This window comes from Pseudomonas sp. AOB-7 (assembly GCF_003696305.1).
In the GTDB taxonomy this organism is placed as follows: domain Bacteria; phylum Pseudomonadota; class Gammaproteobacteria; order Pseudomonadales; family Pseudomonadaceae; genus Aquipseudomonas.
On the sequence record NZ_RFFK01000010.1, the window covers coordinates 1 to 111,933 of the forward strand.

At 67.0% G+C, this 111,933-nt stretch carries 105 protein-coding genes and 1 riboswitch (1 of these 106 only partly in view); of the genes, 53 read left to right on the forward strand and 52 right to left on the reverse strand.

The genetic code is table 11. From position 1 onward, the window contains the following. The 23 genes from tssI to EA796_RS17530 form a co-directional block, all read right to left on the reverse strand. A partial coding sequence (tssI, locus tag EA796_RS17430; protein WP_178082575.1) for a type VI secretion system tip protein TssI/VgrG occupies window positions 1-1,099 on the reverse strand: 1,099 nt, incomplete at its 3' end. 24 nt (window positions 1,100-1,123) lie between these two features. Further along, window positions 1,124-2,095, reverse strand: coding sequence for a serine/threonine-protein kinase (locus EA796_RS17435; RefSeq protein WP_178082576.1), 972 nt, complete (start codon window positions 2,093-2,095; stop codon window positions 1,124-1,126). Further along, window positions 2,092-2,820: a PP2C family serine/threonine-protein phosphatase gene (locus EA796_RS17440; protein ID WP_122109524.1), complete on the reverse strand. Its 729-nt coding sequence runs from the start codon at window positions 2,818-2,820 to the stop codon at window positions 2,092-2,094. The genes EA796_RS17435 and EA796_RS17440 overlap by 4 nt, the downstream gene beginning before the upstream one ends. Beyond that, window positions 2,820-6,359, reverse strand: a complete 3,540-nt coding sequence (tssM, locus tag EA796_RS17445; RefSeq protein ID WP_122109525.1) for a type VI secretion system membrane subunit TssM — start codon at window positions 6,357-6,359, stop codon at window positions 2,820-2,822. Before tssM ends, EA796_RS17440 begins: the two co-directional genes overlap by 1 nt. Next, complete coding sequence (icmH, locus tag EA796_RS17450) at window positions 6,356-7,237, reverse strand: type IVB secretion system protein IcmH/DotU (RefSeq protein WP_003242082.1); 882 nt, start codon at window positions 7,235-7,237, stop codon at window positions 6,356-6,358. The genes tssM and icmH overlap by 4 nt, the downstream gene beginning before the upstream one ends. Window positions 7,238-7,239: 2 nt before the next feature. Continuing rightward, window positions 7,240-8,571 (reverse strand): type VI secretion system baseplate subunit TssK, encoded by a 1,332-nt coding sequence (gene tssK, locus EA796_RS17455; RefSeq protein WP_021444064.1) that lies wholly within the window; start codon window positions 8,569-8,571, stop codon window positions 7,240-7,242. Next, on the reverse strand, window positions 8,568-9,050 hold the full coding sequence (gene tssJ, locus EA796_RS17460; protein WP_122109526.1) for a type VI secretion system lipoprotein TssJ: 483 nt from the start codon (window positions 9,048-9,050) through the stop codon (window positions 8,568-8,570). Before tssJ ends, tssK begins: the two co-directional genes overlap by 4 nt. 5 nt (window positions 9,051-9,055) lie before the next feature. Further along, window positions 9,056-10,252, reverse strand: a complete 1,197-nt coding sequence (tagH, locus tag EA796_RS17465) for a type VI secretion system-associated FHA domain protein TagH (RefSeq protein ID WP_122109527.1) — start codon at window positions 10,250-10,252, stop codon at window positions 9,056-9,058. Window positions 10,253-10,272: 20 nt separating this feature from the next. Continuing rightward, window positions 10,273-10,407: a hypothetical protein gene (locus EA796_RS17470; protein WP_021444061.1), complete on the reverse strand. Its 135-nt coding sequence runs from the start codon at window positions 10,405-10,407 to the stop codon at window positions 10,273-10,275. A 37-nt stretch (window positions 10,408-10,444) separates the two neighbouring features. Further along, a complete protein-coding gene (locus tag EA796_RS17475) occupies window positions 10,445-10,834 on the reverse strand; it encodes a DUF805 domain-containing protein (protein ID WP_158603101.1) in 390 nt (129 codons plus the stop codon). Between the two features lie 11 nt (window positions 10,835-10,845). Next, window positions 10,846-12,360, reverse strand: coding sequence for a sigma 54-interacting transcriptional regulator (locus tag EA796_RS17480; RefSeq protein WP_122109529.1), 1,515 nt, complete (start codon window positions 12,358-12,360; stop codon window positions 10,846-10,848). A gap of 10 nt (window positions 12,361-12,370) precedes the next feature. Beyond that, window positions 12,371-14,971, reverse strand: a complete 2,601-nt coding sequence (gene tssH, locus EA796_RS17485; RefSeq protein WP_122109530.1) for a type VI secretion system ATPase TssH — start codon at window positions 14,969-14,971, stop codon at window positions 12,371-12,373. 11 nt (window positions 14,972-14,982) lie between these two features. Further along, window positions 14,983-15,990 carry a type VI secretion system baseplate subunit TssG gene (tssG, locus tag EA796_RS17490; RefSeq protein ID WP_122109531.1) on the reverse strand — a complete coding sequence of 336 codons (1,008 nt, stop codon included), beginning with the start codon at window positions 15,988-15,990 and terminating at the stop codon, window positions 14,983-14,985. After that, window positions 15,954-17,744 (reverse strand): type VI secretion system baseplate subunit TssF, encoded by a 1,791-nt coding sequence (gene tssF / locus EA796_RS17495; protein WP_122109532.1) that lies wholly within the window; start codon window positions 17,742-17,744, stop codon window positions 15,954-15,956. The genes tssG and tssF overlap by 37 nt, the downstream gene beginning before the upstream one ends. A gap of 2 nt (window positions 17,745-17,746) precedes the next feature. Next, window positions 17,747-18,136 (reverse strand): hypothetical protein, encoded by a 390-nt coding sequence (locus tag EA796_RS17500; protein WP_147459056.1) that lies wholly within the window; start codon window positions 18,134-18,136, stop codon window positions 17,747-17,749. 10 nt (window positions 18,137-18,146) lie between these two features. Continuing rightward, entirely contained in the window at window positions 18,147-18,518 is a 372-nt protein-coding gene (locus tag EA796_RS23120; protein WP_147459057.1) for a hypothetical protein, read from the reverse strand. Further along, complete coding sequence (locus EA796_RS23125) at window positions 18,515-19,198, reverse strand: DUF6695 family protein (protein ID WP_147459058.1); 684 nt, start codon at window positions 19,196-19,198, stop codon at window positions 18,515-18,517. The genes EA796_RS23120 and EA796_RS23125 overlap by 4 nt, the downstream gene beginning before the upstream one ends. Before the next feature lies 1 nt (window position 19,199). Beyond that, complete coding sequence (locus EA796_RS17505; RefSeq protein ID WP_122109534.1) at window positions 19,200-19,724, reverse strand: PAAR domain-containing protein; 525 nt, start codon at window positions 19,722-19,724, stop codon at window positions 19,200-19,202. Then, entirely contained in the window at window positions 19,714-20,139 is a 426-nt protein-coding gene (tssE, locus tag EA796_RS17510; protein WP_122109535.1) for a type VI secretion system baseplate subunit TssE, read from the reverse strand. The genes EA796_RS17505 and tssE overlap by 11 nt, the downstream gene beginning before the upstream one ends. A gap of 6 nt (window positions 20,140-20,145) precedes the next feature. Beyond that, window positions 20,146-21,624: a type VI secretion system contractile sheath large subunit gene (tssC, locus tag EA796_RS17515; protein WP_122109536.1), complete on the reverse strand. Its 1,479-nt coding sequence runs from the start codon at window positions 21,622-21,624 to the stop codon at window positions 20,146-20,148. 25 nt (window positions 21,625-21,649) lie between these two features. After that, the gene (gene tssB, locus EA796_RS17520; protein ID WP_122109537.1) at window positions 21,650-22,156 is read right to left on the reverse strand and encodes a type VI secretion system contractile sheath small subunit; all 507 of its coding nucleotides are present in this window, start codon (window positions 22,154-22,156) and stop codon (window positions 21,650-21,652) included. A gap of 55 nt (window positions 22,157-22,211) precedes the next feature. Further along, window positions 22,212-23,774 carry a type VI secretion system protein TssA gene (gene tssA, locus EA796_RS17525; RefSeq protein WP_122109538.1) on the reverse strand — a complete coding sequence of 521 codons (1,563 nt, stop codon included), beginning with the start codon at window positions 23,772-23,774 and terminating at the stop codon, window positions 22,212-22,214. Between the two features lie 444 nt (window positions 23,775-24,218). After that, window positions 24,219-25,133 carry a D-hexose-6-phosphate mutarotase gene (locus EA796_RS17530; protein WP_122109539.1) on the reverse strand — a complete coding sequence of 305 codons (915 nt, stop codon included), beginning with the start codon at window positions 25,131-25,133 and terminating at the stop codon, window positions 24,219-24,221. 142 nt (window positions 25,134-25,275) lie between these two features. Here EA796_RS17530 and EA796_RS17535 point away from each other — a divergent pair, with 142 nt between their 5' ends. The 17 genes from EA796_RS17535 (at window position 25,276) to EA796_RS17615 (ending at window position 45,922) form a co-directional block, all read left to right on the forward strand. Next, window positions 25,276-26,421, forward strand: a complete 1,146-nt coding sequence (locus tag EA796_RS17535) for an efflux RND transporter periplasmic adaptor subunit (RefSeq protein WP_122109540.1) — start codon at window positions 25,276-25,278, stop codon at window positions 26,419-26,421. Further along, window positions 26,418-27,113: an ABC transporter ATP-binding protein gene (locus EA796_RS17540; RefSeq protein ID WP_021445643.1), complete on the forward strand. Its 696-nt coding sequence runs from the start codon at window positions 26,418-26,420 to the stop codon at window positions 27,111-27,113. Before EA796_RS17535 ends, EA796_RS17540 begins: the two co-directional genes overlap by 4 nt. Continuing rightward, a complete protein-coding gene (locus EA796_RS17545; protein ID WP_122109541.1) occupies window positions 27,100-28,314 on the forward strand; it encodes an ABC transporter permease in 1,215 nt (404 codons plus the stop codon). Before EA796_RS17540 ends, EA796_RS17545 begins: the two co-directional genes overlap by 14 nt. A gap of 22 nt (window positions 28,315-28,336) precedes the next feature. Beyond that, window positions 28,337-29,533: an ABC transporter permease gene (locus EA796_RS17550; RefSeq protein ID WP_122109615.1), complete on the forward strand. Its 1,197-nt coding sequence runs from the start codon at window positions 28,337-28,339 to the stop codon at window positions 29,531-29,533. A 150-nt stretch (window positions 29,534-29,683) separates the two neighbouring features. After that, window positions 29,684-31,405: a type II secretion system ATPase GspE gene (gene gspE, locus EA796_RS17555; RefSeq protein WP_122109542.1), complete on the forward strand. Its 1,722-nt coding sequence runs from the start codon at window positions 29,684-29,686 to the stop codon at window positions 31,403-31,405. Window position 31,406: 1 nt separating this feature from the next. Beyond that, on the forward strand, window positions 31,407-32,627 hold the full coding sequence (locus EA796_RS17560) for a type II secretion system F family protein (protein ID WP_021444374.1): 1,221 nt from the start codon (window positions 31,407-31,409) through the stop codon (window positions 32,625-32,627). 13 nt (window positions 32,628-32,640) lie between these two features. Continuing rightward, a complete protein-coding gene (gene gspG, locus EA796_RS17565) occupies window positions 32,641-33,069 on the forward strand; it encodes a type II secretion system major pseudopilin GspG (RefSeq protein WP_021444375.1) in 429 nt (142 codons plus the stop codon). Next, window positions 33,038-33,505 carry a GspH/FimT family pseudopilin gene (locus EA796_RS17570; protein ID WP_122109543.1) on the forward strand — a complete coding sequence of 156 codons (468 nt, stop codon included), beginning with the start codon at window positions 33,038-33,040 and terminating at the stop codon, window positions 33,503-33,505. Before gspG ends, EA796_RS17570 begins: the two co-directional genes overlap by 32 nt. After that, window positions 33,502-33,906 carry a prepilin-type N-terminal cleavage/methylation domain-containing protein gene (locus tag EA796_RS17575; RefSeq protein WP_122109544.1) on the forward strand — a complete coding sequence of 135 codons (405 nt, stop codon included), beginning with the start codon at window positions 33,502-33,504 and terminating at the stop codon, window positions 33,904-33,906. The genes EA796_RS17570 and EA796_RS17575 overlap by 4 nt, the downstream gene beginning before the upstream one ends. After that, on the forward strand, window positions 33,903-34,568 hold the full coding sequence (locus EA796_RS17580; RefSeq protein WP_021444378.1) for a prepilin-type N-terminal cleavage/methylation domain-containing protein: 666 nt from the start codon (window positions 33,903-33,905) through the stop codon (window positions 34,566-34,568). The genes EA796_RS17575 and EA796_RS17580 overlap by 4 nt, the downstream gene beginning before the upstream one ends. Next, a complete protein-coding gene (locus tag EA796_RS17585; protein WP_122109545.1) occupies window positions 34,546-35,451 on the forward strand; it encodes a general secretion pathway protein GspK in 906 nt (301 codons plus the stop codon). The genes EA796_RS17580 and EA796_RS17585 overlap by 23 nt, the downstream gene beginning before the upstream one ends. Window positions 35,452-35,477: 26 nt before the next feature. Further along, window positions 35,478-36,602 (forward strand): PilN domain-containing protein, encoded by a 1,125-nt coding sequence (locus EA796_RS17590; RefSeq protein ID WP_021444380.1) that lies wholly within the window; start codon window positions 35,478-35,480, stop codon window positions 36,600-36,602. Further along, window positions 36,599-37,189, forward strand: a complete 591-nt coding sequence (gene gspM / locus EA796_RS17595) for a type II secretion system protein GspM (RefSeq protein ID WP_021444381.1) — start codon at window positions 36,599-36,601, stop codon at window positions 37,187-37,189. The genes EA796_RS17590 and gspM overlap by 4 nt, the downstream gene beginning before the upstream one ends. Then, complete coding sequence (locus EA796_RS17600; protein WP_122109546.1) at window positions 37,186-37,725, forward strand: hypothetical protein; 540 nt, start codon at window positions 37,186-37,188, stop codon at window positions 37,723-37,725. Before gspM ends, EA796_RS17600 begins: the two co-directional genes overlap by 4 nt. Before the next feature lie 13 nt (window positions 37,726-37,738). Continuing rightward, window positions 37,739-39,928, forward strand: coding sequence for a type II secretion system secretin GspD (gspD, locus tag EA796_RS17605; protein ID WP_122109547.1), 2,190 nt, complete (start codon window positions 37,739-37,741; stop codon window positions 39,926-39,928). Between the two features lie 541 nt (window positions 39,929-40,469). Then, on the forward strand, window positions 40,470-42,716 hold the full coding sequence (locus EA796_RS17610; protein WP_122109548.1) for a hypothetical protein: 2,247 nt from the start codon (window positions 40,470-40,472) through the stop codon (window positions 42,714-42,716). Between the two features lie 524 nt (window positions 42,717-43,240). After that, on the forward strand, window positions 43,241-45,922 hold the full coding sequence (locus tag EA796_RS17615) for a hypothetical protein (RefSeq protein ID WP_122109549.1): 2,682 nt from the start codon (window positions 43,241-43,243) through the stop codon (window positions 45,920-45,922). A 133-nt stretch (window positions 45,923-46,055) separates the two neighbouring features. Here EA796_RS17615 and EA796_RS17620 read toward each other — a convergent pair whose 3' ends face one another. The 3 genes from EA796_RS17620 to EA796_RS17630 all read right to left on the reverse strand — a co-directional run bounded on the left by EA796_RS17620 (window position 46,056) and on the right by EA796_RS17630 (window position 51,000). Beyond that, window positions 46,056-48,374, reverse strand: a complete 2,319-nt coding sequence (locus tag EA796_RS17620; protein ID WP_122109550.1) for an Ig-like domain-containing protein — start codon at window positions 48,372-48,374, stop codon at window positions 46,056-46,058. A gap of 65 nt (window positions 48,375-48,439) precedes the next feature. Beyond that, window positions 48,440-48,514, reverse strand: a riboswitch (cyclic di-GMP riboswitch). A 705-nt stretch (window positions 48,515-49,219) separates the two neighbouring features. Further along, complete coding sequence (locus tag EA796_RS17625; RefSeq protein ID WP_021444387.1) at window positions 49,220-49,453, reverse strand: hypothetical protein; 234 nt, start codon at window positions 49,451-49,453, stop codon at window positions 49,220-49,222. Window positions 49,454-49,647: 194 nt separating this feature from the next. Continuing rightward, window positions 49,648-51,000: a sigma-54 dependent transcriptional regulator gene (locus tag EA796_RS17630; RefSeq protein WP_082457849.1), complete on the reverse strand. Its 1,353-nt coding sequence runs from the start codon at window positions 50,998-51,000 to the stop codon at window positions 49,648-49,650. A 204-nt stretch (window positions 51,001-51,204) separates the two neighbouring features. Here EA796_RS17630 and EA796_RS17635 point away from each other — a divergent pair, with 204 nt between their 5' ends. Further along, window positions 51,205-52,926, forward strand: a complete 1,722-nt coding sequence (locus EA796_RS17635) for an ExeA family protein (protein ID WP_122109551.1) — start codon at window positions 51,205-51,207, stop codon at window positions 52,924-52,926. Between the two features lie 6 nt (window positions 52,927-52,932). After that, a complete protein-coding gene (locus tag EA796_RS17640) occupies window positions 52,933-53,727 on the forward strand; it encodes a general secretion pathway protein GspB (RefSeq protein ID WP_122109552.1) in 795 nt (264 codons plus the stop codon). A 108-nt stretch (window positions 53,728-53,835) separates the two neighbouring features. On the opposite strand, the gene EA796_RS17645 is transcribed toward EA796_RS17640, so the two are convergent. Both EA796_RS17645 and EA796_RS17650 read right to left on the reverse strand, forming a co-directional pair. Beyond that, window positions 53,836-55,212 (reverse strand): TRAP transporter large permease subunit, encoded by a 1,377-nt coding sequence (locus EA796_RS17645; RefSeq protein WP_122109553.1) that lies wholly within the window; start codon window positions 55,210-55,212, stop codon window positions 53,836-53,838. Then, window positions 55,205-55,750, reverse strand: coding sequence for a TRAP transporter small permease subunit (locus EA796_RS17650; RefSeq protein ID WP_021442731.1), 546 nt, complete (start codon window positions 55,748-55,750; stop codon window positions 55,205-55,207). The genes EA796_RS17645 and EA796_RS17650 overlap by 8 nt, the downstream gene beginning before the upstream one ends. A 245-nt stretch (window positions 55,751-55,995) precedes the next feature. Here EA796_RS17650 and EA796_RS17655 point away from each other — a divergent pair, with 245 nt between their 5' ends. Then, on the forward strand, window positions 55,996-57,096 hold the full coding sequence (locus tag EA796_RS17655; protein WP_122109554.1) for a TRAP transporter substrate-binding protein: 1,101 nt from the start codon (window positions 55,996-55,998) through the stop codon (window positions 57,094-57,096). A 63-nt stretch (window positions 57,097-57,159) separates the two neighbouring features. Here EA796_RS17655 and EA796_RS17660 read toward each other — a convergent pair whose 3' ends face one another. Beyond that, complete coding sequence (locus tag EA796_RS17660) at window positions 57,160-57,564, reverse strand: acyl-CoA thioesterase (protein WP_021442733.1); 405 nt, start codon at window positions 57,562-57,564, stop codon at window positions 57,160-57,162. Window positions 57,565-57,931: 367 nt separating this feature from the next. Here EA796_RS17660 and EA796_RS17665 point away from each other — a divergent pair, with 367 nt between their 5' ends. From EA796_RS17665 to EA796_RS17675, 3 genes are all read left to right on the forward strand, one after another. After that, window positions 57,932-58,096, forward strand: coding sequence for a DUF1328 domain-containing protein (locus EA796_RS17665; protein ID WP_021442734.1), 165 nt, complete (start codon window positions 57,932-57,934; stop codon window positions 58,094-58,096). Window positions 58,097-58,106: 10 nt separating this feature from the next. Continuing rightward, window positions 58,107-58,565 (forward strand): inhibitor of vertebrate lysozyme family protein, encoded by a 459-nt coding sequence (locus EA796_RS17670; protein ID WP_122109555.1) that lies wholly within the window; start codon window positions 58,107-58,109, stop codon window positions 58,563-58,565. Window positions 58,566-58,725: 160 nt separating this feature from the next. Then, window positions 58,726-59,955: a nucleoside recognition domain-containing protein gene (locus EA796_RS17675; protein ID WP_021442736.1), complete on the forward strand. Its 1,230-nt coding sequence runs from the start codon at window positions 58,726-58,728 to the stop codon at window positions 59,953-59,955. Window positions 59,956-59,961: 6 nt separating this feature from the next. On the opposite strand, the gene EA796_RS23480 is transcribed toward EA796_RS17675, so the two are convergent. After that, window positions 59,962-60,147, reverse strand: a complete 186-nt coding sequence (locus tag EA796_RS23480; protein WP_256679221.1) for a hypothetical protein — start codon at window positions 60,145-60,147, stop codon at window positions 59,962-59,964. Window positions 60,148-60,159: 12 nt separating this feature from the next. Next, window positions 60,160-60,543, reverse strand: coding sequence for a hypothetical protein (locus EA796_RS17680; RefSeq protein ID WP_256679222.1), 384 nt, complete (start codon window positions 60,541-60,543; stop codon window positions 60,160-60,162). A 290-nt stretch (window positions 60,544-60,833) separates the two neighbouring features. Between EA796_RS17680 and EA796_RS17685 the strand changes: the two genes are divergently transcribed. Then, window positions 60,834-61,811, forward strand: coding sequence for an NAD-dependent epimerase/dehydratase family protein (locus EA796_RS17685; protein ID WP_122109556.1), 978 nt, complete (start codon window positions 60,834-60,836; stop codon window positions 61,809-61,811). Here EA796_RS17685 and EA796_RS17690 read toward each other — a convergent pair. Together EA796_RS17690 and EA796_RS17695 are read right to left on the reverse strand one after the other, a co-directional pair. Continuing rightward, complete coding sequence (locus EA796_RS17690; protein WP_021442739.1) at window positions 61,780-61,995, reverse strand: dodecin; 216 nt, start codon at window positions 61,993-61,995, stop codon at window positions 61,780-61,782. The genes EA796_RS17685 and EA796_RS17690 overlap by 32 nt on opposite strands. A gap of 67 nt (window positions 61,996-62,062) precedes the next feature. After that, window positions 62,063-62,950, reverse strand: coding sequence for a LysR family transcriptional regulator (locus tag EA796_RS17695; RefSeq protein ID WP_122109557.1), 888 nt, complete (start codon window positions 62,948-62,950; stop codon window positions 62,063-62,065). Between the two features lie 130 nt (window positions 62,951-63,080). Between EA796_RS17695 and trpB the strand changes: the two genes are divergently transcribed. Together trpB and trpA are read left to right on the forward strand one after the other, a co-directional pair. After that, window positions 63,081-64,295, forward strand: coding sequence for a tryptophan synthase subunit beta (trpB, locus tag EA796_RS17700; protein ID WP_122109558.1), 1,215 nt, complete (start codon window positions 63,081-63,083; stop codon window positions 64,293-64,295). Next, window positions 64,292-65,101, forward strand: coding sequence for a tryptophan synthase subunit alpha (trpA, locus tag EA796_RS17705; RefSeq protein ID WP_122109559.1), 810 nt, complete (start codon window positions 64,292-64,294; stop codon window positions 65,099-65,101). The genes trpB and trpA overlap by 4 nt, the downstream gene beginning before the upstream one ends. Window positions 65,102-65,134: 33 nt before the next feature. On the opposite strand, the gene EA796_RS17710 is transcribed toward trpA, so the two are convergent. After that, window positions 65,135-65,383, reverse strand: coding sequence for a hypothetical protein (locus EA796_RS17710; protein WP_021444663.1), 249 nt, complete (start codon window positions 65,381-65,383; stop codon window positions 65,135-65,137). Between the two features lie 122 nt (window positions 65,384-65,505). Here EA796_RS17710 and EA796_RS17715 point away from each other — a divergent pair, with 122 nt between their 5' ends. Next, window positions 65,506-66,249 (forward strand): SDR family oxidoreductase, encoded by a 744-nt coding sequence (locus EA796_RS17715; protein WP_122109560.1) that lies wholly within the window; start codon window positions 65,506-65,508, stop codon window positions 66,247-66,249. 52 nt (window positions 66,250-66,301) lie between these two features. Here EA796_RS17715 and dkgB read toward each other — a convergent pair whose 3' ends face one another. After that, entirely contained in the window at window positions 66,302-67,105 is an 804-nt protein-coding gene (gene dkgB / locus EA796_RS17720; protein ID WP_122109561.1) for a 2,5-didehydrogluconate reductase DkgB, read from the reverse strand. Window positions 67,106-67,129: 24 nt separating this feature from the next. Beyond that, window positions 67,130-68,341, reverse strand: a complete 1,212-nt coding sequence (locus EA796_RS17725) for an MFS transporter (RefSeq protein ID WP_122109562.1) — start codon at window positions 68,339-68,341, stop codon at window positions 67,130-67,132. A 100-nt stretch (window positions 68,342-68,441) separates the two neighbouring features. Between EA796_RS17725 and EA796_RS17730 the strand changes: the two genes are divergently transcribed. Continuing rightward, window positions 68,442-69,335: a LysR substrate-binding domain-containing protein gene (locus tag EA796_RS17730; protein ID WP_021446180.1), complete on the forward strand. Its 894-nt coding sequence runs from the start codon at window positions 68,442-68,444 to the stop codon at window positions 69,333-69,335. 134 nt (window positions 69,336-69,469) lie between these two features. Here the strand turns inward: EA796_RS17730 and pbpG are convergent, their stop codons facing one another. Both pbpG and EA796_RS17740 read right to left on the reverse strand, forming a co-directional pair. After that, window positions 69,470-70,372: a D-alanyl-D-alanine endopeptidase gene (gene pbpG, locus EA796_RS17735; protein ID WP_031304122.1), complete on the reverse strand. Its 903-nt coding sequence runs from the start codon at window positions 70,370-70,372 to the stop codon at window positions 69,470-69,472. A gap of 238 nt (window positions 70,373-70,610) precedes the next feature. After that, window positions 70,611-71,531 carry a LysR family transcriptional regulator gene (locus EA796_RS17740; RefSeq protein ID WP_122109563.1) on the reverse strand — a complete coding sequence of 307 codons (921 nt, stop codon included), beginning with the start codon at window positions 71,529-71,531 and terminating at the stop codon, window positions 70,611-70,613. Window positions 71,532-71,644: 113 nt separating this feature from the next. On the opposite strand from EA796_RS17740, the gene betC reads away from it, so the two are divergent. The 3 genes from betC to EA796_RS17755 all read left to right on the forward strand — a co-directional run bounded on the left by betC (window position 71,645) and on the right by EA796_RS17755 (window position 75,744). Beyond that, window positions 71,645-73,153 (forward strand): choline-sulfatase, encoded by a 1,509-nt coding sequence (betC, locus tag EA796_RS17745; protein WP_122109564.1) that lies wholly within the window; start codon window positions 71,645-71,647, stop codon window positions 73,151-73,153. A gap of 37 nt (window positions 73,154-73,190) precedes the next feature. Then, window positions 73,191-74,111 (forward strand): choline ABC transporter substrate-binding protein, encoded by a 921-nt coding sequence (choX, locus tag EA796_RS17750; protein ID WP_122109565.1) that lies wholly within the window; start codon window positions 73,191-73,193, stop codon window positions 74,109-74,111. A 61-nt stretch (window positions 74,112-74,172) separates the two neighbouring features. After that, the gene (locus EA796_RS17755; RefSeq protein ID WP_021446185.1) at window positions 74,173-75,744 is read left to right on the forward strand and encodes a SulP family inorganic anion transporter; all 1,572 of its coding nucleotides are present in this window, start codon (window positions 74,173-74,175) and stop codon (window positions 75,742-75,744) included. 226 nt (window positions 75,745-75,970) lie between these two features. Here EA796_RS17755 and EA796_RS17760 read toward each other — a convergent pair whose 3' ends face one another. Genes EA796_RS17760 through hemF form a run of 3 tightly spaced genes read right to left on the reverse strand, consistent with a single transcriptional unit; the run spans window position 75,971 to window position 78,143 of the window. Beyond that, entirely contained in the window at window positions 75,971-76,327 is a 357-nt protein-coding gene (locus EA796_RS17760) for a DOPA 4,5-dioxygenase family protein (protein ID WP_122109566.1), read from the reverse strand. Between the two features lie 17 nt (window positions 76,328-76,344). Further along, window positions 76,345-77,166, reverse strand: a complete 822-nt coding sequence (aroE, locus tag EA796_RS17765) for a shikimate dehydrogenase (protein ID WP_122109567.1) — start codon at window positions 77,164-77,166, stop codon at window positions 76,345-76,347. 59 nt (window positions 77,167-77,225) lie between these two features. Next, window positions 77,226-78,143, reverse strand: a complete 918-nt coding sequence (gene hemF, locus EA796_RS17770) for an oxygen-dependent coproporphyrinogen oxidase (protein ID WP_122109568.1) — start codon at window positions 78,141-78,143, stop codon at window positions 77,226-77,228. A gap of 146 nt (window positions 78,144-78,289) precedes the next feature. Here hemF and EA796_RS17775 point away from each other — a divergent pair, with 146 nt between their 5' ends. Beyond that, entirely contained in the window at window positions 78,290-79,267 is a 978-nt protein-coding gene (locus EA796_RS17775; RefSeq protein ID WP_122109569.1) for an NADPH:quinone reductase, read from the forward strand. A gap of 33 nt (window positions 79,268-79,300) precedes the next feature. Here EA796_RS17775 and EA796_RS17780 read toward each other — a convergent pair whose 3' ends face one another. The 3 genes from EA796_RS17780 to EA796_RS17790 form a co-directional block, all read right to left on the reverse strand. After that, window positions 79,301-79,858, reverse strand: coding sequence for an L-threonylcarbamoyladenylate synthase (locus EA796_RS17780; protein WP_122109570.1), 558 nt, complete (start codon window positions 79,856-79,858; stop codon window positions 79,301-79,303). Window positions 79,859-79,935: 77 nt separating this feature from the next. Further along, a complete protein-coding gene (gene dprA, locus EA796_RS17785) occupies window positions 79,936-81,042 on the reverse strand; it encodes a DNA-processing protein DprA (RefSeq protein ID WP_122109571.1) in 1,107 nt (368 codons plus the stop codon). An 81-nt stretch (window positions 81,043-81,123) separates the two neighbouring features. Continuing rightward, a complete protein-coding gene (locus EA796_RS17790; RefSeq protein ID WP_122109572.1) occupies window positions 81,124-82,164 on the reverse strand; it encodes a LysM peptidoglycan-binding domain-containing protein in 1,041 nt (346 codons plus the stop codon). Between the two features lie 152 nt (window positions 82,165-82,316). Here EA796_RS17790 and def point away from each other — a divergent pair, with 152 nt between their 5' ends. The 6 genes from def to EA796_RS17820 all read left to right on the forward strand — a co-directional run bounded on the left by def (window position 82,317) and on the right by EA796_RS17820 (window position 87,506). Beyond that, the gene (gene def, locus EA796_RS17795; RefSeq protein ID WP_021444936.1) at window positions 82,317-82,823 is read left to right on the forward strand and encodes a peptide deformylase; all 507 of its coding nucleotides are present in this window, start codon (window positions 82,317-82,319) and stop codon (window positions 82,821-82,823) included. A gap of 56 nt (window positions 82,824-82,879) precedes the next feature. Further along, a complete protein-coding gene (gene fmt / locus EA796_RS17800; RefSeq protein ID WP_122109573.1) occupies window positions 82,880-83,824 on the forward strand; it encodes a methionyl-tRNA formyltransferase in 945 nt (314 codons plus the stop codon). Next, on the forward strand, window positions 83,821-85,134 hold the full coding sequence (gene rsmB / locus EA796_RS17805; protein ID WP_122109574.1) for a 16S rRNA (cytosine(967)-C(5))-methyltransferase RsmB: 1,314 nt from the start codon (window positions 83,821-83,823) through the stop codon (window positions 85,132-85,134). Before fmt ends, rsmB begins: the two co-directional genes overlap by 4 nt. A gap of 12 nt (window positions 85,135-85,146) precedes the next feature. Then, window positions 85,147-86,520: a Trk system potassium transporter TrkA gene (trkA, locus tag EA796_RS17810; protein ID WP_021445362.1), complete on the forward strand. Its 1,374-nt coding sequence runs from the start codon at window positions 85,147-85,149 to the stop codon at window positions 86,518-86,520. A gap of 35 nt (window positions 86,521-86,555) precedes the next feature. Beyond that, window positions 86,556-86,873 carry a hypothetical protein gene (locus EA796_RS17815; RefSeq protein ID WP_021445363.1) on the forward strand — a complete coding sequence of 106 codons (318 nt, stop codon included), beginning with the start codon at window positions 86,556-86,558 and terminating at the stop codon, window positions 86,871-86,873. 72 nt (window positions 86,874-86,945) lie between these two features. Further along, the gene (locus EA796_RS17820) at window positions 86,946-87,506 is read left to right on the forward strand and encodes a hypothetical protein (RefSeq protein ID WP_122109575.1); all 561 of its coding nucleotides are present in this window, start codon (window positions 86,946-86,948) and stop codon (window positions 87,504-87,506) included. Here EA796_RS17820 and EA796_RS17825 read toward each other — a convergent pair whose 3' ends face one another. From EA796_RS17825 to EA796_RS17840, 4 genes are all read right to left on the reverse strand, one after another. Beyond that, entirely contained in the window at window positions 87,507-88,157 is a 651-nt protein-coding gene (locus tag EA796_RS17825) for a 7-cyano-7-deazaguanine/7-aminomethyl-7-deazaguanine transporter (protein WP_021445365.1), read from the reverse strand. 144 nt (window positions 88,158-88,301) lie between these two features. Next, window positions 88,302-88,565: a PilZ domain-containing protein gene (locus EA796_RS17830; protein ID WP_122109576.1), complete on the reverse strand. Its 264-nt coding sequence runs from the start codon at window positions 88,563-88,565 to the stop codon at window positions 88,302-88,304. Window positions 88,566-88,668: 103 nt separating this feature from the next. Continuing rightward, complete coding sequence (locus EA796_RS17835; protein ID WP_122109577.1) at window positions 88,669-89,556, reverse strand: lysophospholipid acyltransferase; 888 nt, start codon at window positions 89,554-89,556, stop codon at window positions 88,669-88,671. A 91-nt stretch (window positions 89,557-89,647) separates the two neighbouring features. Next, window positions 89,648-90,214, reverse strand: coding sequence for a DNA-3-methyladenine glycosylase I (locus EA796_RS17840; RefSeq protein ID WP_021445368.1), 567 nt, complete (start codon window positions 90,212-90,214; stop codon window positions 89,648-89,650). A 160-nt stretch (window positions 90,215-90,374) separates the two neighbouring features. Here EA796_RS17840 and glyQ point away from each other — a divergent pair, with 160 nt between their 5' ends. From glyQ to EA796_RS17860, 4 genes are all read left to right on the forward strand, one after another. Beyond that, window positions 90,375-91,367, forward strand: a complete 993-nt coding sequence (gene glyQ, locus EA796_RS17845; protein WP_122109578.1) for a glycine--tRNA ligase subunit alpha — start codon at window positions 90,375-90,377, stop codon at window positions 91,365-91,367. After that, window positions 91,364-93,418 carry a glycine--tRNA ligase subunit beta gene (glyS, locus tag EA796_RS17850; RefSeq protein WP_122109579.1) on the forward strand — a complete coding sequence of 685 codons (2,055 nt, stop codon included), beginning with the start codon at window positions 91,364-91,366 and terminating at the stop codon, window positions 93,416-93,418. Before glyQ ends, glyS begins: the two co-directional genes overlap by 4 nt. Before the next feature lie 80 nt (window positions 93,419-93,498). Beyond that, complete coding sequence (gmhB, locus tag EA796_RS17855) at window positions 93,499-94,029, forward strand: D-glycero-beta-D-manno-heptose 1,7-bisphosphate 7-phosphatase (protein ID WP_122109580.1); 531 nt, start codon at window positions 93,499-93,501, stop codon at window positions 94,027-94,029. Window positions 94,030-94,042: 13 nt separating this feature from the next. After that, window positions 94,043-94,810 carry a 1-acyl-sn-glycerol-3-phosphate acyltransferase gene (locus EA796_RS17860; protein ID WP_021445372.1) on the forward strand — a complete coding sequence of 256 codons (768 nt, stop codon included), beginning with the start codon at window positions 94,043-94,045 and terminating at the stop codon, window positions 94,808-94,810. Window positions 94,811-95,098: 288 nt separating this feature from the next. Here EA796_RS17860 and gyrB read toward each other — a convergent pair whose 3' ends face one another. Genes gyrB through dnaA form a run of 4 tightly spaced genes read right to left on the reverse strand, consistent with a single transcriptional unit; the run spans window position 95,099 to window position 101,264 of the window. After that, window positions 95,099-97,516 carry a DNA topoisomerase (ATP-hydrolyzing) subunit B gene (gene gyrB / locus EA796_RS17865; protein ID WP_122109581.1) on the reverse strand — a complete coding sequence of 806 codons (2,418 nt, stop codon included), beginning with the start codon at window positions 97,514-97,516 and terminating at the stop codon, window positions 95,099-95,101. A 4-nt stretch (window positions 97,517-97,520) separates the two neighbouring features. Then, a complete protein-coding gene (gene recF / locus EA796_RS17870; protein ID WP_122109582.1) occupies window positions 97,521-98,624 on the reverse strand; it encodes a DNA replication/repair protein RecF in 1,104 nt (367 codons plus the stop codon). A 13-nt stretch (window positions 98,625-98,637) separates the two neighbouring features. Continuing rightward, window positions 98,638-99,741: a DNA polymerase III subunit beta gene (gene dnaN, locus EA796_RS17875; RefSeq protein WP_021445375.1), complete on the reverse strand. Its 1,104-nt coding sequence runs from the start codon at window positions 99,739-99,741 to the stop codon at window positions 98,638-98,640. A gap of 32 nt (window positions 99,742-99,773) precedes the next feature. Further along, window positions 99,774-101,264 carry a chromosomal replication initiator protein DnaA gene (dnaA, locus tag EA796_RS17880; RefSeq protein WP_122109583.1) on the reverse strand — a complete coding sequence of 497 codons (1,491 nt, stop codon included), beginning with the start codon at window positions 101,262-101,264 and terminating at the stop codon, window positions 99,774-99,776. Window positions 101,265-101,782: 518 nt separating this feature from the next. On the opposite strand from dnaA, the gene rpmH reads away from it, so the two are divergent. The 11 genes from rpmH to atpB all read left to right on the forward strand — a co-directional run. Beyond that, window positions 101,783-101,917: a 50S ribosomal protein L34 gene (rpmH, locus tag EA796_RS17885; protein WP_003246698.1), complete on the forward strand. Its 135-nt coding sequence runs from the start codon at window positions 101,783-101,785 to the stop codon at window positions 101,915-101,917. Window positions 101,918-101,930: 13 nt separating this feature from the next. Next, window positions 101,931-102,335 (forward strand): ribonuclease P protein component, encoded by a 405-nt coding sequence (rnpA, locus tag EA796_RS17890; protein ID WP_082457793.1) that lies wholly within the window; start codon window positions 101,931-101,933, stop codon window positions 102,333-102,335. After that, entirely contained in the window at window positions 102,328-102,573 is a 246-nt protein-coding gene (gene yidD / locus EA796_RS17895) for a membrane protein insertion efficiency factor YidD (RefSeq protein WP_013717990.1), read from the forward strand. The genes rnpA and yidD overlap by 8 nt, the downstream gene beginning before the upstream one ends. Before the next feature lie 2 nt (window positions 102,574-102,575). Next, window positions 102,576-104,318 carry a membrane protein insertase YidC gene (gene yidC, locus EA796_RS17900; RefSeq protein ID WP_122109585.1) on the forward strand — a complete coding sequence of 581 codons (1,743 nt, stop codon included), beginning with the start codon at window positions 102,576-102,578 and terminating at the stop codon, window positions 104,316-104,318. 135 nt (window positions 104,319-104,453) lie between these two features. Next, window positions 104,454-105,821, forward strand: a complete 1,368-nt coding sequence (mnmE, locus tag EA796_RS17905; RefSeq protein WP_122109586.1) for a tRNA uridine-5-carboxymethylaminomethyl(34) synthesis GTPase MnmE — start codon at window positions 104,454-104,456, stop codon at window positions 105,819-105,821. Between the two features lie 644 nt (window positions 105,822-106,465). Next, a complete protein-coding gene (mnmG, locus tag EA796_RS17910; RefSeq protein WP_122109587.1) occupies window positions 106,466-108,358 on the forward strand; it encodes a tRNA uridine-5-carboxymethylaminomethyl(34) synthesis enzyme MnmG in 1,893 nt (630 codons plus the stop codon). After that, window positions 108,355-109,002 carry a 16S rRNA (guanine(527)-N(7))-methyltransferase RsmG gene (gene rsmG, locus EA796_RS17915; RefSeq protein WP_122109588.1) on the forward strand — a complete coding sequence of 216 codons (648 nt, stop codon included), beginning with the start codon at window positions 108,355-108,357 and terminating at the stop codon, window positions 109,000-109,002. The genes mnmG and rsmG overlap by 4 nt, the downstream gene beginning before the upstream one ends. Window positions 109,003-109,013: 11 nt before the next feature. Continuing rightward, entirely contained in the window at window positions 109,014-109,802 is a 789-nt protein-coding gene (locus EA796_RS17920) for a ParA family protein (RefSeq protein ID WP_021442432.1), read from the forward strand. A gap of 11 nt (window positions 109,803-109,813) precedes the next feature. Further along, a complete protein-coding gene (locus tag EA796_RS17925; RefSeq protein ID WP_021442431.1) occupies window positions 109,814-110,683 on the forward strand; it encodes a ParB/RepB/Spo0J family partition protein in 870 nt (289 codons plus the stop codon). A gap of 159 nt (window positions 110,684-110,842) precedes the next feature. After that, entirely contained in the window at window positions 110,843-111,247 is a 405-nt protein-coding gene (locus tag EA796_RS17930) for a F0F1 ATP synthase subunit I (protein ID WP_031302725.1), read from the forward strand. A gap of 17 nt (window positions 111,248-111,264) precedes the next feature. Continuing rightward, window positions 111,265-111,933, forward strand: the 5' portion of a protein-coding gene (atpB, locus tag EA796_RS17935; RefSeq protein WP_122109589.1) for a F0F1 ATP synthase subunit A. 198 nt of this gene lie beyond the right edge of the window; the window shows 669 of its 867 coding nt (coding positions 1-669); the start codon lies at window positions 111,265-111,267; the stop codon falls past the right edge of the window.

The following is a 111,933-nucleotide window of genomic DNA, read 5'->3' on the forward strand; positions in this document are numbered from 1 at the left end:
GGTGGAAATCCGAGTCGCCCCTTTCCCCCTCACCCCAGCCCTCTCCCCGGAGGGGAGAGGGGGTCGATCTGCGTAGATCACTGGTGATCGACTCTTCCAGCACCTGCGGCTGTTTACCTTCGTGCAGCACTTCGGTGAGCAGCCAGAGGTCGTTCCATTCGCGGCGCGGGTGTTCGGAGATTTCCAGCAGGTGCCCCGTAACCAGCCGCGGCTGGTCGCTCTGGCCTTCGAGTTGCTGGTAGTCGGCGCGGTGGCGTTCCAGGGCGCGCTTGGCCAGGTGCTTGCCGCGGGTGCGGTAGGTGTAGCGGCCGGGGTAGTCGTAGTCTTCCAGATCGGGCAGGCCGTCGTTCTCGCCGGCTTGCTCGCCCTGGTAGGCCGTCTCCAGCAGCAGGCGCGGCTGCTGGAAGTCGTAGTCGCGGCGGGTGGTGCTGCGGGTGCGGGTTTCCAGACGCAGAGCCAGGCGCTTGATCACCGGATCATCGGCGGTCATGCCGCTGTCCTGGATATAGGGCGTGGGCTGGCCGAGCTTGGCGAAGGCGGTCTGGTCATCGCCGAAGCACAGCACGTGGCCGCTTGCGCTGTGCTGGAAGTGGTAGTGGATGCCTTCCTCCTCGCACAGGCGCTGAACGAAGTGCAGGTCGCTCTCGTCGTACTGCACGCAGTACTCGCGCTGCGGGTAGACGGTGGGGCCAAGCTGGAACTGGTAGCGGCCCTCCACGATGCCGTGTTCTTCCAGCACCTGGACGACGATCTGCGGCACCGTCAGGTGCTGGAAGATGCGCTGGTTGGTGCGGTGCGCCAGGTAGGCCAGTTGCGGCACCAGGGTCAGGCGATAGCGGGTCAGGCGTTTGCCGGACTCGCCCTGCTCGACCCGGTGGATCAGGCCGTGGATGCCGTCGCCATTGGGGCTGAAGGCAAGGAAGGCGCGCTGATGCAGCAGACTGGTCAGATCGAGATCCGGGCGTTCACTGATCAGCTCGACGTCGAAGCGATAGGGCTGGCTGATGGCCTCGCGGCCGCTGAATTCGAGCACCTGCAGATCGTGCTCGACGCCTTCGATGGTCAGGCTGAAATGGGTTTCGTTGGCCGGGTTGAACATATGCGTATCCTTTCGATTGAGTCCTTATGCCTTGCCCAGCCAGCGGCGCAAACGCGAGGCCGGTGGCCGGCGAAACGCCTCGAGCAGCTCGCTGCAGCCGATCTGCCGCTGGCTTTCGTCGAAGGCCAGCGCGGTGCGCAGGGCCTGCCAGCAGTGCAGCGGCACCTGCGCCGGGCGTTGCAACTGCCTGTCCAGCTCCATGCTCTTGGCCTGCTTGGCGCTGAGGCGGCGGAACGGGTGTTGTCCGCTGGCCAGCTCGACCAGCACGCAGGCCAGCGCATAGACATCGGCAGCCGCCGACAGCGGCGCGCCTTCGAGCAATTCCAGCGCGGCGTAGCGCGGTGTCCAGGCGGCAATGCGGCTGCGGCACAGGCGCGGCAGGCCGGGCAGCAGGCCCTCCACCGGCTGGCCGAGACCATAGTCGAACAGGCGCAGGCCGTCTTCGGCCAGCATCACATTGCTCGGCTTGAGATCGCCATGCAGCACGCCCAGCTGGTGCGAATAGCACAGGGCTTCGAGCAGCGTAATGGCGATGCCGCGCAGCTCGTCCCAGGGCAAGCCCTCGGGGCGTTCACAGAGCAGCTGATCGAGGGTCAGGCCGCGCAGCAGTTCCAGGGTGATGAAGGCGCGCTGGCTGGGAATGTCCACCTCAAAACCGAACAGGCGCACCACGTTGGGGTGGCTGAGCCGCGCGGTGAGGGCGAACTCGCTGTAGAGCAGGGCGTTGGCGTCCGGGTATTCGGCGAAGTCGTCGCTCAGGGTCTTCAGCGCGACATAGGGCTCCGGGTCGCCGAACTGTTCGCGCAGCAGATCGCGCGCGCGGTATACCGCGCCCATGCCGCCGACACCGAGCAGACGCTCGATCTGGTAGCGGCCGCCGAGCGCCTCCGGCAGCTCGCCGGGGGCCTGACGCGGCGTTTCGCGCACAGGTTCCTTGGCGGCGGTGGCGGCCAGGGCGAAGTAGGTGAGGTCGCTGGCTTCGGCGGCTTCGATCATTGGCGGATCACCACGGCACTGAGGTTGTCACGGGCCGGACCGTCGAGCACGCGCTGGAACAGGCGCTCCACGGCCAGATGCGGCGAAGGCAGGTTGAGGCAGGCGCCCAGCTCGTCGGCGGAAACGCCCTGGTAGAGGCCGTCGCTGCACAGCAGGAAGACGTCGCCGGGCAACACGTCGAGTTCGAGGATGTCCAGCTGCAGGGTCTCGCTGGCGCCGATGGCGCGGGTCAGGGCATGCGCCGCCGGATGGCGCGCGGCCTCCTGCGGCGTCAGGCCCTGTTCGTCGATCAGTTGCTGCACCAGCGAATGATCCCGGCTGAGCTGATACAGACGCGCGCCGCGCCACAGGTAGCAGCGGCTGTCGCCAGCCCAGACGCAGGCGGCGCGGTCGCCGTCGAGCAGCAGGGCGACCACGGTGCTGCCGATCACCGTATCCGGGCGCTCGGCGGTTACCGTCAGCTCCTGGCCGAGGCGATGATTGAGCCGGTGCAGCGCCTGACGCAGCGCCACCAGGCGCTGCTCCAGGCTGCCCTGTGCCAGCTCGGCCAGCTGCTCGACGATCAGGCGGCTGGCCAGGGCGCCGTTCTGGTGCCCGCCCATGCCGTCGGCCACCACCCACAGGCCCTGCTCGGGCAGGGCCAGGAAGGCGTCCTCGTTGCGCGCGCGCACCTTGCCGGTGTCGGTGCGCGCGGCGCTGCGCCAGGCGTTGGCGACTGCCGCCATCAGAGCGTCGCCGGCAGCTTGAAGCTGCGCAGCAGGCCGATGTCGAACGGGTTCGGCGAGCGCTGGCTGTGCAGCAGGTAGTTGGCGTGCAGGCCGCCGAGGTTGGCCTTGAGGATCAGCACGTCACGACCGCTGTGGTAGTCCACGTCCATCAGGTCGAGCAGGCGGAACAGCGACCAGGGGCCGGTGTTCTTCTCGATGCCGACGCGGCGACCGCCGAGTTCCTCGACCACCAGGCTGGTGCGGTCTTCCTCGCTCGCCGCCGGCCAGCGGAAGGCGGTGGCGACGATCGGGCCGTGGCGGTATTCCAGCTGCTGCTTGCCGAAGCGGAAGTCGGCGCGGCTCAGGCTGGAGTCCAGCGAGTAGGGCTCGAGCTTGAACAGCACCTGCGGCTCGGCCGGGTTCTCGGCGAAGAAGCTGCGGCGGATCACCTGGGCGCGGCTCATCTGCAGGAGGAACTCGCGCGACAGCGGCAGGCCGCGGCCATCGACGCGGCGCAGGCGGTATTCGTCGGCGCTGCCGCTGACGAAGGGGCGCAGGTACTGGTCGAAGAAGCGCTCGGCGATGCCCTGGGCCTTGAAGAACTCGCGGAAATCCGCCACTGCCACGTCGCTCTCGCTGTGCGCGCTGAACGGGTAACGCTGCTTCAGCGAGTTGTCGTAGGCGGCGTACAGCTCGCTCTGATAGCGCTGATTGAGGAAGTGGTAGGCATCATTGAGCACCAGGGTCCAGCTGTCCTCGGCCAGCAGCGCCAGCCAGTTGCCCACCGGTTGCGGCAGTCGCGCGGCGGCGCTGCGCACCTGGTTGATCGCGTCACGCTTGCCGGCCATGCGCGCCTTGGCCATCTCGAACGCAGCCTGGTCGCTGGCACCGGCATTGGCCAGGCTGGCCAGCTGGCGCTGCAGTTCGTCCAGCGCCTGCAGGCTGGCGGCCAGTTCGACACCGGCGCCGCCGTTGTCGTCGAGCAGCTTGTGCAGCACTTCGAAGCGGCGCTCCAGAGTCTTGCGCGCGGTGTCCGGGGTGTTCTTGGCCAGCGCCTGCTGCGCCTGTTCGGCGGCGGCACTGGCCAGCTTGGCGGCCTTGCCCAGCTTGCCCTTGGCGCCCTCCAGCGCTTCGGCGGCGGCACCAGCGTCGTCGGCGGCCTCGGCCAGGCCCTTGAAGCGGGTGTTGTCGCGCACTTCCACCAGCAGTTGCAGCAGCGGCGAATTGGCCGCGGTCAGGCCGCCGAGCAGGGCGGCGCCTCGGCCGGCACTGCCGATCGGCTCCAGGCTGAGCTGGGCGATGGCCTCGCCCCAGTAGTTGCCGTAATCACGGAAGTACAGCTGCTCCAGCTCTACCATCAGGCGGCCGAGGTCGCCGGCGCTGAGGCTCTCGCCCTCGCCCAGTACCCAGTTGTCACGCAGGATCTCGCGCACCAGGTTGCCGCCCTGGGCGGTGAAGGTCTTGCTGTAGCCGGCCTGGGTGTAGAAGCCGGGGATGGCGTAGTCGCTGCCATTGATCAGCCCGGCCTGCGGCCCGAGCTTCTGGCTCAGACGGTAGTCCGGCAGGCTGCGCGCCTGTTCACGCAGCATGCGATAGACCACATTGGCCAGCGACTCGCTGCGCAGCACCTGGCGCGCCTGGACGACCAGCTGGGCGTTGAGCGCATAGGGCGCGAAGGACTCGTCGAGCAGACGGGCGAAATGGGTGTTGAGGCCATGCTGCGCCGGGCTGTTGCCGGCATAGCGCAACGACCAGTCGGCGGCTACCCACTCCTTGAGGAAGGCGGCGTCGCGGCGCTCTTCCAGGTTGAGCATCAGGTAGGCGCGCAGGCTGCCGAGCAGGCGCTCGCGGTCGCCGAGGTTGGCGCGGATCTGCGCCTCCAGCTGACGCGCCACACGTGGCAGCAGCAGGGTTTCCAGCTCGGCGCGGTAGGTCGAATAAACGGCCGGATTGACCGCCTCGCCCTGGAACAGGCCGCTGCGCTGCAGGTAGGACACTTCGCCCTTGGGCGGGAACACCAGAGTGGCGGCGTAGCTGCTGTCCAGCGCCTTGAGGGTCTGCAGGGCGTCGTCCTGCGGGTTGATCGCCTGGTGCTCGCGGGTGAGCTTCTGGGCGATCTCGCGCAGCTGTTCCAGACGCCCGTGGTTGGCCGAGAAGCCGGTAGCCCAGAGCACGCCGAACAGCGCCAGCACGGCGAAGGCGGTGGCGTACATGGCACGCTGGCCCCAGTCGATGCGGCGCACTTCCTTCTGGTCGAGCCCGGCCAGGTCGGCCTCGGGGAAGATCACCCGGCTCAGCAGGTGGTTGATGAAGCGTGCACGGCCCGTGCGGAAGGTCGGCAGCGCGCTGCCGGCCAGACCGAGGTTGCGGCCGATGCCGGCAGTCAGCGGGTCGAGCTGTTCGTTGAGCTGCGGTGCGCTGGTCAGGTAGAAGCCGCGCAGCTTGCTGGCGCGCTGGTAGCGGTTGCCGGCGAAGGCCAGCTCGATGAACAGGCACAGGCGCTCGCCGATCTGGCCGAGCTGGTGCGGGAAGTCGAGGATGCGACCACGGCGCTGGGTGTCGCGCTCCTGGTGCATGCGCAGGATCACCTGGCTATTGAGGCGGCGCAGCAGTTCTTCGAACTCCTGGCGTACGACGCCCACGTCGCTGGCGTTCTGCTCCTTGCGGAAGCTGGCGCCGAGCACCTGCTCGCTCTCCTCGCGCGACAGCTGGTCGAAGAACTCGTCGAAGCCCAGCACCTTGTCGGCCTTGCTCAGCACCAGGTAGACCGGCACGTCGGCGCCCAGGCGCTGATGGATCTCGTGCAGGCGCTGGCGGGTCTGGCGGGCCAGGGTTTCCAGCTCCACTTCGCTGCCGCCCTGCAGCTGCTCGACCGGAATGCTCACCAGCACGCCGTTGAGCGGGCGCGCGCGGCGCTGGCGCAGCAGGCCGAGCAGGGTGCCCCAGGCGCGGCCGTCGACCTGCGCGTCGGGCTGGGTCAGGTAGCGCCCGGCGGTGTCGATCAGCACCGCATGGTCGGCGAAGTACCAGTCCGCGTAGCGGGTGCCGGAAACGTCCTTGGTCAGGCGCTGGCTGTCGCCGCGGTTGAGCGGGAAGTCCAGGCCGGAGAAGTCCAGCAGGCTGGTCTTACCGCTGCCCTGCGGGCCGAGCAGCAGGTACCAGGGCAGGTCGTTGCGCCACTTCTCGCTGCGCCCGCGGTACAGGCTGGAGCGCTTGAGGGTGCGCAGGGCGTCCTTGAAGCGGTGGCGCAGCTCATTCTGCTCCTCGCCGATCTGCTCCTCGCGGCGCAGGCGCTCCTGCGCCTCGGCGTCGTTCTCCTCGGCCTTCTTGCGTGCGGTGGCGCGCCAGCTGGCGAACACCATGGCCAGGCCCCAGAGCAGGAACAGCAGGCTGATGGTCAGCAGGCGGCTGGTGGCCGACTCCCAGAACTTGTAGTCGTCGACCGCCAGCAGCGGGCCGACGAACCACACCAGCAGGGCGAGGACCAGCACCAGCAGCAGGCTCCAGACCCAGGTCTTGCGGAAAAAGGCGCCAAGTTTGGCGAAGAAGCTCTTCATTTCACGTCATCCATGCTGACACCCGAGGCCGGGTCGAGTTGCTGATACGGCTTGAGGACGGTGTCGCGCTGCTCGCCGAGCACCCAGGCGAAACCGGCGTACATCATCACCAGGCACATCAGGGTGAACAGCGCCACCAGCCACCAGGGCACGATGCGCACCAGGCGCCGGCGGGTGTCCTTCAGGCCCTGCCAGTGCGGCGAGACTTCGCGCGGCACGTCGCCGCGCAGCTGACGGATCTGCCGATAGAGGCTGTCGCGCACCGCTTCCAGCTCGAGCATGCCGCGCGGCAGCACGCGGTACTTGCCCTCGAAACCAAGCGACAGGCACAGGTACATCAGCTCCAGCATCGGCAGGTGCTTGACCGGGTTGCGCGACAGGCGTTCGAGCAGTTGGAAGAACTTCTCGCCGCCGAAGGTCTCGTTGTGGAAGGACGACAGCAGGCTCATCTGCGACCACTGGCTCTCGTTGCCCCAGGGCGTGGTCACCACGGCCTCGTCGACCACGGTGCACAGCACGTAACGCGCGGCCATCACCTGGCTGCTTTCCGCGCCGTCGTGCAGGGCGCGGTGTTCGAACAGCTTGATCTCGCGGGTCAGGCGCTGGTTGAGGGCGTCCAGGTCCTCGCTTTCGAAGCTGTGCTTGAGCCGCACCACTTCCGAGAGCAGCGCGGAGGCCGCCGCCACCAGCGGGTTGAGGCTGATGTTGAAGCTCTCTGCCGGGCGCAGGCGCGCGGCGAAGATCATGCGTTCTTCCAGCTGCTCGAATTTCGGCGGCGCGCTGAAGTCGGTCAGCGGGCTTTCGGCGCGGGCTTCGCCCTTGCGGTTGAGGATGACCGTCTTGTCATCCTGGCCGTATTCCATTTCCTTGATGGTCATCGTCAGTTCCTGATCGCCCAGAATTTCAGCTCAAGCCCGGAGAACTCGCCGGACACGTGGAAGGCGAAGCCGCCGGAGCGTTCCAGCTGCGCCAGTTCCTCGGAGCTGAGCTCCAAGGCGAAGTAGGTCTTGCCCGAGTGGAAGGGAATCTGCCGCGGTGCCACCGGCAGCGGTTTGACCTTGATCCCCGGCAGGTGCAGGTTGACCAGCTGGCGGATGCGCTCCACCGGGCCGACCTTGAGGTGTGCCGGCAGGCGCTGGCGCAGCTCCTCGGAGTCGCACTGGGCGCTGGCGGCGAGCACGAAGCTGGAGGTGCCGAGCAGCTTGTGGTCGTGCAGCGGCGACACCTGGATGCCGTACTGGCGCTGCTGCAGGAGCATTTCGATGGCGTGCTGTTCGAGCACCATCGACAGCACCTGGCGAATGGCGTCCATCAGCTTGCGGAAGCTCATGCCCTGGTCGCTGTGCAGGTAGCGGCCTTCCAGGCGCGGGCGCTTGGTCTCGCTGGAGAAGGTGGCCAGCTCGCCGAGCAGGCCCACCAGTTCGCGGTAGATCTGCTCCGGGTGCACCTGCTCGACGCCCAGGTGGTGACGCAGGATCGGCTCGTAGCGGTTGATCAGCTGCAGCATCATGAAGTCGCCAACCTCGGCGCCGCCCACCTTGCCGGTGGCGCGGATGCGCTCGGCGAGTATGTCGCCGCGGTGGGCGAGCATGCTGATCACTTCCTTGAGGCAGCTCAGCAGGTAGCCGGAGGCCTGGAAGTTGACGTAGGTCGGGCTGAACTCGGGGTCGAGGCTGATCACCCCGTCCGGCGTGGTGTCGAGCACCTCGCACAGCTTGAGCTTCACATAGGCCTGGTCGCTCTGCTGCTCGCCGAGCAGCAGGCGAAAATCCGGGCGACCGGTGCTGACCTGACTGTGGCTGCTGTCGCCGGCGTTGCAGTCGGCGACTTCCTCGTCGAAGGCGACGTAGCGCGCCAGCACATCCTTCTGCTCCGGGCGGCGGCTCTCGATATGGTTGCCGGTGACCAGCGGCAACGCCAGGTACACCGGGGTGTTGCCGGTGTTCGGCGGCACGTCCAAGCCCAGCGGCTCGCGCTCGGCGCCGAGGTCGAAGAGGCTGCCGTCGGGCAGCACGCCGCTGGCCTTGCTCACCACCAGCTTGCCCATGTTGAGGAACTGGCGGTCGATCTCCAGCTCGAAGAAGCCCCAGGCGTAGCTGGCCAGCTTCTGCGTGCGCACCTTGAGCTGGTACTCGAAGTAACGATCGTTCTGCTGGAAGTGCTGCGGGCGCAGCAGCATGCCCTCCTGCCAGATGACTTTATGCTGGCTCATCGGCTTTGCTCCTGCTCGGCATCGAGGTTGCGAATGCCGCGCTCGTCGAGGCGCAGGCGCGCCTGGTTGCGCTGCTGCGCGTCGATGGCGATGACGTAGCGCCAGTTGGCTTCCGGCAGGTCGCGGTAGGCGGCGAGCACGCCGACGTAGCGGCTGCCTTCCTGCACCGACACCTTGAGTTCACGGGTCTCGCCCGGGCGCAGCTCCAGTTCTTCCAGCGTCACCAGGTCGGGCGCCAGGGCCTCCTTGGGCCGTTGGTAGAGGGAGAAGAAATCGGCGTTCTCGAAGGCCACCGGGTGCTTGAGCTCCATCAGGCGCAGCACGATGGGCGAGGGGCGGCCGTTGAGATCGGGGTTGAGCTGGTCGCTGCCGGCCAGGCTCAGGTCCAGCTTGGTCATGCTCGAATAGGGCGACAGCGCGGCGCAGCCGGCCAGGCTCAGCAGCGCGGCGATGAAGGCGAGGGAAAGCAGGCGAGGCATGGGCATCATCCTTGAAGGTCGGTATTGAGGGTGGCGATCAGGCGAACCTGCTCTTCGTAGGCGCTGGCGAAATCGCGGGTGAACAGGCGGTCGCTCCAATCGTCGTTCTGCTGCAGGTCCGCATGCAGGCGACGGTAGGCGCGCCAGCGGCTGCCGGCAGTGGCGAGCAGCGGCTTGCGGCCGTTGCGTTCGAAACGCATGGCCAGCTGCTCCGGGGCGAACTGCTCGAACATGCCCTTGACCGCCGCGCGGCTGGCGGCGAGCAGCGCCACCTGGTGCGCCTGCAGGTCGCGAAAGCCACGGCTGATGGCCTGTTCGGCGGGCAGCTGGCCGGGTTTGCCGCCACGCAGCAGGGCGCTCAGCGTCTCTCCGGCGTCCAGACCCTGCTTGAGCGGGTTGTTGCCGGCGCCCTGCACGGTGGTCAGGGCCAGACGCAGCTCGTTCTTCAGCTCGCCGCGCGTGCGCAGGGCCTGCTGCAGACTGCCGACGCTCTGCCTGAGCAGCTTGGCGGCATTGAGCGCCAGGGCTTCGCGGGCCTCAATGTCGAGATCGTCGAGGTGCACGCCGAGGGCATCGGCGAACTTCTCCCAGAAGCTCGGCGGCAGGCGCTCGGGCTCCGGCGCGGGTTTCGGCTGGGCTGGCGGCGTCGGCATCACCAGCTCGGGCACCAGCAGGTTTTCCTCGTCGATCTGCGCATAGTCGCGCTGTTGCGCCTGGGCGGTGCTGGGGCGCAGTACGGCGGTCAGATCGTCCACCTCGGCGTAGACGCGCTCCTGCTGCTCCAGCGCGGTGAGCGGGTCGAGATCGAGGAAGGCGTCGTCGGGGATGATGCTGCCGGCCGCCTGCGGCAGGCCGATATCGCCCTCAAACATGGCCGGGTCGCGCACCAGCCGCGCACGAATCTCGAAATCGCCCAGGCAGTACACGCTGCCGTGCTCGATACGCTGCGGACGGCCCTTGGCCAGGCTGGCGCCGCTGTCCTTGAGGGCGATGCCGTTGCTGCTGGTGTCGGTGAGAAAGAACGCGCCGTCGCGATAGCTGACCTCGGCGTGGCGGCTGGAGAGGATGCGCTTGCGATCGGGGATCACCCAGTCGCAATCCTCGGCGCGACCGATCACGCCGCCGGCCTGTTTGAAGGTCTTGGTGGTCAGCAGACCCGGCACGAACTGCTGTGCGCTGACCATCTCGAATACCAGTTCCATGGTGACTGTGCTCCTCGCGGTCAGTGGCCGCGCTTCTCGGCTTGCGGATCGCCCAGCGGGCGGTATTGGTCGTCGCTGAACTTGTAGTTGCCGGTGCAGCCGGCCAGGACGATGGCCAGGGCCAGCAGGGCGGCGGTCCGGTAGCGATGCAGCATGGAATGCGCTCCTTTGAGAAATGTGGAAATGAACATGTCAGATGGCCCCGTTTAACTGTTTGGCAGCAAAACGTTTAGGTGCGGGAGGACCATAGCGATTGCTCTGGCGTTGACCGGGCCAGATCAGCAGTAGCGGCCAGATCAGATTGATCAGCAGCACCCAGTAGCCGCTTCGACCAAGATCATGCAGGCGACGAACGCCTGCAGTTAGCGAGGCAACCCACCAGTAAATGAAAGCGAAAAGAGCAAAAGACGAGAGCACGTACTGCAGCCACATCGGGTAGCTCTCGCCACTGATGGCAACGAGCAGGAAGATGGGCCAGGCGCTCCACACATGGAGCAGCAGATATTTGACTCGCCCAATGCGCCCACTGGAGATCATTGGCTCCAGTACGAACGCGGCAATACGGCCCGGTAAATTCTTCATGGCTTCTCCCATCACACTTCGCTCGGGCTGATCTTCAGCCGTTGCATGCGGTACAGCAGGGTGCGCCGGGGCAGGCCCAGCTCGTTGGCGGCATTGGTCTGGTTGCCGCGGTTCTTGCGCAGGCAGTCGAGCAGCAGGTTGCGTTCGAGCCGGTCCATGCGCTCGCGCAGGCTTAGCGGCGCGCTATCGGGGTTCTGCGTGTGTTCCAGGTTGAAGTGCTCGGGCAGCAGCTCGCCGCCCTCACACAGCAGCACCGCGCGCTCGACCAGGCCTTTGAGCTCGCGCACGTTGCCGGGGAAGGCGTAGCCGGCCAGGTGCTCCAGGGCGGCGTCGCTCCAGCGGCAGGCGTCGCGCTGCAGCAGGCCGCTGGCGGTGCTGGCGAAGTGGCGGGCGAGCAGCAGGATGTCCTCGTCGCGCTCGCGCAGCGGCGGCAGCTCGATGGGGAAATGCGACAGGCGATAGAACAGGTCTTCGCGGAAGCGGCCTTCCTCGACACGCTTGCGCAGTTCCTGGTGGGTGGCGGCGACGATGCGCACGTCGACCTTGTGCGTCTCGCTGCAGCCCAGCGGTCGCACTTCGCCTTCCTGCAGCACGCGCAGCAGCTTGGCTTGCAGGGTCAGCGGCATATCGCCGATCTCGTCGAGGAACAGCGTGCCGCCGTCAGCGGCGTCGAACAGGCCCGGCTTGTCACGGTCGGCGCCGGTAAAGGCGCCCTTGCGATAGCCGAACAGTTCGCTCTCCAGCAGGTTCTCCGGCAGCGCCGCACAGTTCTGCACGATGAACGCCTTGCTGCGCCGCGCGCCGCAATCGTGGATGGCGCGGGCAACCAGTTCCTTGCCGGTACCGGTCTCGCCAGTGAGCAGCACACTGACCGGGCTGTGCAGCACCTTGCCAATCAGCTGGTAGACGCGGCGCATGGCCTGGCTCTGGCCGAGCAGGCCATAACCGCTGGCGCAGGGTGTACCCGGAGCGGGCGAAGCCGGTTCAGGGGTCTCTGGAGCACGTAGGCGCTGCAGCAGTTGCAGCTGGGCCAGGGCGAAACGGCCGAGCTGGGCGAAGGAGGCGGCGAAACCCTGCAGGCTGCGCCGCTCGTGGCTGGCCACCAGCAGCAGGCCACGGGTATGGCCGGCGCCGTCGTGCAGCGGCAGGCACAACAGGCTGCGCCAGGCGCCCTTGCCCTCGGGCAGGCAGGCGATGCTGTGCAGGGCGCTGTCCAGCTCATCGATACACAGCACCTGGTTCTGGCACAGGCAGTACTGCAGCAGCTGTTCGCCGTCGTAGTCGCTGGGCAGGCTGGCCGCCTCGCGCGGTTGCAGCAGGCCGTCGAGCCACTCCGCGCTCATCATCAGGCGGGTATTGGTGTGATCCAGCAGATACAGCTGGCCCAGGGCGCAATCGGCCAGCTCGGCGGCAGCGCGCACCAGCTCGGCGAGCAGGCGCTCGCCGCTGGCGGCGCCAGCCAGCGTAGCGTAGCGGCCGAGCAGGGCTTCGGCGTAACGCAGCGGTTGCGGGACTTCGGCGAACATCGGCAGCACCTCAGGCGAACTCGCAGGTCACAGCCGAATCGGCGTCCAGGGTGGCGTGCACTCGCTGCAGGCTTTCGCCGACGGCCATGGCATCGAGCAGGCGGTCGACCACCAGCGGCTGCAGGTGCTGGTCGATCAGGTGATCGATCAGGCGAGCGCCGCTGTCGCCATGGGTGCAGCGCTCGGCCAGGTGCTCGACCAGGCCGTCGCAATGACTGAAGGCGAGCTGACGACGGGCCAGGCGCTCGCCGAAACGGGCCAGCTTGAGACCCACCAGCTGACGCAGCAGGTCGCTGTCCATGGGGTAGTAAGGCACCACGCGCATACGGCCGAGCAGGGCCGGCTTGAAGTGCTGGCTCAGCTGCGGGCGGATGGCCAGCTCCAGGTCCTCGGCGGCCGGGCGCTCGCCGCCGGCGCAGAGGCTGGCGATGCGCTCGCTGGCGAGGTTGCTGGTCATCAGGATCAGGGTGTTGCGGAAGTTGATCTCGCGCCCTTCGCCGTCGTTGGCCACGCCCTTGTCGAAGATCTGGTAGAAGACGTTCATCACGTCCGGGTCGGCCTTCTCCACCTCGTCGAGGAGGATCACCGAGTAGGGCTTCTGCCGCACGGCTTCGGTGAGCATGCCGCCTTCGCCGTAGCCGACGTAGCCGGGCGGCGCGCCGATCAGACGCGAGACGGTGTGTTTTTCCTGGAACTCGGACATGTTGATCACGGTGAGGAAGCGCTCACCGCCATACAGCAGGTCGGCCAGGGCCAGGGCGGTCTCGGTCTTGCCGACGCCGCTAGGGCCGACCAGGAGGAACACGCCCACCGGCGCATCGGGCTTGTTGAGGCCGGCGGCTGTGGCGCGCATGGCCTTGTCCAGCGCCTGGATCGCCTGCTCCTGGCCGCGCACGCGCAGGCGCAGGTCCTCGGCGAAGGTGATGACCTTGGTGTTGTGCTCGCGCGCCAGCTGGCTCAGCGGCACGCCGGTCCAGTGGCTGATCACCTCGGCCACCAGGCGCGGGCAGACCTCGAAGCTGACCAGGCGCTCGCTGGCCTGGGCGGCGGCCAGTTCGGCCTGGATGGCGCGCAGTTCGGCTTCCAGTTCTTCCAGGCTCGGGCGTGGTTCGTCGCTGACCTCTTCATCGTTACCCAGACGCGCGGCGGCGCATTGCTTGCGCTGCTCGAGCAGGCGTTCGGCCAGGTCGCGCTGGATCGCCCAGCGGGTTTCCACCTGCTGCAGTTCGGCGCGGGCGGCGACCAGGCGGGTTTGCAGGGCATCCAGGGCTTCGCCGTCGATGGCAAGGCCGGCGTCCATGTCGCGGCGCATGGCCTCGCCCTGGCGCTCGCCCTCGGCGATCTCGCCGCGCAGGCGCTCCAGCGCCTCGGGCGCGGCGGCCAGGCTGATGCGCACGCGGGCGCAGGCGGTATCGAGCACGTCCACCGCCTTGTCCGGCAGCTGACGGCCGGCCAGGTAGCGCGCCGACAGCTCGGCGGCGGCGACCACGGCGTCGTCACGCAGGTAAATACCGTGGCTCTTCTCGTACACCGGCGCCAGGCCGCGAAGAATGGTCACCGCCTCGTCGACGCTCGGCTCGTGCAGTTGCACCGGCTGGAAGCGACGGGCCAGCGCCGGGTCCTTCTCGAAGTACTTCTTGTATTCGCTCCAGGTGGTGGCGGCGATGGTGCGCAGCTCGCCGCGAGCCAGCGCCGGCTTGAGCAGGTTGGCGGCATCGCCGCTGCCGGCCTGGCCACCGGCGCCGATCAGGGTATGGGCCTCGTCGATAAACAGGATGATCGGCTTGGGCGAGGCCTTGACCTCGTCGATCACGCCCTGCAGGCGGCGCTCGAACTCGCCCTTGACGCTGGCGCCGGCCTGCAGCAGGCCGAGGTCCAGGCACAGCAGCTCGACGCCCTTGAGCACCTGCGGCACCTCGCCGGTGGCGATGCGCAGGGCCAGGCCCTCGACGATGGCGGTCTTGCCCACGCCGGCCTCGCCGACCACGATGGGGTTGTTCTTGCGCCGGCGGGCGAGGATATCGACCATCTGGCGGATCGCGCCGTCACGGCACAGCACCGGGTCGAGCTTGCCGTCGCGGGCCTGCTGGGTGAAGTTGTGGGTAAAGCGCGCCAGGTTCGACTCGCCCGGCGCCGCCGCTTTGCCGCCCGCGGCCTGCGGCTGCTGGCTAAGGGCGAAGTCGCGCAGACGCTCGGCATTGAGCTTGCTCAGCAGCGTCTGATAACGGCTGCCGGCGTAGCGCATGGGATTGCGCAGCAGGGCGAGGATCAGCGCGGCCTGGTCGATCTGGCTGGCGCCCAGCTCCAGGTTGGCCACCAGCAGGGCGTCCTGCAGCCACTGCACCAGCTCGGCAGAAAATACCGGGTTGCGCGACTCGCTGTGCTCGCCGCGCGGCTGCAGCGCCTGGGCCAGATCAAAGGCATCGATCTCGGCATCCTGCAGGGCACGCGCCAGCAGGCTTTCCGGGCGCTCGAGGAGGCCCAGCAGCAGGTCCTCGACGAGGATCTTGTTGCCGCCGCGTACCACGCAGCGTTCGGCGGCCATCTCCAGGTCGCGCTTGCTCGCGGCGTCCAGGGCTTGAACCAGTTGTTGCAGGTCGACGTTGATCATTTCATCTGTCCTTAATGAATCTTGCTGCCGAGGGTGACCAGACCGTCGGCGTTGTCGCGGCCGAGCCAGGTGGTCCAGCCCAGCAGGCAGGGGTTGCCTTCGCCGATGCGCAGGTCGCGGATTTCGTCCTGACGCAGCTCCAGGCGGATGTCGTAGTCCAGCGGATCGCGCAGGGTGAAACGCACCAGCGCACAGAGCGGCTGGTAACCCGTGCCGATCGGCAGGAACTCGTGAAAGCGCGTCCAGCCCAGCTGGCGCACGTGGATGCGGAACTTGCCGCCGCGGTCGCGGACGCGCTCGCCGAGCACGGTGTCTTCCCCGAGCAGGCTGTTGGCGCGACCGAGGCGGTTGCGCTGTTCTTCCAGCACCACCACCTGGCGTTCCAGGCACTGCTCGATGAACAGCTCGGCGTGCTTGAAGTAGTAACGCAGCACCGACTCGATCAGCGCCGCCGAGTGGGCGCGCAGGCTGAGCAGGCCGAGGTAGGGCAGCAGGCGCTTCCAGTTCAGCTCCTGGGCCTGGCGGATCTGCTCGCTGCCCAGGCCGACCAGGGCGAACAGGTGCGCGGAGAAGGCGTCCATCGCCCCGCTCTGGAAGCTGGCGCGGTAGCGGTACTTCTGCCAGATCGGCAGCAACAGGCGCTGCAGACGGTTGTTGAACAGGTCGAGGAAGTCGCGGGTCGGGTTGCCGTCCTCGCTGTCGCCCAGGGCCTGCTCGCTGTAGAAGGCCGGCAACGGCGAACCGCCGCCGAACAGGCCGACCAGGTTGACGCGCATGCGCGCGCGCAGCTCGCCGTGCTCCTCGAAGAACTGCACGCGATCGATATCGCTGCCAGGGAAACCCAGGCTCGGATTGGCCTGGAATTCCAGGTACTCGTAGAGGCGCTCCTCATCCAGTTGCGGATGAGCGACCTTGAGACGCTCCAGCACCAGCTGTACGGCCTGGAACAGGCTGTACTCGCGGATGCCTTTGCTCAGTCGACTCAGAGCAGGGGCTGTTGCCCCATACGTGGCGTCCATTTGTACAACTCTCCCTGTGTGCTCTGTACGTGCAGCTCGTGATACGAGTTGAGGCTGGCGTAGAGGGCGAAAAACTCATTGAGGACCGAGGCGAAGAGGAACAGGTCGCCCTCGCCCAGGTAGCCGTCCGGATTCATGCTCAGTTCGGTGCGCACGCCGCGCACCGGCAGGCCGCGGTGCAGGCGGTCGACATGGCGGTGGCCGATGCTCTTGAGGCCACCGAGCAGGCGCTTGCTGACGCGCTCGGCGTGCTGGTCGTAGTAGCGCGGCAGGTCGTAGGTCTCGAGGATCACCTTGAGCGCCTCGACGTTGGCCAGCGACAGGTAGTTCAGCGACATGTTGGAAATCAGCTTCCACAGGAAGTCGCGGTGCAGCGGCGGCGCGTAGCAGGGGGTGACCGCGCTGATATTGCGGAAGCTGAGAAAATCCGGGGTGTCCTCGCTGGGCAGGCAGATATCGCCCAGGCTCAGCTGACGCGGCAGGTTCTGGTTGGTGCAGGTCAGCTCGATGGACAGCGTCTCGTGCTGGTCGAGGTTGCGCAGGCCGAAGCTGAGCCAGGTCTCCAGGCCGTCGCCGAGCATCGAGGGCTGCTGGCGCACGCTGTAGTGCGGGCGCGCCACCGGCACGTCGAAGCTGGGGTCGTGCTCGAACGACTCGAACGGCACGTACTCCTCGTAGCCCATGCCGCCCGGCTTCCAGCCGGTGACGCGGTCCACCGAGAACACGCCGCAGTGCTGCGCGTCGAATTCGGCCGGCAACAGCAGGTACTGGTCCTGCTTGCCGTCGAGGCGGATCGGGATGGCGTCGTGCTGGAACAGGTTGACCACCGGCGTGCAGTACAGGCGCACGTTTTCCAGGGTCGGGCGGATGCGCTGCACCCCGGCCTTGTGGATATCGAAGCGCAGCTCCAGGCCGCGCGCCTGTTTGAGCAGATCCTCGGGCAAGCTGTGAATGGCATCCAGGCCGAGCAGGTCGACGAAGAGGAACTTGTCCTGGAAGGCGAAGTATTCCTGCAGATAGCGGTAGCCGCGGAAGGTATTGAGCGGGTAGGGGATCAACGCCTCGTCTTCGGCGAAGCCCACCGGCTGCACCTTCTCGGGCTTGAGCTGCAGCGTGCCCAGGGTCTGGCCAAAGGCATCCTGCATCGGTTTGCCAGCAGCATCGAGCAACACCAACTGGATGCCGCCGAGGTTGCGCAGCAGCGCCAGGTAAAGCATCTGGCCGATATAGCGCTCGCCGGCCAGGTGCAGACGCAGCTTGTTCAGGCCGAGCTCGCCGATATGGCCGTCGGCGCTCATGCCCAGACGCAGGCTGAGCAGTGCGCCGTCGCCCTTGACCGAATAGTCCAGGCCGTTCAGCGCCAGCGGCAGCACCTCGGTGGGGTAGCAGGTGCGAAAGCGGCAGGTGACGCCTTCGATGGCCTTGGCCTCCACCGGCGTGCCGCGCTTGACCGGCAAGGCCGGACCGGGGCGGGTCAGCGGGTCGAACTGCAGCATGCTGAAGGCCGGCAGCGGACGCATGTAGTTCGGCCACAGCAGGTGCATCAGCGAATGGGTCAGCTCCGGCAGCTCGTCGTCGAGCTTCTGCCGCAGACGCCCGGTGAGGAAGGCGAAGCCTTCGAGCAGGCGCTCGACATCCGGATCACGCCCGGCCTGGCCGAGGAACGGCGCCAGCGCCGGGCTGCGCTCGGCGAAGCGCTTGCCCAGTTGGCGCAGGGCGGTGAGTTCGCTCTGGTAGTAGTGGTTAAAAGACACGATCAATCCTTGATTCGGTGGCTGTCGAAATGTGTCGGCTCAGGAGCGAGCCGCTTCGTGACATAGATGGCTGTCAAACTTAGGACACCTGACACGCCAGCGAAGAACAGTGCGCGTAACGGATGTTGAGGTAGCAAATAGAAGAGGCTTGCTATTACCAACGCACTGGCCAGGGCGATCTTTACTTTTATTCTGATGGTCATGGCTATCAGAGCATTGGCCAAAACAAAGGCCGCGAAAATTAGCTCCACCGCCAAACCTATAGCCACTTCCCTCGAAAACGGAGAGCCAAAGAGAGCGGTATAGAGATGGAAACCAAGGCTGCTGGCTAGTGGGAAAAGCAGACATACGATTGCGTGGCATATAAATGCCATGCTTCGCTGTCGACTCATCTTTGCTGCCTTACTCCATGTCAATTGGAGTACCATCATCATTCTCTAACTGAAGCTGTTTTTCATTTCTCAAATAGACCACAGTTCCGCCGTCGTAGCCCCAGAAGTCACTGTTTCTGAGCTGTTGGCCTTGCTCGGAAACCCAACCTTTGACCCAGATATCGCCATTCTCATGACGTATTTCCACGAAATACCGAGGCGGCTTAGCTTGGGTTATTTCAAAAAAAACCCCACCATCCTGAGCTCCACTCCAATGAGCGTTGGGATGGTTCTGTAATATGGGGGGCACTTCGTCCACAGGTACTAAAAATGAGTAGATCACCACACCTACGGTCAATATCAGTGCGATTAATATGAGGGCCGCCCACTTGATGATTTTCACTCGGAAATCTCCAGTACATCATTGGCGTAGTCGTAATCGATATCGACCTCGCTTAACTGGAACTGCGCCATATAGGCTTTAGGCATAACCACACGCATACGAAACGGACTTTCCAAGCCAACATGCTCGACTAGGTCGGCAACGAATGTCATACAGTTGTGATTACCCAAATCATATTCCTTGCGCTTTGGATCGTTATTCTCTGCTTCTTTTGCCTTTAGCCAAGCGATCGCCTGTTCAAATACTATGCCCCTTAAGACAACACCTGAGATACGTCCGCTTTGCCCGTATTTACTAGAAATGACACGCAACGTTTTTTTCAGCGAAGATTCGACGACCATTCCCCCCTTCAATGCAACGTCGGGTATTTGCCCGGAACGCGTACGGCCTGCCGGGCCGGGGCCTGGGTAACGTCCATATTCGTAGTATTTTGTCAGGCCGGTTTTTCCATTTACAAGGAGCACTCCGGCATGCCCAAGCTGAGGTAGTTTTTGAGCAGGGATTAGAATCTTTCGACCAAAAACATTAACTTCGGTGTTATCTATTACTTGGATTAGATAGTCGGGAAAGACTAGCGGAATTAGAAAATCCTCTGTACCAACAAGGTATAGCTGGGCAGGGCTTTGATCCTGAGCCGGGGTCGTTTTTACCGTGCCGAGTGGAATCGCTGCTTCAGTCATCTCATTCGCCTCGCAATATCCAGTTCGGCTTTACGGAGAGGGCAACCGATTGCGGTATGTCCTTGTTGCCCAAGGGCCGCGTTAAACCATTTGCGTCCGTCGTGCCGTGCACTTGGCTGCCGTCCTCCAAGGTGGCGGTGTAAGCCATGTTTTTCATCGGCGCACCGCTTGCCTGGTCCAGCAACTGAACACAGATATCGAATCCCTTCATGAGCAATGGCAGAGGAGCAGTAAACGCCGCCCCACCCCCACTCGTACCGATCAACACAGTGCCCGACCCACCCACCACCACATTGCCGTGGCTGCCCACCGAGCCCACCACCGCCGCCGGCTTGCCGTTGATCAGCACGGTGGGAATCACCGCGCCGGCCATGGCGCCGCCACAGGCGGAGGCGTCGCCCATGCGGGCGGCGGGCAGGCTGTCGAACAGCACGTCGGGCGAGCCGGCGGCGATCGGGTTGGTGCCGTGGCCGGGAATCGGGCAGGCGGTGGGATCGCCGAGGCGGGCTGCGGGTTTACCGGACATGTGAGGCTCCTGGGTTGACCTTGACCTGACCGCTGCCGTCCAGGCTCGCGGAGAAACTGACCTGACGCCTGACGCCGTCCATCTCCAGCAGCGCGTCGATGGCGAAGGCCTGGCGCAGCGGATCGTGGGTGCGCGGCAGGGAAATCACGCGCACCTGGGTCAGACGGGGTTCGTACGCTTCGATAAAGCGTTCGATGGCGATACGCGCCTGCTGCAGCGAGTCGTGCAGCGACAGGCGCATATCGTTCAAATCGGGCAACCCGTAGTCGGGCAGCGTCTGCACGCTGCCCGCACGGGTGCTGAGCATCTTGGCCAGATGGGCAGCCACCGAGGCCATGGCGGCGACCTCGCGGCTCCAGCCGGCACGTTGGCCGACCTCGCCACCGAGGCGCTCGAACAGGCTGCCGTAGGCCATGCGTGCTTACTCCTTGTCCAGCTTGCCGACCAGCGACAAGGTGAAGTCGGCACCCATGTACTTGAAGTGCGGGCGCACGTTCAGGCTGACGCGGTACCAGCCCGGCTCGCCTTCGACATCGCTGACGATGACCTGGGCGGCACGCAGCGGACGGCGGCTACGCACTTCGGAGCTGGGGTTCTCCTGGTCGGCGACGTACTGGCGAATCCACTTGTTCAGTTCCAGCTCGAGGTCGGTACGCTCTTTCCAGGCACCGATCTGCTCGCGCTGCAGCACTTTCAGGTAGTGAGCCAGGCGGTTGACGATGAACATGTACGGCAGCTGGGTGCCCAGCTTGTAGTTCAGTTCGGCGTTCTTGCCTTCTTCGCTGATGCCGAAGAACTTCGGCTTCTGCGCCGAGTTGGCGGAGAAGAACGCGGCGTTGTCGCTGCCCTTGCGCATGGTCAGGGCGATGAAGCCTTCCTCGGCCAGCTCGTATTCGCGGCGGTCGGACACCAGCACTTCAGTGGGGATCTTGGTCTCGATCTCGCCCATGCTCTCGAAGTGGTGCAGTGGCAGGTCTTCGACCGCGCCACCGCTCTGCGGGCCGATGATGTTCGGGCACCAGCGGAACTTGGCGAAGCTGTCGGTCAGACGACTGGCGAAAGCGTAGGCGGTGTTGCCCCACAGGTAGTGCTCGTGGCTGTTGGCCACGTTTTCCTTGTAGACGAAGGTCTTCACCGGGTTGTCTTCCGGATCGTACGGGTTGCGCAGCAGGAAGCGCGGTACGGTGAGGCCGACGTAGCGGGCATCTTCCTGCTCGCGGAAGCTCTGCCACTTGGTGAATTGCGGGCCTTCGAAGTGGTCCTTGAGGTCCTTCAGATCCGGCAGGCCGGTGAAGGTCTCCAGGCCGAAGAATTTCGGGCCGGCGGCGGCGATGAAGGGGGCGTGGGACATGCAGGCCACCGAGGCGACGTACTGCAGGGTCTTGACGTCCGGGGCGCTCGGATCGAAGAAGTAGTTGGCGATCAGGGCGCCGACCGGCTGGCCACCGAACTGGCCGTACTCGGCGGTGTAGATGTGCTTGTACAGACCGGACTGCACGATTTCCGGGCTGTCCTCGAAGTCATCGAGCAGGTCCTGCTTGGAGGCGTTGAGGATCTCCAGCTTGATGTTCTCGCGGAAGTTGGTGCGGTCCACCAGTAGCTTGAGGCCGCGCCAGGAGGATTCCAGGGCCTGGAAGTCCGGGTGATGGAGGATCTCGTCCATCTGCCGGCTGAGCTTGGCGTCGATCTCCGCGATCATGCGGTCGACCATGGCCTTCTTCACCGGCTCGTTTTCGTTCTGCGGCTTGAGCAGCTCTTCGATGAAGGCCGAGACGCCGCGCTTGGCGATGTCGTAGGCCTCGTCATCGGGGGTCAGTTTGGTCTCGGCGATGATGCGGTCGAGAATGCCGAGTTCGGCGGCGCTGTGGCTGCTTTCTACGGCTGCGCTAGTCGTGCTCATGAATATGCGTCCTTGTCAGTGAGAATCAGGAATCCAGTTTGTCTTGGGCGGCCAGGCCCAGTTCGCCGAGCACGCGGTCGCGCGAGTCGTCGTCAGAGAGCACGCTCTCGATGGCTTTGCGGAAGGCCGGGGCGTTGCCCAGCGGTCCCTTCAGGGCGACCAGAGCGTCGCGCAGTTCCATCAGTTTCTTCAGTTCCGGCACCTGGTCGACCAGGTTGGCCGGGTTGAAGTCCTTCATGGAGTTGATCTTCAGCTGTACGGCCAGCTCGTCGCCTTCCTGCTCGTCCTGCAGACGATTCGGTACGGCGAAGGTCAGGTTCAGTTCCTGCTTGGCCAGCACTTCGTCGAAGCTGTTCTTGTCGATGCTGATGGGCTTGCGGTCTTCGATCTTGCGATCGTCGGCACGCTGGGTGAAATCGCCGAGCACCATGAGTTTCAGGGGCAGTTCGATTTCTTCCTGGGCACCGCCGGTGGCGGGTTTGAAAGTGACGTTGATGCGTTCCTTGGGGGCTACCGAGCCTTCTTTGGCCATGGGTGTTCTCCTTTGCGTTGATGGCCCGGAGGCCTTGATTGGGCGTGTTGGCGCCTTACTCCAGCACCACCTCGAGGTCGAGGTGGCACAACCTGCGATAGATCTCGTCCTTGCTGTCGCGCACTGCATGGTTCTGCGGCAGGAGCTCGCAGCAGTTGTGCAGCAAACGCAGCACATCCAGGGCGAGATCGGGTTCCCACTCGCCGAGACCGGAGGCTTGCAGCGTCTGGTCGAGCGATTCGAGTTGGGTCTTGGCCAGGTCGTACTTCTTCGCGGCGAAGCACAGGCGGGCCAGGGTCAGTTGCCAGAAGAAGCGCTCGCGGCCGCCGCGCGCCCGATTGAGGCCCTGCTTGAGCTGCTGCACCGCGGCCTTCAGGCCGTCCTTGCGCAGCTGCGGCAGCACCTGCTGCAGCGCCTCTTCCCAGGGCGGCGTGGCGCCCGGTTCGCTGGTCGCGGGCTTCTTCTCGGTTTCCGGGGCCTGCAGATGGGGCAGCACGTAAGCGCCGATCCAAGCGCGGGTCTCGCCGTCAGCGAAGGGCACGCCGTCGTGGAAACGCAGTTCGTCGAGGCCGGGCACGCGCTGCAGGAACAGGGCGAGCTGGATTTCCACCTCGCGCATGGCCTGCTCGGCCTTGAGCTCCTGCAGGCATTCCCAGACCAGGCGCTGGCCATCGAGCCAGAACGGCGCGCGGGCGATGCTGGCTTCCAGATCGGCGAGCAGGTCGGCGTAGGCGCCCTGGGCGAAGCGCTCCTGGTACGAGACCAGCTTGTCGGCCGGCAGGCCGCGCAGGGCGGTGATCTGTTCGGCGTTGCGCTCGGGCAGCGACTCGATGGGCAGCCACAGCAGGGTGCGCGCCAGGCGCAGCGGCTTGAGGTCGGTGGCCTTGTTCTTCAGCCACCAGGCGCACAGCGGGCGGGCGGCGTCCTGCTGGCTGCGCAGGGCCTTGTGCGCGTCCTTCTCGTTCTCGATGGGGCCGCTGCCGGTGATGATCTGGGTGGCGACCTGCTTGACCTGGGCGATGGCGGCGCCGACTGCGCCCGGCTCGGCCTGGCCCTGGCTGGCGCGGTTGATCTGCTCGTCCAGGCGCCGGCACAGCGGCAGCAGCAGCGGCGCGTCCTCGCCCAGCTGAGCCGCGAGGCTGGTCTCCAGGCCGCGCAGATGCTCGGCCACCTTGCGAAACAGCGGCAGTTGCTCGCCGATCGGCACGTGCTCGGCCAGTGCCTGCTCCAGGCGCGGCAGCAGCCAGTTGAGGGCGGCGGCGCGGGTGCGCGGTTTGCGCGGGTGCAGTTCGCTCCAGTGCTGCTCGCAGAGGTAGTGCAACAGGCTCAGACCGGCCTGCAGGCCGGCGAAGGATTCGCGCTGATAGAGGCCCCAGGTCAGCCAGGTGGCGGCGCGCAGATCCTTGGACTGGGTGGACAGCAGGTGCTCGCTGCCCTCGCGCACCTTCTGCCAGTCGATGGCGCCGGTTTCGTGCAGGGAAGCGGCCTTGCCCAGCTCGGTTTCCAGCATTTCGTATTCGCTGGAATAACGCACATCTTCGCCGGCGAAGTTCCCTTCATTAATAGGGGTTTTGGCCAGATTGAGATAATGCGCAGTGAGCTTGCTGGAGTAGGTCATTCCATGACTCAAATAATTAAGTGGGCAACTTCCACGGCCGTGCAAATGGCCATCCGGCCTTTGCCAAAACACCGCAGTGCGCAACTTTTTGCGCAGTTGTTTGTGCAACAACTTGCGCAAGATCCTTATGGGACGGGCATCCTAGCCCTATGCCAGCAGGTGGGCAACCGCCCGAAGTGTGAAATGCCTAACATTCGGCGACATCTTACAAATTATTACTGGAACGTCAGCTCGGCTAATTTGTCGCGCCTTCGGAGCAAGTTGTTATCGGTGTTTCGACTGTAGGAAAAGTTGTTTCAGACTTGTAAGAAATGTCTTACTGGCAAATTAGTGGCGCATCACAGTTAATGGCACTTTAATACTGCTTTTTGTGACGTTGGCCACTGTTCGCCAGACGCCGTTGCGCCAGGCCGGGCGCAACCACTCGCCCGACCTGGCAATGGCTCAGCCGGCCAGGGCCTCGCTGGACAGGCGCAGCCGCAGAGCGTGCCGTTCGTCGGCGGCCAGGCGCACCACGTCCTCCATGACGTTGGCCGTCTCGATGCACAGCATGCCCTGCCAGGCCTCGGCGGCGAACTGCGACAGGCGCTTGGCCTTGTCGATCCAGGGGTTCCACAGCACCGCCGAGCGCGAGCCGCTGCTGTCCAGGTGGATGCGCCGGCCCCAGCCCGGATCGACGATGCTCAGCCGCGCCGGGGTGCCGAGGTAGATGCGGTCGGTCTCGCCGACGAACTGCAGGGCGCCGTCCTGGCGGTGCTCGCGCCAGTCGTCGAGGGTGTCGAGGTAGCGGCAGCCGTCCAGCCCGTCGACGCCGACCTGGCGCACGTCACTGACGGCGAAGTAGCTGTGCAGCGCCTGGCTGATGACCAACGGCTCGTCGCCCTGGTTATGCGTCTCGAGATTCAGCGCGAGGTCCTCGCCGAGGCGGATGTCCAGCTGCAGGCGGGCGGCATGCGGCCAGCCGGGCAGCAGGTGCTGGCGGCTGTCGAAGACGAAGCGCAGGGTCACCGCATCGCCGTCCTCGTCGATCCCCAGCAGCTGCCAGTCGAGGCCACGCACCAGGCCGTGACTGGGCGCCAGCCCGGGCTGATAGGCGGCCTGCACGGCGGGCGGGTTGCAGCGCAGGTCGCCGAACCAGGGCCAGCACACCGGTACCCCGCCGCGCACGCTCTGGCCGCGCTCATAGGCGGCCTGCTCGCTGAGCCAGATCAGCGGCGGCTGGCCGTCGGGCTGGTAACTGAGGATCTGCGCGCCCTGCTGGGCCACCAGCAACTCGGCGTGCGCCGTGCGCACGCGCCAGCAGGTCAGTTGATCGAGTTCCACCCGCTCCACCAGCGGGCTCTGTTTGACTGCACTCATGACGGCATTCCTTCTGTCTATTGCCGAATCAGTGTGAACCCGGGGCCTGGCAAAGGCCAGATACTGGCACCCGGCCTGACCTGAAGCATTGTTGACCGCCCGCGGCTGACCTAGGCTGGTTGACGAGCCGAGGAGTGCGCGGATGGGTAAAGGATGGATAGCCATACCGCTGCTGGCGGCGGCGCTGGCGGCGGCCTGGTGGTGGAGCCGGCCGCAGCCGCTGGCGGTGCGCCTGGTGACGGTGGAACGAGGTGCGGTGGAGACCCTGGTGGCCAACACCCGCGCCGGCACGCTCAAGGCCTGCCGGCGCACCCAGCTGTCGTTCAACCTGGGCGCCCAGGTGACCGAGCGCCTGGTGGAGGAAGGTCAGCGGGTGGACGCCGGCCAGGTGCTCATGCGCCTGCGCCAGGACGACCGCCAGGCGCGGGTCGCCGAGGTCGAGGCACGCCTGGCCGGGCTGCGCCAGCAGCGCGAGCAGCGCTGCCTGCAGGCCGAGCTGGAACGCCGCGACCATGAGCGCCTGAGCCGGCTGCGCGACCGCCAGCTGGTGGCCGCCGATCGCCTGGACCAGAGCGAGACCCGCGCGCGCCTGTCGGCGCTGGCCTGCAGCAGCGCGGCGGTAGCCATCCGCGAGGCCGAGGCGAACCTGGCGCTGCAGCGCGCGCTGCTCGACCAGGCCACCCTGCGTGCGCCCTTCGCCGGCATCGTGGCGCAGATCAACGGCGAGGTCGGCGAGTTCGTCACCCCCTCGCCGCCGGGCATCCCGACACCACCGGCGGTGGATCTGATCGACGACAGCTGCCTCTACGTCGAGGCGCCGATCGACGAGGTCGACGCCGCCCGCGTGCGCCCCGGCATGCCGGTGCGCATCGGCCTGGACGCCTTCCGCGGCGAGCACTTCGCCGGCCGCGTCAGCCGCATCGCCCCCTTCGTCCGCGACCTCGAGCGCCAGGCGCGTACCGTCGACGTCGAGGTCCGCTTCGATCCGGTGCCGGCCGAACTGGCCCTGCTCACCGGCTACAGCGCCGACGTGGAGATCCTCGTCGAACGGCACGACGACAGCCTGCGCATTCCCACCGAGGCGCTGCTGGAGGGGCGCCGGGTGCTGCGCCACGATCCGGCGGCCGGCGTGCTGCGCGAGGTGCGCCTGCGCACCGGGTTGGCCAACTGGCGCTGGACCGAGGTGCTGGGCGGTCTCGAGGAAGGCGAGCGGATCCTCGCCAGCCTGGAGCAGGAGGGCCTGGAGGATGGCGTCGCGGTGCGCGTGCAGACGGACGCCGAACCATGATCCGCCTGCGCGGCATCAGCCGCTGCTTCACCCTCGGCGACGCGCGGGTAATGGGCCTGGACCGGGTCGACCTGGACGTGGCCGCCGGCGACTACCTGGCGGTGATGGGCCCGTCCGGCTCGGGCAAGTCCACCCTGCTCAATGTCCTCGGCCTGCTCGATGCGCCGGATGCCGGCGAGTACTGGCTGAACGGCGAGGCCACCGCGGCGCTGGACGAGGAGCGCCGCGCCGAGCTGCGCAGCCGGCAGATCGGCTTCGTGTTCCAGTCCTACCACCTGATCCCGCGTCTGACCGCCCTGGAGAATATCGAGCTGCCGATGCTGCTGGCCGGTATCGAGCCGGCCGAACGCCAGCGCCGCAGTGCACGGCTGGTGGAGCGGCTGAACCTCGGCGACCGGGTCAAGCACCGCCCGGCCGAGCTGTCCGGCGGCCAGCGCCAGCGCGTCGCCATCGCCCGCGCCATGGTGATGCAGCCGGCGCTGCTGCTGGCCGACGAGCCCACCGGCAACCTCGACAGCCACTCCGGCGCCGAGGTGGTGGCGCTGCTCGAGGAGCTCAACGGCGAGGGCCTGACCCTGCTGGTGGTGACCCACGACGCCACCCTCGGTGCCCGCGCCGCGCGCCGCCTGGAGATGCTCGACGGGCGCATCGTCGCCGATACCCGCCAGGAGCCGGCCCGTGCGTGCGGCTGACGGCCTCGGGTTGATCCTCGGCGCCTTGCGCGGGCATCGCTCGCGCAGCCTGATGCTGCTGCTGGCGATGGCCATCGGCGTGGTCGCGGTCAACCTGCTCACCGGCCTGGCCGAGGGCGCGCGACTGTTCGTCATCGGCGAGTTCTCCATGCTCGGGCGCAACACCCTGATCGTCCTGCCCGGACGCAAGGAGACCACCGGCGGCATGCCGCCGATCACCGGCCTGGCGCCGCGCGACCTGACCCTGGCCGACGCCGAGGCCATCGGCCGCCTGCCAGCGGTGCGCCGGGTGGCGCCGCTGCAGGCCGGGCAGCTGGAGGTCAGCGTCGGCAACCGCACGCGCGAGGCCTTCACCCTCGGCACCAGCCTGGAGTTCTTCGCCATCCGCCAGCTCTCCGTGGCCCAGGGCCGGCCGTTGCCGGCGCTGGCCCTGGACCAGGCCGAGGCGGTCTGCGTGATTGGCGCCAAGCTCCGGCGCGAGCTGTTCGGCAACCGCCCGGCGCTGGGCGAATGGCTGCGCGCCGGCGACCGGCGCTTTCGCGTGGTCGGCGTGCTGGCCGAGCGCGGCGAATCCCTCGGCATGGACCTCGGCGAGATGCTGATCATCCCGGTGGCCAGCGCCCAGGTGCTGTTCAACCGCGAGGGGCTGTTCCGCGTGTTCGCCGAACTGCGCGGGCCGCAGTTCCAGGACGGCGGCAAGCGGCAGATCCTCGCGTTGCTCAAGGAGCGCCACGAGGGCAAGGAGGACGTCACCCTGATCAGCCAGGACTCGATGCTCGCCGCCTTCGACGGCATCCTCGGCGCCCTGGCCCTGGCGCTGGCCGGAATCGCCGCGATCAGCCTGCTGGTGGCCGGCATCCTGATCATGAACGTGACCTGGATCGCCGTGCACCAACGCACCGCCGAGATCGGCCTGCTCAAGGCCCTCGGTGCCAAGCCGCGGCAGGTGCGCCTGCTGTTCGTCGGCGAGGCGGCGCTGCTGGCGGTTGCCGGCGGCCTGGCCGGGCTGCTGGCCAGCGAGGCGCTGCTGTGGCTGGGCCGCCAGTTGTGGGACATTCCGCTGCAGACCCCGGCCTGGGCACGCGCCGGCTCGCTGGCCCTGGCGCTGCTGGCGGCGCTGCTGTTCGCCTGGCTGCCGGCCGGCCAGGCGGCGCGCCTGCAGCCACTGGTGGCGCTGCGGCCGCCGGGGGGGCGGACGTGAGCATTCGCAGGGCGCGATCATGATGCGCTGGCAGGACGGCCTGCACCTGACCGCCACGGCACTGACCAGCCGCCCGCTGCGCAGCGTGCTGACCCTGCTCGGGGTGGCCATCGGCATCGCCGCGGTGGCGCTGCTCACCGCCATCGGCGAGGGCCTGCGCCTGTACGTGCTGGACAACTTCTCGCAATTCGGCACGCGGATCATCGCCGTCCACCCGGGCAAGACCCAGACCGGCGGCATCGGCGGCATCCTCAGCAGCGTGCGGCCGCTGTCGCTGGACGATGCCGAGGCGCTGCGCCGCCTGCCCCACGTCGAGGCGGTGGTGCCGCTGCTGCAGGGCAACGGCGACATCCAGCACGGCGTGCTCAGCCGGCGCAGCGACATCATCGGCGGCGGCCATCAGCTGGCCGAGGCCTGGCGCTTCCGCCTGGCCCTCGGTCAGTTCCTCCCTGCCGCCCGCGACGGCCGCTCGCCACCTTACGCGGTGCTCGGCCACAAGCTGCGCCGCGAGCTGTTCGGCGAGGCCAATCCGCTGGGCCAGCCGATCCGCGTCGGCGGCATGCGCTTCCGGGTGATCGGGGTGATGGAGGAGAAGGGCCAGCTGCTCGGCTTCGACCTCGACGACATCGTCTATATCCCGGTGGACTGGGCGCAGAGCCTGTTCAATCGCGACGGCCTGATGGAGATCAACCTGACCTTCAACGCCGGCATCGGCTCGGCGCAGCTGGCCGAGCGCATCCGCACCCTGCTGATCGAGCGCCACGGCGGCGAGGACTTCAGCCTGACCACCCAGGACGACATGCTGGCCAGCCTCGATCGCATCCTCGGCACCCTGACCCTCGCCATCGGCGCGCTCGGCGGCATCTCCCTGCTGGTGGGCGCGGTGGGCATCCTCACCATCATGACCACCACGGTGGCCGAGCGCACCGCCGAGATCGGCCTGCTGCGCGCCCTCGGCGCGCGCAGTCGGCAGGTGCTCGGCCTGTTTCTCGCCGAGGCGGCGCTGCTGTCGCTGGCCGGCGGGCTGTTCGGCCTGCTGCTGATGGGCCTGTTGCTGCTGCTTTTGCACCTGGCCCTGCCCGGTCTGCCGCTGGCGCCGCAGCCGCTGTTCCTGCTGCTGGCGCTGGCGCTTTCGGCGCTGGTCGGCCTGGCCGCCGGCCTCGCCCCGGCGCGCCGGGCGGCGGCGCTCAATCCGGTTGACGCCCTGCGCAGCGAGTGACGCACGGTCGTTACACCAGTGCAACGGCGCAACACCCAACCGCCTGCCAGCGTCTATGCTCAAGCATGCTTTCCCCCGTGAACCGGATTGACGCGGCCTGCAGCGGCACAGGGAAGGTGCGCCGTCGCTGAGGCCGCCGGGACACCCCCGATGCTCGCCGCCGAATCTGCCTCGCCGGTCTCTGCCGCGCCCGACCTGGGCGAGGCCCTGGTCGCCGCCGGCTGCCTGTCCGAGGCCGACTACAAGCGCGTGGTGCGGATGCAGGCGGCGCAGCCCGACAGCGGCTCGCTGGCCAGCCTGTTGAGCCGCCTGGGGCTGGTCGCCGAACGCGACATCGCCGCCCAGCTGGCACGGCTGCTCGAGTTGCCGCTGATCGGCGCCGAAGCCTTTCCCGATGCGCCGCTGCTGGCCGAACGGCTGTCCTATCGCTTCCTCAAGGAGTGCCGCGCGCTGCCGCTGGAGCTGAGCGACGGCGAACTGCAGGTGGCCATGGCCGACCCGCAGGACCGCTTCGCCGTGGAGGCGTTGCGCCTGGCCAGCGGCTGCCGCATCCGCCCGTTGGTGGCGCTCGGCTCGGAGATCGACGCGGCGATCGAGCGCATGCACGGCCAGGGCCAGAGCCAGATGGGCGACATCCTCGCCCGGGTCGCGCCCAGCGAGCCGGACGAAGCCGCCGAGGTCGAGCAGTTGCGCGACCGCGCCAGCGAGGCGCCGGTGATCCGCCTGGTCAACCTGATCATCCAGCGCGCGGTGGAGCTGCGCGCCTCGGACATCCACATCGAACCCTTCGAGAGCCGGCTCAAGGTGCGCTACCGCATCGACGGTCTGCTGCAGGAGACCGAGGCACCGCCGGTGCAGCTGTCGCCGGCGGTGATCTCGCGGGTCAAGCTGATGGCCCGGCTGAACATCGCCGAACGGCGCCTGCCGCAGGACGGCCGGATCGAGATGCGGGTGCAGGGCAGCGACCTCGACATCCGCGTCTCCACGGTGCCGACCATGCACGGCGAGAGCGTGGTGATGCGCCTGCTCAACCGCGAGAGCGTGGTGCTCGACTTCGCCGCCCTGGGCTTCGGCGAGCAGCCGCTGACCCGGCTGCAGGCGGTGCTGCGCATCCCCCACGGCGTACTGCTGGTCACCGGCCCCACCGGCAGCGGCAAGACCACCACGCTGTACACCGCGCTGAACAGCCTCAACACCAGCGCCAGCAAGCTGATCACCGTGGAAGACCCGGTGGAGTACCAGCTCGAGGGGGTCAACCAGATCCAGGTCAAGCCGAGCATCGGCCTGACCTTCGCCAGCGCCCTGCGCTCGATCGTGCGCCAGGACCCGGACGTGATCATGGTCGGCGAGATGCGCGACCTGGAAACCGCGCGCATCTGCATCCAGTCGGCGCTGACCGGCCACCTGGTACTCTCCACCCTGCACACCAACGACGCGCCGAGCAGCATCACCCGCCTGCTGGAGATGGGCGTGGAGGACTACCTGCTGACCAGTACGCTCAACGGCGTGCTCGCCCAGCGCCTGGTGCGCCAGCTGTGCCGCGCCTGCCGCGAGCCCTACACGCCACTGGCGGAGATGGTCCGCGAGACCCAGCTGGCGCGCTTCGCCGGCGAGCGCCCGGTGACCCTGTACCACGCCAAGGGCTGCAAGGCCTGCAACGGCAGCGGCTACCACGGCCGCATCGCCATCATCGAGATGCTGGTGCTCAGCGACGCCATCCGCCGCCTGGTGCTGCAGCACGCCGACGCCGGCCGACTGATGGCCGCGGCGCGCGAGGAGGGCATGCTGACCATGTACGAGGACGGCTGCCTCAAGGCCCTGGACGGCATGACCACCCTCGAAGAAGTGATCCGCGTGACCCAGGAGGGCTGAGATGACGCTCTACCATTTCCGCGCGGTGAGCGACGGCGGCGAGACCCAGCAGGGCCAGCTGGAGGCGCCCGACGAACAGGCGGTGCTGGCGCAGTTGCACGCCCGCGGCCTGATTCCCCTGGAGATCAGCACCGGGCGCAGCTGGCAGGGCCTGCTGCAGCTGGACATCCGCGAGGTGCTGCAGCGCGGCCAGAGCCCGCGCCAGGTGCTGGCCTTCACCCAGCACCTGGCCTCGCTGCTGCATGCCGGGGTGCCGCTGGATCGCGCCCTGGAGATCATGCTGCGGGTCAGCGACGACGTGCGCCTGCGGCGCCTGATCGAGCCGATCCAGGAGGGGGTGCGCCGCGGCGCCAGCCTGTCGCGGGTGCTCGGCGAGCGTCCCGAGCTGTTCTCCAGCTTCTATATCAGCATGGTGCAAGCCGCCGAGGTGGCCGGCGACCTGGCCGACGGCCTGGGCAACCTGGCCTATTACCTGGAGCGCAGCAAGACCCTGCGCGACAAGCTGGTATCGGCGCTGATCTACCCGCTGATCCTGCTGCTGGTGTCGGTGGCCTCGCTGCTGATCATCCTCACCTACGTGATCCCGCAGTTCCGCCAGCTGTTCGACGACATGGGCGCCAGCCTGCCGCTGTCCACCTCGGTGGTCATCGCCATCGCCGAAACCCTGCGCCAGCAGGGTCCCTGGCTGCTGCTGGCGCTGCTCGGCGGGCTCTGGCTGCTGCGCCGGGCGCTGCGCCAGGCCGACTTCCGCCAGCGCTGGGACGCCCTGATGCTGCGCCTGCCGCTGCTCGGCGGGCTGCGCCAGCGCATCGAGACGGCGCGCTTCACCCGCAGCCTGGGCACCCTGCTCAAGGGCGGCGTGCCGCTGCTGCAGGCGCTCGGCATCGCCCGCCAGACCCTCGGCAACCTGCTGATGGTGGAGCAGGTCGGCCTCGCCGCGGAGAACCTCAAGCAGGGCCGCCAACTGGCCGCACCACTGCTCGCCACCGGCCTGTTCCCGGCCCTGGCGATGCAGATGATCCAGGTCGGCGAGGAGACCGGGCGCCTCGACGAAATGCTGCTGAAGGTCGCCGACACCTACGACCACGAGGTGGAGGTGGCCATGCAGCGCCTGGTGGCGGTGCTCGAGCCACTGCTGATCGTCGGCCTCGGCCTGATGATCGCCGGCATCATCCTCTCGGTGCTGGTGGCGATCATGAGCATCACGGAAATACCCCTATGACTGGGAGACAGACATGAACCACGCACATCGCCGCCGCCCGGCCGGCTTCACCCTGCTGGAAATCCTCGTGGTGCTGGTGATCCTCGGCCTGATGGCGAGCCTGGTCGGCCCCCAGCTGTTCAAGCAGCTGGGCGGTTCCAAGACCCGTGCCGCGCAGCTGCAGATCCAGGAGCTGAGCGCCGCGCTGGACCTGTACCGCCTCGAACTAGGCGGCTACCCGAGCACCGAGCAGGGCCTCGAGGCGCTGATCAGCAAGCCGCGCAACGTCGAGAACTGGAACGGCCCCTACCTGAAGAAGAACGTGATCCGCATGGATCCCTGGGGCAACCCCTACCAGTACCGCGCTCCCGGGCAGAACGGCGAGTTCGACCTGTGGAGCCTGGGCGCGGACAAACGCGAGGGCGGCGACGGTGAGAACCGCGACGTGCGCAGCTGGGAGTAACGCCCTGCGGGGTTTCACCCTGCTCGAGCTGCTGGTGGTGCTGGTCATCGCCAGCCTGGCGGTCGGCCTGGTGGGGCCGGCGGTGCAGCGCATGCTGCCTGGCGCCGAGCTGAAGACGCACAGCCGCGAGCTGCTGGCGCAGGTGCGTTACGCGCGCAGCCAGGCGATCCTGTCGCAGCAGCCGGTACACCTGCGCCACGACGAGCAGAGCCACAGCCTGAGCTTCAGCCACCACGACAAGCCCATGCTCCTGCCCGCGAGCGTGCAGCTGGTGCTGGAACCCGGCAGCCACGGCGGGCCGGACGACCCCGAGGACGCCATCATCTTCTATCCGCAGGGCTACTCCTCGGGCGGGCTGATCCGCCTCGGCGCCAGCGGCGGGCGCCAGTTCGAGATCGCGGTGGACTGGCTCACCGGCCGGGTGCAGCTGCAATGAACGGCCTGGCGCGGCGTAGCCGCGGCTTCAGCCTGCTGGAAGTGCTGGTGGCCTTCCTGGTGCTGGCCGTCAGCCTGGGCATCCTGCTGCGCATCTACTCGGCCAGCTTCAACGCCCTGCGCAGCGCCGAGCATCACCAGATCGCCCTGCTGCTGGCCGAATCGCGCCTGGCGCAAACCCTTGCCGGCCTGCGCGCGGACAGCCGTGGCAGCGACAGCGGCAGCCTGCAGCCGCCGTACCGCTGGAGCAGCGAGATCGACGACTACGAGTTCGCCAACCAGGAAGGCGGCATCGACTACCGGGTCACCCCGCGTCTGGTACGGGTCAGCGTCAGCTGGGGGAGCAGCCCGGCCGAGCGGGTGACGCTGAGCACCCTGCGCCTGGTGGAGGAGCCGCGATGAACGCCCATCGCCAGCAGGCCTTCACCCTGCTGGAGCTGCTGCTGGCCATCGGCCTCAGCATGCTGCTCAGCCTGCTGGCCTACGGCGGGCTGCACCTGGCCATCCGGAGCTGGGACGGGGTCGATCGCCAGCTGCAGAAAAGCGAGCGCCACTATCTGACCCAGCGCCTGCTCCGGCGCCTGCTGGAAAGCCCGCAGGAACAACACCTGCGCGATGTCGACGGGCTGCTGCAGCTGGCCTTCCGCGGCCAGCCCGAGAGCCTGATCTTCTGCGCCGAGCTGCCCGGCCTCGGCCAGCCCGGCGAACGCTACTGGCTGCAGCTGGTACAGGAGCAGACCCAGCCACTGGGCGCCGAGGCGCAGCGCTGGCAACTGCTGCTGCGCTACCGACCCTGGCGCGACAACGCCGTGCTGGACTGGCCGCTGCTCGAGGAAAGCCTGAGCCTGGACGGCGACAGCGAGGTGCTGCTCGAGGACCTACCCGCGCCGCTGCGCTTCAGCTACCTGGAACGCCGCCGCGACGGCGAGCCGCAGTGGCAGGAGGAATGGCTGGAACAGGCGCAGATGCCGGTGCTGCTGCGCATCGCCGGCGACGGCCAGCGGCAGCCGGAGCTGACCGTGGCGCTGTGGGAGAACAGCCATGACATCCTCCCGGCTCGCTGAGACTGGCGCCCGCGCCTGCACCGGCGTGGCCCTGGTCGGCGTGCTCTGGCTGCTGGCGCTGCTCGCCCTGATCGGCCTCAACGTCTCGGCCAGCAGCCGCATCGAATTGCAGCTGACCGCCAACCTGAAGCAGGCCGCCGCCGCCCGCCACGCCGCCGACGCCGGAATCAACTGGGCAATCTGGAGCCTGCTGCAGACGGGTACCGCCGGCTGGCTGGCCGACGGCAGCGAACGCGAGTTCGAACTCGACGGCATGACGATCCGCATCGCCCTGTTCGACGAGCAGGGCAAGATCGACCTCAACGAGGCCGGCCCCGAGCTGCTCCTCGGCCTGCTGCTGGCCGTCGAGGTGGAGGAGGATCGAGCCCTGGCCCTGAGCGAGGCGATCCAGGACTGGCGCGACGAAGACGACGAGCGCCGGCCCAAGGGCGCCGAGGCCGACGACTATCTGGCGCTCGGCCTCAAGGGGCCGGGCAACCGGCCCTTCGAACGCCTGGCGGAATTGCGTCGCGTGCTGGGCATGAACGACGAGCTGTACGACAGGCTGGCGCCGACGCTCACCCTGCTCAGCAACAAGGCCGAGGTCAACCCGCTGCTGGCGCCACCACAGGTGTTGCGGGCGCTGCCCGGCCTCAGCGAGGACCGCATCGAGCAGTACGTCGCCGAGCGGCGGCGCAACTATGCCGAGGGCGCGCCGCCGCCGCCGCTCGGCGAGGTGGACGCCAATTTGCTGAGCTTGACCTCGGCGGGTTTCAACTATGCTGTCGATATCGAAGTGATGGCCAACGCGCAATCGCTGTCGCGCCAGCGAGTCTGGCTTTCCCGCCGCGGCCAGGGCCTGGCCGCAGGGTTCCGAGTGCAGCACAGCATGCCGGAGCAATAACGCAGCGCGATCAACAGGGCACTCGCATGGATCTCTCCTCGCCACTGACCCGACTCAACGCTGGTGCCGGCTCGCTCAAGGCCCAGGCGGGACGCTTTTGGGACTGGTGGCTGGGCGAGCTGCTCGGCCTGGTGCCGGAAACCTGGCGGCAGCGCCTGGGCCAACGCGGCGCGCTGCTGCTGATCGAGCTGGACGGCAGCCAGTGCCGCCTGCGCTTCGGCGGCTACGGCAATACCGAGGTACTTGCCAGCGCCCCGCTCGGCATCGACGACGAACTGCCGGAGATGCTCGCCGCCCCGTTGCGCCACCGCGCCGGCAAGGCCGCCAAGGTGCTGCTGCGCCTGCCCGCCGACTGCGGCCTGCACAAGATCGTCGGCCTGCCCGCCGCCGCCGAGGCGAGCCTGGGCAACGTGCTGCGCTTCGAGATGGATCGCCATACCCCCTTCAGCAGCGAGCAGGTCTATTTCGGCTACCGCCTGCTCAAGCGCGAGACCGACCAGCAGCGCCTGCTGGTGGAGCTGCAGCTGGTACCGCGCAGCTACCTGGACCCGTTGCTGCAGCGCCTGGCCGCGCTCGAGGTGCACCCGGCGCGGGTTGCCCTCGGCGAGGCGAATGGCGACCAGCCCGAGCTCTGGATCGACCTGCGCCAACCTGGCGCGCCGGGCGCACATAGCGCCTGGGGCAACCGCCGCATGCTGCTCTGGGGCCTGCTGCTGCTCGGCCTGGCGGCGCTGCTGTTGTTGCCCTTGCAGCAGCGCGAATACGCCGCCGAACGCCTGCAGCAGGAACTGGCGCAACCCAGGGCGCTGGCCGAGCGCGCCGCCCTGGTGCAGCAGCAGTTGCAGCAGCTCGAGGCCGGGCGCGACTACCTCAGCCAGCAGCAGGTGCGCGCCAGCGCCATGCTCGAGCTGCTCGAGGAGCTGACCCGGCTGCTGCCGGATCACACCTGGCTGACCCGCTTCGAAGTCAGCCAGGAGCGCGTGCGCCTGGAGGGCGAGTCGGCCGAGGCCAGCAGCCTGATCGGCCTGCTGGAAGGCTCGCAGCATCTGCATAACGTCAGCTTCGCCTCGCCCATCACCAGCAACCCGCGCACCCAGCGCGACCGCTTCAGCCTGCTCGCCGAACGCCGGCCGAGCGGAGAGCGGCCATGAACAACCAGCGCCTGCGTCAGCTGCTGGCGCTATTGATCCTGTTCGCCGTGCTCGGCCTGCTGCTGATGGTCGTGCTCCTGCCGCTGGCCGAACGCTGGCGCAGCGACGGCGACAGCATCGCCAGCCTGGAGAACCAGCTCGCCGTCTACCGCCGCGTGGCGGCCAACCTGCCGCAGCAGCAGGCGCGCCTGGAACAGCTGCGGCAGAACGACCCGGCGCAGGAGCTGTACCTGCCCGAGAGCCGCCCGGCGCTGGCCGCCGCCGACCTGCAGCAGCGCATTGGCCAGCTGGTGGCGCAGAGCGGCGGCCAGGTGATCAGCACACAGATACTCAACCGCGAAGACCCCGCCGCGCCGATGCCGGCGGTGGCGCTCAAGGTGCACATGCGCGGCGAGACCGAACAACTGGTACGCATCCTCCACGGCCTGGCCTACAGCCGCCCGCTGCTGCTGGTGGACAATCTGCTGGTGCTGAGCAACCCGCGCCTGGACATGCAGCGCATCTATCGCGCCAGCGAACGCCAGGTGCTGCCGGCGCTGGACGTGACCTTCGAAGTGGTCGGCTACATGGCGAGGGCCGAACCATGAGGCGGCTCGCCCTGCTGGCCCTGGCCATGCTGCTGGCGACGCTGGCGGCACAGGCCGACGACGAACCGCAGCCAGCGCCGCTGGTACAACCGCGCCCGCTGGAGTCCTTCGCCGAGCTGCTGGAGCGACCACTGTTCAGCAACACCCGGCGCCCGGCGCGTTTCAGCGCCGAGACCGGGCAGAGCCTGGACGAAAAGCAACTGCGCGAGACCTGGCGCCTGACCGGTATCGTGCTGCGCGACGAACGTCAGCTGGCGCTGTTCAAGCAGCGCCAGGGCGATCAGCGCGAAGAGCTGGAAGTGGGCATGGCCCTGGAGGACGAATGGTTGCTCGAGCGCATCGACAGCGATCACGTGCTGCTGATGCGCAACCAGACCGCCGTGCAGATGCTCCTGCGCGAGCCCGGCGGCTCGTCCGACGCCCCCCCTCCTGCAGCGGATGCGACAGCAGCTCCACGGGCGGCACCCGCCGCGCCCGCCGAAGCGGCGCCCACCGCCACCGACAGCAATGGCGAACCCGTCCCCGAGCAAGGGTGACAAGGAGTACGCGATGAATCCTGCGACACGCTTCGGCCCCTGGTCCTTGGCCACCTGCCTGCTATTGGGCGCCTGCACGGTGGTACCGGGCGGCGACCGCGCCACCTTCGACCGGCCCTGGGCGAAGACGCCGCCCGAACAGGCGACACCGCGCCCGGAACGCCAGAGCCGGCTCGGTACGCCGGCGGTCAAGCCCGAGGTGGAGGAGCGTTTCGACGCCGACGGTACCGGCGGCGCGCCGCGCGCGGCGGCAAGCAGCGAGCTGTACCGCGGCTCCGGCAACCTGATCGACCTGCGCCCGGCGCTGGAGTCGCCGCCGCAAGCCGAGGGCGACATCACCCTGAACTTCCAGGACATCGAGATCGCCGAGGTGGTCAAGATCATTCTCGGCGAACTGCTCAAGGTCAATTACGTGCTGGACAAGAACGTCACCGGCACCGTCAGCCTGCAGACCAGCCGACCGTTGCAGCGCGACGACCTGCTGCCGACCCTGGAGACCATGCTGCAGCTCAACGGCGCGGTGCTGGTGCGCAACCACGACATCTACGAGGTGGTGCCGCTGGACGCCGCGCCCGCCGGCGCCCTGATCCCGCGCCAGACGCCGCTGGGGCAGCGCGGCTACCAGTTGCTGGTGGTGCCGCTGCGCTATATCGCCGCGGCGGAGATGCACAAGATCCTCGAACCGCTCAAGCCGACCAAGGGCCTGCTGCAGGTGGACGAGGCGCGCAACCTGCTGCTGGTGGCCGGCACCCAGCAGGAGCTGAACAACATCCGCGATACCGTGCGGGTGTTCGACGTCGACCAGCTGCGCGGCATGTCGGTGGGCCTGTTCCGCATGCAGCAAGTGGACGCCCGGGTGCTGCTCGGCGAGCTCGACGCCATCTTCGGCGATACCGCCAACGGCCCGCTGGCCGGCATGGTGCGCTTCCTGCCGATCGAGCGGCTCAACGCACTGATGGTGATCACCCCACAGGCCAGGTACCTGGAGGACGCCAATGCCTGGATCCAGCGCCTCGATCGCGCCGAGGGCGCGCAGGGCTCGAGCATGTTCGTCTACCAGTTGAAGAACGGCAAGGCGCCGCGCCTGGCCGAGGTGCTCAACGCCCTGCTCGAGGGCCAGCGCCAGAGTCGCCCGGACGACGAAGGCCTGTCGTTGCCGGTACGTACCCCGCCGCCGGCCGCAGACGGCGAGACACCCGCGGCGCCGCCACTCGACCCCAGCCTGGCGGCCCTCGGCGTGGAGGCCAGCAACCTCGACGTCGGCGCGGTCAGCGTGATCGCCGACGAGGACAACAACGCCCTGCTGGTGCTGGCTACCCCGGCCGACTACGACAAGCTGCTCCAGGTGATCCGCAAGCTCGACGTGCTGCCGCTGCAGGTGCTGGTGGAGGCCACCATAGTCGAGGTCAACCTGGAGGACGAGTTGCGCTACGGCCTGCAGTGGTATTTCAAGGGCTCGATTGGCGGCAAGACCCTGCGCGGGGTGCTCGGCCAGCTGCCGCTGACCTCGCCGACCAGCCCGGCACCGACCGGTTCGATCAGCCTGGTCGACGCCGGCGAGGCGCGCGTGCTGCTGGATTTCCTCGCCTCCGACTCGAAGATCAACGTGATCTCCTCGCCGACCCTGATGGTGCAGGACAACCGCACCGCGACCATCCGCGTCGGCGACCAGGTGCCGATCCGCACGTCGGAAACCACCAACACCAGCGGCGTGGTCAACCAGCCCGGCGACCCCTCGGCGCTGGTCACCAGCACCATCCAGTACCAGGACACCGGCGTGCTGCTGGAGGTCAAGCCACGGATCAATACCGGCGGCATGATCGCCCTGGAGATCACCCAGGAGGTCAACGACGTCAAGCCCACCACCACCTCGGGCATCGACTCGCCGACCATCACCCAGCGCCGCATCAACACCAACGTCAGCGTGCTCAGCGGCGAGACCCTGGTACTCGGCGGGCTGATCCGCGAGAACAACGGCCGCGACGCCCAGGGCCTGCCCTACCTGCGCAACGTGCCGGTGCTCGGCTGGATTTTCGGCAGCCAGGGCAAGTCCATGAGCCGTACCGAGCTGGTGGTGATGATCACCCCCAGCGTGGTCTCCACCCTCGACGAAGCGCACGACGTGACCCAGGAATACCGCGACAAGCTCAAGGGCATCAGCCTGCCGCAGGACGCCTGGCAGACCCGCCCCAGCGAACTCTGAGCGACGGTGCCGCGCGTCCCGGGGCGACTGCGCCGAATAGGTTGGCGCCCCTGGAGGAGCGCATTTATTCGCGACACTCGCCTGCGCGGGTTCCCCCAACGCGAATAAATGCGCTGCTAGGTTCGGCGCCGCTCTCTGAGCAAATGCCCCCCCTGTTACGCCGGATAAACAGCCCACCTCCCGTTCCGGCGGCCTCTCGCCCCATGTCCGCGACGCTCGCCAATGGCTGTCACAGCAACTGAACAGTTTTCCTCGCAACAGCCCGCCGCTGTTTCACTGGCATTGCATTGCCAGTATCCATCAATGGCGATATTTCCTTTGAAAACAATCGGTTAACTCACTGGCACGCTAATTGATAACCACCCAGGCGAGGAGATCGAGGCGTACTCCGGACCCGGGTTCCGCTAGGGCGAGCAAGCAATCTTCAGCAGTCTCTCGAGGGGCCCCACCTAAGACAGGTACCTCGCCACGGCAATTTCGCGCGGCGAACCACTCCGTCCCGCGCCAGACGCCATCGGCGGTGGGACATGGAGGCTCAATCATGCACAACAACAGGCTACGCAACGCGCTGCCACGCTGTCTGCTCAGCGCCCTGCTGATCGGTGGCATCACCACCACGGCATCGGTCAATGCGGTGGACGGCATCGGCACCCACGACCTCAAGCTGTTCGAACTCGAGGGCAACACCGCCGACAACCCCGCCGGCCCGCCCACCGACTGGGACGCCCTGCACAGCGGCGCCACACCGGCCAATATGATCACCTTCACCGGCGTGCTGCCCGACCCGGCGCCGCAGACCATCTTCTGGAAGGGCGGCTCCAAGGACGTCAGCGACGTCTCCGAGTGGTGGTACAAGCAGGGCAGCGTCTCCGACAAGAGCAACATCACCAACGCCTACGCCGCCGCCTATACCGCGCCGGCCGATGTCTGCGTCACCAGCGCCAGCAACAACACGGTGGTGGACTGCGCCACCGCCGGCTCGGTGGTGCTGCATGAGCAGGGCGACCTGATCGTCTACTTCGGCATGGACCGCTTCGCCAACAGCGGCGACACCTTCGGCGGCTTCTGGTTCTTCCAGGACCCGGCGGTCGGCATCGGCGACGTGAACGGCCAAGGCCAGTTCAGCGGCAACCACGTGGCCGCCACCGCCACCGAGCCCGGCGACGTGCTGGTGCTGGTGGAATACCCGCAGGCCTCCGGGGCCACTCCGGAGATCAAGGTCTACGAGTGGGACCCGAACCAGGTGCGCGGCCCCAACATCGCCCCCAACCTGTCGCTGCGCTTCACCGCCAGCCAGGCCGAGTGCAACAACGCCGACGGGCTCGGCAAGCTGGCCTGCGCCAAGGTCAACCTGGTCACCCTGCCCAACCCGCCCTGGGACTACACGCCCAAGGGCGGCAACGCCAACAGCGTGATGCCGACCCAGACCTTCTTCGAGGGCGGCATCAACCTGACCGGCATCCTCGGCAGCACTCCCTGCATCAGCTCCTTCCTCGCCGAGACCCGCTCCTCCCGTTCGGAAACCGCCAGCCTGGAAGACTTCGCCTTCGGCGGCTTCGATGCCTGCGGCGCCAACGTCAGCAAGTCCTGCGAAGCGGAAATCAGCGAGACTGGCGACAGCGTCACCGTGACCTTCTGGGGCGAGGTGAACAACACCGGCGGCCTGCCGCTGGATATCGAGCTGGAGGATGACCAGGCCAATTCGACCTTCACCAAGGTCTGCGTCGACGGCAGCGACAGCAGCACGCCCGATGGCCGCTGCGTTGGCGAAGCCAATATCGCCGGCCTGACCCTGGGCGCCATTGCCAGCTTCAACCTCGGCGGCGGCCAGAGCGTGGTCTACGAGGGCCAGTACAGCCTGAGCGAGTTCGACGAAACCACCGAGTTCGTCGACACCGTGACCCTGCGCTTCTACGACCCCGGCACCGGCGCGCTGATCGACACGGAAACCGCCACTTCAGCGGAATGTCCGCCCACTGGCGATCCGAGCATCCTGGTGACCAAGCTGTGCTTCGCCAACCTGACGAACAACGGCAGCCAGATCGATCGCAGCTTCAGCGGCACGGTGAGCAACGACGGCAACGTCAAGCTGGATGGCGTCAACCTCAGCGACAGCGACTATGCCGGCGCCTTCTCGGCCTGGCTGGACGACGGCGACGGCGTCTTCGACGACAGCCTCGACAGCCCCTTCGCGCTGCCAGGCGCGCTGGAGCCGGGCGACCTGCTGTTCTACAGCTTCGAGATGCTCGATGGCGAGTTCGCCCACAGCAACACCATCACCGCCAGCGGCACCAACGTGTTCGACCAGAGCACGGTAAGCGCCAACGCCGTGGTGACCGAGTGCTCGCCGGACGTGAATCCGGGCCTGAGCCTCACCAAGGACTGCGATCCGGAAAATGCCGGCGTGCGCCTGGTGGCCGACGGCGGCGTGGTACTGGTCGAGGTGGACAACGTGATAGTGGTGGAAAACACCGGCGACGTGGCCCTCGCGGTCACCGTCAGCGACGACCAGGTGCAGGCGCTGGTCGAGGAAGGCAGCGCGCTGTTCACCTGCCCGCCGGCCACTCCCAACAGCTGCACCGGCACCCTGAACCCGGGCGTCTCGGCGACCTTCCGCCAGACCTACCGGCCGGACGGCCTGTCCCTGGGCGCCGGCGGCAGCCTGGAACTGCCCAGCAGCGTGTCCTTCGTCAACACCGCCACAGCCACCGCCACCGCGGCGGTTGGCGGGGACCAGGTGGCAGCTGACCCGGTAAGCGCCGACTGCCCGCTGTGCCCGGCTCCCTGAGCCACTTAACCGGCCCCGGCAGTAGCGGGGCCTTCACCACCCGATAGAAGGGGCGCCTCGGCGCCCCTTTCGCTTGCCGGCGCTGCCTTGTATCGCGGCCTGAACAGCACACCGCCGGCCCGAAAAGCCGTGCAGCCCAGTCAGTACGGGGGTTCGTGGCGGTCGAACGGCGGCGGCTGTTTCAAAGCTTGGACAGCCCGTACCGCCCTCCTCCGGATATGTTTCAAAAGCTATCCGCGCACGCCTCACACAGGAATAAAAATCCAATGAAAATCAATGCATTACCCATATGGCACGGTAATTGTTTGTAGTGACGGCGAGAAGACCTCAAGGGCCTTCGGGCGGTTCCTGTTCATCGGGTAGTAGGCAGTCGGGTGCGAGCGGGAGCCAGTGGAAGCAATGCCGGGTTGGCGTAGGGCCGCTGTGGCCCAGAGCCGTGCGCGTAAAGGGACACGCGCCAGCGTCAGCCGGGATCGGTGTTCGCCAACGGCAAGGGCAGCCGGGCAACGCCTGGGAGCAAGACCATGCACACACTCAACTCATGGCAAACGCTGCTGAGGTTCACGCTCGGCGCGGTGCTGGTGGGCGGCATGACGTCGACGGTGGTCAACGCCGTGGACGGCAACCCACCGGGACTGTTCGAGCTGGACGCCAACACCGTCGACAACGGCGGCGGCGGCGACGACTGGGGCGGGCTGTACAGCAATCCGCCCGGCAGTTCGGTCGCCTTCACCACCATCCTCGCCGACCCCGCACCGCTGACCATCTTCACCGGCGGCGGGTCGAAGGACATCCTCGACATCCCCAACTGGCGGCACACCAACGGTAGCGTGCCGGACAAGGACGACATCACCAACGCCTATGCCGCGGCCTATATCAACCCGAGCGACGTCAGCCACGGCGGCGAAGTGCTGCACAAGGCCGGCGACATGATCATCTACTTCGGCCTGGATCGCTTCGCCAACAACGGCGACGCCCATGCCGCCTTCTGGTTCTTCCAGAACGACGTGGGTCTTAACCCCAACGGCACCTTCGTCGGCCAGCACGCCGGTCGCGACGACGCCAATGGCAAGCGCGGCGACCTGATGGTCCTGGTGGAGTACCCGCAAGGCTCCAATGCCGTACCGGAGATCAAGGTCTACGAGTGGGACCCGCTGAAACAAGGTACCCCCGTCGCCGACAACCTGAGCCTGCTGTACAGCTCGACCAGCGCCAAGTGCGACGGCACCGGCAACAAGCTGGCCTGCGCCACCACCAACACGGCGGATCTGCCGCTGCCGGCCTGGCCCTATGCGCCCAAGCTGGGCAACAAGAACCGCCTGCCCGCGGAGAGCTTCTTCGAGGGCGGCGTCAACGTCAGCGCCCTGCTGGGCGGCAATGTGCCCTGCTTCAGCAGCTTCCTCGCCGAAACCCGTTCCTCGCGTTCGGAGACCGCGCAACTGAAGGACTTCGTGCTGGGCAACTTCGACGTCTGCGCCATTGAGGTGACCAAGAACTGCGTGGCCACCGTCGACAGCGAAGACGGCGGCAACAGCATCAAGGTCGACTTCAGCGGCACCGTGACCAACAGCGGCGCCCTGGCGCTGAACGACGTCACCGTGGTCGATGACATGGGCACCCCGGGCGACACCAGCGACGATGTCGTGGTATTCGGGCCCGCCACGCTGAACCCCGGCCAGAGCGAGAACTACTCCGGCGACTACAACACCACCGCGATTCCCGCAACGGACGTGGTGACCGCCACCGGCCATCGCAACGGTACCTCGGTATCGGCTACCGCCGAGGCCAGCTGCTCGCCGGATCTCGACCCGCAGCTGAGCGTGGACAAGCTATGCACCGCGGCGCTCAACTCCGCCGGTGACGGCATCGAGGTCAGCTTCATGGGCACGGTGACCAACACCGGCAACGTCGCCCTGGAAGACGTCATGGTGGTGGACGACGGCGGTACGCCGGGCGATACCAGCGATGACCAGACCTTCAATATCGGCACTCTGAACGCCGGGGCCTCGGCCAACTACAACGGCAGCTTCGGCGTACTCGGCGCGGTCAGCTCCAGCGACAGCGTGGTGGCCAGCGGCACCGACGTGCTGGGTGGCTCGCCGGTATCGGCCAGTGCCAGCGCCAGTTGCGCCGCCGACACCAACCCGGCCATCGCCGTCGACAAGGTCTGCACCGCCGACATCAATGCCAGCGGTACCGGCATCGACGTCAGCTTCAACGGTACGGTGCGCAACGTCGGCGACGTGGTACTGACCGGCGTGACCGTGACGGACGACAACGGCACCCCGGGCGTTCCGGGCGACGACGTCACGGTGCTCGGCCCGATCGACCTGGCTCCGGGCGATTCGGCCAACTACAGCGGCAGCTTCGGCGCCAGCGGTAGCAGCTCCACCGACACCGTCACCGCCAGCGGCAGCGACCTGCTGACCGGCAGTCCGGTATCGGAAACCGCCTCGGCCAGCTGCAGCGCGGATGTGCTGCCGGCCCTCGACGTCACCAAGCAGTGCACCGACGCACCGGCCTTCGGCATGCCGATCCTGTTCGACGGTAGCGTGACCAACAGCGGCAACGTGACCCTGCTCGACGTCATCGTCACCGATGACAACGGCACCCCGGGCGATACCTCGGACGACGTGGTGTTCAACATCGGCAACCTGGCTCCGGGGGCAAGCGCCAACTACAACGGCAGTTACGACCCCGGCGTGGCCGGGCCTTCGACCAACACCGTGGTAGCCACTGCCAGCGATGCCGTGGAAAGCTCGCCGGTATCCAGCAGCCCGGCCAGCGCAACCTGCGAAGTACCGCCTCCGGGCGAAGAAGGCTGCACTCCCGGCTTCTGGAAGAACAGCCTGGGGAGCTGGGCACCCACCGGCTACAGCCCGAACCAGACCGTCGGCTCGGTGTTCAGCCTGCCGGCTGGCGTGCTGAACAATCAGCTGAGCGGCAACTCCCTGCTGCAGGCGCTGAACTACGGTGGCGGTGAAAACCTGGTCGGCTCCGCGCAGATTCTCCTGCGCGCCGCCGTGGCGTCGATCCTCAACGCGGCTCACCCGGATGTGGACTTCACCCGGACGGCCGCCTCGGTGATCGCCGACGTCAATGCCGCCCTGGCCACTAAGGACCGGACAACCATCCTGGCCCTGGCCACGGCGCTCGACATCGACAATAACCTGGGCTGCGATCTGCCCAACGACAACTCGTTCTGAGTGGCAACCACCCCGGAGTCAGGGATGACCCCGAGGTGAGAAGGAAAGAAAAAAGCGCAGGGCGTGGCCCTGCGCTTTTTTTATCCCCCGCCCATAGGATCGCCAGCACGCCGGCTCCCAGGGCCTGGCGTCCCTACCTGCCGCCGTTGCCCTTGCCGCCGGTGCTGCCGCTGTCCGCGCTGCTGGCCTGCAGGCCGATATACACGGTGGCGCTGGCGCTGAGCTTGCCGTCGCTGATGGTGTAGCGGAACTGGTCGCCGCTCTTGAAGCTCTTCGCCGGGCTGTAGGTCAGGGTGCCGTTGCTGTTGAGGGTCACCGAGCCCTTGCTGCCCTGGTCGAAGGCCACCACCTTGATCGCGTCGCCGTCCGGATCGCTGTCGTTGCCCAGCACGTTGATGGTCACCGGCGACTTGCTGGTCAGCGTCACGCTGTCGTCCTTGGCCAGCGGCGCGCGGTTGCTGCTGACGACCGGGTTGTCCACCACATAGCTGGCGCTGGCGCTGGCGCTGGTGCTATTGGCGCTGGCGGTGGCGCTGATGTTGTAGAAGCCGTCGGCGGCGGTGTTCGGCGAGGTGGCGCGCAGGGTCACGCTGGCGCTGGCGCCGGGGGCCAGGCTCAGGCTGCTGGCCAGGCTGGTGCTCCAGCCGCTGGGCTTGCCGGCGGCGAGGCTGAAGCTGCTGCTGGAGCAGCCGGCGCTGTCCTTGTTGGTCACCGTGACGCTGTAGTCGAAGCTGCTGCCGGCGGCCAGCCAGGTGCTCTGGCCCGGGGTCATGCTGACGCTGGGGGCGCTGCGGCTGCAGGTCGGCGCGGTGCTGCCGGAGAAGTCGACGCTGACCAGGGCCTGGCTGGTGTCCACCCATTCGGTGCTGATGCGCACGCCGGCGGCCGCATCGCTGAAGCTTTTGCCGCCAACCAGGGCGGCGTCCTTCATGTCGACGAAATTGCTGCCCGCGGTCATGTCCAGCAGGTAGCCGCTGTTGCCGTTGCTCGGGCTGGCCTGGCGGACGGTCACGCCGTTGAAGATGTTGCCCGTGTCGATCACGCCGCGGTCGGTGATCTGCGCATCGAAGCCCAGCGGCTTGCGCAGCTCCACGTAGTAGTAGCTGGGTTGGCCGTTGGCATCCACGCCCTTGGCGATCTTCAGGCCCTTGGCCTGGCTGCTCTGCACGCTGTTGGGCTGCAGGTTGAAGCTGCCGGCGCTGCCGACGGTGATCAGGTTGCCGCTGGCCAGCCAGCCCAGGCGCTCCTTGTTGAACAGGTTGAAGTGCCCGACCGTGCCGGCATAGCCCATGATGTCGACGGTGTCGCCGTATTCCTGGGTGGCGCAGCTGCTGCCCAGGGTAGTGTCGCCGCAGTCCATGGCATGGGCGTGGTGCAGGCCGAGGTTGTGCCCCAGTTCGTGGGCCACGGTGCGCAGGATCATGCTGCCGTTGATCCAGCTGCTGGAAGGCAGGGCACCGACCTGGCCCATGCCGGTATAGCCGCAGGCGTTCTTCGGGAAGATGTAGACGAAGCGATCGTAGTTGGCCAGGTTGAAGCCGCCGCTCTGGGCGGCCTGCTTGGCATACTTCTCGATGGCGAAGCCATCGCACACGGTGCTGTTCACCGGAATGGTGTACCAGCCGGCGACGTTGCCGGTGAGCCAGGTCTGCTGGCTGGAGTTTTCCTTGAGGAAGTTGCTGACGTCGCCGAATACCAGGCTATTGGCCTGGGTGGCGGTCCAGGGCTTCTCGCTCGGCTTGTCCTGGAAGTTGACCAGGATCGCCAGGGTGCGCTGGGCGCCGGTGGTGTTGGGCAGGTCATAGGCCAGGGTGCCGCTGCCGGTGCCGCCATCGGCCAGCATCAGGCCCTGCTCGTCGTCGCCGACCACCAGTTCGCCCTGCACGCTGCCGGCGGCGTCGGCGGACTCCAGCAACCAGCCCTGGGCGCGCACGGCCACACCGCTGCGCCATTCCTTGTTGCGCTCGGCGAAACGCAGCTCGAAACGCTCGCCGAACGGGGTCTTGAGCAGATGACGCAGCTTGGCGCCGTCCTCGTAGTCCTCGTAGACCACCTCCAGCTCGCCCTCCAGATCCAGGCGCTGCTCCAGCTTGGCCAGCACCTCGGCCGGCATGCCGCGCTGCTTGTCCTCGGGGATGGTCACGCGCAGCAGCTCGGCCGGGTGGTGCTCGGCCAGCTCGCCGAGCAGGGCACGGCGCTCCTCGGCCTTGGCCAGCAGCTGGCGCTGCAGCTGCTCGCGCGCCGCGCCGGATGCGTTCTGCCAACGTTTGTGCAGCGCCAGCAGCTCCTGGGTTCCGGTGCTCGCCGCCAGGCGCGCGGCCAGGGCGTTCTTCGCCGGCTGCGTCTGCTCGGCATGAACATGGCCGGGAGCTGCCAGGGCTGAGGGATGAGCGAGGCTGCCGGCGGCGAGAATGGCCAGGGCAAAGGCGTAGCGAGGCATGGACGGGCGCATGAGGCTCTCCTGAAACGGGGTTCAGAAAAGTTCCTCTTCACGGCGGTCCTGTGAGGGGGGTCTCCTTCGGCAGTCCGGCGGCCCCGGTGGGGCCCGTAACTTTGCGTCGCCAGGTTGCCCTGGTTATGCCTTTGTCGGGAGAGGAGCTTTCTGTAAGCGGTATTACAAAGGACGGCGAGCCGTCCGGTTAAAGCCCCTCGAGCGCTCCGGCCACTGTTTCGTCAGCGACCGGATCGGAAAACCTCACTGTTTACTGCACTTTGCAGCGGGGTGAATCCTGTAACAGTTGCCAGAATAAGACTGTTCATTTTCTGTACAACTGTAACGGATGCAGAAGCTATCACCCCGCCTGTTCATTTTTTATACATTTCATGCATAACGATGCCCTGGTTGGTTGAAAAATGATCTAGAACTTTTCCCCGGCACCCTTGCAAGGCCCGTTGCAGAGGCGCGCATGGGCAAAACCCGGGGTGCCATGAAAGGGCTACCGTTTATCGCCTGGGCCGCCACAACGTGACCCAACTCACAAAGAAAAGCCTGGCTTATCAGTGAGTTGCGGGATGGCCATAGGCCATGACAGGGGTACGATGTGGCAGGTCTCGGGCGCTCGAAGCCCCGTCCCACTCGAGCCGACAACGCGGCCGCAATACCAAAGCCGAGCGGACGAAATCTGCTCGGCGAAGGGGCGCCTAGGGAAACGCTGAGATAGTCGGGCGCAAGCGGGACAGCAGCTTTATCGCTGACCAGCGCTTGCGCCGGCCCGAGGGGGAATAATCCGGAATCGCCTTGATAGCTGGGCTCCCGCCTTCGCGGGAGCGACGGCAGATGGCTTTATCAGGACGTCCCTAGGCGCCGTTGGCTTCGTCCCACAGCTTGATCACCGGTTTGCAGCTGGGGTGGAAATGCTCCAGTTCGCGCAGCTTGCGGTGCAGCAGGTGCCAGCTCATGAAGGGAGTATCGCTGAACAAGGGAAAGGGGGTCGCGCCGCTCTCCGGGCGCGCGGCCGAAAACTCCCCCTGGCTGCCGGGCTTGTCGTCGGGCGGGGGAAGATCAATGAAGCGGCGTTCCTCTGGGGGCATGGTGAACTCTCCGCAAGGCAGAAGAAATCATGCAGAGAATGCGCCAGGCAAGCGCAATGCCCATGCTGCGGGCATTGCATCTGACTTGTCCGAGTGCGGCAGTGGGAAATTGTTCAGCCGCCGTTACAGCCCGCCTCGGCGGTTGTCCAGCCACGACGACCTGCCGGCATCGCTCGCACGTGAACAGCCGCCGGCTAGCTGCGCACGCCGTACTTGTCCATCATCCGGTAGAGGGTCACCCGCGAGACGCCAAGCAGCTTGGCGGCCTGCGACACATTGTTCATCGCATGGCTCAAGCAACTGCGCACCGCCAGTTCCTCGGCGTGGGCGCGAGCCTGCTCCAGCGGCATGACCATGTCCAGCGCCTCGCACTCCTCGAGGCCGAGGTCAGTCGGAGTGATCATACGGTTCTCGCTCATCACCAGGGCGCGGCGGATGCGGTTGATCATCTCGCGCACGTTGCCCGGCCAGCCGTGGCTGAGCATGGCGCCGATGGCCTGGCGGGTGAAGCCGCGCGAGCTGCTGCCGTATTCCTTGCCGAACTTGTGCAGGAAGTAGCGCGCCAGCAGCTCGATGTCGTTGCCGCGGTCGGCCAGGCGCGGCACCAGGATGCTGAGGACGTTGAGCCGGTAGTAGAGGTCTTCGCGAAAGCGTCCCTCGGCCACCGCTTCCTCCAGGTTGACGTGGGTGGCAGCGATCACCCGGGCGTTGACCGCGATGCTCTGGTTGCCGCCGAGGCGCTCGATGGTCTTCTGCTCGAGAAAGCGCAGCAGGTAGACCTGCATCTGCGGCGGCAGGTCGCCGATCTCGTCGAGGAAGATGGTGCCGTTCTGCGCCGCCTCGACCCGGCCGATCTTGCGCTTGTAGGCACCGGTGAAGGAGCCCTTTTCGTAGCCGAACAGCTCGGCGTGGATCAGCGTCTCCGGCAGGGCACCACAGTTGACCGCGACGAAGGGCCCGTCGCATTGCGGCGAGCGCTGGTGGATGGCGCGGGCGATCATCTCCTTGCCCACCCCGGTCTCGCCGCGGATCAGCACCGGCGCCTCGACCCCGGCGACGCGGCGGATCTGGTCGAAGATGGCGAGGAACTGCTTGCTGCCGCCGACCATCTGGAACTCTTCCACCGCCACCAGACGCTCCTGCTCCAGATCGCGCAGGCGCGCCATGCCGTCGAGATGGCCGAGGGCCTGCTTGAGGTGCTCCTGCGCCTCGCCCAGCGGCAACGAGAAGTAGTCGTAGAAGTGTTCGTAGATCAGCCGGCGGAAGTCCTGCTTCTCCAGGGCCGCCGGCAGGGTCAGGGCGACCCAGGCCAGGTGCTCGTCCTTGTCCAGCAGGGCCTCGAGCTCCTCGTACTGCGCCTCGCTCAGCGCCGGCAGCAGGGCGATGGCCACCCGGTAGCTGTGGAACTTGAGCAGCCCGTGGGCACTCTCCGCGGTGCCGACCCGATCCAGTACCCAGTCCGGCAGATGCAGGTTGCTCAGCAAGGAATCGTCGCCGGAAAGATCGAGCAACAACGCGCGGCGGGGCGAGTCATAAGTTTGACGCATGATCGCGGACATCTATTAAGCCCTTGATACAGCTGTTATCTATCACTTATCCACAACGTTACTGCTCCTTTTGTGGAGTGTAGATCAGGCCTGACATTTGCCCGCGATACCGACGAAAGGCCATACCATTCGGCGGGTTTTGTCCGCCGCTGGCAACTGCTGTCCGGACTTCTATAGTCACAGTAGCTTGCGAGGATCGACACCATGTACAGCCAGTACTTCGGTTTTTCCGACCTGCCGTTCACCATCGCGCCCAACCCGCGCTACCTCTATCTCAGCGAGCAGCATCGCGAGGCCCTGGCCAGCCTGATCTACGGCATCAACTGCAACGGCGGCTTCGTCCTCCTCACCGGCGACGTCGGCACAGGCAAGACCACCGTCTGCCGTTGCCTGCTGGAACAGCTGCCGGCCAATACCGAGGTGGCCTTCATCCTCAATCCCAAGTACGGGATCATCGAGCTGCTGGAGGCCATCTGCGACGAGCTGAAGATCGGCTACCAGCGCAGCGGACGGCGCATCAAGGGTTATATCGACGCGCTCAACGCGCATCTGATCGACGCCCACGCCCGCGGCGTCAACACCGTGCTGATCATCGACGAGGCGCAGAACCTCAGCCTCGAGGTGCTCGAACAGATCCGCCTGCTGACCAACCTGGAGACCAGCAGCCAGAAGCTGCTGCAGATCATCCTGATCGGCCAGCCGGAGCTGCTCGACACCCTCGCCCGCCCCGAACTGCGCCAGCTCAACCAGCGCATCACCGCGCGCTACCACCTCAAGGCGCTGGCCCGCGACGAACTGCACGCCTATGTCGGCCATCGCCTGGCGGTCGGCGGCCGCGACGCGCCGCTGTTCACCCGCGCCGCGCTGCGTCGCCTGCACCGGCTGACCGGCGGGGTGCCGCGCATGGTCAACATCCTCTGCGACCGCGCCCTGCTCGGCGCCTATGTCGAGCGGCGCAGCAGGGTCGACTGGTGGCTGCTCGGCCGCGCCGCCCGCGAGATCCTCGGCGAGAAACCGCCCTCGACCACGCGCTGGCGCTGGGCGCTGCTGCCGCTGCTGGCCATGGCCCTGCTGCTCGGAGGCTTCCTGCTGCCCGGCGGACGCGAGCTGCTGGCCCTGGTGCGCCAGCAGCCGGCAGCCGTACCGGTGATCGAGCTGCCCAAGGAGCAGCCCGCCGCGCCACAGGCGACGCCCGTGCTGGCGCAGCCGCAGGCACCGTCGGCAAGCGAAGCACCGCTGCCCGCCGCCGAACCGGCGGCCGAACCGGCGGCCGCGCTGAGCAATCCGGCGCACTGGCAATGGCCGGACGAAACCGACCTGGGCGCCACCGAGGTGCTGGCCTATCAGGGCCTGTTCCGCCGCTGGGGCCTCGACTACGACCCGCGCAACGCCCAGGTGGTATGTCGTTTCGCCCGCCAGCACCAGCTCGGCTGCCTGCACCAGCCGGCCAATCTGGACGAGCTGCAGAGGCTCAACCTGCCCGCGGTGATCGGCCTGAGCAACGCCGCCGGCCAGCGCTTTCACGCCACCCTGGTCGGCCTCGACGTCCTCCAGGGCAGCGCCACCCTGGAGGTCGCCGGCGACACCCAGCGGGTCGACCTCGGCGAACTGCGCGAGCTGCTGCAAGGCAACCAGCTGCTGCTCTGGCGCATGCCGCCGGGTTATCAGGAGCCGGTGCGCCCGGAAACCAGCAGCCCGGTGATCCCCTGGCTGGATGCCCGCCTGGCCCAGCTGCAGGGCCGCACGGCGCCGCCGGTGCCGCGCCAGCATTACGACGAACAGCTGCAGCTACAGGTGCTGGCCTTCCAGCACCACTACCAGCTGGTCACCGACGCGGTGATCGGACCGCAGACCCTGATCCGGCTCGCCGCCCTGACCGAGCCCGGCGTGCCCCTGCTGACCGCGGCCGAAGCGGACTGGGAGTGAGACGCCATGTCCTACATCCTCAATGCCCTGAAACAGTCGGAGAACCAACGCAGCCGCGGCGATATCCCGCACGTGGACACGCAGCAGGAAATCGCCGGCAGCACCTACCGGCCGGCAAAGGGCCGCGGCCTGTGGCGCTGGTGGGCGCTGCTCGCCAGTGCCGCCCTGTTACTGCTCCTGGCCTGGGTGGTGGCCGGCAAGCTCGGCGCGCCGGCCGACGCGCCGCTGCTGGCCACCACGGCCCCGCAACCCGCCGTCGAGGCCGTCGCCCCCGGCACGGACAGCCTGACGCCACCAGCCACGGAGCTGACCAGCCTCGATCCGCCTCCGGCCAGTCCCCAGGCACCGGGCCTGGAGCATCTGCAGGATGCCAGCGGCCTGCGCGTGCAGCTGGACGATGCCGAACCCGCGCGCCCCCCGGTGGTGCTGGAACTGCCAGTGCCGGCGGGGCGGGTGGCCAGCCCGGCGCCCACCGTGCCCAGCGTGCTAGCCACCGCCCCGAGCCGCGCGCCGGAGATCCCGCAGCGCCGCGATGCCGACGAGTCCGTCCCGGCGGATCCGCGCCTGCGCGACGTCGCCCACTGGAAGGGCCTGCCCTCCGGCGTGCAGCGCCAGCTGCGCGAGCTGGGCATCAACGCCCACGTCTATTCCTCGGACGCCAGCGCCCGCTTCATCCGCGCCGGCGGCCGCACCCTGCGCGAGGGTGATCGTCTCAATGCGGAATTGCGCCTGCAGTTCATCACCCGCGACGGCATCGTGCTCGGCTACCAGGAGCGCAAGTACTGGATGCGCCTGAACTGAGCAACGCAGCCTCCCCATGCCCCCGCTGCGGGGTCTGCGCCAGTTCCTCCAAAAACGAGGGGCGGGTACCGTCGCCGGTCCCGCCCCTTGTCGCCCAGTGCCGAGGCGCTACTTGCCGTAGACCTGTTCCGGCAGCCAGGTAATCAGCCCCGGGAAGATGTAGGCGATCACCAGAAGCAGAATCTGGATCAGGATGAACGGCACCACACCCTTGTAGATGGTGCTGGTGGCCACCGATTTCGGCGTCACCCCGCGCAGGTAGAACAGGGCGAAACCGAACGGCGGGGTGAGGAAGGAGGTCTGCAGGTTCAGCGCGATCATCACGCCCAGCCAGATCGGGTCGAGGCCCATGGCCAGCAGCACCGGCCCGACGATCGGCACCACCACGAAGGTGATCTCGATGAAGTCGAGGATGAAGCCGAGCAGGAAGATCACCAGCATCACCAGGAAGAAGGCGCCGAGCACGCCGCCAGGCAGCTGGGCGAACACGTCCTCGATCAGCGCCTCGCCGCCGAAGCCGCGGAACACCAGGGAGAACAGCGAGGCGCCGATCAGGATCATGAAGACCATGGCGCTGATCTCGGTGGTGCCATAGGCCACCTCGCGCAACTGGCCGAAGTTCAGCTTGTTCTTGCTCAGCGCCAGCAGCATGGCGCCGACGGCGCCGAGGGCGGCTGCCTCGGTGGGCGTGGCGTAGCCGGCGAGGATCGAGCCGAGCACCGCGCCGATCAGGATCAGCGGAGGCACCAGCGCCTTGATCAGCTTGCTCCACTCGATCGGGCCCAGCTCCTCCTGCGGCAGCGCCGGCAGCTTCTTCGGCTGAATAATGGCGACGGCGATGATGTAGAGGATGTACAGGCCGACCAGCAGCAGCCCGGGAATCAGCGCGCCGACGAACAGGTCGCCGACCGACACCGTCTTCGGCGAGAAGATGCCCATCTTCAGCTGTGCCTGCTGATAGGCGCTGGACATCACGTCGCCGAGCAGCACCAGGACGATCGACGGCGGGATGATCTGCCCCAGGGTGCCGGTGGCGGCCAGGGTGCCGGTGGCGATGGCCGGGTCGTAGCCGCGGCGCAACATGGTCGGCAGCGCCAGCAGGCCCATGGTCACCACGGTGGCGCCGACGATGCCGGTGCTGGCGGCCAGCAGCGCGCCGACCACGCACACCGAGATCGCCAGGCCGCCGCGCAGGGTGCCGAACAGGCGCGACATCGACTCGAGCAGGTCTTCGGCCACCCGCGAGCGTTCCAGCATCACCCCCATGAACACGAACAGCGGCACCGCCAGCATGGTCTGGTTGTTCATGATGCCGAACAGGCGGTTGGGCAGGGCGCTGAGATAGCCGGCGTCGAAGGTGCCGGTGAGCACGCCGATGCCGGCGAACAGCAAGGACACGCCGCCCAGGGTGAAGGCCACCGGGTAGCCGGCCATCAAGGCCAGGCAGATGCTGACGAACAGCAGAATCGCCATCAACTCAGCCATGCTTCACCTCCGGAGCCGGCAGGCGACCGCTGATGACGTAGAGCGCCTTGATCAGGTTGGCGATGCCTTGCAGCACCAGGCTGACCACCAGCACCAGGATGATGCTCTTCTGCAGGTAGACGAACTTGAGGCCGCCGGACTCGCTGGACGCCTCCAGGGTCGCCCAGGAATTGCTCACGTAGTCCCAGCTGGCCCAGCCGAGGAACAGGCACACCGGCAGCAGGAACAGCAGGTTGCCGAGGATTTCCACCAGGGCCTGGCGGCGGCCGCTGAAGTTCTGGAAGAAGATGTCCACGCGTACGTGGCCGTTGCGCTGCAGCACCCAGGCGGTGGCGCCCATGAACACCAGGGCATGGGCGTAGAGCACGGCTTCCTGCAGGGCGGTGGCGCCAATGCCGAAGCCGTAGCGCAGCACCACGACCACGGCAGTGCCAAGCACCAGGAACAGGGTCAGCCAGGCGCAGGCCTTGCCGAACCAGGCGTTGAGAGCATCGATCAGGTACGCAAGCGCGAGGGGAAGCGATGGCTTGTCGGACATAGTGAGTCCTTTATCGTTATTGGGTAGGGGACAGGACGCCGGCCCGGTCGGCCGTACGCCACGCCTCCCGCAACCTTGTGGGTCGAGGGCCGGCGATTCTAGGCAGGCTGCTGGCAATGCAGCAATGCTCATACAACTTTAGTCGTAGCAGCTAGGCTTGAGGGTCACGACCCCCTATGTTATTCACGCCCGGTCTACCTTCGGCGATCCCGTGGTCAGACCAATACAACAAGAAGGAGCATTGCATGAAACGTCGCGACATACTCGCCGCAGCAGGCGTCGGCCTCGCAGCCACCGCACTGGCGGGCTGCAAAGAAGAGGCGAAAAGCACCGCTGCCCCCCAAGAGGGCTCGAGTTCCCAGACCTTCAACTGGAAGATGGTCACCTCCTGGCCGAAGAACTTCCCCGGCGTCGGCGTGGGGGCCGAGCGCTTCGCCAAGCTGGTCGAGGAGATGAGCAACGGCCGCCTGAAGGTCAAGGTCTACGCCGCCGGCGAACTGGTGCCGGCCCTGGAAGTATTCGATGCAGTCTCCCGCGGCACCGCCGAGATGGGTCACGGTGCGCCGTACTACTGGAAAGGCAAGGTGCCGGCTGCGCAGTTCTTCTGCGCCTCACCGTTCGGCCCCAACGCCCAGGAAATGAACGCCTGGCTGCACCGCGGCGGCGGTCAGCAGCTGTGGGAAGAGGTGTACAAGCCGTTCGGCGTGCTGCCGATGGCCTGCGGCAACACCGGCGTGCAGACCGCCGGCTGGTTCAACAAGGAAATCAACTCGGTCGAAGACTTCAAGGGCCTGAAGATGCGCACCCCGGGCCTGGGCGGCGAAGTGCTGACCAAGATGGGCGGCACCGTGGTCAACATGCCGGCCGGCGAGATCTTCACCGCCATGCAGACCGGCGCCATCGACGCCACCGAGTGGATCGGCCCGTACAACGACCTGGCCCTGGGTCTGCACAAGGCGGCCAAGTACTACTACACCCCGGGCTGGCAGGAGCCGAGCGTACTGTTCGAGCTGGACGTCAACCTCAAGGCCTGGGAGACCCTGCCGGCCGACCTCAAGGCCATCGTGCGCGCCGCCGCCCGCGACGTGAACGGCGACATGCTCGACGACTACAACGCCAAGAACATGGAAGCCCTGGAGCAGCTCAAGGCCGACGGCGTGGACGTACGCCGCCTGCCGGACGAGGTGCTGGCCCGCCTGAAGGAGGTCGCCGCCGAGGTGGTCGACGCCAGCGCCGCCGCCGACCCGGCCGCGACCAAGGTCTGGGAACACCAGAAGGCCTACCTCAAGCGCCTGTACGACTACGCGGAGCTCAACGAGAAGGACATCTACAACATCCGCGGCTAAGCGTTCAGCGCACAGCAAAACGCCGGCTGCTAGCCGGCGTTTTCATTGGTTCGGCCGTTGCGCTCAACCGCGGCGTGGCGGTACCGGGCGGGTACGGCCGCTGCCGTCGATGGCGACGAAGACGAACACCGCCTCGGTGACCTTGCGCCATTCGTTGGACAAGGGGTCGTCGCTCCACACCTCGACCATCATCTGGATCGAGCTGCGCCCCACTTCCAGGGCCTGGGTATAGAACGACAACTGCGCGCCCACCGCCACCGGCACCAGGAAGGCCATGCGGTCGATGGCCACGGTGGCCACGCGGCCGCCGGCGACCTTGCTGGCCATGGCGGTGCCGGCCAGGTCCATCTGCGACACCAGCCAGCCGCCGTAGATATCGCCGAAACCATTGGTCTCGCGTGGCAGCGCGGTGATCTGCAAGGCCAGGTCGCCTTGGGGGATCGGGTCTTCCTGTTCGTAGTCGTTCATCGGCTCGAGGCTCGCGGCGCGGTTGTTGTTCTGGGCGCGGAACCCGCATGGCACGCGGGCGCTGCGAGTATACCGACTGAGCGGTCGGTGGGCGACCACTCTGGCGGCCGTGCAGACGGCGCAGCGCCTGAGCTGTCGGGCAAAATGCACGGCCGCCGCGGGCGCATCGGGCAGGATGCCCGTCGCCGTCATTTCCCGGATATCGCAAGCCGCTGATTTTCAAGATTTTTACCCTGGGCCAGGAACTGGCACGGGCGGTGCAACGACCCTGGCGGGTGACCGGACTCGTTCCGCTCGCAACGCCAAGAAAAGGGCCGGAGGTGCGCGAACCCGCGCCATCCGCCTCCATCGCAACGGGAGAAACGCCATGTTGAGCTGGGCACTGACCTTTCTGATCATCGCCATCGTCGCCGCCGTGCTGGGCTTCGGCGGCATCGCCGGCACCGCTGCCGGCATCGCCAAGATTCTGTTCGTGGTGTTCCTGGTACTGTTCATCATCTCGTTCGTCATGGGCCGTCGCCCCCGTCTGTAAGGAGGTCTGCATGCGCATTCACGCCATCGCCGCCGCCCTGTTGCTGAGCGGCGCCCTGGCGGCCCAGGCCGCCGACCGCGACACACACCTGCATCCGGGCGAGTTGCTGAGCAGCGACGCCGGGTACCGCGCCGCCTGGCAGGAACTGGTGCAGGAGGAGCGGCGCCTGCCCGACTGGCTGATGAACCTCAGCGGCCCGTCGACGCCGATGCAGGCGGTGGAAAGCGCCAGCGACCGCTTCCTGGTCGGCCAGCTGTGCGAGGCGCACGACTGCTTCAACCAGCGCCTGTACCTCGCCTTCGACTGGGACAAGGACAACGCCTACGCGCTCTACGTGCAGGTGCCCGAGAACCTGCCGGAAGACCGCGCGCCGAGCGAGCACGCCAGCCTGCGCTGGCTGGGCGAGCCGGACGAGGAAGTGCGCCGGCTGCTCGAGGAACAGCTGCGCAAAGACCCCAACTGGTTCTGAGGCACACGACGACGGCCCCTCGCCGGCCGTCGCCGCGTTATCATCCCCCGCCATGACGGCATGCCCTCCCTCATCCGGCGCCTCGCGCCACCTTCTCCCGTAAGGAGATGGCCATCGAGGAAGGCGTCGCGCCGCGACTTTCGAGCTAAGGGGGATCGACATGCTCAACGGCCTGTGGCTGAGCTTTTTCCTGGTGGCGGCGGTGGCGGGCTTCTCGCGCTGGCTGCTCGGTGGCGACCCGGCGGTGTTCGGCGCCATGGTCGAGAGCCTGTTCGCCATGGCCAAGCTGTCGGTGGAGGTGATGGTGCTGCTGTTCGGCACCATGACCCTGTGGCTCGGCCTGTTGCGCATCGCCGAACAGGCTGGCCTGGTCGACGCCCTGGCGCGGCTGCTCGGCCCGCTGTTCGCCCGCCTGATGCCGGAGGTGCCGCGCGGCCACCCGGCGCTCGGCCTGATTACCATGAACTTCGCCGCCAACGGCCTGGGCCTGGACAACGCCGCCACGCCGATCGGCCTCAAGGCCATGCGCAGCCTGCAGGAGCTCAACCCCAGTAGCACCACGGCGAGCAACGCGCAGATCCTCTTCCTGGTGCTCAACGCCTCGTCGCTGACCCTGCTGCCGGTGTCGATCTTCATGTACCGGGTGCAGCAGGGCGCGGCCGACCCGACCCTAGTGTTCCTGCCGATCCTGCTGGCCACCAGCGCCTCGACCCTGGTCGGCCTGCTGTCGGTGGCGCTGATGCAGCGTCTGCGCCTGTGGGATCCGGTGGTGCTGGCCTACCTGATTCCCGGGGCGCTGCTGCTGGGCGGCTTCATGGCGCTGCTCGCCAGCCTCAGCGCCACCGCGCTGGCGGCGCTGTCCTCGCTGCTCGGCAACCTGACCCTGTTCGGCGTGATCCTGACCTTCCTGCTGGTCGGCGCGCTGAAGAAGGTGGCGGTCTACGAACAGTTCGTCGAGGGCGCCCGCGAGGGCTTCGACGTGGCCAAGAGCCTGTTGCCCTACCTGGTCGCCATGCTCTGCGCGATCGGCGTGCTGCGCGCCTCCGGCGCGCTGGAGCTGGGCCTCGACGGCATTCGCTGGCTGGTCGAGTGGGGCGGCTGGGACACCCGCTTCGTCGACGCCCTGCCCACCGCGCTGGTCAAGCCGTTCTCCGGCAGTGCGGCGCGCGCCATGCTCATCGAAACCATGCAGACCCACGGCGTCGACAGCTTCGCGGCGCTGGCCGCGGCGACCGTCCAGGGCAGCACCGAGACCACCTTCTACGTGCTGGCGGTGTACTTCGGCGCAGTCGGCATCCAGCGCGTGCGCCACGCCGTGGGCTGCGCCCTGCTGGCCGAACTGGCCGGGGTGGTGGCGGCTATCGGCGTGACCTACTGGTTCTTCGGCTGAGGCCGCTCATTCGGCGAAACCGAGCTTGCTGCCGGCCCAGCTCAGCAGCGGGTCGGCGTGCCGGTGGGCGCGCAATGCGGTGAGCTTGGGCGCGATAAAGGCGGCGAAATCTTCGCCCCGTTCGAAGTAGACGCCGGTGAAGATGGCGAACAGCGACTTGTTGCCGACGGTGGCATAGAACAGGTTGCCCACCGGCTCGCCGTCCTAGGTCAGCAGCTTGAGGCTGGCGCGGCTGGCGAGCTCCAGCTCGAATTCCAGCTCCTGCTCGACCAGGCCGCTGTCGCGCAGGCCGAACGAGGCGCCGAAGGTCTCGGCGTAGCTGGTCATCAGCGCATCGCTGGCGCGCGGGTAGAGCGAGACGCCGCTGTAGAGGTAGAACCAGTCGCTGCCGGCGCTCTCGAAGCTGAGGTCGATGCTGCGCGCGGCGTAGCTCACCAGCTTCTCGTAACGCCCCGCGGCGGGCGCCTGGTAGGCGGCGAAATCTGCAGCGCTGAGCAGCAGGCGGCGCTCCTCGGCGAGCGGCGGCTCACTGTCGAAACACCCGCCGAGCGACAGCGCGGCGAACAAGAGCAGCAGCATCCTGAACATGACTATCCTCCCTGAATAAGCCCCGCCAGCTTGCCCGATCCCCCCGCGCCTCGCCAGCCACGGCCGGCCTGGCTGTGCGCGGCGCCACACCATTCGTCCCGCTGGCGTGAATCGCCATGGCCGCTGGCGAGTTCCGCCACTGCCAGAGGGCGAGCCTGTGCCTAGCCTGGCGCCGGGCTGCAAACAATAACCACAAGGCCCGTTTATCAAGTGGCCACGCCCGTCGCGGTGGGGCCCTTTCGGCAGTTGAACGGGCCAGGGCGGATGCCGCGATCCGCCGGGAGACTGCTATGCGCGTTCTGATCACCGGCGCGGCCGGCTTTATCGGCCATCAGCTGCTCGACGAGCTGGCCATCCAGCATCCCAACTGGACGCTGATCGCCGCCGACATCCGCCCGCTTGACAGTCGCGGCCTGAAGGCCAACGTCGAGCCGGTGCTGCTGGACATGGGCCGCCCGGCCCAGGTGCGCGCCTGCATAAGCGGCTGGAAGCCGGACGCCATCGTCCACCTGGCCACGGTGATCCGTCCGCCGCGCGACATGAGCGAGGCGCACCTGCACGCCATCGAGGTCGGCGGCACCCAATGCCTGGTGGACAGCGCCGTCGCCAACGGCGTGCGCCAACTGGTGGTGACCAGCTCCGGCGCCGCCTACGGCTACGCCGCGGACAACGCCGAGTGGATCGATGAAGACCAGCCGCTGCGCGGCCACCCGCATTTCGCCTACGCCAGGCACAAGCTGGAGATCGAGCAACTGCTGGCGCGCTGCCGCGAGGCACATCCGCAGCTGCGCCAACTGGTGCTGCGCCCCGGCACCATCCTCGGCAAGCGCCTGAACAACCCGATCAGCGACCTGTTCAAGAAACGCGCGGTGCTCGGCGTGCGCGGTCACGCCAGCCGCTTCGTGTTCATCTGGGAACAGGACGTGGTCGGCATCATCCGCCAGGGCCTGGAGGAGGCTCGCGAGGGCATCTATAACCTGGCCGGCGACGGCGCGCTGAGCCTCAAGGAAATCGCCGCGATCCTCGGCAAGCCCTACCGGCCGCTGCCGGCGGCGCTGCTCGGCGGCGCGCTGCGCCTCCTCAAGCCGCTGGGGTTGAGCCAGTACGGCCCGGAGCAACTGGACTTCCTGCGCTACCGGCCGGTACTGACCAACCAGCGGCTGAAGCAGGAGTTCGGCTACCAGCCGCGCTATTCCAGCCGCGAAGCCTTCCTCGCCTTCCTCGCCGCCCAGGGCATCAGCTACCGCTCAGACGAAAGCCGACCTTGAGCTCGACCTGGTAGTGCGCCACCTTGCCGTCGAGGATATGCCCGCGGGTGTCGATGACTTCGAACCAGTCCATATTGCGCACGGTCTTGGCGCATTCGGCCAGGGCGTTCTGGATGGCGTCCTCGATGCTGATCTTGGAGGTGCCGACGATTTCGATCTTCTTGTAGGTGCGATGGTCGGACATGCTGTGCGCTCCGCAGTGGGCCTGCAGCAAGCCTAGACCACGCCGCAGGGGTTGCGCGCGCGCCGTGCTAGGCCTGCAGCTCGCGCGTCAACCAGGCGGCCAGGCGCTCGGCGCGTGGATCGCGGACGCGCCCCGGCACCCACAGCGCCAGGCGCGCCTCGGTGGCGACGAAGCCCCAGGGCGCGACCAGGCGACCGGCGGCCAAATCGTCGGCCACCAGCGGCTGCGGCGCGATGGCCACGCCGAGACCGGCGGCAGCCGCCTCCAGCAGGTAGTAGAGGTGCTCGAAACCCTGGCCCTGCTGCAGCCGCGCCGGCTCCAGGCCCTGCGCCGCGGCCCACTGCGGCCAGGCCTGGGGACGCGAGGCGGTGTGTAGCAGCGGCTCGTCGAGCAGCGTCGCGGCAGGCGCCCCCTGCAGGCGCGCATAGCCGGCAAAGCGCGGGCTCAGCACCGGCCCGATCCGTTCGATATCGAGCTCGTGCACCTGCATGTCCGCCGGCCAGGGCGGCGCGGCGAAGCACAGGGTGGCGTCCACTCCGGGGCGGCGCGGGTCCAACTCGCCCTCGCTGGCCGACAGCTGCAGGCGCAGCTCCGGCAGCTCGCGGTTGAGGCGATCCAGGCGCGGGATAAACCAGCGCGCCAGCAGGCTGCCGGGGCAACCGAGCACGAAGGGCGCGCCGTCCTGACGCTGGCGCAGCTCGGCACAGACGCCGCGCAGGCGCTCGAAGGCATCGCTGGCCGCATCGCGCAGGCGCATGCCGGCATCGGTGAGTTTCACGCCGCGGCCGTCCTTGTCGAACAGGCTGACGCCGAGCTGTTCTTCCAGCGCACGAATCTGCCGGCTCACCGCGCCATGGGTGACATGCAGCTCCTCGCCGGCGCGGCTGATGCTCTGCAGGCGGGCGGCGGCCTCGAAGGCGCGCAGGGCATTCAGCGGGGGCAGTTCGCGATTCATTGATTTGTGATTTTTCCTGACAGTTCAGGGCAATCTAATCGCTTTTCAGCCTGCCCGCCAGGGGTAGAATGGCGCCATTGCCAAACCTCCTGCCCGCTCGTGGGCAGAGGCCCCAGACAGGAGCTCGACCATGACCTCATTTCGCACCGGCCCCGACGCGCGCGGCCTGTTCGGCCGCTTCGGCGGTCAGTTCGTCGCCGAAACCCTGATGCCGCTGATCAACTCGCTGGCCGCCGAATACGAGAAGGCCAAGAGTGATCCAGCCTTCCTCGAAGAACTGGCCTACTTCCAGCGCGACTACATCGGCCGCGCCAGCCCGCTGTACCATGCCGAGCGCCTCTCCGAGCACTTCGGCGGGGCGAAGATCTACCTCAAGCGCGAAGACCTCAACCACACCGGCGCGCACAAGATCAACAACTGCATCGGCCAGATCCTCCTGGCCAAGCGCATGGGCAAGCAGCGCATCATCGCCGAGACCGGCGCCGGCATGCACGGCGTGGCCACCGCCACGGTGGCCGCGCGCTTCGGCATGCAGTGCGTGGTGTACATGGGCACCACCGACATCGACCGCCAGCAGGCCAACGTCTTTCGCATGAAGTTGCTCGGCGCCGAAGTGATCCCGGTCACCGCCGGCACCGGCACCCTCAAGGATGCGATGAACGAAGCCTTGCGCGACTGGGTGACCAACGTCCACAACACCTTCTACCTGATCGGCACCGCCGCCGGCCCGCACCCGTACCCGGCCATGGTGCGCGACTTCCAGTCGGTGATCGGCAACGAGGTGCGCGAGCAGATCCTGGCGAAGGAAGGGCGTCTGCCCGACTCGCTGGTGGCCTGCATCGGCGGCGGTTCCAACGCCATCGGCCTGTTCCACCCCTTCCTCGACGATGTCGGCGTGCAGATCGTCGGCGTCGAGGCGGCCGGCCACGGTGTCGATACCGGCAAGCATGCGGCGAGCATGGCCGGTGGCGCGCCGGGCGTGCTGCACGGCAACCGCACCTTCCTGCTGCAGGACGATGACGGCCAGATCACCGATGCCCACTCGATTTCCGCCGGCCTCGACTACCCCGGCGTCGGCCCGGAACACGCCTGGTTGCACGAGATCAAGCGCGTCGAATACGTGCCGATCAGCGACGATGAAGCCCTCGCAGCCTTCCACCAGTGCTGCCGCCTGGAAGGCATCATCCCGGCCCTGGAAAGCGCCCACGCGCTGGCCGAAGCCTTCAAGCGCGCGCCGAAACTGCCCAAGGATCACCTGATGGTGATCAACCTGTCCGGTCGTGGCGACAAGGACATGCAGACCGTGATGCACCACATGCAGGACAACCAGGAGAAGCACGCATGAGCCGCCTGCACAACCGTTTCGCCGAACTCAAGCAGGAAAACCGCGCCGCGCTGGTCACCTTCGTTACCGCCGGCGACCCCGACTACGAGACTTCCTTGCAGATCCTCAAGGGCCTGCCGGATGCCGGCGCCGACCTGATCGAGCTGGGCATGCCGTTCACCGACCCGATGGCCGACGGCCCGGCCATCCAGCTCGCCAATATCCGCGCTTTGGGGGCCAAGCAGACGCTGGCCAAGACCCTGCAGATGGTTCGCGAATTCCGCGAAGGCAACCAGAGCACGCCGCTAGTGCTGATGGGCTACTACAACCCGATCTTCGTCTACGGCGTCGAGCGCTTCATCGCCGACGCCAAGGCCGCCGGCGTCGACGGCCTGATCGTGGTCGACCTGCCGCCGGAGCACAACGACGAGCTGTGCGAGCCGGCGCAGAGCGCAGGCATCGACTTCATCCGCCTGACCACCCCGACCACCGACGACGACCGCCTGCCCACCGTGCTGGCCGGCAGCTCCGGCTTCGTCTACTACGTGTCGGTGGCCGGTGTCACCGGCGCCGGCGCGGCGACCCTGGATCACGTCGAGCAAGCCGTGGCGCGCCTGCGTCGCCACACCGACCTGCCCCTGTGCATCGGCTTCGGCATCCGCACCCCGGAGCATGCCGCCGAAGTGGCGCGCCGCGCCGAAGGCGTGGTGGTGGGCTCGGCGCTGGTCGACCAGATCGCCAAGGCCAACAGCCCGCAGCAGGCCATCGATGGCGTGCTCGGCCTGTGCGCCCAGTTGGCCGAGGGCGTGCGCGTAGCACGCGGCTGACCGTCAAGCGCCGGGGGCGATCCCCGGCGCCACTCAGAGATCGTGACCGTGCCCCCAGGCCTGGTTCTGCGCGCGCCGGTCGACGCCGCTGCGCCGATCCTCCTCGAAGCGAATGGTCACTCGACGATCCACGCCGCTGCGGCGCTCGCGCTTCTTGCGCGTATCGATCTTCGACGCCTGCGCTTGCACCGCAGGCGCCTGCGCTTGCGGCGCGGCGTCCTCCTCCAGCGGTACCAAGGCCAGATCCTCCAGCGACAGACTGGAAAACTGTGTTTTATCCATGATTTGCTCTCCCGTTACTGCGGTCCGCCGGGCGCAGGCCCATTGCGACTAGAGTTAGGCTAGTAGAAGTGGCCGCCAGGCGACAGCACCCCTGGTCCGACGCCTTTGCACCTGGAGCGCCTATGCACAGATCCCTGCTGATCACCGGTGCCAGCCGCGGCATCGGCCGCGCCACCGCCCTGCTGGCCGCCGCCCGCGGCTGGCGCGTCGGGGTCAACTACCACAGCGACCGCGCCGCCGCCGACGCGCTGGTGGCGCAGATCGAAGCCATGGGCGGCCAGGCCGTCGCGCTGCAGGCCAACGTGGCCGAAGAAAGCCAGGTGCTGCGCCTGTTCGAGGCGATGGACGCCTTCGGCCCGCTGCACGGCCTGGTGGTCAACGCCGGCATAGTCGCACCGCCCCTGCCGCTGCTGGAGATGAGCGGCGAACGCCTGCGGCGCATGTTCGCGGTCAACGTGCTGGGCAGCTACCTCACCGCCCGCGAGGGCGCCCGGCGCATGGCCCGCAGCCTTGGCGGCGAAGGCGGGTCGATGGTGCTGGTGTCGTCGGTGGCGGCCAGCCTCGGCGCGCCCTTCGAGTACGTCGACTACGCCGGCGCCAAGGGCGCGCTGGACGTGCTGACCCGCGGCCTGGCCAAGGAGCTGGGCGGCGAGGGCGTACGGGTCAACGCCGTGCGCCCCGGGTTGATCGACACCGAGATCCACGCCAGCGGCGGCCAGCCGGACCGCGCCGAGCGCCTGGGCAAGAGCACCCCGCTGGGCCGCGCCGGGCGGGCCGAGGAAGTGGCCGAGGCGATCCTCTGGCTGCTCGACGACAGGGCCAGCTACACCACCGGCGCGCTGGTCGATATCGCCGGCGGGCGGTAGGGCCCAGGGTCGCGGCTGAAGCCCCTCCCACAGCCTACTGCGGGTGGGGGGCTCAGTCCCAGCGCGGCGCGAACCCCGGGTTGGCCACACGCTCGCCGCGCTCCAGGCCGGCGATGGCGGCCATGTCCTCGGCGCTCAGGCGCAGCTCGGCCGCAGCCAGGTTGGCGGCCAGATTCTCGCGCCTGGTCGAGGAGGGGATCACCGCATGGCCCTGCTGCAGCGACCAGGCCAGCGCCACCTGCGCCGGGCTGGCGCCATGGGCGGCGGCGATGCGCTGGATCGCCGGCTCGGCCAGCACCTTGCCGTAGGCCAGCGGCATATAGGCGGTCAGGTGAATGCCTTGCTGGCGGGTGAAGTCGACCAGCCTGCGATTCTGCAGCAGCGGGTGAATCTCCACCTGGTGGGTGGCGATCTCGTCCGCCCCCACCGCATCGATGGCCTGGCGCAGATGGGCGATGGTGAAGTTGGACACGCCGATGGCCGCGGTCAGTCCCAGGCGCTTGGCCTGCAGCAGTTCGCCCAGGTACTGCGTCACGGGGAGCTCGTCGCCCGGCGACGGCCAGTGGATCAGCGCCAGGTCGACCCGCTCCAGCCCCAGGCGCCGCAGGCTCTCCCGCAGGCTGGCGATCACCCGGCCGCTGCCGAGGTTCTCGGTCCAGATCTTGGTGGTGACGATCAGCTCGTCGCGCGCCACGCCGCTGGCGGCGATGGCCTGGCCGACCTCGGCTTCGTTGCCATAAATCTGCGCCGTGTCGATATGCCGATAGCCCAGTTCCAGCCCCGTGCGTACCGAATCGATGGCGACCCGGTCCTTGAGACGGAAGGTGCCGAGGCCGAAGGCAGGGATGAATTTCATGCGCAATCTCCTTGATTGACGGAATCAGTGACCGACCACCAGGCCGGAGCGGGCAGTGCCCGCCTCACGCAGCGCCGGGTTGCGGCGGTCCAGACGACCGCTCCAGGCGGTCAGCGCCAGCGCGCCGAGCACCACCAGCGCGCCGATCCAGGCGGTGTGGATCAGGCCGAGCTGGGCGACGATATGCCCGCCGAGCCAGGCGCCTCCGGCGATGCCCAGGTTGAAGGCGGCGATATTCAGGCCCGAGGCCACATCCACCGCCTGCGGGCTGAAATGTTCGGCCTGCCGCACCACGTAAAGTTGCAGTCCCGGCACGTTGCCGAAGGCCACGGCGCCCCACAGCAACACGGTGCCCAGGGCCAGCCAGGGATTGTCGGCGGTGAGGCCGAGCAGCAGCAGCACACCGGCGAGCAGGGCAAAGATCAGCTTCAGCGCCGCAATCGGCCCGCGCTGGTCGGCCAGCTTGCCACCCCAGACGTTGCCCACGGCAACCGACACGCCATAGACCAGCAGCACCAGACTCACCGCACCGGCGCTGAAGCCGCTGAGCTCCTGCAGGATCGGCGCGAGAAAGGTAAAGGCGGTGAAGGTGCCGCCGTAGCCGAGGGCGGTCATGGCATACACCAGCAGCAGGCGCGGCTGCTTGAGCACGGCCAGTTGGGTCAGCAGCGAGGCAGGCGGGGTATGAGCGATACCGCGAGGGATATACAGCAGGCTGCCGACGAAGGCGATCACGCCGAGGGCGGACACCGCCAGGAAGGTCTCGCGCCAGCCGAAGTGCTGGCCGATAAAGGTACCCAGCGGCACGCCGGTGACCAGCGCCACGGTCAGCCCGGTGAACATGGTGGCAATGGCACTGGCGGCCTTTTCCTTGGACACCAGGCTGGTGGCGATGGTCGAGCCGATGGAAAAGAACACGCCGTGGGCCAGGCCGGTGACGATGCGCGCGACGATCAGCGACTCGTAGCCCGGCGCCTGCCAGGCCAGCAGGTTGCCGGCGCTGAACAGCAGCATCAGGCCGAGCAGCAGAGCCTTGCGCGGCAGCTTGCCGGTCAGCGCGGTAAGCAGCGGCGCGCCGACCGCCACGCCGAGGGCGTAGAGGCTGACCAGCAGGCCGGCGGAGGGCAGATCGACCCCCAGATCGGTGGCGATGGTGGGTAACAGGCCGACGATGACGAACTCGGTCGTGCCGATGGCGAAGGCGCTGAGGGCCAGCGCGAGCAGGGCAATGGGCATGGAATGGCTCCGCAATGAGGTTGATGGCGCGCAGTATCCGAGCCAGACTCATGCGGAAAAAGCCGATAACCCAGCAAAGACCTTTGCCTGAAGATCAACAATGAAAACCAGCCTGGAAGAAATGCTCGCCTTCGTCCGCGTGGTCGACAGCGGCTCGATCAGCGCCGCCGCCGCGCAGCTGGAACAGACCGCCTCCGGGGTGAGCCGCGCGCTGAGCCGGCTGGAGGAAAAGCTCGCCGTCACCCTGCTGCGCCGTACCACCCGGCGCCTGGAGCTGACCGAGGAGGGCGAGCTGTTCCTCGCCCAGGCGCGGCGCATCCTCGCCAGCGTCGAGGACGCCGAGGAGCAGATGGCGCTGCGCCGCCAGGCGCCGGCCGGACGGCTGCGGGTCAACACCGCCTCGCCCTTTATGCTGCACGTGATAGTCCCGCTGATCGGCGAGTTTCGCGCGCGTTACCCGCAGATCGAGCTGGAACTGCACAGCGACGACCGCATCATCGACCTGCTGGAGCGACGCACCGACCTGGCCATCCGCATCGGTGCGCTGCCCGACTCCAGCCTGCACGCCCGGCCGCTGTGCCACAGCTGGCGACGGGTGCTGGCCAGCCCCGGGTATCTCGCGCGCCACGGCACACCGGACAGCGTCGAGGCGCTGAGCGGGCACAGCCTGATCGGCTTCACCGAGCCGGACGGGCTCAACGACTGGCCACTGCGTCACGCCCAGGGCGAGCGCTGGCGCATCACCCCGAGCATCCGCGCCTCCAGCGGCGACACGCTGCGCGAACTGGCGCTGGCCGGCGAGGGCCTGGTGTGCCTGTCGGATTTCATGACTGACGCCGATCGGGCCAGGGGCGATCTGGTCGAGGTGCTGGCCGAGCAGCGGGTCGAGGTGCGCCAGCCGATCAATGCGGTGTACTACCGCAACACCGCGCTGGCCTCGCGCATCACCTGCTTCCTGGATTTCCTCAGCGAGCGGCTGGGCAGCCACGGCTAGCTGCCGCCGGTGATGAATGGCCGGGGTGCGCGGCGCAACCTACCCGGCGCGCGGCGCCAGCTGCAGGTAAGGGACGCCGGATCGACCTATCCAGAGGTCAACGAAAAAGGGCGACTCATCGAGTCGCCCTTCCTTCACTGCCCGGCCTGCAGGTTCCACTCCGCCAGCTTCTGCCGCTTGTAGCTCAGCGCCGCGGCCGGCACCGGGGTGACCTTGCCGGTTTCCATCCAGCGCTTGAGGCGGTTGGCGTCGGCCATATGGGTGTACTTGCCGAAGGCGCCGAGCACGACGAAGGCCACCGGGCGATGGTTGATCGAGGTGAGCATCACCAGGCAGCGGCCGGCGGCGTTGGTGAAGCCGGTCTTGCTCAGGTCGATGTCCCAGTCGGCCTTGCGCACCAGCGCGTTGGTGTTGCGAAAGCCCAGGCTGTAGGCGGGCTTGCGGAAGCTCACGGTGGCCTCGGAGTCGGTGCTGAACTGGCCGATCAGCGGGTACTGCTGCGCCGCCTTGAGCATCAGCGCCAGGTCGCGGGCGGTGGCGACGTTGTGCTCGGACATGCCGGTGGGTTCGACGAAGCGGCTGCTGTGCATGCCCAGCGCCTTGGCCTTGGCGTTCATCGCCGCGACGAAGGCCGCGTGGCCGCCCGGATAGTGGTGGGCGAGGCTGGCGGCGGCACGGTTTTCCGAGGACATCAGGGCCAGGTGCAGCATGTCGCGGCGGCTGACCTCGCTGCCGATGCGCACCCGCGAGTAGACGCCCTGCATTTCCTTGGTGTCGCGGATGGTGATGGGCAGCACCTGGTCCAGCGGCAGCTTGGCGTCGAGCACCACCATGGCGGTCATCAGCTTGGTCACCGAAGCCACCGGCAGACGCAGGTCGGGGTTGCTGGCATAGAGTTCCTGGCCGGTCTTCAGGTCGACCAGCAGCGCGCTGCCGGCGGCCAGTTCCTGCTGGGGCTTGGCCGGGGCGGCCTCAAGGTTCGAAACTGCAAGGCCGCCGCACAGCAGCAGGGCCAAAATCGAATGACGGAGTTTCACGGTTCACTTCACCGGTTGAGTAGAGGGGCCTGAGAGCCTGTTCAAAGTCTCGCGAGCTAGAGCAATGCAAGGCAAGAACAGGCGAGGAAGCGGAGTGTACTTTTGTACATGAGCATTCCGAGCCTGTTTTTAACGCAGCAGTGCCGACGCGCAGCAGACTTTCAACAGGTTCTGAGGGCGAACCCTCGGGCGGCGCCCAGTATTGGGACTCGCCGCACGCTCTTGCAGTATGGCTCGCTCAGAGGCTTTGTGCCGGCAACTCCAGCTCGGCCTGCAGCCAGTCGACGAAACGCGCGGTCAGGCGCTGACGGCGTTTGCGCTCGGGCAGCACCAGGTAGTAGCCCAGCGCCGACTGCGCCTCGGCATCGCCCAGGCGACAGAGCAGGCCCTGGGTCAGCAGCTCGTCGACCAGGTGGCGCCAGCCGATGGCCACGCCCTGGCCGGCGATGGCCGCCTGGATCAGCAATGTGTAGTTGTCGAAGCGCAGCGCCCCGGGGGTCGGCACGGCGGCTATGCCCAGGGCGCGGAACAGGCCGTCCCAGTCGAACCAGCGCGAGCGGTGCTCGGGGCGCAGGTGCAGCAGCGGCAGTTCGGCCAGCACCGACGCCGGCAGCGGCGGCTGGCGCGCGCCGAGCAGGCGCGGGCTGCACACCGGGAACACCTCCTCGCGAAACAGCAGGTGCGCCTCACCGTGCTTGAAGCGGCCGTCGCCGAAGCGGATGGCCACGTCGATATCGCTGGGCACGCTGGCCGGGTCGCGCTCGCTGGTGATCAGGCTGACGTCCACCTCCGGGTACAGGCGGTTGAAGCGCTGCAGCCGCGGCATCAGCCAGTAGGCGGCGAAGGCGAAGTCGGTGGCCACCTGCAGCACCTCGTGCTGCTGCCGCGCGGTGACCGCGGCCAGGCCCGCGTCGAGGCTGGCCAGCCCCTCCTGCACGTGGCCGAGCAGCAGCTCGCCGGCCTCGGTGAGGACGATGCCGCGGTAGACCCGGTCGAACAGGCGCGTGGCCAACTGCTGCTCGAGGCGCTTGATCTGCTGGCTGATGGCCGGCTGGCTGCTGCCCAGCTCGCTGGCGGCGGCGGTGAAGCTGAGCTGGCGCGCCGCCGACTCGAACACCCGCAGCGCCTCCAGGGCCACGCCGTCGAGTGCTTTATGCATAAGCTGAAGTTATCCGAGTCATGTCTTTGAGGCGGGTTTACCCCGTCGCCGTTCTAGCGGAATCATGAAGCCCGCACTGTCGCATAAACTTACAGTATGGAATAGCCGCCGCCATGAGCCGCCCCAATATCCTCTTCATCATGGCCGACCAGATGGCCGCGCCGATCCTGCCGCTGCACGATGCCGCCTCGCCGGTGCAGATGCCCCACCTGATGAAGCTGGCCGAACGCGCCGTGGTGTTCGACTCGGCCTACTGCAACAGCCCGCTCTGCGCGCCGTCGCGCTTCAGCCTGGTCAGCGGCCGGCTGCCGTCGCAGATCGGCGCCTACGACAACGCCGCCGACTTTCCCGCCGACGTGCCGACCTACGCCCACTACCTGCGCCGCCTCGGCTACCGCACCGCGCTGTCGGGCAAGATGCACTTCTGCGGCCCCGACCAGCTGCACGGCTACGAGGAACGCCTGACCAGCGACATCTACCCGGCCGACTATGGCTGGGCGGTGAACTGGGACGAGCCGGAGGTGCGCGCCAGCTGGTACCACAACATGTCCTCGGTGCTGCAGGCCGGCCCCTGCGTGCGCAGCAACCAGCTGGATTTCGACGAGGAGGTGGTGTTCAAGGCCCGCCAGTACCTCTACGACCACGTGCGCCTGACGCCGCAGCAGCCGTTCTGCCTGACCGTGTCGATGACCCACCCGCACGACCCCTATACCATCCCGCGCGAATACTGGGATCGCTACGAAGGCGTGGACATTCCCCTGCCGCGCCAGCACCTCGAGCAGAGCGAGCAGGACCCGCACTCGCAGCGCCTGCTCAAGGTCATCGACCTGTGGGACCAGCCGCTGCCGGCGGACAAGATCCGCGACGCCCGCCGCGCCTACTTCGGCGCCTGCAGCTATATCGACGACAACATCGGCAAGCTGCTGAAGACCCTGGAAGAATGCGGCCTGGCCGAGGGCACCATCGTGGTGTTCTCCGGCGACCACGGCGACATGCTCGGCGAGCGCGGCCTCTGGTACAAGATGCACTGGTTCGAGATGGCCGCCCGCGTGCCGCTGCTGGTGCATGCGCCGCAACGCTTCGCCGCGCGCCGGGTCGGCCAGGCGGTCTCGACCCTCGACCTGCTGCCGACCCTGGTGGAGCTGGCCGGCGGCCGGGTCGAGGAGGGCCTGGCACTGGACGGCCGCTCGCTGCTGCCCCACCTGCGGGGCGAGGGCGGTCACGACGAGGTGCTCGGCGAATACATGGCCGAAGGCACCACCAGCCCGTTGATGATGATCCGCCGCGGGCCGTGGAAATTCGTCTACTCGGAGCAGGATCCGCTGCTGCTGTTCGACCTGGCCCGCGATCCGCAGGAACGCGAAAACCTGGCCGGCTCGGCGGATCACCAGGGCGTGCTGGCCGAGTTCCTCGCCGAGGCACGCACGCGCTGGGATATCCCGGCGATCCACGCCGCCACCCTGGCCAGCCAGCGCCGTCGGCGCCTGGTGGCCGAGGCGCTGAGCCAGGGCAAGCTGACCAGCTGGGACCACCAGCCCTGGGTCGACGCCAGCCAGCAGTACATGCGCAACCATATCGATCTCGACGACCTCGAGCGCCGCGCCCGTTATCCCCAGGTTTGAAGCACTGCCGCCCCCAACCAGAAGAAGGAGAAACGTGATGAACCGAATCAGCGTGCTGCTACTGACCGGACTGCTGAGCAGTGCCGGCAACGCCTGGGCCGAGGACGCCAGCTGCGCCAAGGTCAAACTGGGCGATCCGGGCTGGAGCGATATCGCCGTGACCAACGGCATCGCCAGCTTCCTCCTCGAGGGCCTCGGCTATCAGACGCAGAGCCAGACCCTGGCGGTGCCGATCATCTACGCCGGGCTGCAGAAGGGCCAGATCGACGTGTTTCTCGGCAACTGGATGCCGGCGCAGCAGAGCAACTACGACAAGTTCGTCGCCAGCGGCGAGGTGGACCAGCTGGCGCAGAACCTCGACGGCACCGAGTACACCCTGGCCGTGCCGACCTACGCCTATGAGGCCGGGGTGAACACCTTCGCCGACCTCGACAAGCATGCCGACAAGTTCGACAGGAAGCTCTACGGCATCGCCTCCGGCTCGCCGGCCAACGAGTCGATCAGGCAGATGATCGCCGCCGACGAGTTCGGCCTGGGCGACTGGACGCTGGTGGAGTCCAGCGAACAGGCGATGCTGGTGCAGGTCGGCCGCGCGGTGAAACGCGAGCAGTTCGTGGTGTTCCTCGGCTGGACGCCGCACCCGATGAACGTGCAGTACGACATGAACTACCTGCGCGGCGGCGAGAAGTATTTCGGCGCCAGCGGCCAGGTCAACACCCTGGCGCGCAAGGGCTATGCCCAGCAGTGCCCCAATGCCGGCAAGCTGCTGAGCAACCTCAAATTCACCCAGGAGATGGAAAACAGCATCATGGATCGGGTGCTCAGCAAGCAGGCCAGCAACGACGCCGCGATCAAGGCCTGGCTGCAGGCCAACCCGCAGGTGCTCGATGCCTGGCTGGACGGCGTCACCACCCGCGACGGCGGCGACGGCCTGGCCGCGGTCAAGGCGCGGCTTTGAAATAGCCGAGGCAATTGCGTAGGGTGGGGCCAGCCTGCCCACCCTGCCGAGCCTGATCTCGATGCCGCTACCCGACCTCCAGACCCTGCTGCCCTTCCTGCGCTGGCTGCCCGGCATCAGCCGCAAGACCCTCGGCAACGATCTGCTGGTGGGCCTGAGCGGCGCCGTGCTGGCCCTGCCGCAGTCGCTGGCCTATGCGCTGATCGCCGGGCTGCCGGCCGAATATGGCCTGTACGCGGCCATAGTGCCGGTGATCGTCGCCTGCCTGTGGGGCTCGTCCTGGCACCTGATCTGCGGGCCGACCGCGGCCATCTCCATCGTCCTGTTCACCAGCGTCAGCCCCATGGCCGCGGTGGGCAGCGAGCGGTTCATCGCCCTGGTGCTGCTGCTGACCTTTCTCGCCGGGCTGTTCCAGTGGCTGCTCGGCCTGCTGCGCTTCGGCGCGCTGGTCAACTTCGTCTCGCAGTCGGTGGTGCTCGGCTTCACCCTCGGCGCGGCGCTGGTGATCGCCATCGGCCAGTTGCCCAACCTGCTCGGCGTGGAAGTGGCCAGCCAGGCCACCGCCCTGGCCAGCCTGCTGCAGATCGGCCAGCACCTGGGCGACGCGCACTGGCCGAGCCTGGCCGTGGCGGCCGGCACGTTGCTGTTCAGCCTGGGCATACGCCGGCTGTGGCCGAAGGCGCCGGCGCTGCTGCTCGGCCTGGTCGCCGGCAGCGTGCTGGTGTGGCTGCTGCCGCCGCGGCTGGTCGGCGAGATCGCCCTGGTCAGCGCCTTCGAGGGCGGCCTGCCGCCCTTCACGCCGCTGCAGTTCGACCTCAACAGCCTGCTACAGCTGCTGCCGGCGGCGGTGGCCTGCGGCATGCTCGGCCTGGTCACCAGCCTGTCCATCGCCCGCGCCCTGGCGGTGAAATCCCAGCAGTTCCTCGACGCCAACCAGGAGGTGCGCGCCCAGGGCCTGTCGAACATGCTCGGGCCCTGGTTCGCCGGCTCGCTGTCGGCCGGCTCCTTCACCCGCTCGGCGCTGAACCTGCAGGCCGGCGCGCGCACGCCACTGGCCGGGGTGTTCTCGGCGCTGCTGGTGGCGCTGTTCGCCCTGTTCGGCGCCGCGCTGCTGGCACATATCCCGCTGCCGGTGATGGCCGCCGGCATCCTGCTGATCTGCTGGGGCCTGGTCGACCTGGCGGCGATTCGCGCGCTGCGCCGGGTCAGCCGCGCCGAGTTCGCGGTGATGCTGCTGACCCTGGCGGCGACCCTGCTGCTGGAGCTGCAGACGGCGATCTACGCCGGGGTACTGGCCTCGCTGTTCTTCTACCTCAAGCGCACCTCGCAGCCGCGCGTGCGCCTGTGGCACGACGGCGACGACGAGGTGCTGCGCATCGACGGCTCGATCTTCTTCGGCGCCTGCCACTACCTCCAGCAGCTGCTGCAACGCAGCCGCGGCCAACGCCTGGTGATCGACGCCCGGCATATCAACTTCATCGACTACGCCGGGGTGGAGATGCTGCACCAGGAAGCGCGCCGCCTGCAGGCCCTGCAACGCAGCCTGGTTCTGCGCCAAGCGCGGCCGCAAGTGGTGGAGGAGATCCTCAAGCTGGAAGGCGCCGAACGCTGCCCGGTGCAGTTCGAGGAATGACCGCGCTCCGTAGCTTGGGTTGAGGCGCCTGCGACGAAGCCCAACAGGGGTGTATGAGCGGCGGATTGGCGGGGTGGCGGGAGGTCAGTCGGGCGGAGCTCGGCGTGCTCCCTGTTGGGCTTCGCTGCGCTCAGCGCCAACCAACGCGCTGGCCGATGCAGCAACGCAAAACCCGATCAGCGCGCTACCGATGCGCCAACCGGCGGCGCAAGCCGCGGGCGACGGCTCAGTCTGGCTCGGTGTCGAGCACGCTCAGATCCAGCGGGCGCGACTGGCCCAGCCACAGCGCCCAGTCGCGGTGGTCGCGCAGCTCATCGCCGGTGATCGGGTGCACCAGCACGTTGAGCCCGCCGCGATGCTGCAGCAGCCAGGGCAGCAGTTCGCCGAACAGCTCGGGACGAAAGGCCAACTGGCAGCTCCAGTCCGGGTGCGGGCCGACCGGGCGCTCATGCAGCCGGCCCATCTTCAGCGGGAAACGCCGCGCGGCCTCCTCGCATAGCGCGCGGGCCTGCTCCAGGCTGGCGGCGTCGAAGTAGACATGGGCGTGGTAGCCCTTGATCCGCGGCAGCGCGTCGTCGTTCATCACGGCCTCCGAGGGCTTCAGCCCGCCAGCTGGCGGCGCAGTTCGGCCAGCACCGGCGCGGTGTCCGGGCGCACGCCGCGCCACAGTTCGAAGGCTTCGGCGGCCTGCTCGACCAGCATGCCGAGGCCGTCCAGGCAGCGCGCCGCGCCCTGATCAAAGGCCCAGCGGTTGAAGGCGGTGGGCTCGCGGCCGTACATCATGTCGTAGCAGACCGTGTGCCCCGCCTGGATCAGGCTCGGCGCGATCGGCGGCAGCTCGCCGCCGAGGCTGGCCGAGGTGCCGTTGACGATCAGGTCCACCGGCGCGTCGAGCCAGTCGAAGCCGGCGGCGACCAGCGGGCCGAGATCGGCGAACTCGCGCACCAGCTGCTCGGCCTTGCTCACCGTGCGGTTGGCGATCACCAGCACCGCCGGGCGCTGGGCCAGGAAGGGCGCGAGCATGCCACGCACGGCGCCGCCGGCCCCGAGCACGAGGATGCGCTTGCCGGTCAGGCTGAAACCGGCGTTGTCCTGCAGGTCGCGGGTCAGCCCGGCGCCGTCGGTGTTGTCGCCGAGCAGGCGGCCGTCTTCCAGCTTCTTCAGGGTGTTCACCGCACCGGCACGGCGGGCGCGTTCGCTCAGCTGGTCGGCGAGGCGGAAGGCCTCTTCCTTGAACGGCACGGTGACGTTGCCGCCCAGGCCCTCGGCGAAGAAGGCGCGGGCGCAGCCGGCGAAGTCGTCCAGCGGCGCCAGCAGCGCCTCGTAGCTGAGCTGCTGGCCGGTCTGTTCGGCGAACAGGCGGTGGATCAGCGGCGACTTGCTGTGGCCGATGGGGTTGCCGAAGACGCAGTAGCGGTCCATGAGAAATCCTGTTTGTGTAGGCGCCAGTCCGTAGCCCGGATGAAATCCGGGCTACGCGTTCACGGCAGCGTCGAGAGCCAATCGCGATCGGTCAGAAAATACTCGGTCAGGCGCGCTTCTTCGCTACCCGGCTCGGGCTTCCAGTCGTAGCCCCAACGTACCATCGGCGGCAGCGACATGAGGATCGACTCGGTGCGCCCGCCGGACTGCAGGCCGAACAGGGTGCCGCGGTCGAATACCAGGTTGAACTCGACGTAACGGCCACGGCGGAAGGCCTGGAACTCGCGCTCGCGCTCGCCGAAGGGGGTCAGCTTGCGGCGTTGGACGATGGGCAGGTAAGCCGCCAGGTAGGCATCGCCGATGGCGCGCATGAAGGCGAAGCTGGTGTCGAAGTCCCACTGGTTGAGATCGTCGAAGAACAGCCCGCCGATGCCGCGCGGCTCGCCGCGGTGCTTGAGGTGGAAGTAGCGGTCGCACCAGGCCTTGAACCTGGGGTAGACCTCGGCGCCGAACGGTGCGCAGGCGTCATGGGCCACCTGGTGCCAGTGCACGCAGTCGTCTTCGTTGGCGTAGTAGGGGGTCAGGTCGAAGCCGCCGCCGAACCACCAGACCGGCTCCTCGCCCTCCTTCTCCGCGCTGAAGAAGCGCACGTTGGCGTGGGAGGTGGGCACATGGGGATTTTCCGGGTGGATCACCAGCGACACGCCGAGGGCCTGGAAACCGCGCCCGGCCAGCTCCGGGCGATGGGCACTGGCCGAGGGCGGCAGGCTGTCGCCGAACACGTGGGAGAAGTTGACCCCGCCCTTCTCGATCAGCGCGCCGTTCTCGATCACCCGCGTGCGCCCGCCGCCGCCGGCCGGCCGCTGCCAGGCGTCCTCGGCGAACCGGGCCTGGCCGTCTTCGGCCTCGAGGGTGGCACAGATGCGGTCTTGCAGGTCGAGCAGGTAGGCCTTCACGGCCTCGGTACGGTCAGTCACGGCGGCACCTTGAGCGGGAGCGAATCGAAATCGGCGGGCAGCATAGCACTCACGGGCGCGCCTTCGCAGTTGACGGCGGTCGATCGGGGCGTTTGGATAGACCCTTTCGCCGCCCCTCGGCGGCTCGATCAGAGAAGGAATCCGAAATGGCCAAGCGTATCCAGTTCAGCCAGCACGGCGGCAGCGAGGTGCTGGAGTACCGCGACTACCAGCCGGCCGCCCCCGGCCCGCACGAAGTGCGGGTGGCAAACCGCGCCATCGGCCTGAATTTCATCGACACCTATTTCCGCAGCGGCCTCTATGCGCCGCCGACGCTGCCCTCCGGCCTGGGCACCGAAGGCGCCGGGGTGGTCGAGGCGGTGGGCAGCGAGGTCAGCGGCTTCGCCGTCGGCGACCGCGTGGCCTACGCCACCGGCCCGCTCGGCGCCTACAGCGAGCTGCATGTGCTGCCGGCGGACAAGCTGGTCAAGCTGCCGGACGGCATCGGCTTCGAGCAGGCCGCCGCGGTGATGCTCAAGGGCCTGACCGTGCAGTACCTGCTGCGTCAGATCTACCCGCTCAAGGGCGGCGAGACCATCCTGTTCCACGCCGCGGCCGGCGGCGTCGGCTCCTTCGCCTGCCAGTGGGCGCGGGCGTTGGGGGTCAGGCTGATCGGCACTGTGAGCTCGGCCGAGAAGGCGGCGCGGGCGAAAGAGCAGGGCGCCTGGGCGACCATCGACTACAGCCACGAGAACGTGGTGCAGCGCGTGCTGGAACTGACCGACGGCGCCAAGTGCCCGGTGGTCTACGACGGCGTCGGCAAGGACACCTGGGAAACCTCGCTGGACTGCGTGGCGCCGCGCGGCCTGCTGGTCAGCTTCGGCAATGCCTCCGGCGCGGTCAGCGGGGTCAACCTCGGCATCCTGGCGCAGAAGGGCTCGCTGTACGTCACCCGGCCGACCCTGGCCGGCTACGCCGATACGCCGCAGCGCCTGCAGGCCATGGCCGACGAGCTGTTCGCCATGATCGAAAGCGGCCAGCTGCAGGTGGAGATCAGCAACCGCCATGCGCTGAAGGACGCCGCCGCCGCCCAGGACGCGCTGAGCGCCCGGCAGACCACCGGCTCGACCATTTTGCTGCCGTGAAACCTTAGCCCGGATGCAACCCGGGCTACGCAATCAGGACGGGCGAATCACGTCGCCCGTGCGCAGGTCGCGGATCAGGCTGGGATTCTTGCGCCCGCCCAGGGCGCCGCCGAGCACCTTGTCCAGCTGACGCGGGAAATACTGCTCGACGCGCAGACGCGAGCGCGCCGCCGGGCGCCCGGCCGGGTTGGCCGAGGTCGACACCAGCGGCCCGGTATGGCGGCACAGCGCGCGTACCAGCGGATGGTCGCTGACGCGCAGGGCGACGGTGTCGTGCCGGCCGCTGATCCATTCGGGCAGGCGCTCCTGGTGCGGCACCAGCCAGGTGTTGGGCCCCGGCCAGCTGCCGGCCAGGCGCTCCTGCCAGATCGCCGGCAGGTCCTGCAGGAGGAAGTCGAACTGCTCGATATCCTCGGCCACCAGGATCAGGCCCTTGTGCATCGGCCGCTCCTTGAGCGCCAGCAGGCGATCCACCGCCTCTTCGTTCCACGGATCGCAGCCCAGGCCCCAGACCGCCTCGGTGGGATAGGCGATCACACCACCCTCGCGCACCACGCGCGCCGCTTGCTGCACCTGCCAGTTGCCGGCCATCGACTGTCTCCCGCTGAATCAATGGCCGGCAGTCTATCCAAGTCGGCCATGCGACTGTAGCCCGGATGCAGTCCGGGCTACGGCTTGCGCGCCAGCCAGCGTCCCGCCTCGCTGCACACCCGTCCATCCAGCTCCAGTTCGGTCAGCGCCGCCAGCACCTCGCTCAGCGCCCAGCCACTGGCCTGCACCAGCGCCTCGCTGCTCTGCGGCGCGGCATGCAGCAACTCCAGCAGGGGATGCACGGCCCCCTCTGGAGCAGGGCTCGGCCCGGGCGCCTGCCAACCGCGCAGGGCCTCGAGAATATGCTCGATGCTTTCCACCAGCGTCGCGCCGTCGCGGATCAGCTGATGACAGCCGCGCGCCCCGGGATGGTGGATGGAACCGGGAATGGCATAGACCTCACGCCCCTGTTCGGCGGCCAGGCGCGCGGTGATCAGCGAACCGCTGGACGGGCTGGCCTCGACCACCAGCACGCCCAGCGACAGACCGCTGATGATGCGGTTGCGCCGCGGGAAGTTGCTCGCCTGCGGCGGGCAGTCCAGCGGCAGCTCGGAGACCAGCGCGCCGCCCTGCTCTGCGATCTGCGCCGCCAGGCGCTGGTGCCGCGCCGGGTACAGGCACTGCAGACCGGTGCCGAGTACCGCCACCGTCGCGCCGCCCGCATCCAGCGCGCCCTGGTGGGCGGCGCCGTCGATACCCAGGGCCAAGCCGCTGGTGATGACGAAACCGCCGCCGGCCAGGCTGCGGGCGAAGGCATGGGCGGTATCCAGGCCCGGCTTCGACGCCCGCCGGCTGCCGACCATGGCCAGTTGCGGTCGTTCGAGAATGCCCGGATCGCCGGCGACGAACAGCAGCGGCGGGGCGTCCGCCAGTTCGGCCAGCAGCGCCGGGTAGCGCGCATCGTTCCACATCAGCAGGTGCTGTCCGGGCTGCTCCAGCCAGGCCAGCGCCGCCGCGGCGCGCTCGCGGATCTCGGCGCTGCGCCGCGGCTCGGCGCACGTGGCCGGCAGCCCCAGGGCACGCCAGGCACTGGCCGGCGCACTGAGGGCGGCCGAGGCGCTGGCGAAGGCGCCGAGCAATTTGCGAAAACGCCGCGGCCCCAGCTCCGGCAGGAGGTGCAGACGCAGACGGGCTTCGAGCTCGGCGGGAGAGATGGCGGGAGATGGAGCGGAAGGTTGCGACATGGGGATCATCCTTGATCGGTCGCGCCGCCGCAGCGGCGGGTACAGAAAGCACAAGCCCCGCATTCGCGGGGCTTGTCGGTGTTACGGGTTACGCACCTTGTCCATGATCGCCAGCGAGCGGGACGCCCCCAGCACCAGGCCATAGCTGAGCTTGTCGTAGGTGCGGAACACCATCAGCAGACCGGAGCGCTCGTCCGGAATCTTCACGCTCTCGCCGGTGATGCGGTCGCGCACGGTTTCGCCGGTCTTGTACACCGCCAGCACGTTGCCGATCTCCAGGCCGTCGCGCGCGCCCTTGTTCAGGGTGACCACGTCGAACTGGCCGATCTGGGTCACACCGCGCGGCACGTCGAGGATCAGGCCGTCGATCTCGCCGGCCGGTTCGCTGGGCATGAAGGTGGAGTTGATCGCGCGCTCTTCGGTGGGGAACAGGCGATCGCCGAGGCGCACTTCCTGGGTCGAGCGGCTCAGCAGCATGGTGCCGATATCGCCTTCCTCGGCGACGATCTCGCCGGTGCCGACATCGTCGGCGTTGATGCCGAGGAATTCCTGGGTTTCCGGATCGGTGTAGGTCTTGCCCTGGCGGAAGATGCCGTACACCGGTGCGCTTTCGTCGAAGCTGCCGCGGGCATAGACGCGGTCACCGGCGCCGCTGACCACGCGCTCGGCGTTACCGGCCACCACGTAGGGGGCGCCGGCGAACTGCTCGGGGGTGTCGACGATGCGGTTGGACAGCAGGAAGCTGTTGATCGCTTCCAGCGGGATGGTCGGGATCGCCTCGGCCATCGGCGTGCTGCGCACCTGCGGCGACAGCTTGATGGTGCCGCGCGACTCGCCGCGGTTGAGCATCAGGCGCGGCTGGCCGTCGATATAGACGAGGTTGAGGGTATCACCGGGGTAGATCAGGTGCGGGTTGGCGACTTGCGGGTTGGCATGCCAGATTTCCGGCCACTTCCAGGGTTGACTCAGGAACTTGCCGGAAATATCCCAGAGGGTATCGCCCTTGACCACGGTGTAGCGGTCCGGGTGACCGTCCTTGAGTTGCACTTCGGCCTGGACCAGGCCGGTCTGGGCCAAACCGCCGGCTGCCAGCAGCAGCAGGGCGAGTAGTGATTTCCTCATACGGTGAATCCCTTTATTATGTGTCTTCACGTGAAGCGCCCTAGCGCCGCGTCCAAACCCGCTGAATCCGCGGCGTGAAGCCGTTTTTCAATGCTGTTCATCATCTTAGCAGCGGATTTTGACTTTATTCCACAAGTGCATCACAAACGCATATGGCGATCCTGAATATCCTCGAATTTCCTGATCCACGCCTGCGTACCATCGCCAAACCGGTGGACGTCGTGGACGACTCCATCCGTCAATTGGTCGACGACATGTTCGAGACCATGTACGACGCGCCCGGTATCGGCCTGGCGGCGACCCAGGTCAACGTGCACAAGCGCGTGGTGGTGATGGACCTGTCCGAGGACAAGTCCGAGCCGCGGGTATTCATCAATCCCGAGTTCGAGTCGCTGACCGAAGAGATGGATCAGTACCAGGAAGGCTGCCTGTCGGTGCCCGGCTTCTACGAGAACGTCGACCGCCCGCAGAAGGTCAGGATCAAGGCGCTGGACCGCGACGGCCAGCCCTACGAGCTGATCGCCGAAGGCCTGCTCGCCGTATGCATCCAGCACGAATGCGATCACCTCAACGGCAAGCTGTTCGTCGACTACCTGTCCAGCCTGAAACGCGACCGGATCAAGAAAAAGCTGGAAAAACAGCACCGCCAGCGGGCTTGATCCACCAAATTCCTAAAGGCTTGCCGCGGCAAGCCTTTTTCTTTTAGCGAGCCCCCATGTCTGACTCCCTGCGCATCGTCTTCGCCGGCACCCCGGAATTCGCCGCCGAGCACCTCAAGGCCCTGCTGGCCAGCCAGCATGAAATCGTCGCCGTCTACACCCAACCGGATCGCCCGGCCGGTCGCGGCCAGAAGCTTGCGCCCAGCCCGGTCAAGCAGCTCGCCGTGGAGCACGGCATCCCCGTCTATCAGCCGGCCAGCCTGCGCAACGAAGAGGCCCAGGCCGAGCTGGCCGCGCTCAAGCCGGACCTGATGGTGGTGGTGGCCTACGGCCTGATCCTGCCGCAGGCGGTGCTCGACACGCCGCGTCTGGGCTGCATCAACAGCCACGCCTCGCTGCTGCCGCGTTGGCGCGGCGCCGCGCCGATCCAGCGCGCGGTACAGGCCGGCGACGGCGAGAGCGGCGTCACCGTGATGCAGATGGAAGCCGGCCTGGACACCGGGCCGATGCTGCTCAAGGTCAGCACGCCGATCAGTGCTGAGGATACTGGCGGCAGCCTGCACGACCGCCTTGCCCAGCTCGGTCCGCAGGCCGTGCTCACCGCCATCGCCGGCCTGGCCGCCGGCACCCTGGTCGGCGAAGTGCAGGACGATGCCCAGGCCAACTACGCGCACAAGCTGAACAAGGATGAGGCGCGCCTCGACTTCAGTCGTCCGGCCGTGGAACTGGAGCGCCTGGTGCGTGCCTTCCATCCCTGGCCGATCTGCCATACCACGCTGGCGGGCGATGCCCTGAAAGTCCACGCAGCGGAGATAGGCGAGGGCAGCGGTGCGCCCGGCAGCATCCTCGCCGCCGACAAGCGCGGCCTGACCGTGGCCTGCGGCGAGGGAGCGCTGCGCCTGACCCGTGTGCAGTTGCCCGGCGGCAAACCGCTGGCTTTCGCCGACCTCTACAACAGCCGCCGCGAGCAGTTCGCCGCCGGCCTGGTGCTCGGTCAATGAACCCACGCCTGGCCGCCGCCCGCGCCCTGACCGCCGTACTGTCCGGCAAGGCCTCGCTGGGCAGCAGCCTGCCGCCGCAACTGGACAAGGTCGAACACCACGACCGCGCCCTGGCCCAGGACCTGGCCTTCGGTGCCGCGCGCTGGCAGCCGCGTCTGCAGCTGCTGGCCGACAGGCTGCTGGACAAGCCCTTCAAGGCGGCCGACAAGGACGTGGAAGCCCTGCTGCTGATCGGCCTCTACCAGCTGCTGCACAGCCGCATCCCGGCGCACGCCGCCATCGGCGAAACGGTCGGCTGCGCCGGCGCGCTGAAAAAACCCTGGGCCAAGGGCCTGCTCAACGCCGTGCTGCGCCGCGCCCAGCGCGAGCACGAGGCGCTGTTCGCCGAACTGGAGCGCGACCCGGTGCTGCACACCGCCCACCCGCGCTGGCTGCAGAAGGCGCTCAAGGCGCACTGGCCCGAGCACTGGCAAGCCATCTGCGCCGCCAATAACGCCCACCCGCCGCTGATCCTGCGGGTCAATCGCCGCCACGGCAGCCGCGACGCCTATCTCGAAGAGCTGCGCAGTGCAGGCCTTGCAGCCGAACCCTGCACCTTCAGCCGCGACGGCGTGCGCCTGCTGCAGCCCTGCGACGTGACCACGCTGCCCGGCTTCAAGCAAGGCCGCGTCAGCGTGCAGGACGAGGCTGCGCAGCTGGCCGCCGAGCTGCTCGAGCTGGCCCCCGGCCAGCGGGTGCTGGACGCTTGCGCTGCGCCCGGCGGCAAGACCTGTCACCTGCTGGAGGTCGAGCCGGCCTTGCGCGAAGTGGTGGCCGTGGACCTGGAGGCCAAGCGCCTGGCGCGCGTGCGCGAGAACCTGGAGCGCCTGCAGCTCGATGCCACCCTGATCGCCGCCGACGGCCGCGACACCGCCGCCTGGTGGGACGGCACGCCGTTCCAGCGCATCCTGCTCGATGCGCCCTGTTCGGCCACCGGGGTGATCCGCCGCCATCCGGATATCAAGCTGACCCGCCAGCCCGAGGACATCCCCGCCCTGGCCCAGCTGCAGGGCGAGCTGCTCGACGCCCTGTGGCCGACGCTGGCGCCGGGCGGCGTGCTGCTCTACGCCACCTGCTCGGTGCTGCCGACCGAGAACAGCGAAACCGTCGCCGCCTTCCTCGCCCGCACCCCGGATGCGCAGGAAGTGACCATCGCCGGCGACTTCGGCCTGCAATCGCCACACGGTCGCCAGTTGCTGCCGCAGCTGGACGGCCACGACGGCTTCTACTATGCCAAGCTGATCAAGACTGCCGCGCCCGCGCGCGGCTAACGGAGCCCATCAGTGAAGATCATTATTCTCGGCGCCGGCCAGGTTGGCGGCACCCTGGCGGAACACCTGGCCAGCGAGGCCAACGACATCACCGTGGTCGACACCGACGGCGACCGCCTGCGCGACCTGGGCGACCGCCTGGATATCCGCACCGTGCAGGGCAAGGGTTCCTTCCCCACCGTGCTGCGCCAGGCCGGCGCCGACGATGCCGACATGCTGGTGGCGGTGACCAACAGCGACGAAGTCAACATGATCGCCTGCCAGGTGGCCTACACCCTGTTCCACACCCCGACCAAGATCGCCCGGGTGCGCGAGGCGGCCTACCTGACTCGCAGCGGCCTGTTCGACAACGAGGCGATCCCGGTCGATGTGCTGATCAGCCCCGAGCAGGTGGTGACCAACTACATCAAGCGCCTGATCGAACACCCCGGCGCCCTGCAGGTGATCGACTTCGCCGAGGGCAAGGCGCAGCTGGTGGCGGTCAAGGCCTACTACGGCGGCCCGCTGGTCGGCCAGCAGCTGCGCCAGCTGCGCCAGCACATGCCCAACGTCGACACCCGGGTGGCGGCGATCTTCCGCCGCAACCGGCCGATCATGCCGCAGGGCGACACAGTGATCGAAGCCGACGACGAGGTGTTCTTTATCGCCGCCAAGGCCCACATCCGCGCGGTGATGAGCGAGATGCGCCGCCTCGAGGACAGCTACAAGAAGGTGGTGATCGCCGGCGGCGGGCATATCGGCGAACGCCTGGCCGAGGCCATCGAGAGCCGCTACCAGGTGAAGATCATCGAGATGAACCCGGCGCGCTGCCGCTACCTGTCCGAAGCCCTCGACAGCACCATAGTGCTGCAAGGCAGCGCCTCGGACCGCGACCTGCTGGTGGAAGAGAACATCAACGACGCCGACATCTTCCTCGCCCTGACCAACGACGACGAGGCCAACATCATGTCGTCGCTGCTGGCCAAGCGCCTCGGCGCGCGCAAGGTGATGACCATCATCAACAACCCGGCCTACGTCGACCTGGTGCAGGGCGGCGAGATCGACATCGCCATCAGCCCGCAGCTGGCCACCATCGGCACATTGCTGACCCACGTGCGCCGCGGCGATATCGAAAGCGTGCACAGCCTGCGCCGCGGCGCGGCCGAAGCGCTGGAAGTGATCGCCCACGGCGACGCCAAGTCGAGCAAGGTGATCGGCCGCATGATCGAGGACATCGCCCTGCCGCCGAGCACCACCATCGGCGCCATCATTCGCGACGAGGAAGTGCTGATCGCCCACGACGACACGGTGATCGAGTCCGGCGACCACGTGATCCTGTTCCTGGTCGACAAGAAATACATCCGCGACGTCGAGCGCCTGTTCCAGGCCGGCCTGACGTTCTTTTGAACCCGGCCAGTCCGGGCGACAACGCAGGATCCGAGATGAGCACCGAGACGCTGGAAAAACTGCTGGCCAAAGGCACCGACAACGCCCTGCTGCGCTTCGGCCTGGGCAAGGGCCATCTGGATGCCGGCAACGCCGCCCTGGCTGCCGAGCACCTGCGCCGCTGCGTCGAGTTCGATCCGGCTTATTCGGCGGCCTGGAAGCTGCTGGGCAAGGCCCTGCAGGCCGGCGCCGACACCGACGGCGCGCGCCAGGCCTGGCAACAGGGCATCGCCGCCGCGCAAGCCAAGGGCGACAAGCAGGCGGAAAAGGAAATGACGGTGTTTCTGCGCAAGCTGGACAAGGCCCACCCCTGACAGCCCGCCGCTCCTAAGCTAGCCTGAGGCGAAGCCCTGCTTCGCCCTTCGCCCTCGCATGGGAGTCGACCGATGAAACCCAGCTTCTCCGGCCTTGTCGCCGCCAAGAATGGCCAACTGGCCGTTACCCTGCGCGCACCGAATACCGGCGGCACGGGCGCTATCTCCTGTCGTAGTCAGGCAAGCCTGGGCACCGACGGCAACGGCATCCTCACCTTGTCAGCCGGCATCGGCAACCCGCCCGGCATGTGGGTGCATTACGTCGAGACCCGCGCCGCCTACGGCATCGCCGAGGCCGGCGAGACTTGGTCGGCGAGCGGCCCGTTCAGCGGCTGTCAGATCGTGGTCGGCAGCACCGATGGGCGGGTATTCGTCGCCCACCTGGCGCAGCAGTCTGGCTCGACTGCCGACACCGACTGGTCCGGGCGGGGCTGGAAAGGGGACGTATGGGGACGCTGGAAGGTGCCGGTGCCGTCCTACGACTTCTACTCCAACAGCGTCGTCTTCGTCGACTGGTCCAAGGGCGCTTCGCCCAAGGACATCAGCGTCGTTCGCGTGGATCTGCGCACCCGCAGCATGGGCGGTTTCGACAACGGCCCGATGGAGATCTTCAACGTGGTTCAGGTGGCTTGATCAGGCCACCGCCCGCTCCCGCGGCAGCAGGCGGCCGATGGCGCCGAGCAGCATGCCGTACAGCGGCACGAACAGAATCAGGCTGATCGCCAGCTTGATCGCATAGTCCACCGTGGCGATCTCCACCCAGTTGGCGGCCATGAAGGCGTCGCCGCTGCGCCAGAAGGCGATGGAGAAGAAGGCGTAGGTGTCCAGCAGGTTGCCCAGCAGGGTCGAGGCGGCCGGCGCCACCCACCACTGGCGCAGCTGGCGCAGGCGGTCGAACACCTGAATATCCAGCAGCTGCCCCAGCACATAGGCGAGGAAGCTGGCCAGGGCGATGCGGAAGACGAAGGAGTTGAACTCGCCGAGGGCGGCGAAACCGGCGAAGCGCGCCTCGTGGAACAGCACCGAGACCACGTAGGACGCCAGCAGCGCCGGCAGCATCACCCGGGCGATCACCTGGCGCGCCGGGCCCTTGCCGAGCAGGCGCACGGTCAGGTCGGTGGCGAGGAAGATAAAGGGAAAGCTGAACGCGCCCCAGGTGGTCTGCCAGCCGAACAGGCTCATGGGCAGCTGCACCAGGTAGTTGCTGGCGATGATGATCAGGATATGGAAGGCGATCAGAACGGCCAGCGCCGCACGGCGGGCCGAAGGGGTGAGGCTGTGCATGTCGATCCTTTTTGAGTGCGATGGGGTGAGGGAACCCATGGTCGGGCCGCGACCTGGCGCGGCGGCCGGCATTCTAGCGATTTCCTGACTCGAAGGGTAACTTTTTAACCCGCGGCGGACGGGCGGTCATTTCTTGTACAGCGTTCAGGCCTGCATAAAGCGCAGCCCGGCCCCTTCGGCATCCACCCGCACCACCTCCATCTGCAGCACCGGCGCCTCGATCGGCAGGTCCTGCACCTGGCCGCTGACCCGGTCGCCGACGCTCAGCGCGGCCATCTGCGGATGCCGCACGTAGACACCGCTGTCGGACAGGTCGCGGGTCTGCGCCACCAGTTCGCCGAAGCTGGGGTGGCAGATCTTGATCCGGCACTTGATCGGGGTGCGTACCTGGTGACGCTGATTCGACATGGCGGGGCTTCCATTCGGCGCGGAGGATGCCGCCTTTAATAACGCAAAACGTCGGCAAATCCCAAGGATTGGCGGAAAAAAGGCGCCATCGCGGCGCCTTGCTTCAGTACCACTTGGCCTCGCCGTCCGGACGTTTCTTGAAGCGTTTCATGCTCCACATGTACTGACTCGGGTAGTTGCGCACGTAGCGCGACACCACTTCGCTCATGGCCGCCACGCCTTCTTCCACGTTCTCGCTGTACATGCCTTCGGGTGCCGCTTCGAGGATCACCTTGTAGCCGCTGCCGTCCGGCAGGCGCAGCGCATGCAGGAACACGCCGACCGCCTTGCCGCCGGCGAGCATGCCGGGGACGAACTTGCTGGTCAGCGCGGTGGTGCCGAGAAAGGGCACGAAAACGCCGGCGGAACGGCTCGGCTCGGGATCGGCCGGAATGCCTACGGCGCCGCCTTTGCGCACTTCCTTGATGACGCTGAGGATGCCCTCCTTGGTCGAGGGCGCCACGCGGTTGCCCATCTGCACGCGCTGCTGCTGCAGCAGCTCGTCGACCGCCTTGAGCTTGGGTGGGCGGTAGAAAATGATCGGTTTGCACTGGTTGCAGTAGAAGTGGTTGAGCACTTCCCAGTTGCCCAGGTGGCTGGTGATGCCGACCACGCCCTTGCCCGAGGCCAGCGCCTGCTGCAGCACGTCCAGGCCTTCCACTTGGCGGATCAGCTTGAGCGATTTCTGCGCCGGCCAGATCCAGGCGCAGGCGCTTTCGGTGAGGGTCTTGCCGATGTCCTTGAGGCTCTGCCCGACCAGACGATCCAGTTCGGCCTGATTCAGCTCGGGAAAGCACTTGCTCAGGTTGATGCGCACCACGTCGCGCGAGCCGTTGGGCAATTTCCACATCAGCCAGCCGATGGCATTGCCCACCGCTTGCACGGCGCGCCAGGGCAGCAGGGCGAACAGACGGAGAAAGCCGACCACCAGCCGGCCTTTGAATGCTTCCACGAATGACTCCAGGGGTTGCATGAAAAGCCGGCATTGTACCCGCCATGGTCAGATCACGTAGCCCGGATGCGATCTGTGGCCGCTGCGGCCTTCAGGCCGTCGCCGCCGAACCGCTCAACGCGGGGTAACGGTCGCAGTCGGTGGTGTGGTCCATCACCATGCCCGTGGCCTGCATGAAGGCATAGCAGATGGTCGGCCCGACGAAGTTGAAGCCCGCCTTGCGCAACGCCTTGCTCATCGCCTCGGCCTCGGGCGTCACCGCCAGCATCTGGCTGCGGTCGCTGAAATGATTGATCTTCGGCGCGCCGCCGACGAAGGACCAGAGCCAGGTCACCGGATCCTCCAGCTTCAGCCAGGCCTGGGCATTCTGCCGCACGGCCTTGAGCTTGAGGCGGTTGCGGATGATGCCGGGTTCCTGCATCAGCGCCTCGATTTCCTCGTCGCTCAGCCGCGCCAGGCGTTCGGGCTCGAAGCCATGCAGCACCTGACGGTAGCGCTCGCGCTTCTTCAGCACGGTGATCCACGACAGCCCGGCCTGGGCCCCTTCGAGCAGCAGCATCTCGAACAGCGCGCGCGGCTCGCGCTGCGGCACGCCCCATTCCTCGTCGTGGTAGGCCTGGTACAGCGGATCATCGGTACACCAGAAGCAGCGGGGCATGGTCTCGGCCTCGGTCGCGGGAGATGGCTCGGACTATAGCAGTAAAACAGCTGGATATAAATACAGTCTCGCGAAGCCGGGCGCGCCTGATCCTGCGGGCTGCGCCCAGTTTCGATATACTCCCCGGCTTTCCGTCGCAGCCTCAACAGGTGAATTTTTCGTGAGCCAGACCAAGCCTGCCGTGCGCACCTTCCAGGACCTGATCCTGGCCCTGCAGAACTACTGGGCCGAGCAGGGCTGCGTGGTGCTGCAGCCCTACGACATGGAAGTGGGCGCCGGGACCTTCCACACCGCCACCTTTCTGCGCGCCGTCGGTCCCGAGACCTGGAACGCCGCCTACGTGCAGCCCTCGCGCCGTCCGGCCGACGGCCGCTACGGCGAGAACCCCAACCGCCTGCAGCATTACTACCAGTTCCAGGTGGTCTTGAAACCGAACCCGGAGAACTTCCAGGAGCTGTACCTGGGTTCGCTGCAGGCCATCGGCATCGACCCGCTGGTGCACGACATCCGCTTCGTCGAGGACAACTGGGAATCGCCGACCCTCGGCGCCTGGGGCCTGGGCTGGGAAATCTGGCTCAACGGCATGGAAGTCACCCAGTTCACCTACTTCCAGCAGGTCGGCGGCATCGAGTGCTACCCGGTGACCGGCGAGATCACCTACGGCCTGGAGCGCCTGGCCATGTACCTGCAGGGCGTCGACTCGGTCTACGACCTGATCTGGACCGACGGCCCGTTCGGCACCGTGACCTACGGCGACGTGTTCCACCAGAACGAGGTGGAGCAGTCCACCTACAACTTCGAGCACGCCAACGTCGACAAGCTGTTCGAGCTGTTCGATTTCTACGAGAGCGAAGCCAATCGCCTGATCGAGCTGCAGCTGCCGCTGCCGACCTACGAGATGGTGCTCAAGGCCTCGCACACCTTCAACCTGCTCGACGCCCGCCGCGCCATCTCGGTGACCGCGCGTCAGCAGTACATCCTGCGCGTGCGCACCCTGGCCCGCGCCGTGGCGCAAAGCTACCTGCAGGCGCGTGCCCGCCTCGGCTTCCCCATGGCCAGCGCCGAACTGCGTGACGAAGTACTGGCCAAGCTCAAGGATGCAGGTCTCCTGCAAGACGAAGACCTGGGCAACACCCTGGAGGCGCAAGCATGAGTGCACAAGATTTCCTGGTCGAACTGGGCACCGAAGAGCTGCCACCAAAAGCCCTGAAGAGCCTCGGTGAGGCCTTCCTCGCCGGTATCGAGAAAGGCCTCAAGGCCGCCGGGCTGGGCTACACCGCCAGCCGCGTATACGCCGCGCCGCGCCGCCTGGCAGTGCTGATCGAGCAGCTCGAAGAGCAACAGGCCGACCGCAGCATGAACCTCGACGGTCCGCCGATCCAGGCCGCCTTCGACGCCGACGGCAAGCCGACCCAGGCCGCCCTGGGCTTCGCCCGCAAGTGCGGGGTGGACATCGCCGAGATCGACCGCAGCGGCGCGAAACTGCGCTTCGCCCAGCACATCCCCGGCCAGCCGGCGGTGCAGCTGCTGCCGACCATAGTGCAGGATTCGCTGAACGACCTGCCGATCCCCAAACGCATGCGCTGGGCCGATCGCCGCGACGAGTTCGTCCGTCCCACCCAGTGGCTGGTGATGCTGTTCGGCGACGCCGTGGTCGACTGCGAGATCCTCGCGCAGAAGGCCGGCCGCGTGTCCCGCGGCCACCGCTTCCACGCCAACCGCGAGGTGCGCATCGGCAGCCCGGCCAGCTACGCCGAGGACCTGCGCAGCGCCTATGTGCTGGCCGACTTCGCCGAGCGCCGCGAGCTCATCGGCCGTCGCGTCGACGAGCTGGCCGCCGCCGAGCAGGGCACGGCCATCGTGCCGCCGGCGCTGCTGGACGAAGTGACCGCGCTGGTCGAGTGGCCGGTGCCGCTGGTCTGCTCCTTCGAGGAACGCTTCCTCGAGGTGCCGCAGGAGGCGCTGATCAGCACCATGCAGGACAACCAGAAGTACTTCTGCCTGCTCGATGCCAAGGGCAAGCTGCTGCCGCGTTTCATCACCGTGGCCAACGTCGAGTCCAAGGACCCGGCGCAGATCGTCGCCGGCAACGAGAAGGTGGTGCGCCCGCGCCTGACCGACGCCGAGTTCTTCTTCAAGCAGGACAAGAAGCACAAGCTCGAAGGCTTCAACCAGCGCCTGGCCAACGTGGTGTTCCAGGCCCAGCTCGGCTCGGTCTACGACAAGGCCCAGCGCGTCTCCGCCCTGGCCGGTTTCATCGCCGGGCAGATCGGTGGCGACGCCCAGCGCGCCGCCCGCGCCGGCCTGCTGTGCAAGTGCGACCTGGCCACCGAGATGGTCGGTGAATTCCCCGAGATGCAGGGCATCGCCGGCTACTACTACGCGCTCAACGACGGCGAGCCGCAGGACGTCGCCCTGGCCCTCAACGAGCAGTACATGCCGCGTGGGGCAGGGGCGGAGCTGCCGAGCACCCTGACCGGCGCTGCCGTGGCGGTGGCCGACAAGCTCGACACCCTGGTCGGCATCTTCGGCATCGGCATGCTGCCCACCGGCTCCAAGGACCCCTACGCCCTGCGTCGCGCGGCGCTGGGGATTCTGCGGATCCTGATCGAGAAGGACCTGGATCTCGACCTGGCCGCCGCCGTGGCCTTCGCCATCGAGCAGTTCGGGGACAAGATCAAGGCCGACGGGCTGGGCAATCAGGTGCTGGACTTTATCTTCGACCGCCTGCGCGCCCGCTACGAGGACGAAGGCGTCGAGGTCGCGGTGTACCAGGCGGTGCGCGCGGTCGGCCCGACCTCGCCGCTGGACTTCGACCAGCGCGTGCAGGCTGTGCAGGCGTTCCGCGCCCTGCCGCAGGCCGCCGCCCTGGCCGCGGCGAACAAGCGCGTGTCCAACCTGCTGAGCAAGGCCGAAGGCGGCATCGCCGCCCAGGTCGAGGCGCACTACTTCGACAGCCCCAGCGAGTTCGCCCTCAACGCCGCGATCCAGCAGGCCGACCAGGCCGTGCAACCGCTGGCCGCGTCGCGTCAGTACAGCCAGGCGCTGAGCCAGCTGGCCAGCCTGCGCGAGCCGGTGGACGCCTTCTTCGAGGCGGTGCTGGTCAACGCCGAAGACGCCAAGGTACGCGCCAACCGCTACGCCCTGCTGGCCCGCCTGCGCGGGCTGTTCCTCGGCGTGGCGGATATCTCGGTGCTGGGCTGACGCCAGCCGCGGCAAGCTCCAAGCTTCGAGCGGCAAGCTGTCCGCCCTGACTTGGAGCTTGCGCCTTGGAGCTTGTAGCTATGAAGTTGCTGATTCTCGACCGCGACGGCGTCATCAACCAGGACTCCGACGCCTATATCAAGAGCCTGGACGAGTGGATTCCGATCCCTTCGTCCATCGCCGCCATCGCCCGCCTGTCGCGCGCCGGCTGGACCGTGGCGGTGGCCACCAACCAATCCGGCATCGCCCGTGGCTACTACGACCTGGCCACCCTCGAAGCCATGCACGCGCGCCTGCGCGAACTGGTGGCGGAGCAGGGCGGCGACCTCGGCCTGATCCTCCACTGCCCGCACGGGCCGGACGACGGCTGCGCCTGCCGCAAGCCGAAACCGGGCCTGCTGCAGGGCATTGCCGCGCACTACGGCACGCCATTGGCAGGCGTGTGGTTCGTCGGCGACAGCAGCGGTGACCTGCAGGCCGCGCAAGCCGTCGACTGTCAGCCCGTGCTGGTGAAAACCGGCAAGGGCGAACGTACCCTGGCCAAACCGTTGCCGCCGGGAACCCTGGTATTCGATGATCTGGCGGCCGTCGCCGATCAACTGCTCTCATAAGGTGCAAGGCTCCATGACGATATCGCAGGCCCTCAGAACCACGCTCTTCTACCTGCTCCTGTCGTCCAGCGCCTTTCTCTGGTGCATCGTCAGCGTACTGGCGGCGCCCTTCCTGCCGTTCCGTCGGCGCTACCGCTTCGTCATCCAGAACTGGTGCCGCTGCGCGGTGTGGCTGGCCAGGGTGGTGGTCGGCATCCGCTACCAGGTGCGCGGCCTGGAGCACATCCCCGCGCAGCCCTGCGTGATCCTGGCCAACCACCAGAGCACCTGGGAGACCTTCTTCCTCTCCGCGCTGTTCGAGCCGCTGTCCCAGGTGGTCAAACGCGAGCTGCTGCGCGTGCCGTTCTTCGGCTGGGCCATGGCCCTGCTCAAGCCCATCGCCATCGACCGCAGCAACCCCAAGGCGGCGCTCAAGCAGCTGGCCAAGCAGGGCGACGAACGCCTCAAGCAGGGCGCCTGGGTGCTGATCTTCCCCGAGGGCACGCGCATTCCGCCGGGCCAGATCGGTAAGTTCTCCCGCGGCGGCGCGTCGCTGGCGGTGAACGCCGGTCTGCCGCTGCTGCCCATCGCCCACAATGCCGGCGAGTTCTGGCCCAAGCAGGGCTGGGGCAAGCGCCCCGGCACCGTGCAGGTGATCATCGGCGCACCGATGCACGCCGAAGGCGAGGGCCCGCGCGCCATCGCCGAACTCAACGAACGCGCCTTCGCCTGGGTCTGCGAACGGCAGACCGAACTGCGCGGCGCCGCGCCGCAACTGGCCAGCCTCGCCGAGCAGGCCTGACTAGTCCGCTGTGGATAAGCTGTGGGCGAACGGTAGGAAAGGCGCCAGATCTTCCTATAGCCCATTGATTTTTATGGGTATTTTTCTCTGAAGCGGTATCACCGCCACCGGGCATAAGTTGTCCGGAACAAGGACTCCCGAGGCCGGCGCGCCTGCTCGCTCGACGATCAGCTCAACTTGATCCTCAGTTAATGGCAGCACTTAAAACAGAAAGCCCCGGCTGTTTTCAGCCGGGGCTTTCTGTTTACGACGCGGCCAATCATCTGCTTGGCCTGATCTTGCTGCCGATCAGAAGTCCAGGTTGGACACCGCCAGGGCGTTGGACTCGATGAAGTCGCGGCGCGGCTCCACGGCATCGCCCATCAGGGTGTTGAAGATCTGGTCGGCGGCGATGGCGTCCTCGATGGTTACCTTGAGCATGCGGCGCACTTCCGGGTCCATGGTGGTTTCCCACAGCTGCTCCGGGTTCATCTCGCCGAGCCCCTTGTAGCGCTGGATGCTGTGGCGCTTGGTGCTCTCGCTCATCAGCCATTCCAGGCCTTCCTTGAAGCTGGTCACCGGCTTCTTGCGCTCGCCGCGCTGTACGTAGGCGCCGTCTTCCAGCAGGTTGTTGAGCTGCTCGCCGAGCGCGGTCACCGTGCGGTAGTCGTTGCTGGCGAAGAAGTCGCGGTTGAAGGTGATGTAGCTGGAGACGCCGTGGGAGATCAGCTCCACCTCGGGCAGCCACAGGTGGCGCTCGCGGTCTTCGCGCAGGCTGGTCTTGTACACCAGACCGGACTTCTCCATGACCTTCAGGCGAGCATCGAGCAGGCCCAGCCAGGCCTGCATGGCACCCTGGTCGGCCAGTTGCTCGACGCTGACGCGCGGCAGGTAGACGAAGTGCTCGGTAAGCTCGATCGGATACAGACGCGACAGGCGATTGAGGGTCTTCATCACCCCACGGTACTCGCCCACCAGCTTCTCCAGCGCCTCGCCGGCCAGGCCTGGGGCGCCTTCGTTGACGTGCAGGCTGGCGTCTTCCAGGGCCGACTGGGTCATGTATTCGTCCATGGCCTCGTCGTCCTTGATGTACTGCTCCTGCTTGCCCTTCTTCACCTTGTACAGCGGCGGCTGGGCGATGTAGATGTAGCCGCGTTCGATCAGCTCCGGCAGCTGGCGGAAGAAGAAGGTCAGCAGCAGGGTGCGGATGTGCGAGCCGTCGACGTCGGCGTCGGTCATGATGATGATGTTGTGGTAACGCAGCTTGTCGATGTTGTACTCCTCGCGCCCGATACCGCAGCCGAGGGCGGTGATCAGGGTGCCGACTTCCTGGGAGGAGAGCATCTTGTCGAAGCGGGCTTTTTCCACGTTGAGGATCTTGCCCTTGAGCGGCAGGATCGCCTGGGTCCTGCGGTTGCGGCCCTGCTTGGCAGAACCGCCCGCGGAGTCACCCTCCACTATGTAGAGTTCGGACAGCGCCGGGTCCTTTTCCTGGCAGTCGGCCAGCTTGCCGGGCAGCCCGGCAATATCCAGCGCGCCCTTGCGGCGGGTCATCTCGCGGGCCTTGCGCGCGGCTTCGCGGGCGCGGGCAGCGTCGATCATCTTGCCGACCACGGCCTTGGCTTCGTTGGGGTTTTCCAGCAGGAAGTCGGCGAAGTACTTGCCCATTTCCTGTTCGACCGCGGTCTTCACTTCGCTGGAGACCAGCTTGTCCTTGGTCTGCGAGCTGAATTTCGGGTCCGGCACCTTGACCGAGATGATCGCGGTCAAGCCTTCGCGGGCATCGTCACCGGTGGTGCTGACCTTGAACTTCTTGGCCAGGCCTTCCTGCTCGATATAGGTGTTGAGGTTACGCGTCAGCGCCGAGCGGAAGCCGGCGAGGTGGGTGCCGCCGTCGCGCTGGGGAATGTTATTGGTGAAGCACAACAGGTTCTCGTTGAAGCTGTCGTTCCACTGCAGGGCCACTTCCACGCCGACGCCATCGTCGCGCTGCACGTTGAAGTGGAACACCTGGTTGACCGTGGTCTTGTTGTGGTTGAGGTACTCGACGAAGGCGCGCAGACCGCCCTCGTACTTGAACAGTTCTTCCTTGCCGCTGCGTTCGTCCTTGAGCAGGATACCGACGCCGGAGTTGAGGAAGGACAGTTCGCGCAGGCGCTTGGCCAGGATGTCCCAGCTAAAGTGGATGTTGTGGAAGGTTTCTTCCGAGGGCTTGAAATGAATCTGCGTGCCGGTGCCTTCGGTGTCACCAACGGCGGCCAGCGGCGCCTGGGGCACGCCATGCACGTAGGTCTGTTCCCAGATCTTGCCGCCGCGGCGGATGGTCAGCACCAGTTCCTTGGACAGCGCGTTGACCACCGAAACACCCACGCCATGCAGACCGCCGGAAACCTTGTAGCTGTTGTCGTCGAACTTACCGCCGGCGTGCAGCACGGTCATGATCACTTCGGCGGCGGAAACACCTTCTTCCTTGTGGATATCCACCGGAATGCCGCGGCCGTTGTCGCGCACGCTGATCGACTCATCCGGATGGATGGTGATGACGATCTCGCTGCAATGCCCGGCCAGGGCCTCGTCGATGGAGTTGTCGACCACCTCGAACACCATGTGGTGCAGACCGCTGCCATCGTCGGTATCGCCGATGTACATGCCAGGCCGCTTGCGTACGGCATCCAGGCCCTTGAGGACCTTAATGTTATTGGAGTCGTACGTTTGGTTGTCGCTCATGCCTTCACTCCCGGTGGTCGTGGGTCTGGGTGATACGGCCATGTTCCACGTGGAACATGGCAACCGGCGTATCCGTTTGCCAGCCGTCCCTCAACAATTCATGGTCTACACAGGTGATGAACACCTGGCAGTGCAAATCTTCCAGCAACCGGCACAATGCCAACCGGTGCTGCTCATCCAGTTCCGACGGCAGGTCGTCGACCAGATAGATACATTGGCCGCGCTTGGCCTCGTTGACCAAGTGGCCCTGGGCGATGCGCAACGCGCACACCACCAATTTCTGTTGCCCCCGCGAAAGGATCTCCGCCGCGTTATGCCCGGCCAGCCGCAAGCGCAGATCGGCGCGCTGGGGGCCTGCCTGGGTATGCCCGAGTTGCTGGTCACGGAGGAGGGAGGCGGCGAGCACGTCGCTCAGCTCACGATCCTTGTCCCAGCCGCGGTAGTAGCTCAGGGTCAGCCCTTCGAGCTGCAGCAGCTCTGCCAGGGTACGCTCGAATACCGGTTTCAGTGCCTGGATATAGGCCCGTCTGTAGGTGTCGATCTCCGCGCTGGCAGTGCACAGTTCGCGGTCCCACGCGGCCTGCGAAGCGCCGTCAAGTGTACCATGGCGCAGCCACGAGTTCCGCTGCCGCAGGGCCTTCTGCAGGCGCTGCCAAGCGCCGAGGAACCGATGTTCCACGTGGAACACGCCCCAATCGAGGAACTGCCGGCGAATCTTCGGCGCCCCCTCGAGCAGACGAAAACTGTCCGGGTTGATCAGCTGCAACGGCAGCAGATCGGCCAGCTGCGCTGCGCTGCGCGCATTCTGTCCATCCACGCGAATCTGCAGCTCGCCCTGGCGGTCGCGGGAAATACCCAGGTTGCTGCTGCCGCATTCAGCCAACTGCACCTGACCGAACACGGTACAGGCCGGTTGTTCGTAATGGATCACCGGCTGCAGACGGGAGCTGCGAAAGGAGCGGGCCAGGCCGAGCAGATGGATGGCTTCCAGCAGACTGGTCTTGCCGCTGCCGTTGGCGCCGTGAAGGATGTTGATGCGGGGGGAGGGGGAGAGGGTCACCGGGTGCAGGTTGCGCACCGCGGTGACCGTTACGCGGGTCAGCGACATCTAGCGGCTTCGGTCACAGGCGCATCGGCATGACGACGTAGGCGGAATCGTCGTTGTCGGCTTCCTGCAGCAGGGCGCTGCTGTTGGAGTCGGAGAGGATCAGGCGCACCTGCTCGGTGCCCATCACGCCCAGCACGTCGAGCAGGTAGCTGACGTTGAAGCCGATCTCCAGGCTGGCGCCGTTGTAGTCGACGACGATCTCTTCCTCGGCCTCTTCCTGCTCCGGGTTGTTGGCCTGGATCTTCAGCAGACCGGCGGCCAGGGTCAGGCGGATGCCGCGGTACTTCTCGTTGGACAGGATCGCGGTGCGGCTGAAGGCTTCACGCAGGCCCTGACGATCGGCCAGCACCAGCTTGTCGCCGCCACGCGGCAGCACGCGCTCGTAATCAGGGAACTTGCCGTCGACCAGCTTGGAGGTGAAGGTGAACTCGCCGGTGTTGGCGCGAATGTGGTGCTGACCGAGGACGATGCTGACTTCGGCGTCCTGCTCGGTGAGCAGGCGGGCCAGCTCGAGAATACCTTTGCGCGGCACTATCACCTGGTGCTTGCCGTCCTGCTGGATGGCCGCCTCCATCGAGCACATGGCCAGGCGGTGACCGTCGGTGGCCACCGCGCGCAGCAGGCCGCTCTGCACTTCCAGCAGCATGCCGTTGAGGTAGTAACGCACGTCCTGTTGGGCCATGGCGAAGCTGGTGCGCTCGATCAGGCGACGCAGCTTGGCTTGCGGCAGGTTGAAGGTCAGCGAGCCCGGACCTTCCTCGACGGTGGGAAAGTCGTTGGCCGGCAGGGTGGACAGGCTGAAGCGGCTGCGCCCGGCCTTGACCAGCAGCTTCTGCTCGTCGACGCGGATGTCGATCAGCGCGTCGGACGGCAGGCTCTTGCAGATGTCCATCAGCTTGCGCGCCGGCACGGTGATCTCGCCTGGTTCGGCGGCCTCTTCCAGGGTGACACGGCCGACCAGTTCGACTTCCAGATCGGTACCGGTGAGCGACAGCTGCTGGCCTTCAACCACCAGCAGGACGTTGGACAACACCGGCAGGGTCTGGCGGCGTTCCACGACGCCGGCGACCAGTTGCAGGGGTTTCAACAGGGCTTCGCGTTGAATGGTGAAATGCATGGTCTAGTCCCTTGCCTCGTGGAGCTGCGGTATCAGGTAGTCAGGGTGCGCAGCAGGTTCTTGTAGTCCTCGCGGATGTCCGCGTCGGATCCCCTAAGTTCAGCAATCTTACGGCATGCGTGCAACACCGTGGTGTGATCGCGGCCGCCGAAGGCCACGCCGATTTCCGGCAGGCTGTGGTTGGTCAGTTCCTTCGACAACGCCATGGCCACCTGGCGCGGCCGGGCGATGGAGCGCGAGCGGCGCTTGGAGAGCAGATCGGTGATCTTGATCTTGTAGTACTCGGCGGTGGTGCGCTGGATATTGTCGATGCTCACCAGCTTGTCCTGCAGGGCCAGCAGGTCCTTGAGCGATTCGCGAATCAGCTCGATGGTGATGTCGCGGCCCATGAAGTGCGAGTGAGCGATCACCCGTTTCAGCGCACCTTCCAGCTCGCGCACGTTGGAGCGGATGCGCTGGGCAATGAAGAACGCCGCGTCGTGCGGCAGTTCGACCTTGGCCTGGTCGGCCTTCTTCATCAGGATCGCCACGCGGGTTTCCAGCTCCGGCGGCTCCACCGCCACGGTCAGGCCCCAGCCGAAGCGCGACTTCAGGCGTTCTTCCAGGCCCTCGATCTCCTTAGGGTAGCGGTCGCTGGTAAGGATCACCTGCTGGCCGCCTTCGAGCAGGGCGTTGAAGGTGTGGAAGAACTCCTCCTGGGAGCGCTCCTTCTTGGCGAAGAACTGGATATCGTCGATCAGCAGCGCGTCCACCGAACGGTAGAAGCGCTTGAACTCGTTGATCGCATTGAGCTGCAGCGCCTTGACCATGTCGGCGACGAAGCGCTCGGAATGCAGGTAGACCACCTTGGCGTTGGGGTTCTTCGCCAGCAGGTGGTTGCCCACCGCGTGCATCAGGTGGGTCTTGCCCAGGCCGACGCCGCCATAGAGGAACAGCGGGTTATAGCCGTGCTTGGGGTTGTCCGCCACCTGCCAGGCCGCGGCGCGAGCCAACTGGTTGGACTTGCCCTCGACGAAGTTGTCGAAGGTGAAGGTACGATTGAGGTAACTGGTGTGCTTGAGACCACCTTCAACCTGCACGGTGCGTTCTGTGCGCGGCGCCACCGCCGGAGTCGGCGCCTGCGGGGCAGCCCCGGCCATGGAGTCGAAGCTGGCGCGCGAAGGTTCCTCCTGCGCGGGCGGCGCCGGCGGTTTGCTCGCCGCCGCGGCCGCCTGCACCTGGGCCGCGCGGGCGGCGGCTGGCAGTGGTGCGTTCGGCGCCACCCGCGCCGCGGCAGTGCGTTTGCTGCCTATTAATAGAGAGAGCGCCGGCACCAGGCCGTTGGCACGCTCGCCGAGCAGCTCGAGCAGGCGACTCAGGTACTTCTCGTTGACCCAGTCGAGCACGAAGCGGTTGGGCGCATAGACGCGCAACTCGTCGCCTTCGGCTTCGACCTGCAGAGGACGGATCCAGGTGTTGAATTGCTGGGCCGGCAACTCGTCGCGCAGAAGCTCGACGCACTGCTGCCATAGTTCCACTGACACTGACTATCCCCTTTCCAGGCGGCGATGCAAAAAACAGCCGTCATTGTAGCCGCCCAAGGCGGAGTTATCCACACGGCGCAGAGCAGATGGCCAAGTAAAATCAAAGCCTTATTGGCATTCATCAGGCTTATCAGGGCCATGTCCAAGCTTGTGGATAAGGCCCCGTGAAGTCGTTGCAAAAGCCAGGGGACAGGACAGCGGATAACCTGCCTGTGGGTAACCCGGCAGATTGCCCCCAGCCTGTGCGCAGGGAGCACACAGGCCCGGCACCGTTTCCTGACAACCTTATCATCCCGGCAAGGCCACGGATGGCGGGCGCTGCGGGCAGTTCTCCACAGAAGGAAGCCGGCCTAATCATTATCAACATAGAAAAAGAGCTTTAAACCTTTCCTTCTTTCTATTCCTATTTGGCGAAAAGGCTGGTTGGAAATTGACCTGCCGCGCGGCTTTCTCTAGAATTGCCGGTCTCTTTAAACCAGGGTCATTCCGACCCTAGTCGATCACCCAGGTAACGCACCATGAAACGCACTTTCCAACCCAGCACCATCAAGCGCGCTCGTACCCACGGTTTCCGTGCCCGCATGGCCACCAAGAACGGCCGTGCCGTCCTGTCGCGTCGTCGCGCCAAGGGCCGCAAGCGTCTGACTGTCTAATTCATCCAGACAGGTGGTGAGTCGAGGCTTCGGCCGGGAAAAGCGTCTGCTGACCCCCCGGCAATTCAAGGCAGTCTTCGACTCCCCAAGCGGCAAAGCTCCGGGCAAAAGTGTCCTGCTGCTAGCGCGCGACAACCAGCTCGATCATCCCCGCCTGGGTCTGGTGATCGGCAAGAAGAGCGTCAAGCTCGCCGTCGAGCGCAACCGCATCAAGCGTCAAATCCGCGAGTCCTTCCGCCTGAACCAGGACGACCTGGTCGGCTGGGACATAGTGGTGGTCGCCCGTAAGGGCCTCGGCGATCTGGAGAATGGCGAACTCGCTCAGCAGTTCGGCAAGCTCTGGAGACGCCTGGCCCGTAGCCGGCCCAGTCGCGACGCACATGCCTCCCCCGGGACAAGCGACAATCCCCATGCGTAAAGCGGCCCTAGCCTGTATCCAGGTGTATCGCTACGCCATCAGCCCGCTGATGGCCAGTCATTGTCGCTTCTATCCCAGCTGTTCCTGCTATGCCTACGAAGCCATCGAGCAACATGGCTTCCTGCGTGGCGGCTGGCTGGCGGCTCGCCGGCTCGGTCGCTGCCACCCCTGGAATGCCGGCGGCTTCGACCCGGTGCCTCCCGTGAAAACCTCCCGTTCCCCTTCGATGGCCGAATAATCATGGATATCCAACGTTCGATCCTGATCGTCGCCCTGGCAGTCGTGTCCTACCTCATGGTCCTGCAATGGAACGAGGACTACGGCCAGGCCGCCCTGCCGGCCGAGGTACAGTCCTCGACCGCCGCGACGCCCGCCCTGCCGGACACTCCGGCCAATGCCGCAACCGCCGGCGACGACATCCCCACTGCCGTGGCCGAACCCAGCGCCGCTGCCGTTGCGCCGACTGCCGCCGCCAGCGACGAGCTGATCCGCGTAAAGACCGACGTGCTGGATCTGGCCATCGATCCGCGCGGTGGCGATATCGTGCAGCTGCGCCTGCCACAGTACCCGCGCCGTCAGGATCGCCCGGACGTGCCCTTCCAGCTGTTCGACAATGGCGGCGAACGCACCTACCTGGCGCAGAGCGGCCTGATCGGCCAGAACGCCCCGGACAAGTCCAGCGGTCGCGCCCTGTGGTCGAGCGAGAAAACCAGCTACGCGATGGCCGACGGCCAGGACAGCCTGGTGGTCGACCTGACCTACAGCGAGAACGGCGTCAACTACATCAAGCGCTACAGCTTCAAACGCGGCCTCAACCCGCAGTGCTCGGCGCGTGAGCAGCAGCTGAAGAAACCCGGTTGCGTGGACCCCTCCGCCTATCAGGTCGACGTGCGTTACCTGATCGACAACCAAAGCGATCAGGCCTGGAGCGGCAACCTGTTCGCCCAGCTCAAGCGCGACAGCAGCGGCGATCCGTCCTCCACCACCGCCACCGGTACCGCCACCTACCTGGGCGCGGCGCTGTGGACCAGCGAGGAGCCGTACAAGAAGGTGTCGATGAAGGACATCGACAAGCAGCCCTTCAAGGAAACCGTGCAGGGCGGCTGGGTCGCCTGGCTGCAGCACTACTTCGTCACCGCCTGGGTGCCGAGCAAGGACAGTACTAACCTGGTGCAGACGCGCAAGGACAGCCAGGGCAACTACATCGTCGGCTTCACCGGCCCGGCCGTGCAGGTCGCCGCCGGCAGCCAGGGCGAGACCGGCGCCATCCTCTATGCCGGCCCCAAGCTGCAGGAGCACCTGGGTACCCTGTCCCCAGGCCTGGAGCTGACCGTCGACTACGGCTTCCTGTGGTTCCTCGCCCAGCCGATCTTCTGGCTGCTGGAAGTGATCCACGGCCTGCTGGGTAACTGGGGCTGGTCGATCATTGTGCTGACCATCATCATCAAGCTGATCTTCTTCCCGCTGTCGGCAGCCAGCTACCGCTCCATGGCCCGCATGCGCGCCGTGTCGCCCAAGCTGCAGGCGCTGAAGGAGCAGTTCGGCGACGATCGCCAGAAGATGTCCCAGGCGATGATGGAGCTGTACAAGAAGGAGAAGATCAACCCGCTGGGCGGCTGCCTGCCGATCCTGGTGCAGATGCCGGTGTTCCTCGCCCTCTACTGGGTGCTGCTGGAATCCGTGGAGATGCGTCAGGCCCCGTGGCTGCTGTGGATCACCGACCTGTCGATCAAGGATCCGTTCTTCATCCTGCCGATCATCATGGGCGCCACCATGTTCATCCAGCAGCAGCTCAACCCGACGCCCCCGGACCCCATGCAGGCGCGCGTGCTGAAGCTGATGCCGATCATCTTCACCTTCTTCTTCCTGTGGTTCCCTGCAGGTCTGGTGCTGTACTGGGTGGTCAACAACATCCTGTCCATCGCCCAGCAGTGGTACATCACCCGCAAGATCGAAGCAGCAGCGAAGATAGCTAGCGCCTGATTGGCCAAGGCTTCCCAGTTGCAAGCAGACGCCCCATGATTGGGGCGTTTTGCTGTCCACCCTATCTGTAGGAGCGAGGGGCGCCCAGTCCTCCGCTCGCGAACCCTGGCCCCGGCCAATCACCGAGTAAATGCCATGCCCCTTGCCCGAGACACCATCGCCGCCGTCGCCACCGCCCAGGGTCGCGGCGGCGTCGGCATCGTGCGGGTGTCCGGACCGCTGGCCGGACAACTGGCCCAGGCCATCTGCCGACGCGAGCTGAAGCCGCGCTTCGCCCACCACGGCCCGTTCTTCGGCGAGCAACAGCTACCGCTGGACGAAGGCCTGGCCATCTACTTCCCCGGGCCGAACTCCTTCACCGGCGAAGACGTGCTTGAACTGCAGGGCCATGGCGGCCCGGTGGTGCTCGACCTGCTGCTGCGCCGCTGCCTGGAGTTGGGTGCCCGCCTGGCCCGCCCCGGCGAGTTCAGCGAGCGCGCCTTCCTCAACGACAAGCTCGACCTGGCCCAGGCCGAAGCCATCGCCGACCTGATCGAGGCCAGCTCCGAGCAGGCCGCACGCAATGCGCTGCGTTCGCTGCAGGGCGAGTTCTCCAAGCGGGTGCATGCGCTGACCGAATCCCTGATCCAGCTGCGCATCTACGTCGAGGCCGCCATCGATTTTCCCGAGGAGGAAATCGATTTCCTCGCCGATGGCCATGTGCTGAGCCAGCTCGACGGCGTGCGCGCAAACTTATCCACAGTGCTGCGCGAGGCCGGCCAGGGTGCCCTGCTGCGCGACGGCATGACCGTGGTCATCGCCGGCCGGCCCAATGCCGGCAAGTCCAGCCTGCTCAATGCCCTGGCCGGACGCGAGGCGGCCATCGTCACCGAGATCGCCGGCACCACCCGCGACGTGCTGCGCGAACATATCCATATCGACGGCATGCCGCTGCACGTGGTCGACACCGCCGGCCTGCGCGATACCGATGACCAGGTGGAACGCATCGGCGTGGAGCGCGCGCTCAAGGCCATCGGCGAGGCCGACCGGGTGCTGCTGGTGGTGGACTCCACCGCACCGGAAGCCGCCGATCCCTTCGCCCTGTGGCCGGAATTCCTCGAACAGCGCCCCGATCCGACGCGGGTCACCCTGATCCGCAACAAGGCCGATCTGTCCGGCGAGAGCGTGGCGCTGCAGACCTGCGCCGACGGCCACGTCACCCTCAGTCTGTCGGCCAAGTCGGCGGATGGCCTGGAGCTGCTGCGCGAGCACCTGAAGGCCTGCATGGGTTATCAACAGACCGCCGAGAGCGGTTTCAGTGCGCGGCGTCGGCATCTGGAAGCACTGCACCAGGCCGAGCAGCAACTCGAGCACGGCCGCAACCAGCTGACCCTGATGGGCGCCGGCGAACTGCTCGCCGAGGACCTGCGCCTGGCCCAGCAGGCCCTGGGCGAGATCACCGGTGCCTTCAGCTCGGACGATCTGCTGGGGCGCATCTTCTCCAGCTTCTGCATCGGTAAATAGCAAGGCGCCGCTGCCCTTCGTAGGAGCGGATTCATCCGCGGAAAGGGCGTCAAGCTTGCGAATAAAGGCCAGGGGCTCCCTTGGCTCCTGCCACTGCGCGCCTCGCGTTCATCCCTTGAACCTCGATCTCCCCCGGATTTCATCCGGGCTACGCGCGCTCGTCTGCAACCTGGGGAGCTGTTGCCGACTTATTCAGAGCCAAATTAAACCCTGTGGAAAACCTCCCCTGAGCCCTGCCCATAACCCGCTGACAAAGCTGGGCGTAAATCCCCCTGTGGGTAACCTGCCATTTCATCCACAGCGGATGACCAGCTTTCCCAGTGGAACCCTGCAGGAACGGCACAGCCTTATCATCGGCTGTACCGCAGCAATGGCAAGGGCTACAGCCTGTTATCCACAGAAAGGGCGTGCGCTATACATAAACATAAAGAACAAGCTTTATAAAAAATCTCTCTTTCTTTTCTTTATAAGCTCACAGCACTCAAAGCCATGCGGGACCGCTGAGAGGCGATAGGCATCTGCACCCAACCGGCTGCAATCGGACTGGCTATTTTTTGTGCAGAAGGCTTCATTCAAGAGGCCGAAGTCCCTATACTTGCCGCCTTTCTAAAAGACCCCCTTTCTCAACAGGCACGAGGTGCGTGGTGGATTTCCCTTCCCGTTTTGACGTGATCGTGATCGGCGGCGGTCATGCCGGTACCGAGGCAGCCCTGGCTGCCGCACGCATGGGCGTGAAGACCCTGCTGCTCACCCACAATGTCGAGACCCTTGGCCAGATGAGCTGCAACCCGGCCATCGGCGGGATCGGCAAGAGCCACCTGGTCAAGGAAATCGATGCCCTCGGCGGGGCCATGGCCACTGCTACCGACAAGGGCGGCATCCAGTTCCGCGTGCTCAACAGCCGCAAGGGCCCGGCGGTACGCGCCACCCGCGCCCAGGCCGACCGCGTGCTGTACAAGGCGGCGGTGCGCGAGATTCTGGAGAACCAGGCCAACCTGTGGATTTTTCAACAGGCGGCCGACGACCTGATTGTGGAAAACGCCCAGGTCAAAGGCGTGGTCACCCAGATGGGGCTCAGGTTCCACGCGGATTCCGTGGTGTTGACCACAGGCACCTTCCTCGGCGGACTTATCCACATCGGTCTGCAGAATTACTCCGGTGGCCGCGCCGGCGATCCGCCTTCCATCGCCTTGGCCCAGCGTCTGCGCGAGCTGCCGCTGCGCGTCGGTCGGCTGAAGACCGGCACGCCGCCGCGCATCGATGGCAGATCAGTAGATTTTTCGCTGATGACCGAGCAACCGGGCGACACCCCGACGCCGCTGATGTCCTTCCTCGGCAAGCGCGAGCAGCAGCCCAAGCAGATCAGCTGCTGGATCACCCACACCAACGCGCGTACCCACGAGATCATCGCCGCCAACCTCGACCGTTCGCCGATGTACTCGGGCGTGATCGAAGGCGTGGGCCCGCGCTACTGCCCGTCGATCGAGGACAAGATCCACCGCTTCGCCGACAAGGACAGCCACCAGGTGTTTATCGAGCCCGAGGGCCTGACCACCCACGAGCTGTATCCCAACGGCATCTCCACCTCGCTGCCGTTCGACGTGCAGCTGCAGATCGTGCGCAGCATCCGCGGCATGGAGAACGCCCATATCGTGCGTCCCGGCTACGCCATCGAATACGACTACTTCGATCCGCGCGATCTGAAGCACAGCCTGGAAACCAAGGTCATCGGCGGGCTTTTCTTCGCCGGCCAGATCAACGGCACCACCGGCTACGAAGAAGCCGGTGCTCAGGGCCTGCTGGCCGGCTGCAACGCCGCGCTGCGCGCCCAGGGCAAGGACGCCTGGTGCCCGCGTCGCGACGAGGCCTATATCGGCGTGCTGGTCGACGACCTGATCACCCTCGGCACCCAGGAGCCGTACCGCATGTTCACCTCGCGCGCCGAATACCGGCTGATCCTGCGCGAGGACAACGCCGACCTGCGCCTGACCGAGAAGGGCCGCGAGCTGGGCCTGGTGGACGACGAGCGCTGGGCGGCCTTCGAGGCCAAGCGCGAAGGCATCGTCCAGGAAGAGCAACGCCTGAAGAGCACCTGGGTGCGCCCGGGCACGCCGCAGGGCGATGCCATCGCCGCGCGCTTCGGCACGCCGCTGACCCACGAATACAACCTGCTCAACCTGCTGGCGCGTCCCGAGATCGACTACGCCACCCTGGCCGAGGTGACCGAGTCCCCGGCTGTGGATAACCAGGTGGCCGAGCAGGTCGAGATCAAGACCAAGTACGCCGGCTATATCGATCGTCAGCAGGACGAGATCGCCAAGCTGCGCGCCAGCGAGGACACCAAGCTGCCGCAGGACCTGGACTACGCCGCCATCTCCGGGCTGTCCAAGGAAATCCAGTTCAAGCTGGGCAACACCCGCCCGGCGACCCTCGGCCAGGCCTCGCGCATTCCCGGGGTCACTCCGGCGGCGATCTCCCTGCTGCTGATTCACCTGAAAAAGCGCAGCGCCGGGCAGAAGCTGGAGCACAGCGCCTGATGTCGGTCACTCAGCGTCACGCCGAAGAACTGCTGCAAGGCGCTCGCGAACTGGGCATCGAGCTCAGCGCCCGCCAGCAGGAACAGCTGCTCGCCTACCTGGGCCTGCTGATCAAGTGGAACAAAGCCTACAACCTCACCGCCGTGCGCGACCCCGACGAGATGGTGTCGCGCCACCTGCTCGACAGCCTGTCGGTGGTGCCCTTCGTCGCCGAGCTCGGCGACAACTGGCTGGACGTCGGCAGCGGCGGCGGCATGCCCGGCATTCCCTTGGCGATCCTGTTCCCCGAGCGGCGTTTCACCCTGCTCGACTCCAACGGCAAGAAGACTCGCTTCCTGATCCAGGTGAAGCTGGAGCTGAAACTCGCCAACCTCGAAGTTGTCCACAGCCGGGTCGAGGCGTTTCAGCCCGAGCGGCCGTTCGACGGCATCAGCTCGCGAGCCTTCAGCAGCCTGGCAGACTTCAGCACCTGGACCCGCCACCTCGGCAGCGCCGACACCCACTGGCTGGCGATGAAGGGCGTGCACCCGGACGACGAGCTGCAGGCGCTGCCGGCGGACTTCCGTCTCAGTGCCACCCACGTGCTGCGGGTTCCCGGTTGCCAAGGCCAGCGCCATCTGTTGATACTGCGTCGCTCGGTCTAAGGGGAAAGAAGATGGCCAAGGTATTCGCGATCGCCAACCAGAAAGGCGGGGTGGGCAAGACCACGACGTGCATCAACCTGGCCGCCTCGCTGGTGGCGACCAAGCGCCGGGTGCTGTTGATCGACCTCGACCCGCAGGGCAACGCGACCATGGGCAGCGGCGTCGACAAGCACGGCTTGGAGCACTCGATCTACGACGTGCTGATCGGCGAATGCGACCTCGGCCAGGCCATGCAGTTCTCCGAGCACGGCGGCTACCAGCTGCTGCCGGCCAACCGCGACCTCACCGCCGCGGAGGTCGCCCTGCTCGAGATGAAGATGAAGGAGAGCCGCCTGCGTTACGCCCTGGCGCCGATCCGCGAGAACTACGACTACGTCCTCATCGACTGCCCGCCGTCGCTGTCGATGCTGACCATCAACGCCCTGGTCGCCGCCGACGGCGTGATCATCCCCATGCAGTGCGAGTACTACGCGCTCGAGGGCCTCTCGGACCTGGTCAACAGCATCCAGCGCATCGCCCAGCTGCTCAATCCCAAGCTGCAGATCGAAGGCCTGCTGCGCACCATGTACGACCCGCGCATCAGCCTGACCAACGACGTCAGCGCCCAGCTCAAGGAACACTTCGGCGACAAGCTGTACGACGCGGTGATCCCGCGCAATGTGCGCCTGGCCGAGGCGCCGAGCTTCGGCATGCCGGCGCTGGTCTACGACAAACAATCCCGTGGCGCCATCGCCTACCTGGCGCTGGCCGGCGAACTGGTGCGCCGTCAGCGCTCCGCCGCGAAAACCGCTACCGCTTAAGGAACCCCCGCATGGCTGCGAAGAAACGAGGTCTGGGACGAGGCCTGGACGCCCTGCTCGGCGGCACCAGTGTCGCCGCCCTGCAGGAAGAGGCCGCCCAGGTCGACAATCGCGAACTGCAGTACGTGCCGCTGGAGCTGATCCAGCGCGGCAAGTACCAGCCGCGCCGCGACATGGACCAGACCGCTCTGGAAGAGCTGGCCGCCTCGATCCGCGCTCAGGGCGTGATGCAACCCATAGTCTTGCGCCCCATCGGCGGCGGTCGCTTCGAGATCGTCGCCGGCGAACGGCGCTGGCGGGCCAGCCAGCTGGCTGGCCAGGACAAGATCCCGGCCATGGTCCGCGAACTGCCGGACGAAGCCGCCATCGCCATGGCGCTGATCGAGAACATCCAGCGCGAAGACCTCAACCCGATCGAGGAAGCCGTGGCCCTGCAGCGCCTGCAGCAGGAGTTCGAGCTGACCCAGCAGCAGGTCGCCGATGCCGTCGGCAAGTCGCGCGTCACCATCACCAACCTGCTGCGCCTGATCGCCCTGCCGGAGGAGATCAAGACCCTGCTGTCGCACGGCGACCTGGAGATGGGCCATGCCCGCGCGTTGCTCGGTTTACCCCTGGAACAGCAGGTGGAAGCGGCGCGACACGTTGTCGCACGCGGCCTCACCGTTCGTCAGACCGAAGCCCTGGTGCGCCAGTGGCTGACAGCCAAGCCGGCACCGACCAAGGCCAAGGCCGATCCGGACATCAGTCGCCTCGAACAGCGCCTGGCGGAGCGTCTAGGCTCGCCTGTGCAGATAAAGCACGGCAGCAAGGGCAAGGGTCAGCTGGTGATCCGCTACAACTCCCTCGACGAATTGCAGGGCGTGCTCGCCCATATCCGCTGAAACAATTGGCCACATCTGGCCATGTAGCGCACGGTCGGAAATCACTACCCGGCAGTTGAATGGGGGGGATAGGCCCCCTATACTCTGCGCGCAATTTTGTTGGCACTTTTTATGCCAATTCATTGAGTTAAAGCGGTCGAGAGTCGAGGAACCCAGTTGATGGAACGCCGTATGCCGAAGCGCCGGCCCTTCCATCGTTTACCGGTGTTCCCGGTTCTGCTGGCACAGTTGATCGTGCTGCTGTTGGCCGCATTGGTGGCGTGGCAATCGCTGGGGAGCGTTGCCGGTTATTCGGCGTTGTTGGGCGGCATGATCGCCTGGTTGCCGAATCTGTATTTCGCCCATAAGGCGTTCCGCTTCAGCGGCGCGCGGGCGGCTAGAGAGATCGTCCGTTCGTTCTATGCGGGCGAAGCGGGAAAACTGATTCTGACGTTCGTGCTGTTCGCACTGACGTTTGCGGGCGTGAAACCCCTGGAGGCACCGGTTCTGTTCGGTGTCTACCTGCTGACCCTGCTGGTCAGCTGGTTCGCCCCGTTGCTGATAACAAAATTTTCACGACCTTAAAGCGTTCGAGGCAAATAATGGCAGCAGATACCGCTTCGGGTTACATCCAGCACCACCTGACGAACCTGACCTTCGGTCAGCATCCGGTGAATGGCTGGAGTTTCGCCCACACCGCAAAGGAAGCCCAGGAAATGGGTTTCTGGGCCTTCCACGTCGATACCCTGGCGGTGTCGGTGGTGCTCGGCCTGATCTTCATTCTTCTGTTCCGCCTGGCGGCGAGGAAAGCGACGTCCGGGCAACCGGGCGGCCTGCAGAACTTCGTCGAAGTGCTGGTGGAGTTCGTCGACGGCAGCGTCAAGGACACCTTCCACGGGCGTAACCCGCTGATCGCCCCGCTGGCCCTGACCATCTTCGTCTGGGTCTTCTTGATGAACTTCATGGACCTGATCCCGGTCGACTGGCTGCCGATGCTGGCCGCCACCATCGCCGGCGACCCTCACCTGTACTTCCGCGTGGTACCGACCACCGACCCGAACGCCACCCTGGGCCTGGCCCTGTCGGTGTTCGCCCTGATCCTGTTCTACAGCGTCAAGGTCAAGGGCATCGGCGGTTTCCTCGGCGAGCTGACCATGCACCCGTTCAGCTCGAACAACATCGCCATGAAGATCCTGCTGATCCCGGTGAACTTCCTGCTCGAGTTCGTCACCCTGATCGCCAAGCCGGTGTCCCTGGCCCTGCGTCTGTTC

Excerpts from the sequence above, each read along its gene's own strand:
- EA796_RS17435 (WP_178082576.1), bottom strand. The coding sequence starts at position 2,095 with ATGATCGAAGCCGCCGAAGCCAGCGACCTCACCTACTTCGCCCTGGCC.
- EA796_RS17440 (WP_122109524.1), bottom strand. The coding sequence starts at position 2,820 with ATGGCGGCAGTCGCCAACGCCTGGCGCAGCGCCGCGCGCACCGACACC.
- tssM (WP_122109525.1), bottom strand. The coding sequence starts at position 6,359 with ATGAAGAGCTTCTTCGCCAAACTTGGCGCCTTTTTCCGCAAGACCTGG.
- icmH (WP_003242082.1), bottom strand. The coding sequence starts at position 7,237 with ATGACCATCAAGGAAATGGAATACGGCCAGGATGACAAGACGGTCATC.
- tssK (WP_021444064.1), bottom strand. The coding sequence starts at position 8,571 with ATGAGCCAGCATAAAGTCATCTGGCAGGAGGGCATGCTGCTGCGCCCG.
- tssJ (WP_122109526.1), bottom strand. The coding sequence starts at position 9,050 with ATGCCTCGCCTGCTTTCCCTCGCCTTCATCGCCGCGCTGCTGAGCCTG.
- tagH (WP_122109527.1), bottom strand. The coding sequence starts at position 10,252 with ATGGAACTGGTATTCGAGATGGTCAGCGCACAGCAGTTCGTGCCGGGT.
- EA796_RS17470 (WP_021444061.1), bottom strand. The coding sequence starts at position 10,407 with ATGCTGCATCGCTACCGGACCGCCGCCCTGCTGGCCCTGGCCATCGTC.
- EA796_RS17475 (WP_158603101.1), bottom strand. The coding sequence starts at position 10,834 with ATGAAGAATTTACCGGGCCGTATTGCCGCGTTCGTACTGGAGCCAATG.
- EA796_RS17480 (WP_122109529.1), bottom strand. The coding sequence starts at position 12,360 with ATGTTCGCCGAAGTCCCGCAACCGCTGCGTTACGCCGAAGCCCTGCTC.
- tssH (WP_122109530.1), bottom strand. The coding sequence starts at position 14,971 with ATGATCAACGTCGACCTGCAACAACTGGTTCAAGCCCTGGACGCCGCG.
- tssG (WP_122109531.1), bottom strand. The coding sequence starts at position 15,990 with ATGGACGCCACGTATGGGGCAACAGCCCCTGCTCTGAGTCGACTGAGC.
- EA796_RS17500 (WP_147459056.1), bottom strand. The coding sequence starts at position 18,136 with ATGAGTCGACAGCGAAGCATGGCATTTATATGCCACGCAATCGTATGT.
- EA796_RS23125 (WP_147459058.1), bottom strand. The coding sequence starts at position 19,198 with ATGACTGAAGCAGCGATTCCACTCGGCACGGTAAAAACGACCCCGGCT.
- EA796_RS17505 (WP_122109534.1), bottom strand. The coding sequence starts at position 19,724 with ATGTCCGGTAAACCCGCAGCCCGCCTCGGCGATCCCACCGCCTGCCCG.
- tssE (WP_122109535.1), bottom strand. The coding sequence starts at position 20,139 with ATGGCCTACGGCAGCCTGTTCGAGCGCCTCGGTGGCGAGGTCGGCCAA.
- tssC (WP_122109536.1), bottom strand. The coding sequence starts at position 21,624 with ATGAGCACGACTAGCGCAGCCGTAGAAAGCAGCCACAGCGCCGCCGAA.
- tssB (WP_122109537.1), bottom strand. The coding sequence starts at position 22,156 with ATGGCCAAAGAAGGCTCGGTAGCCCCCAAGGAACGCATCAACGTCACT.
- tssA (WP_122109538.1), bottom strand. The coding sequence starts at position 23,774 with ATGACCTACTCCAGCAAGCTCACTGCGCATTATCTCAATCTGGCCAAA.
- EA796_RS17530 (WP_122109539.1), bottom strand. The coding sequence starts at position 25,133 with ATGAGTGCAGTCAAACAGAGCCCGCTGGTGGAGCGGGTGGAACTCGAT.
- EA796_RS17535 (WP_122109540.1), top strand. The coding sequence starts at position 25,276 with ATGGGTAAAGGATGGATAGCCATACCGCTGCTGGCGGCGGCGCTGGCG.
- EA796_RS17540 (WP_021445643.1), top strand. The coding sequence starts at position 26,418 with ATGATCCGCCTGCGCGGCATCAGCCGCTGCTTCACCCTCGGCGACGCG.
- EA796_RS17550 (WP_122109615.1), top strand. The coding sequence starts at position 28,337 with ATGCGCTGGCAGGACGGCCTGCACCTGACCGCCACGGCACTGACCAGC.
- gspE (WP_122109542.1), top strand. The coding sequence starts at position 29,684 with ATGCTCGCCGCCGAATCTGCCTCGCCGGTCTCTGCCGCGCCCGACCTG.
- EA796_RS17560 (WP_021444374.1), top strand. The coding sequence starts at position 31,407 with ATGACGCTCTACCATTTCCGCGCGGTGAGCGACGGCGGCGAGACCCAG.
- gspG (WP_021444375.1), top strand. The coding sequence starts at position 32,641 with ATGAACCACGCACATCGCCGCCGCCCGGCCGGCTTCACCCTGCTGGAA.
- EA796_RS17575 (WP_122109544.1), top strand. The coding sequence starts at position 33,502 with ATGAACGGCCTGGCGCGGCGTAGCCGCGGCTTCAGCCTGCTGGAAGTG.
- EA796_RS17580 (WP_021444378.1), top strand. The coding sequence starts at position 33,903 with ATGAACGCCCATCGCCAGCAGGCCTTCACCCTGCTGGAGCTGCTGCTG.
- EA796_RS17585 (WP_122109545.1), top strand. The coding sequence starts at position 34,546 with ATGACATCCTCCCGGCTCGCTGAGACTGGCGCCCGCGCCTGCACCGGC.
- EA796_RS17590 (WP_021444380.1), top strand. The coding sequence starts at position 35,478 with ATGGATCTCTCCTCGCCACTGACCCGACTCAACGCTGGTGCCGGCTCG.
- gspM (WP_021444381.1), top strand. The coding sequence starts at position 36,599 with ATGAACAACCAGCGCCTGCGTCAGCTGCTGGCGCTATTGATCCTGTTC.
- EA796_RS17600 (WP_122109546.1), top strand. The coding sequence starts at position 37,186 with ATGAGGCGGCTCGCCCTGCTGGCCCTGGCCATGCTGCTGGCGACGCTG.
- gspD (WP_122109547.1), top strand. The coding sequence starts at position 37,739 with ATGAATCCTGCGACACGCTTCGGCCCCTGGTCCTTGGCCACCTGCCTG.
- EA796_RS17610 (WP_122109548.1), top strand. The coding sequence starts at position 40,470 with ATGCACAACAACAGGCTACGCAACGCGCTGCCACGCTGTCTGCTCAGC.
- EA796_RS17615 (WP_122109549.1), top strand. The coding sequence starts at position 43,241 with ATGCACACACTCAACTCATGGCAAACGCTGCTGAGGTTCACGCTCGGC.
- EA796_RS17620 (WP_122109550.1), bottom strand. The coding sequence starts at position 48,374 with ATGCGCCCGTCCATGCCTCGCTACGCCTTTGCCCTGGCCATTCTCGCC.
- EA796_RS17625 (WP_021444387.1), bottom strand. The coding sequence starts at position 49,453 with ATGCCCCCAGAGGAACGCCGCTTCATTGATCTTCCCCCGCCCGACGAC.
- EA796_RS17630 (WP_082457849.1), bottom strand. The coding sequence starts at position 51,000 with ATGCGTCAAACTTATGACTCGCCCCGCCGCGCGTTGTTGCTCGATCTT.
- EA796_RS17635 (WP_122109551.1), top strand. The coding sequence starts at position 51,205 with ATGTACAGCCAGTACTTCGGTTTTTCCGACCTGCCGTTCACCATCGCG.
- EA796_RS17640 (WP_122109552.1), top strand. The coding sequence starts at position 52,933 with ATGTCCTACATCCTCAATGCCCTGAAACAGTCGGAGAACCAACGCAGC.
- EA796_RS17645 (WP_122109553.1), bottom strand. The coding sequence starts at position 55,212 with ATGGCTGAGTTGATGGCGATTCTGCTGTTCGTCAGCATCTGCCTGGCC.
- EA796_RS17650 (WP_021442731.1), bottom strand. The coding sequence starts at position 55,750 with ATGTCCGACAAGCCATCGCTTCCCCTCGCGCTTGCGTACCTGATCGAT.
- EA796_RS17655 (WP_122109554.1), top strand. The coding sequence starts at position 55,996 with ATGAAACGTCGCGACATACTCGCCGCAGCAGGCGTCGGCCTCGCAGCC.
- EA796_RS17660 (WP_021442733.1), bottom strand. The coding sequence starts at position 57,564 with ATGAACGACTACGAACAGGAAGACCCGATCCCCCAAGGCGACCTGGCC.
- EA796_RS17665 (WP_021442734.1), top strand. The coding sequence starts at position 57,932 with ATGTTGAGCTGGGCACTGACCTTTCTGATCATCGCCATCGTCGCCGCC.
- EA796_RS17670 (WP_122109555.1), top strand. The coding sequence starts at position 58,107 with ATGCGCATTCACGCCATCGCCGCCGCCCTGTTGCTGAGCGGCGCCCTG.
- EA796_RS17675 (WP_021442736.1), top strand. The coding sequence starts at position 58,726 with ATGCTCAACGGCCTGTGGCTGAGCTTTTTCCTGGTGGCGGCGGTGGCG.
- EA796_RS17680 (WP_256679222.1), bottom strand. The coding sequence starts at position 60,543 with ATGTTCAGGATGCTGCTGCTCTTGTTCGCCGCGCTGTCGCTCGGCGGG.
- EA796_RS17685 (WP_122109556.1), top strand. The coding sequence starts at position 60,834 with ATGCGCGTTCTGATCACCGGCGCGGCCGGCTTTATCGGCCATCAGCTG.
- EA796_RS17690 (WP_021442739.1), bottom strand. The coding sequence starts at position 61,995 with ATGTCCGACCATCGCACCTACAAGAAGATCGAAATCGTCGGCACCTCC.
- EA796_RS17695 (WP_122109557.1), bottom strand. The coding sequence starts at position 62,950 with ATGAATCGCGAACTGCCCCCGCTGAATGCCCTGCGCGCCTTCGAGGCC.
- trpB (WP_122109558.1), top strand. The coding sequence starts at position 63,081 with ATGACCTCATTTCGCACCGGCCCCGACGCGCGCGGCCTGTTCGGCCGC.
- trpA (WP_122109559.1), top strand. The coding sequence starts at position 64,292 with ATGAGCCGCCTGCACAACCGTTTCGCCGAACTCAAGCAGGAAAACCGC.
- EA796_RS17710 (WP_021444663.1), bottom strand. The coding sequence starts at position 65,383 with ATGGATAAAACACAGTTTTCCAGTCTGTCGCTGGAGGATCTGGCCTTG.
- EA796_RS17715 (WP_122109560.1), top strand. The coding sequence starts at position 65,506 with ATGCACAGATCCCTGCTGATCACCGGTGCCAGCCGCGGCATCGGCCGC.
- dkgB (WP_122109561.1), bottom strand. The coding sequence starts at position 67,105 with ATGAAATTCATCCCTGCCTTCGGCCTCGGCACCTTCCGTCTCAAGGAC.
- EA796_RS17725 (WP_122109562.1), bottom strand. The coding sequence starts at position 68,341 with ATGCCCATTGCCCTGCTCGCGCTGGCCCTCAGCGCCTTCGCCATCGGC.
- EA796_RS17730 (WP_021446180.1), top strand. The coding sequence starts at position 68,442 with ATGAAAACCAGCCTGGAAGAAATGCTCGCCTTCGTCCGCGTGGTCGAC.
- EA796_RS17740 (WP_122109563.1), bottom strand. The coding sequence starts at position 71,531 with ATGCATAAAGCACTCGACGGCGTGGCCCTGGAGGCGCTGCGGGTGTTC.
- betC (WP_122109564.1), top strand. The coding sequence starts at position 71,645 with ATGAGCCGCCCCAATATCCTCTTCATCATGGCCGACCAGATGGCCGCG.
- choX (WP_122109565.1), top strand. The coding sequence starts at position 73,191 with ATGAACCGAATCAGCGTGCTGCTACTGACCGGACTGCTGAGCAGTGCC.
- EA796_RS17755 (WP_021446185.1), top strand. The coding sequence starts at position 74,173 with ATGCCGCTACCCGACCTCCAGACCCTGCTGCCCTTCCTGCGCTGGCTG.
- EA796_RS17760 (WP_122109566.1), bottom strand. The coding sequence starts at position 76,327 with ATGAACGACGACGCGCTGCCGCGGATCAAGGGCTACCACGCCCATGTC.
- aroE (WP_122109567.1), bottom strand. The coding sequence starts at position 77,166 with ATGGACCGCTACTGCGTCTTCGGCAACCCCATCGGCCACAGCAAGTCG.
- EA796_RS17775 (WP_122109569.1), top strand. The coding sequence starts at position 78,290 with ATGGCCAAGCGTATCCAGTTCAGCCAGCACGGCGGCAGCGAGGTGCTG.
- EA796_RS17780 (WP_122109570.1), bottom strand. The coding sequence starts at position 79,858 with ATGGCCGGCAACTGGCAGGTGCAGCAAGCGGCGCGCGTGGTGCGCGAG.
- dprA (WP_122109571.1), bottom strand. The coding sequence starts at position 81,042 with ATGTCGCAACCTTCCGCTCCATCTCCCGCCATCTCTCCCGCCGAGCTC.
- EA796_RS17790 (WP_122109572.1), bottom strand. The coding sequence starts at position 82,164 with ATGAGGAAATCACTACTCGCCCTGCTGCTGCTGGCAGCCGGCGGTTTG.
- def (WP_021444936.1), top strand. The coding sequence starts at position 82,317 with ATGGCGATCCTGAATATCCTCGAATTTCCTGATCCACGCCTGCGTACC.
- fmt (WP_122109573.1), top strand. The coding sequence starts at position 82,880 with ATGTCTGACTCCCTGCGCATCGTCTTCGCCGGCACCCCGGAATTCGCC.
- rsmB (WP_122109574.1), top strand. The coding sequence starts at position 83,821 with ATGAACCCACGCCTGGCCGCCGCCCGCGCCCTGACCGCCGTACTGTCC.
- EA796_RS17815 (WP_021445363.1), top strand. The coding sequence starts at position 86,556 with ATGAGCACCGAGACGCTGGAAAAACTGCTGGCCAAAGGCACCGACAAC.
- EA796_RS17820 (WP_122109575.1), top strand. The coding sequence starts at position 86,946 with ATGAAACCCAGCTTCTCCGGCCTTGTCGCCGCCAAGAATGGCCAACTG.
- EA796_RS17825 (WP_021445365.1), bottom strand. The coding sequence starts at position 88,157 with ATGCACAGCCTCACCCCTTCGGCCCGCCGTGCGGCGCTGGCCGTTCTG.
- EA796_RS17830 (WP_122109576.1), bottom strand. The coding sequence starts at position 88,565 with ATGTCGAATCAGCGTCACCAGGTACGCACCCCGATCAAGTGCCGGATC.
- EA796_RS17840 (WP_021445368.1), bottom strand. The coding sequence starts at position 90,214 with ATGCCCCGCTGCTTCTGGTGTACCGATGATCCGCTGTACCAGGCCTAC.
- glyS (WP_122109579.1), top strand. The coding sequence starts at position 91,364 with ATGAGTGCACAAGATTTCCTGGTCGAACTGGGCACCGAAGAGCTGCCA.
- gmhB (WP_122109580.1), top strand. The coding sequence starts at position 93,499 with ATGAAGTTGCTGATTCTCGACCGCGACGGCGTCATCAACCAGGACTCC.
- EA796_RS17860 (WP_021445372.1), top strand. The coding sequence starts at position 94,043 with ATGACGATATCGCAGGCCCTCAGAACCACGCTCTTCTACCTGCTCCTG.
- gyrB (WP_122109581.1), bottom strand. The coding sequence starts at position 97,516 with ATGAGCGACAACCAAACGTACGACTCCAATAACATTAAGGTCCTCAAG.
- recF (WP_122109582.1), bottom strand. The coding sequence starts at position 98,624 with ATGTCGCTGACCCGCGTAACGGTCACCGCGGTGCGCAACCTGCACCCG.
- dnaN (WP_021445375.1), bottom strand. The coding sequence starts at position 99,741 with ATGCATTTCACCATTCAACGCGAAGCCCTGTTGAAACCCCTGCAACTG.
- rpmH (WP_003246698.1), top strand. The coding sequence starts at position 101,783 with ATGAAACGCACTTTCCAACCCAGCACCATCAAGCGCGCTCGTACCCAC.
- yidD (WP_013717990.1), top strand. The coding sequence starts at position 102,328 with ATGCGTAAAGCGGCCCTAGCCTGTATCCAGGTGTATCGCTACGCCATC.
- yidC (WP_122109585.1), top strand. The coding sequence starts at position 102,576 with ATGGATATCCAACGTTCGATCCTGATCGTCGCCCTGGCAGTCGTGTCC.
- mnmE (WP_122109586.1), top strand. The coding sequence starts at position 104,454 with ATGCCCCTTGCCCGAGACACCATCGCCGCCGTCGCCACCGCCCAGGGT.
- EA796_RS17920 (WP_021442432.1), top strand. The coding sequence starts at position 109,014 with ATGGCCAAGGTATTCGCGATCGCCAACCAGAAAGGCGGGGTGGGCAAG.
- EA796_RS17925 (WP_021442431.1), top strand. The coding sequence starts at position 109,814 with ATGGCTGCGAAGAAACGAGGTCTGGGACGAGGCCTGGACGCCCTGCTC.
- EA796_RS17930 (WP_031302725.1), top strand. The coding sequence starts at position 110,843 with ATGGAACGCCGTATGCCGAAGCGCCGGCCCTTCCATCGTTTACCGGTG.